The 110,193-nt window shown below is 62.6% G+C and carries 113 protein-coding genes and 2 tRNA genes (2 of these 115 only partly in view); 60 read left to right on the top strand and 55 right to left on the bottom strand.

The window, feature by feature from the left end; genetic code table 11:
• Positions 1-352, bottom strand: the start of a protein-coding gene (locus PJE01S_RS08400) for an AAA family ATPase (RefSeq protein ID WP_068832716.1). The gene continues 1,178 nt to the left of window position 1, outside the view; 352 of the gene's 1,530 nt are visible here — the first part of the coding sequence; its start codon is at positions 350-352; the stop codon falls past the left edge of the window.
• A gap of 447 nt (positions 353-799) precedes the next feature.
• On the opposite strand from PJE01S_RS08400, the gene PJE01S_RS08395 reads away from it, so the two are divergent.
• On the top strand, positions 800-1,606 hold the full coding sequence (locus tag PJE01S_RS08395) for an NADPH:quinone reductase (RefSeq protein ID WP_245660680.1): 807 nt from the start codon (positions 800-802) through the stop codon (positions 1,604-1,606).
• A gap of 92 nt (positions 1,607-1,698) precedes the next feature.
• Here PJE01S_RS08395 and PJE01S_RS08390 read toward each other — a convergent pair whose 3' ends face one another.
• The 3 genes from PJE01S_RS08390 to PJE01S_RS08380 form a co-directional block, all read right to left on the bottom strand.
• A complete protein-coding gene (locus PJE01S_RS08390; protein WP_068832714.1) occupies positions 1,699-2,103 on the bottom strand; it encodes a cupin domain-containing protein in 405 nt (134 codons plus the stop codon).
• Between the two features lie 108 nt (positions 2,104-2,211).
• Positions 2,212-2,670 (bottom strand): carboxymuconolactone decarboxylase family protein, encoded by a 459-nt coding sequence (locus tag PJE01S_RS08385; RefSeq protein WP_068832712.1) that lies wholly within the window; start codon positions 2,668-2,670, stop codon positions 2,212-2,214.
• Positions 2,671-2,784: 114 nt separating this feature from the next.
• The gene (locus tag PJE01S_RS08380; protein ID WP_068832711.1) at positions 2,785-3,663 is read right to left on the bottom strand and encodes an RNA polymerase sigma-70 factor; all 879 of its coding nucleotides are present in this window, start codon (positions 3,661-3,663) and stop codon (positions 2,785-2,787) included.
• 194 nt (positions 3,664-3,857) lie between these two features.
• On the opposite strand from PJE01S_RS08380, the gene PJE01S_RS08375 reads away from it, so the two are divergent.
• The 3 genes from PJE01S_RS08375 to PJE01S_RS24405 all read left to right on the top strand — a co-directional run bounded on the left by PJE01S_RS08375 (position 3,858) and on the right by PJE01S_RS24405 (position 5,144).
• A complete protein-coding gene (locus PJE01S_RS08375; protein WP_068832709.1) occupies positions 3,858-4,331 on the top strand; it encodes an EVE domain-containing protein in 474 nt (157 codons plus the stop codon).
• Between the two features lie 111 nt (positions 4,332-4,442).
• Positions 4,443-4,736 (top strand): type II toxin-antitoxin system RelE/ParE family toxin, encoded by a 294-nt coding sequence (locus tag PJE01S_RS08370; RefSeq protein WP_068832707.1) that lies wholly within the window; start codon positions 4,443-4,445, stop codon positions 4,734-4,736.
• A 3-nt stretch (positions 4,737-4,739) separates the two neighbouring features.
• Positions 4,740-5,144: an addiction module antidote protein gene (locus tag PJE01S_RS24405; RefSeq protein WP_084389429.1), complete on the top strand. Its 405-nt coding sequence runs from the start codon at positions 4,740-4,742 to the stop codon at positions 5,142-5,144.
• On the opposite strand, the gene PJE01S_RS08365 is transcribed toward PJE01S_RS24405, so the two are convergent.
• Positions 5,106-6,047, bottom strand: a complete 942-nt coding sequence (locus PJE01S_RS08365) for a ketopantoate reductase family protein (protein WP_068832940.1) — start codon at positions 6,045-6,047, stop codon at positions 5,106-5,108. The two genes, PJE01S_RS24405 and PJE01S_RS08365, sit on opposite strands and share 39 nt — an antisense overlap.
• 227 nt (positions 6,048-6,274) lie before the next feature.
• Here PJE01S_RS08365 and trhO point away from each other — a divergent pair, with 227 nt between their 5' ends.
• Together trhO and PJE01S_RS08355 are read left to right on the top strand one after the other, a co-directional pair.
• Complete coding sequence (trhO, locus tag PJE01S_RS08360) at positions 6,275-7,222, top strand: oxygen-dependent tRNA uridine(34) hydroxylase TrhO (RefSeq protein ID WP_068832705.1); 948 nt, start codon at positions 6,275-6,277, stop codon at positions 7,220-7,222.
• Positions 7,223-7,230: 8 nt separating this feature from the next.
• The gene (locus PJE01S_RS08355; protein ID WP_339374667.1) at positions 7,231-7,968 is read left to right on the top strand and encodes a glutathione S-transferase; all 738 of its coding nucleotides are present in this window, start codon (positions 7,231-7,233) and stop codon (positions 7,966-7,968) included.
• A 102-nt stretch (positions 7,969-8,070) separates the two neighbouring features.
• Here PJE01S_RS08355 and PJE01S_RS08350 read toward each other — a convergent pair whose 3' ends face one another.
• The 3 genes from PJE01S_RS08350 to PJE01S_RS08340 form a co-directional block, all read right to left on the bottom strand.
• Complete coding sequence (locus PJE01S_RS08350; RefSeq protein WP_068832703.1) at positions 8,071-8,517, bottom strand: SgcJ/EcaC family oxidoreductase; 447 nt, start codon at positions 8,515-8,517, stop codon at positions 8,071-8,073.
• A gap of 401 nt (positions 8,518-8,918) precedes the next feature.
• Positions 8,919-9,383, bottom strand: a complete 465-nt coding sequence (locus tag PJE01S_RS08345; protein WP_068832701.1) for an SRPBCC family protein — start codon at positions 9,381-9,383, stop codon at positions 8,919-8,921.
• Positions 9,384-9,479: 96 nt separating this feature from the next.
• Positions 9,480-9,911, bottom strand: a complete 432-nt coding sequence (locus PJE01S_RS08340; protein ID WP_068832699.1) for an Lrp/AsnC family transcriptional regulator — start codon at positions 9,909-9,911, stop codon at positions 9,480-9,482.
• A gap of 137 nt (positions 9,912-10,048) precedes the next feature.
• On the opposite strand from PJE01S_RS08340, the gene PJE01S_RS08335 reads away from it, so the two are divergent.
• Positions 10,049-11,149 (top strand): saccharopine dehydrogenase family protein, encoded by a 1,101-nt coding sequence (locus PJE01S_RS08335; protein WP_068832696.1) that lies wholly within the window; start codon positions 10,049-10,051, stop codon positions 11,147-11,149.
• Between the two features lie 25 nt (positions 11,150-11,174).
• Here the strand turns inward: PJE01S_RS08335 and PJE01S_RS08330 are convergent, their stop codons facing one another.
• The 5 genes from PJE01S_RS08330 to icd all read right to left on the bottom strand — a co-directional run bounded on the left by PJE01S_RS08330 (position 11,175) and on the right by icd (position 18,256).
• Entirely contained in the window at positions 11,175-12,413 is a 1,239-nt protein-coding gene (locus PJE01S_RS08330) for a cystathionine gamma-synthase family protein (protein ID WP_068832694.1), read from the bottom strand.
• A 57-nt stretch (positions 12,414-12,470) separates the two neighbouring features.
• Positions 12,471-13,913 carry an exodeoxyribonuclease I gene (sbcB, locus tag PJE01S_RS08325; RefSeq protein WP_068832692.1) on the bottom strand — a complete coding sequence of 481 codons (1,443 nt, stop codon included), beginning with the start codon at positions 13,911-13,913 and terminating at the stop codon, positions 12,471-12,473.
• Between the two features lie 147 nt (positions 13,914-14,060).
• Positions 14,061-16,397, bottom strand: coding sequence for an ATP-dependent Clp protease ATP-binding subunit ClpA (clpA, locus tag PJE01S_RS08320; protein ID WP_068832690.1), 2,337 nt, complete (start codon positions 16,395-16,397; stop codon positions 14,061-14,063).
• A 71-nt stretch (positions 16,398-16,468) separates the two neighbouring features.
• Positions 16,469-16,837 carry an ATP-dependent Clp protease adapter ClpS gene (gene clpS / locus PJE01S_RS08315; protein WP_068832688.1) on the bottom strand — a complete coding sequence of 123 codons (369 nt, stop codon included), beginning with the start codon at positions 16,835-16,837 and terminating at the stop codon, positions 16,469-16,471.
• A gap of 159 nt (positions 16,838-16,996) precedes the next feature.
• The gene (gene icd, locus PJE01S_RS08310) at positions 16,997-18,256 is read right to left on the bottom strand and encodes an NADP-dependent isocitrate dehydrogenase (protein WP_157090274.1); all 1,260 of its coding nucleotides are present in this window, start codon (positions 18,254-18,256) and stop codon (positions 16,997-16,999) included.
• Positions 18,257-18,458: 202 nt separating this feature from the next.
• On the opposite strand from icd, the gene PJE01S_RS08305 reads away from it, so the two are divergent.
• Positions 18,459-18,764 (top strand): cell envelope biogenesis protein TolA, encoded by a 306-nt coding sequence (locus tag PJE01S_RS08305; protein ID WP_068832684.1) that lies wholly within the window; start codon positions 18,459-18,461, stop codon positions 18,762-18,764.
• 103 nt (positions 18,765-18,867) lie between these two features.
• On the top strand, positions 18,868-19,362 hold the full coding sequence (locus tag PJE01S_RS08300) for a DUF192 domain-containing protein (RefSeq protein WP_068832683.1): 495 nt from the start codon (positions 18,868-18,870) through the stop codon (positions 19,360-19,362).
• Positions 19,363-19,429: 67 nt separating this feature from the next.
• Here the strand turns inward: PJE01S_RS08300 and PJE01S_RS08295 are convergent, their stop codons facing one another.
• On the bottom strand, positions 19,430-20,011 hold the full coding sequence (locus PJE01S_RS08295; RefSeq protein ID WP_068832682.1) for a Fe-Mn family superoxide dismutase: 582 nt from the start codon (positions 20,009-20,011) through the stop codon (positions 19,430-19,432).
• A gap of 238 nt (positions 20,012-20,249) precedes the next feature.
• Between PJE01S_RS08295 and PJE01S_RS08290 the strand changes: the two genes are divergently transcribed.
• The gene (locus tag PJE01S_RS08290; protein WP_068832681.1) at positions 20,250-20,837 is read left to right on the top strand and encodes a urate hydroxylase PuuD; all 588 of its coding nucleotides are present in this window, start codon (positions 20,250-20,252) and stop codon (positions 20,835-20,837) included.
• Between the two features lie 105 nt (positions 20,838-20,942).
• On the opposite strand, the gene xseA is transcribed toward PJE01S_RS08290, so the two are convergent.
• The gene (gene xseA, locus PJE01S_RS08285) at positions 20,943-22,268 is read right to left on the bottom strand and encodes an exodeoxyribonuclease VII large subunit (RefSeq protein ID WP_068832936.1); all 1,326 of its coding nucleotides are present in this window, start codon (positions 22,266-22,268) and stop codon (positions 20,943-20,945) included.
• Positions 22,269-22,609: 341 nt separating this feature from the next.
• Here xseA and PJE01S_RS08280 point away from each other — a divergent pair, with 341 nt between their 5' ends.
• The 6 genes from PJE01S_RS08280 (at position 22,610) to adk (ending at position 26,637) form a co-directional block, all read left to right on the top strand.
• Entirely contained in the window at positions 22,610-23,251 is a 642-nt protein-coding gene (locus PJE01S_RS08280; protein WP_068832680.1) for a MotA/TolQ/ExbB proton channel family protein, read from the top strand.
• A gap of 57 nt (positions 23,252-23,308) precedes the next feature.
• Entirely contained in the window at positions 23,309-23,737 is a 429-nt protein-coding gene (locus tag PJE01S_RS08275) for an ExbD/TolR family protein (RefSeq protein ID WP_068832679.1), read from the top strand.
• Positions 23,738-23,784: 47 nt separating this feature from the next.
• Positions 23,785-24,837, top strand: coding sequence for a tetraacyldisaccharide 4'-kinase (gene lpxK / locus PJE01S_RS08270; protein WP_068832678.1), 1,053 nt, complete (start codon positions 23,785-23,787; stop codon positions 24,835-24,837).
• A complete protein-coding gene (locus tag PJE01S_RS08265) occupies positions 24,818-25,000 on the top strand; it encodes a Trm112 family protein (protein WP_068832677.1) in 183 nt (60 codons plus the stop codon). The genes lpxK and PJE01S_RS08265 overlap by 20 nt, the downstream gene beginning before the upstream one ends.
• Before the next feature lie 34 nt (positions 25,001-25,034).
• Positions 25,035-25,793 carry a 3-deoxy-manno-octulosonate cytidylyltransferase gene (gene kdsB / locus PJE01S_RS08260; protein WP_068832934.1) on the top strand — a complete coding sequence of 253 codons (759 nt, stop codon included), beginning with the start codon at positions 25,035-25,037 and terminating at the stop codon, positions 25,791-25,793.
• 187 nt (positions 25,794-25,980) lie between these two features.
• Positions 25,981-26,637, top strand: a complete 657-nt coding sequence (gene adk, locus PJE01S_RS08255) for an adenylate kinase (RefSeq protein WP_068832676.1) — start codon at positions 25,981-25,983, stop codon at positions 26,635-26,637.
• 85 nt (positions 26,638-26,722) lie between these two features.
• Here adk and PJE01S_RS08250 read toward each other — a convergent pair whose 3' ends face one another.
• Both PJE01S_RS08250 and PJE01S_RS08245 read right to left on the bottom strand, forming a co-directional pair.
• On the bottom strand, positions 26,723-28,399 hold the full coding sequence (locus PJE01S_RS08250; RefSeq protein WP_068832675.1) for a M14 family zinc carboxypeptidase: 1,677 nt from the start codon (positions 28,397-28,399) through the stop codon (positions 26,723-26,725).
• A gap of 61 nt (positions 28,400-28,460) precedes the next feature.
• Positions 28,461-29,432, bottom strand: coding sequence for an asparaginase (locus tag PJE01S_RS08245; RefSeq protein ID WP_068832674.1), 972 nt, complete (start codon positions 29,430-29,432; stop codon positions 28,461-28,463).
• A 131-nt stretch (positions 29,433-29,563) separates the two neighbouring features.
• On the opposite strand from PJE01S_RS08245, the gene lexA reads away from it, so the two are divergent.
• From lexA to PJE01S_RS08205, 8 genes are all read left to right on the top strand, one after another.
• Complete coding sequence (gene lexA / locus PJE01S_RS08240) at positions 29,564-30,268, top strand: transcriptional repressor LexA (RefSeq protein WP_068832673.1); 705 nt, start codon at positions 29,564-29,566, stop codon at positions 30,266-30,268.
• Between the two features lie 136 nt (positions 30,269-30,404).
• A complete protein-coding gene (locus tag PJE01S_RS08235) occupies positions 30,405-30,794 on the top strand; it encodes a hypothetical protein (RefSeq protein WP_068832672.1) in 390 nt (129 codons plus the stop codon).
• A 153-nt stretch (positions 30,795-30,947) separates the two neighbouring features.
• Positions 30,948-31,955, top strand: a complete 1,008-nt coding sequence (locus PJE01S_RS08230; RefSeq protein WP_068832671.1) for a D-2-hydroxyacid dehydrogenase family protein — start codon at positions 30,948-30,950, stop codon at positions 31,953-31,955.
• A 122-nt stretch (positions 31,956-32,077) separates the two neighbouring features.
• Positions 32,078-33,598: a 3-hydroxyacyl-CoA dehydrogenase gene (locus tag PJE01S_RS08225; RefSeq protein ID WP_068832670.1), complete on the top strand. Its 1,521-nt coding sequence runs from the start codon at positions 32,078-32,080 to the stop codon at positions 33,596-33,598.
• A gap of 150 nt (positions 33,599-33,748) precedes the next feature.
• The gene (locus PJE01S_RS08220) at positions 33,749-34,528 is read left to right on the top strand and encodes an oxepin-CoA hydrolase, alternative type (RefSeq protein ID WP_068832669.1); all 780 of its coding nucleotides are present in this window, start codon (positions 33,749-33,751) and stop codon (positions 34,526-34,528) included.
• Positions 34,529-34,779: 251 nt separating this feature from the next.
• Complete coding sequence (locus tag PJE01S_RS08215) at positions 34,780-35,505, top strand: Crp/Fnr family transcriptional regulator (RefSeq protein WP_068832668.1); 726 nt, start codon at positions 34,780-34,782, stop codon at positions 35,503-35,505.
• A gap of 3 nt (positions 35,506-35,508) precedes the next feature.
• Positions 35,509-36,600, top strand: coding sequence for a phosphotransferase (locus tag PJE01S_RS08210; RefSeq protein WP_068832667.1), 1,092 nt, complete (start codon positions 35,509-35,511; stop codon positions 36,598-36,600).
• 64 nt (positions 36,601-36,664) lie between these two features.
• Positions 36,665-37,924, top strand: a complete 1,260-nt coding sequence (locus PJE01S_RS08205) for an acyl-CoA dehydrogenase family protein (RefSeq protein WP_068832666.1) — start codon at positions 36,665-36,667, stop codon at positions 37,922-37,924.
• 127 nt (positions 37,925-38,051) lie between these two features.
• Here the strand turns inward: PJE01S_RS08205 and PJE01S_RS08200 are convergent, their stop codons facing one another.
• From PJE01S_RS08200 to PJE01S_RS08190, 3 genes are all read right to left on the bottom strand, one after another.
• Positions 38,052-38,735, bottom strand: coding sequence for a hypothetical protein (locus tag PJE01S_RS08200; protein WP_068832665.1), 684 nt, complete (start codon positions 38,733-38,735; stop codon positions 38,052-38,054).
• A 169-nt stretch (positions 38,736-38,904) separates the two neighbouring features.
• On the bottom strand, positions 38,905-39,546 hold the full coding sequence (locus PJE01S_RS08195; RefSeq protein ID WP_068832664.1) for a DUF1109 domain-containing protein: 642 nt from the start codon (positions 39,544-39,546) through the stop codon (positions 38,905-38,907).
• A complete protein-coding gene (locus PJE01S_RS08190) occupies positions 39,543-40,115 on the bottom strand; it encodes a sigma-70 family RNA polymerase sigma factor (RefSeq protein WP_068832663.1) in 573 nt (190 codons plus the stop codon). Before PJE01S_RS08190 ends, PJE01S_RS08195 begins: the two co-directional genes overlap by 4 nt.
• Before the next feature lie 257 nt (positions 40,116-40,372).
• On the opposite strand from PJE01S_RS08190, the gene PJE01S_RS26160 reads away from it, so the two are divergent.
• Together PJE01S_RS26160 and PJE01S_RS08185 are read left to right on the top strand one after the other, a co-directional pair.
• Positions 40,373-40,507 (top strand): hypothetical protein, encoded by a 135-nt coding sequence (locus PJE01S_RS26160; RefSeq protein WP_281178580.1) that lies wholly within the window; start codon positions 40,373-40,375, stop codon positions 40,505-40,507.
• Positions 40,508-40,987: 480 nt separating this feature from the next.
• A complete protein-coding gene (locus PJE01S_RS08185) occupies positions 40,988-41,692 on the top strand; it encodes a glutathione binding-like protein (protein ID WP_068832662.1) in 705 nt (234 codons plus the stop codon).
• 143 nt (positions 41,693-41,835) lie between these two features.
• Here the strand turns inward: PJE01S_RS08185 and PJE01S_RS08180 are convergent, their stop codons facing one another.
• The 3 genes from PJE01S_RS08180 to PJE01S_RS08170 form a co-directional block, all read right to left on the bottom strand.
• The gene (locus tag PJE01S_RS08180) at positions 41,836-42,366 is read right to left on the bottom strand and encodes a tetratricopeptide repeat protein (RefSeq protein ID WP_084389428.1); all 531 of its coding nucleotides are present in this window, start codon (positions 42,364-42,366) and stop codon (positions 41,836-41,838) included.
• Between the two features lie 288 nt (positions 42,367-42,654).
• A tRNA-Arg gene (locus tag PJE01S_RS08175) sits at positions 42,655-42,731 on the bottom strand.
• A gap of 42 nt (positions 42,732-42,773) precedes the next feature.
• Positions 42,774-42,850 (bottom strand) — tRNA-Pro (locus PJE01S_RS08170).
• A 199-nt stretch (positions 42,851-43,049) separates the two neighbouring features.
• Here PJE01S_RS08170 and PJE01S_RS08165 point away from each other — a divergent pair.
• A complete protein-coding gene (locus PJE01S_RS08165) occupies positions 43,050-43,445 on the top strand; it encodes a DUF488 domain-containing protein (RefSeq protein WP_068832660.1) in 396 nt (131 codons plus the stop codon).
• 15 nt (positions 43,446-43,460) lie between these two features.
• Here PJE01S_RS08165 and boxB read toward each other — a convergent pair whose 3' ends face one another.
• The 3 genes from boxB to PJE01S_RS08150 all read right to left on the bottom strand — a co-directional run bounded on the left by boxB (position 43,461) and on the right by PJE01S_RS08150 (position 47,648).
• Positions 43,461-44,885, bottom strand: a complete 1,425-nt coding sequence (gene boxB, locus PJE01S_RS08160; RefSeq protein WP_068832659.1) for a benzoyl-CoA 2,3-epoxidase subunit BoxB — start codon at positions 44,883-44,885, stop codon at positions 43,461-43,463.
• A gap of 145 nt (positions 44,886-45,030) precedes the next feature.
• Positions 45,031-46,725 carry a 2,3-epoxybenzoyl-CoA dihydrolase gene (boxC, locus tag PJE01S_RS08155; protein WP_068832932.1) on the bottom strand — a complete coding sequence of 565 codons (1,695 nt, stop codon included), beginning with the start codon at positions 46,723-46,725 and terminating at the stop codon, positions 45,031-45,033.
• Between the two features lie 5 nt (positions 46,726-46,730).
• A complete protein-coding gene (locus PJE01S_RS08150; protein WP_068832658.1) occupies positions 46,731-47,648 on the bottom strand; it encodes a helix-turn-helix transcriptional regulator in 918 nt (305 codons plus the stop codon).
• Positions 47,649-47,780: 132 nt separating this feature from the next.
• On the opposite strand from PJE01S_RS08150, the gene PJE01S_RS08145 reads away from it, so the two are divergent.
• The 12 genes from PJE01S_RS08145 (at position 47,781) to PJE01S_RS08090 (ending at position 60,404) form a co-directional block, all read left to right on the top strand.
• Positions 47,781-48,272 (top strand): flavodoxin domain-containing protein, encoded by a 492-nt coding sequence (locus tag PJE01S_RS08145; protein WP_068832657.1) that lies wholly within the window; start codon positions 47,781-47,783, stop codon positions 48,270-48,272.
• Positions 48,273-48,362: 90 nt separating this feature from the next.
• Entirely contained in the window at positions 48,363-49,940 is a 1,578-nt protein-coding gene (locus PJE01S_RS08140) for a benzoate-CoA ligase family protein (RefSeq protein WP_068832656.1), read from the top strand.
• A 197-nt stretch (positions 49,941-50,137) separates the two neighbouring features.
• The gene (locus tag PJE01S_RS08135; RefSeq protein ID WP_068832655.1) at positions 50,138-51,337 is read left to right on the top strand and encodes an ABC transporter substrate-binding protein; all 1,200 of its coding nucleotides are present in this window, start codon (positions 50,138-50,140) and stop codon (positions 51,335-51,337) included.
• Positions 51,338-51,493: 156 nt separating this feature from the next.
• Positions 51,494-52,201, top strand: coding sequence for a LysE family translocator (locus PJE01S_RS08130; RefSeq protein ID WP_068832654.1), 708 nt, complete (start codon positions 51,494-51,496; stop codon positions 52,199-52,201).
• A 9-nt stretch (positions 52,202-52,210) separates the two neighbouring features.
• Positions 52,211-53,074: a branched-chain amino acid ABC transporter permease gene (locus tag PJE01S_RS08125; RefSeq protein WP_068832653.1), complete on the top strand. Its 864-nt coding sequence runs from the start codon at positions 52,211-52,213 to the stop codon at positions 53,072-53,074.
• Between the two features lie 112 nt (positions 53,075-53,186).
• On the top strand, positions 53,187-54,203 hold the full coding sequence (locus tag PJE01S_RS08120) for a branched-chain amino acid ABC transporter permease (RefSeq protein WP_068832652.1): 1,017 nt from the start codon (positions 53,187-53,189) through the stop codon (positions 54,201-54,203).
• Entirely contained in the window at positions 54,196-54,948 is a 753-nt protein-coding gene (locus PJE01S_RS08115) for an ABC transporter ATP-binding protein (protein ID WP_068832651.1), read from the top strand. The genes PJE01S_RS08120 and PJE01S_RS08115 overlap by 8 nt, the downstream gene beginning before the upstream one ends.
• A 205-nt stretch (positions 54,949-55,153) precedes the next feature.
• On the top strand, positions 55,154-55,867 hold the full coding sequence (locus tag PJE01S_RS08110) for an ABC transporter ATP-binding protein (protein ID WP_068832650.1): 714 nt from the start codon (positions 55,154-55,156) through the stop codon (positions 55,865-55,867).
• 233 nt (positions 55,868-56,100) lie between these two features.
• Complete coding sequence (locus PJE01S_RS08105) at positions 56,101-57,135, top strand: amino acid ABC transporter substrate-binding protein (protein ID WP_068832649.1); 1,035 nt, start codon at positions 56,101-56,103, stop codon at positions 57,133-57,135.
• A gap of 168 nt (positions 57,136-57,303) precedes the next feature.
• Complete coding sequence (locus PJE01S_RS08100) at positions 57,304-58,503, top strand: amino acid ABC transporter permease (RefSeq protein ID WP_245660678.1); 1,200 nt, start codon at positions 57,304-57,306, stop codon at positions 58,501-58,503.
• Positions 58,504-58,518: 15 nt separating this feature from the next.
• The gene (locus PJE01S_RS08095) at positions 58,519-59,625 is read left to right on the top strand and encodes an amino acid ABC transporter permease (protein WP_068832930.1); all 1,107 of its coding nucleotides are present in this window, start codon (positions 58,519-58,521) and stop codon (positions 59,623-59,625) included.
• Positions 59,626-59,660: 35 nt separating this feature from the next.
• Positions 59,661-60,404 carry an amino acid ABC transporter ATP-binding protein gene (locus PJE01S_RS08090; RefSeq protein WP_068832647.1) on the top strand — a complete coding sequence of 248 codons (744 nt, stop codon included), beginning with the start codon at positions 59,661-59,663 and terminating at the stop codon, positions 60,402-60,404.
• 94 nt (positions 60,405-60,498) lie between these two features.
• Here PJE01S_RS08090 and dinG read toward each other — a convergent pair whose 3' ends face one another.
• Together dinG and PJE01S_RS08080 are read right to left on the bottom strand one after the other, a co-directional pair.
• Positions 60,499-62,679, bottom strand: coding sequence for an ATP-dependent DNA helicase DinG (gene dinG / locus PJE01S_RS08085; protein ID WP_068832646.1), 2,181 nt, complete (start codon positions 62,677-62,679; stop codon positions 60,499-60,501).
• A gap of 98 nt (positions 62,680-62,777) precedes the next feature.
• A complete protein-coding gene (locus PJE01S_RS08080) occupies positions 62,778-63,536 on the bottom strand; it encodes an IclR family transcriptional regulator domain-containing protein (RefSeq protein WP_068832645.1) in 759 nt (252 codons plus the stop codon).
• Between the two features lie 147 nt (positions 63,537-63,683).
• Between PJE01S_RS08080 and pobA the strand changes: the two genes are divergently transcribed.
• Complete coding sequence (gene pobA, locus PJE01S_RS08075) at positions 63,684-64,880, top strand: 4-hydroxybenzoate 3-monooxygenase (protein WP_068832644.1); 1,197 nt, start codon at positions 63,684-63,686, stop codon at positions 64,878-64,880.
• A gap of 150 nt (positions 64,881-65,030) precedes the next feature.
• Complete coding sequence (locus PJE01S_RS08070) at positions 65,031-65,915, top strand: CoA transferase (RefSeq protein ID WP_068832643.1); 885 nt, start codon at positions 65,031-65,033, stop codon at positions 65,913-65,915.
• Positions 65,916-65,989: 74 nt separating this feature from the next.
• On the opposite strand, the gene PJE01S_RS08065 is transcribed toward PJE01S_RS08070, so the two are convergent.
• Positions 65,990-66,949 (bottom strand): response regulator, encoded by a 960-nt coding sequence (locus PJE01S_RS08065; protein ID WP_068832642.1) that lies wholly within the window; start codon positions 66,947-66,949, stop codon positions 65,990-65,992.
• A 113-nt stretch (positions 66,950-67,062) separates the two neighbouring features.
• Positions 67,063-67,176: a DUF3297 family protein gene (locus tag PJE01S_RS25095; RefSeq protein WP_377372404.1), complete on the bottom strand. Its 114-nt coding sequence runs from the start codon at positions 67,174-67,176 to the stop codon at positions 67,063-67,065.
• Between the two features lie 527 nt (positions 67,177-67,703).
• Here PJE01S_RS25095 and pstS point away from each other — a divergent pair.
• The 3 genes from pstS (at position 67,704) to PJE01S_RS08050 (ending at position 71,087) form a co-directional block, all read left to right on the top strand.
• Positions 67,704-68,774: a phosphate ABC transporter substrate-binding protein PstS gene (pstS, locus tag PJE01S_RS08060; RefSeq protein WP_068832641.1), complete on the top strand. Its 1,071-nt coding sequence runs from the start codon at positions 67,704-67,706 to the stop codon at positions 68,772-68,774.
• 411 nt (positions 68,775-69,185) lie between these two features.
• Positions 69,186-69,965, top strand: coding sequence for a glutathione S-transferase family protein (locus PJE01S_RS08055; RefSeq protein ID WP_084389427.1), 780 nt, complete (start codon positions 69,186-69,188; stop codon positions 69,963-69,965).
• Positions 69,966-70,139: 174 nt separating this feature from the next.
• Positions 70,140-71,087, top strand: a complete 948-nt coding sequence (locus tag PJE01S_RS08050) for a pseudouridine-5'-phosphate glycosidase (RefSeq protein WP_068832928.1) — start codon at positions 70,140-70,142, stop codon at positions 71,085-71,087.
• A 268-nt stretch (positions 71,088-71,355) separates the two neighbouring features.
• Here the strand turns inward: PJE01S_RS08050 and PJE01S_RS08045 are convergent, their stop codons facing one another.
• Entirely contained in the window at positions 71,356-72,357 is a 1,002-nt protein-coding gene (locus PJE01S_RS08045) for a tripartite tricarboxylate transporter substrate-binding protein (protein WP_068832639.1), read from the bottom strand.
• A 127-nt stretch (positions 72,358-72,484) separates the two neighbouring features.
• On the opposite strand from PJE01S_RS08045, the gene PJE01S_RS08040 reads away from it, so the two are divergent.
• Positions 72,485-73,429 carry a LysR family transcriptional regulator gene (locus PJE01S_RS08040; RefSeq protein ID WP_084389426.1) on the top strand — a complete coding sequence of 315 codons (945 nt, stop codon included), beginning with the start codon at positions 72,485-72,487 and terminating at the stop codon, positions 73,427-73,429.
• Here PJE01S_RS08040 and PJE01S_RS25090 read toward each other — a convergent pair.
• Together PJE01S_RS25090 and PJE01S_RS08035 are read right to left on the bottom strand one after the other, a co-directional pair.
• Positions 73,419-73,649: a hypothetical protein gene (locus PJE01S_RS25090; RefSeq protein WP_157090266.1), complete on the bottom strand. Its 231-nt coding sequence runs from the start codon at positions 73,647-73,649 to the stop codon at positions 73,419-73,421. The two genes, PJE01S_RS08040 and PJE01S_RS25090, sit on opposite strands and share 11 nt — an antisense overlap.
• An 83-nt stretch (positions 73,650-73,732) precedes the next feature.
• The gene (locus PJE01S_RS08035; RefSeq protein ID WP_068832637.1) at positions 73,733-74,536 is read right to left on the bottom strand and encodes a hypothetical protein; all 804 of its coding nucleotides are present in this window, start codon (positions 74,534-74,536) and stop codon (positions 73,733-73,735) included.
• A gap of 199 nt (positions 74,537-74,735) precedes the next feature.
• Here PJE01S_RS08035 and PJE01S_RS25085 point away from each other — a divergent pair, with 199 nt between their 5' ends.
• A complete protein-coding gene (locus PJE01S_RS25085) occupies positions 74,736-74,906 on the top strand; it encodes a hypothetical protein (RefSeq protein ID WP_157090265.1) in 171 nt (56 codons plus the stop codon).
• 154 nt (positions 74,907-75,060) lie between these two features.
• On the opposite strand, the gene PJE01S_RS08030 is transcribed toward PJE01S_RS25085, so the two are convergent.
• Positions 75,061-76,392 (bottom strand): aminotransferase class I/II-fold pyridoxal phosphate-dependent enzyme, encoded by a 1,332-nt coding sequence (locus tag PJE01S_RS08030; RefSeq protein WP_068832636.1) that lies wholly within the window; start codon positions 76,390-76,392, stop codon positions 75,061-75,063.
• A 134-nt stretch (positions 76,393-76,526) separates the two neighbouring features.
• Here PJE01S_RS08030 and PJE01S_RS08025 point away from each other — a divergent pair, with 134 nt between their 5' ends.
• The 5 genes from PJE01S_RS08025 to PJE01S_RS08005 are packed head-to-tail and all read left to right on the top strand — an operon-like array spanning position 76,527 to position 80,931.
• A complete protein-coding gene (locus PJE01S_RS08025) occupies positions 76,527-77,483 on the top strand; it encodes a substrate-binding domain-containing protein (protein ID WP_245660677.1) in 957 nt (318 codons plus the stop codon).
• Between the two features lie 24 nt (positions 77,484-77,507).
• Positions 77,508-78,314: a deaminated glutathione amidase gene (locus tag PJE01S_RS08020; protein ID WP_218017509.1), complete on the top strand. Its 807-nt coding sequence runs from the start codon at positions 77,508-77,510 to the stop codon at positions 78,312-78,314.
• Positions 78,315-79,244 (top strand): ABC transporter substrate-binding protein, encoded by a 930-nt coding sequence (locus tag PJE01S_RS08015; protein ID WP_218017508.1) that lies wholly within the window; start codon positions 78,315-78,317, stop codon positions 79,242-79,244.
• Positions 79,241-80,140 (top strand): amino acid ABC transporter permease, encoded by a 900-nt coding sequence (locus tag PJE01S_RS08010; RefSeq protein ID WP_084389424.1) that lies wholly within the window; start codon positions 79,241-79,243, stop codon positions 80,138-80,140. Before PJE01S_RS08015 ends, PJE01S_RS08010 begins: the two co-directional genes overlap by 4 nt.
• Complete coding sequence (locus PJE01S_RS08005; RefSeq protein ID WP_068832634.1) at positions 80,137-80,931, top strand: amino acid ABC transporter ATP-binding protein; 795 nt, start codon at positions 80,137-80,139, stop codon at positions 80,929-80,931. Before PJE01S_RS08010 ends, PJE01S_RS08005 begins: the two co-directional genes overlap by 4 nt.
• Positions 80,932-81,326: 395 nt before the next feature.
• Here PJE01S_RS08005 and PJE01S_RS08000 read toward each other — a convergent pair whose 3' ends face one another.
• The 8 genes from PJE01S_RS08000 to PJE01S_RS07965 form a co-directional block, all read right to left on the bottom strand.
• Positions 81,327-83,714, bottom strand: coding sequence for a YgiQ family radical SAM protein (locus PJE01S_RS08000; protein WP_068832633.1), 2,388 nt, complete (start codon positions 83,712-83,714; stop codon positions 81,327-81,329).
• Between the two features lie 322 nt (positions 83,715-84,036).
• Positions 84,037-85,368, bottom strand: a complete 1,332-nt coding sequence (gene fahA, locus PJE01S_RS07995; protein ID WP_068832632.1) for a fumarylacetoacetase — start codon at positions 85,366-85,368, stop codon at positions 84,037-84,039.
• Complete coding sequence (gene hmgA / locus PJE01S_RS07990; protein ID WP_068832922.1) at positions 85,365-86,666, bottom strand: homogentisate 1,2-dioxygenase; 1,302 nt, start codon at positions 86,664-86,666, stop codon at positions 85,365-85,367. Before hmgA ends, fahA begins: the two co-directional genes overlap by 4 nt.
• Before the next feature lie 17 nt (positions 86,667-86,683).
• Positions 86,684-87,157 carry a MarR family winged helix-turn-helix transcriptional regulator gene (locus tag PJE01S_RS07985; protein ID WP_068832631.1) on the bottom strand — a complete coding sequence of 158 codons (474 nt, stop codon included), beginning with the start codon at positions 87,155-87,157 and terminating at the stop codon, positions 86,684-86,686.
• 2 nt (positions 87,158-87,159) lie between these two features.
• On the bottom strand, positions 87,160-88,134 hold the full coding sequence (locus tag PJE01S_RS07980; RefSeq protein WP_068832630.1) for a Bug family tripartite tricarboxylate transporter substrate binding protein: 975 nt from the start codon (positions 88,132-88,134) through the stop codon (positions 87,160-87,162).
• A gap of 75 nt (positions 88,135-88,209) precedes the next feature.
• Positions 88,210-88,389 (bottom strand): hypothetical protein, encoded by a 180-nt coding sequence (locus PJE01S_RS07975; RefSeq protein WP_068832629.1) that lies wholly within the window; start codon positions 88,387-88,389, stop codon positions 88,210-88,212.
• Between the two features lie 40 nt (positions 88,390-88,429).
• On the bottom strand, positions 88,430-90,067 hold the full coding sequence (locus PJE01S_RS07970; RefSeq protein WP_068832628.1) for an FAD-dependent oxidoreductase: 1,638 nt from the start codon (positions 90,065-90,067) through the stop codon (positions 88,430-88,432).
• A gap of 388 nt (positions 90,068-90,455) precedes the next feature.
• Complete coding sequence (locus tag PJE01S_RS07965) at positions 90,456-90,956, bottom strand: CHRD domain-containing protein (protein WP_068832627.1); 501 nt, start codon at positions 90,954-90,956, stop codon at positions 90,456-90,458.
• Between the two features lie 163 nt (positions 90,957-91,119).
• Here PJE01S_RS07965 and PJE01S_RS25080 point away from each other — a divergent pair, with 163 nt between their 5' ends.
• Positions 91,120-91,401 (top strand): hypothetical protein, encoded by a 282-nt coding sequence (locus tag PJE01S_RS25080; RefSeq protein ID WP_157090264.1) that lies wholly within the window; start codon positions 91,120-91,122, stop codon positions 91,399-91,401.
• A 43-nt stretch (positions 91,402-91,444) separates the two neighbouring features.
• Here the strand turns inward: PJE01S_RS25080 and PJE01S_RS07960 are convergent, their stop codons facing one another.
• Both PJE01S_RS07960 and PJE01S_RS07955 read right to left on the bottom strand, forming a co-directional pair.
• Complete coding sequence (locus PJE01S_RS07960; protein WP_068832626.1) at positions 91,445-92,173, bottom strand: glutathione S-transferase; 729 nt, start codon at positions 92,171-92,173, stop codon at positions 91,445-91,447.
• A 15-nt stretch (positions 92,174-92,188) separates the two neighbouring features.
• Positions 92,189-92,857 (bottom strand): DsbA family oxidoreductase, encoded by a 669-nt coding sequence (locus tag PJE01S_RS07955; RefSeq protein ID WP_068832919.1) that lies wholly within the window; start codon positions 92,855-92,857, stop codon positions 92,189-92,191.
• Positions 92,858-93,078: 221 nt separating this feature from the next.
• Here PJE01S_RS07955 and PJE01S_RS07950 point away from each other — a divergent pair, with 221 nt between their 5' ends.
• Together PJE01S_RS07950 and PJE01S_RS07945 are read left to right on the top strand one after the other, a co-directional pair.
• Entirely contained in the window at positions 93,079-95,043 is a 1,965-nt protein-coding gene (locus PJE01S_RS07950) for a PhoX family protein (protein ID WP_068832625.1), read from the top strand.
• A 292-nt stretch (positions 95,044-95,335) separates the two neighbouring features.
• Complete coding sequence (locus tag PJE01S_RS07945; RefSeq protein WP_068832624.1) at positions 95,336-96,385, top strand: Ldh family oxidoreductase; 1,050 nt, start codon at positions 95,336-95,338, stop codon at positions 96,383-96,385.
• Positions 96,386-96,411: 26 nt separating this feature from the next.
• Here PJE01S_RS07945 and PJE01S_RS07940 read toward each other — a convergent pair whose 3' ends face one another.
• Positions 96,412-97,482, bottom strand: coding sequence for an amidohydrolase family protein (locus PJE01S_RS07940; RefSeq protein WP_157090263.1), 1,071 nt, complete (start codon positions 97,480-97,482; stop codon positions 96,412-96,414).
• Between the two features lie 422 nt (positions 97,483-97,904).
• Here PJE01S_RS07940 and PJE01S_RS07935 point away from each other — a divergent pair, with 422 nt between their 5' ends.
• From PJE01S_RS07935 to PJE01S_RS07925, 3 genes are all read left to right on the top strand, one after another.
• Positions 97,905-98,891, top strand: a complete 987-nt coding sequence (locus PJE01S_RS07935; protein WP_068832622.1) for a bifunctional helix-turn-helix transcriptional regulator/GNAT family N-acetyltransferase — start codon at positions 97,905-97,907, stop codon at positions 98,889-98,891.
• 167 nt (positions 98,892-99,058) lie between these two features.
• On the top strand, positions 99,059-99,634 hold the full coding sequence (locus tag PJE01S_RS07930) for a chromate transporter (RefSeq protein WP_068832621.1): 576 nt from the start codon (positions 99,059-99,061) through the stop codon (positions 99,632-99,634).
• Positions 99,631-100,230 carry a chromate transporter gene (locus PJE01S_RS07925; RefSeq protein ID WP_377372420.1) on the top strand — a complete coding sequence of 200 codons (600 nt, stop codon included), beginning with the start codon at positions 99,631-99,633 and terminating at the stop codon, positions 100,228-100,230. Before PJE01S_RS07930 ends, PJE01S_RS07925 begins: the two co-directional genes overlap by 4 nt.
• A 12-nt stretch (positions 100,231-100,242) precedes the next feature.
• On the opposite strand, the gene rlmB is transcribed toward PJE01S_RS07925, so the two are convergent.
• Positions 100,243-100,992, bottom strand: a complete 750-nt coding sequence (gene rlmB, locus PJE01S_RS07920) for a 23S rRNA (guanosine(2251)-2'-O)-methyltransferase RlmB (RefSeq protein WP_068832915.1) — start codon at positions 100,990-100,992, stop codon at positions 100,243-100,245.
• On the opposite strand from rlmB, the gene PJE01S_RS26155 reads away from it, so the two are divergent.
• The gene (locus PJE01S_RS26155) at positions 100,991-101,122 is read left to right on the top strand and encodes a hypothetical protein (RefSeq protein WP_281178579.1); all 132 of its coding nucleotides are present in this window, start codon (positions 100,991-100,993) and stop codon (positions 101,120-101,122) included. The genes rlmB and PJE01S_RS26155 overlap by 2 nt on opposite strands.
• Before the next feature lie 3 nt (positions 101,123-101,125).
• Here the strand turns inward: PJE01S_RS26155 and PJE01S_RS07915 are convergent, their stop codons facing one another.
• Positions 101,126-101,857: an ABC transporter ATP-binding protein gene (locus PJE01S_RS07915; protein WP_068832911.1), complete on the bottom strand. Its 732-nt coding sequence runs from the start codon at positions 101,855-101,857 to the stop codon at positions 101,126-101,128.
• Between the two features lie 19 nt (positions 101,858-101,876).
• Here PJE01S_RS07915 and PJE01S_RS07910 point away from each other — a divergent pair, with 19 nt between their 5' ends.
• Together PJE01S_RS07910 and mnmH are read left to right on the top strand one after the other, a co-directional pair.
• Positions 101,877-102,602, top strand: coding sequence for an arylesterase (locus PJE01S_RS07910; protein WP_245660676.1), 726 nt, complete (start codon positions 101,877-101,879; stop codon positions 102,600-102,602).
• Entirely contained in the window at positions 102,599-103,657 is a 1,059-nt protein-coding gene (gene mnmH, locus PJE01S_RS07905; protein ID WP_068832620.1) for a tRNA 2-selenouridine(34) synthase MnmH, read from the top strand. Before PJE01S_RS07910 ends, mnmH begins: the two co-directional genes overlap by 4 nt.
• Before the next feature lie 140 nt (positions 103,658-103,797).
• Here mnmH and PJE01S_RS25505 read toward each other — a convergent pair whose 3' ends face one another.
• The 8 genes from PJE01S_RS25505 to hflK all read right to left on the bottom strand — a co-directional run.
• A complete protein-coding gene (locus tag PJE01S_RS25505) occupies positions 103,798-103,974 on the bottom strand; it encodes a hypothetical protein (protein ID WP_169804369.1) in 177 nt (58 codons plus the stop codon).
• Positions 103,975-104,030: 56 nt separating this feature from the next.
• Positions 104,031-105,221, bottom strand: a complete 1,191-nt coding sequence (locus PJE01S_RS07900) for a PLP-dependent transferase (protein ID WP_068832619.1) — start codon at positions 105,219-105,221, stop codon at positions 104,031-104,033.
• Between the two features lie 264 nt (positions 105,222-105,485).
• Positions 105,486-106,010, bottom strand: a complete 525-nt coding sequence (locus PJE01S_RS07895; protein ID WP_068832618.1) for a phosphoribosyltransferase — start codon at positions 106,008-106,010, stop codon at positions 105,486-105,488.
• 78 nt (positions 106,011-106,088) lie between these two features.
• Entirely contained in the window at positions 106,089-107,429 is a 1,341-nt protein-coding gene (locus PJE01S_RS07890; RefSeq protein WP_068832909.1) for an adenylosuccinate synthase, read from the bottom strand.
• Positions 107,430-107,482: 53 nt separating this feature from the next.
• Positions 107,483-108,670 (bottom strand): ATP phosphoribosyltransferase regulatory subunit, encoded by a 1,188-nt coding sequence (locus PJE01S_RS07885; protein WP_068832617.1) that lies wholly within the window; start codon positions 108,668-108,670, stop codon positions 107,483-107,485.
• Positions 108,671-108,811: 141 nt separating this feature from the next.
• Entirely contained in the window at positions 108,812-109,000 is a 189-nt protein-coding gene (locus PJE01S_RS07880; protein ID WP_068832616.1) for a DUF2065 domain-containing protein, read from the bottom strand.
• A 6-nt stretch (positions 109,001-109,006) separates the two neighbouring features.
• A complete protein-coding gene (gene hflC, locus PJE01S_RS07875) occupies positions 109,007-109,918 on the bottom strand; it encodes a protease modulator HflC (RefSeq protein ID WP_068832615.1) in 912 nt (303 codons plus the stop codon).
• Positions 109,919-109,929: 11 nt separating this feature from the next.
• Positions 109,930-110,193 carry the end of an FtsH protease activity modulator HflK gene (gene hflK / locus PJE01S_RS07870; RefSeq protein ID WP_068832614.1) on the bottom strand. It continues 1,161 nt past the right edge of the window, so only the last 264 of its 1,425 coding nucleotides appear in the window; its start codon lies beyond the right edge, outside the window; it ends in the stop codon at positions 109,930-109,932.

Below are 110,193 nucleotides of genomic sequence, written 5' to 3'. Positions count from 1 at the left end.
GCTCGTGTTGTTTCGCAACCCGTACTACGTCAGGCGTCTCGGATGCCGTTTTGAGAAATTGCTCAAGGTCGGCCTTCTCCAAGACAAGCATTCGTGGAACGTTTCTGAGCCTGCACTCAATCCTGCGGAAGGTCAGGGAAGTCAAACGCCCAAACTGGCCTCGCAGAAAGGCGTCTAGAGCTCCAAGCATTGTGGTCTTACCCGCCCCGTTGCGCGCAATCAAGACTGTGGCGGCGTACTCAGACTCCAAACTTATAGACCGATAGTCAAATAAGCCTTCAATGGCGAAATGCTGGACTAGCGACTCCCTCCCCCCAGCGGCACTTACTTCTTTTTTCTGGATCTCTTCCATGATGGCTCCTATCTCGGCATTATCGTATGCCACTTGGGCTCGATTTATTGCGCGCGCAATTTAGCAAGGTTGGTCGAAATCGACGGGTTCGGGATATCAGCCTTTTGGCCGTCCGGAACCTAGCCTTGACTTCCTTTCGGACAGCACGCATATTCGGACTCCGTTGTTGGAAAGCAGAAAACCCCAAAAACTTCAAACTTGGGGCAGCCGGCGCGAGTCGCAACTGGTCACTTTGGTCAGGAAGACAACAAGTTAGGACGAGGTCATCATGCGTTCTGCCTGGTATTCAAAAAACGGTGCGGCCCGTGAGGTCCTGGTGGTTGGCGAACTGCCAATGCCGATGCCCGCGCCGGGAGAAGTTCGCGTCAAACTGGCGACGTCGGGAGTCAACCCCTCGGATGTCAAGTTAAGTCAAGGCTGGGCCGGGCGCTGGGCACGGAGCGCATCGTGCCGCACAGCGACGGCGCCGGCGTTATTGACATGGTTGGCGATGGCGTGCCCTCCAGTCGTATTGGCGAACGGGTCTGGATCTGGAATGGGCAATGGCAGCGACCGATGGGCACCGCCGCTGAATATATCGCGCTGCCCGAGGCGCAGGCCGTGAGGCTGCCGGTCACGACGGATTTTGCGGCCGCCGCCTGTCTCGGTATCCCGGCGATGACCGCCTGTCAAGCGATCCACCTGCTGGGCGACATCTCCGGAAAAACCGTATTGGTGATCGGCGCGTCGTCCGCGGTCGGTCACTATGCTGCGCAGCTGGCAGTCATTGGCGGTGCGGAGGTGATTGGCACCGTCGGGTCGGCAGAGAAAGCAAGGCATGCGCTGGGTGCCGGCGTCAAAACGACGATCAACTACAAGACCGAGCCTGTCGCGCAGCGGGTGAAGGAGCTCACAGCCGGCCGCGGGGTGGACGCCATCGTCGATATGGATTTCTCGTCCACCATACAGTTGCTGCCCGATGGCGCGCTCGCGCCTCATGGCACGCTCGTTGGCTATGGCTCGAATGCGTATGGCGACACGCCCGTTCCGTTTCGCACTTTGCTGTTCAGCTCGATCAGCTTGCGATTCTTTCTGGTCTATGACCTCGCCCCGGTCGACCGGCAGATGGCGATCAAAAACCTGACCGACCTGCTGGCCAATGGGCGGCTCTCGCACACGGTAGGCGCCCGCTTTGCACTAGACGATATTGCTGGCGCTCACGAAGCCGTTGAAAGCGGGAAGGTGGTGGGCAACGTTGTCCTGGATTTGCCTTGATCGCCAAGGGGTCATGGTTTGGTGACCAATAATCCAGCCCCCTAACCGCTGTTTTCAGCCGAGCTTACCGGCCCTGCCCAACTCACTTCATTTCACTTCACGAGTTCCAGGACTTCACCCTTCTTCTTTTTGATCAGCACCACAAGAAACTTGGCGGGCTGGCTGGTGCTGGCGTTGCGGCCAACGGTGTGAATGTCGTTGGGGCCTTCATAAAAAGTCTGCCCCGGTGTCAGCGTGACTTCTTTTCCGCCCTTGACCTGCATCACGATGGAACCTTCGAGCACGTAGATAAAACCGTGTGCGCGGTGGCGATGCACCGGGTCGGCAGCGCCGGGGGCGTAGTCCACGGTGATGACCAGGCCTTCCTTGCCGGGCAGATCGGAAAGGTCTTTTGACATGAGCGGCGTGACGCTGACGCCGTCGAAGCCGCTGGCCAAGGCTGGCTGGGCGAGCAAAGCCCCTGCTGCCAGAAACAGGGGAATGCAGATTTTTTTCATGGATTGACTCTTCAAGCTGGTTGGCGAAACCGGGCCCACGCGCATGCACGTGAACCCGCTCCCGACGCGGTGAATTTCAGATGCCGGATACGGCTTAAGGGACTCCGGTCACTCCAGCGGCTTGCCAGACGGCGGTTGCCGCATGCCCACCGCCATGCGGTTCCAGGCGTTGATCTGCGCGACCGCCCAGGTGAGTTCGACAATTTCCTGCTCGCTGAACTGGCCCTGCAGCGCCGTGAAGGCGGTGTCGTGGTCGCCGTGCTCGCCGGCCAGCCGGGTCAGTGCTTCGGCCCAGGCCAGTGCGGCGCGTTCGCGCTCGCTGTAAAAGCCGACTTCGCGCCAGGTCGAGAGGCTGTTAATGCGTTGCCAGGTTTCGCCGTGCTTGCGCAAGTCACGGGCATGCATGTCGATGCAAAAGGCGCAGCCGTTGATTTGCGACACACGGGTCTGCACCAGTTCGATGAGGGGCGTGCCAAGCGTGGATTGGCTGGTGATGGCGCCGACGGCAGCCATTGCCTGGTAGGCCTTGGGTGCGAGTTGGGTCCAGGGGAGTCGGGCTTCTGTCATGGTGTTTCCTTCAGGTTGAGTGCCTCGACATGAGGTGCACATACCCTGAAGACGTGTGACACCGCCGGTTTGTGACAGCGGCCCGTCGATTTCCCAAAACAGACTGCGAGCGGACTACCGATTCAGGCTTGCTGCCAGTGCTGCCAGCTTGTCCGGGTTGCGCTGCGCGTGGATGCGCACGATGCGCTCGCCGTCGGTCTCGAAGGACTGGGCCGACTCCAGCACACCGTCGATAAAACGCAGCAAGCCCCATGCTCCGTTGATCATGGCCAGCTCAACCTGCAGCCCGCTGCCGCAACGCAGCGCGGTGGCGAGGTAGAGCTGCGCGATGCGCTGGCCGCCTTCGAGTGGCTTGCCAAAACTCGGCACCTTGCCGCCGCCATCGCCTATCAGCTCGGCGTCATCTGCCAGCATGGACTTCAGCGCGGCAAAGTCCCCGCGCATCGAGGCCTCGGCAAAGCTGCGCAGCAAGCGCAGGTGTGTCTCGCGGGGCACCACGTAGCGCGGGCGCTCTTCGCGCAACTGGATTTTGGCGCGGTGTACCAGCTGGCGGCAGGCAGCTTCGGTCTTGCCGAGGGTGTGCGCCACCTCGTCATAGTCCGCATCAAACACCTCACGCATCAGGTAAGCCGCGCGAGCCTCGGGCGCCAGGCGCTCCAGCAGGCTTAAAAAGGCGACCGACACGTCGTCCGCCCGCTCCAGCACCTGTTCGGGCGTGACAGGCGAGTCAGACAACAGGGGCTCGGGCAGCCAGGTGCCGATGTAATGCTCGCGCTGCACCTTGGCGGCACGCAGGCGGTCAATTGAAATGCGCGTGGTCACGGCCACCAGCCAGGCCTCGGCACTGTCAAGCGCCGAGGGCGCCGCCTCGTGCCAGCGCAACCAGGCGTCCTGCACCACCTCTTCGGCTTCGGCGGTAGAGCCGAGCATTCGGTAGGCTATGCCCTTGAGGCGGGGGCGAAGGCGGTTGAAGGTAGTGCTGGTGTCATTCATAAGCCCTTAGACGTTTGAACGCTGCGGTTTGTGACATGGCGCGCATTGCTTATCCACATTCCTGCAATTTTCTTCCATTTGTGCCCCTTTCCCCCATGCGCTGACCGTCGCCCGCAACGGCCCATCCGATTAAACTGCCTTCCGCACCCGAACTCCCGGCACGAACAAACTCACTTTCCATCCTGAGGAAAATCATGACGAAATACTGGCTCATGAAATCCGAGCCCGAGGAATGCTCGGTCGACGACGCGCTCGCAGCCAAGAACTCGACGGTGCCCTGGGTCGGTGTGCGCAACTACCAGGCGCGCAACTTCATGCGCGATGCGATGCGGGTGGGCGATGGCGTGCTGTTCTACCACTCCAGCTGTGCCGAACCCGGCATCGTCGGCATTGCACAGGTGGCGTCCACGCCCTACCCTGACCCTACCCAGTTCGACCCGAGGTCGCCTTACTACGACGCCAAATCAAAACCAGACGAGCCGCGCTGGCTGCTGGTGGACGTGCAGGTACTGCGCAAGACCCGCAACCTGACCCTGCCCGAGCTGCGCGCCAATGACGCCCTTGCCGACCTGGTGGTGCTGCGCAAGGGCAACCGCTTGTCCATCACGCCGGTCGAGCCGCAGCACTGGCGGGCCATCTCAAAACTGCTTGGCAACCCGGAGCGTTGAAGCGAACAGCGGTTGCCCCTGCGTTTGAGGGTGCGCGAAGACCGCCCGCAACTCGTATCCATTCGGATACAATGACTATCAATGAACGCCAACCAAAGCCAGTGAGCGACAGTGAACACCATCCTTGAGGGATCCGAGTTTTCCGAATGGCTGCGAGGGCTTTCGGACCCTATAGGCAAGGTAAAGATCCTGGCGCGGATTACGGCGGCCCGGTCGGGCAATTTCGGAGACTGCGAACCGGTGGGGGAAGGCTTGAGCGAAATGCGCATCCACTATGGGCCCGGCTATCGGGTCTATTTCAAGCGCATTGGCTCGGTGATCTATGTGTTGTTGTGTGGTGGAAATAAATCCACCCAAAAAGCCGATATCAAGCGAGCCAAGGCCCTCGCAAAAGAATTGGAGTGACTTATGCGTAATGACAACCCTCTGGGGCTGAAACCTTTTGATGAGGCGGAGTACCTCACAGATGAAAAGGCCATTGCCGAGTATCTGAATGCTGCGGCCGAAATGGGCGATCCAGCCGTACTGCTGGATGCCTTTGCGGTAGTTGGGCGAGCAAGAGGGATGGCAGAGCTCGCCAGGAAAGCCGGACTTGGTCGGGAAAGCCTTTACAAGGCATTGGCTCCGGGTGCTCACCCAAGGTATGACACCATTTTCAGGGTGGCGCAAGCGCTAGGCGTCAATTTCCACTTTGCCGCGCCAGAGGACGTACGGACGCCAAGGAAGAAGGTATCAGCACCGGCAAAAACACTCAGGCGAACAGCCGCAAAAAAACTACGCCGCAGTCACGGCGCGATGAGCAGCACCCTGTAGCCAAACACTAGCTGGCCTTGACTCCATCAACTTCACCAGCGCCCACAACACCCGGTTCGCCGGCGTCGCAATCCCCAGCGCCTCGCCGCGCTTCACGACCAGGCCATTGAGGTAGTCGATCTCGCTGCGCTTGCCGCGCGCCAGGTCTTGCGCGGTCGATGAATACTGGTTGGGCATGCTGTCGGCGAGCTTGTCCACGGCCGCCACCGCGTCGCCGGGTACCTGCACGCCCTCGGCCTTGGCCACGGCCAGGCACTCGGCCACCACGTCGCGCATCACGTCTTTCACGCCAACGCCCTGCACCGTCTTGCCATAGGGCAGCTGGGCGATGGCCGAGACGGCGTTGTAGGCGCAGTTGAGTATCAGCTTGGCCCACAGCGCGCCGCGCACGTTGCCGGAGACCTCGGTGGGCACGCCGGCGGCGATCAGCGCTTGCGCCACGGCCTCGCTGGTGCTGGAAGGCTCGATCACCAGTTCGCCGCGGCCGTGGTGCTTGACGTGGCCGGGGCCGGCCATTTCGGTGGCCACGTACACCACGGCGGCGGCCACCGCGGTTTCGGGGAGCACCGCGCGCAGGCGGTCGGCGTTGTCCACGCCGTTTTGCAGGCACAACACCAGGGCATCGGCCGGCAGGTGCGGCCGGATTTGGGCGCCGGCCGATTCGGTGTCGGTGGATTTGACGCAGAAGAGGACGAGCTGGGCCCCCTGCACCGCGCTGGGCTCGCTGCTGGCAGCCAGGCGCACATGTTCGTCGAAGCTGCGCGTTTCCATGCGCAGGCCATCGCGTGCTATGGCCTCCACGTGCTGGGGCCGCGCGATCAACACCACCTCGTGCCCGGCGCGCGCCAGCATGCCGCCGTAATAGCAGCCCACAGCGCCTGCGCCCATGACGGCGACCTTGATGCTTTTGTCGTTGGGCGGGAGGGAACTCATGCGAGGCTTTCAGGTGTGCAAAGAGGGGGAAACATGATAGCCCTTCGCGGCAAGGCGGCTTGCTGCAGCCGCCAGCGATGTGGCGCTGATATTTGGATAAAATAGGCCGCCAGCCCATGCGAGGCGAGCGCAAGAAGCTATCAATTTGATAGTACCCAGACCGCCGCTCGCCCGCCTCACAGGCGAACCACCAAGCCATGACCTTCCTGACCGCCGCCCTTTACAAGTTTGTCGAGCTGCCCGATTTCGCGGCGCTCCAGGCACCCCTGCTCGCCTGCTGTGAGGCCAACGGCGTCAAAGGCACGCTGCTGCTGGCGTCCGAAGGCATCAACGGCACGATTGCCGGCCTGCCCGAAGGCGTGCACGCGGTGCTGGCCTGGCTGCGCGCCGACCCACGCCTGGCCGCGCTGGAGCACAAGGAGGCCTGGGCGGACCACCTGCCGTTTTACCGCATGAAGGTGCGCCTGAAACGCGAAATCGTCACCATGGGTGTGCCCGAGGTGCATCCCGCCCTCATGGCCGGCCAGTACGTCAAGCCGCAGGACTGGAACCAGCTGATCGCCGACCCCGACGTGGTGCTGATCGACACGCGCAACGATTACGAAGTCTCCATAGGCAGCTTCAAGGGCGCGATCAACCCCGCCACCCACAGCTTTTCGGAGCTGCCCGGCTGGGTCGAGAAGGAAATGGCAGCCGGCGGCAAGCTGGCCGCCACCGATGGCAAAAAACCCCGCGTGGCCATGTTCTGCACCGGGGGCATACGCTGCGAAAAATCGACGGCGCTGATGCGCAGCAAAGGCTTTGAGGAGGTTTACCACCTCGAAGGCGGCATCCTCAAATACCTGGAAACCGTGCCGCAGGCGCAAAGCAGCTGGGAAGGCGAATGCTTTGTGTTCGATGAACGCGTCTCTGTCGGCCACGGCCTGGCCAAGGGCGACTTCACCCTCTGCCGCTCCTGCCGCGACCCGCTCAGCGCCCAAGACCGCCAGTCGCCGCTGTACGAGCTGGGCGTGAGCTGCGCCCACTGCCACGGCCGCACCACCGAAGAACAAAAGCGCGGCTACCGCGAGCGCCAGCGCCAGGTCGAACTGGCCGAGGCGCGCCAGCAGGCGCATATTGGCGTGCGGCAGCCCGGCTCCACCTGAAAGTTAGCGTGTCACAAGAAGTGGCAGCCCAGGCGGAACAAACCCTGCCGGTTCTGTATTCCTTCAGGCGCTGCCCCTACGCCATGCGCGCCCGCATGGCCATCGCCGTGAGCGGCCAGCGCTGCGAGCTGCGCGAAATCGTGCTGAAGAGCAAACCGCCCGAGATGCTGGCCGCGTCGCCCAAGGCCACCGTGCCCGTGCTGGTGCTGCCCAGCGGGGCCGTGATCGAGCAAAGCCTGGACATCATGCGCTGGGCACTTGAGCAGCACGACCCCGAAGGCTGGCTGGCCGCCGATAGCGCCGGCCTGGAGGCCCGGCAAGCCCTGATCGCCGCCAACGACGGCCCGTTCAAACGCGACCTGGACCGCTACAAGTACCCGAACCGCTACGCCGCCGAACATGCAGGCGACGACAAGGCCTTTGCCGAGGCCCATCGCAGCAGCGCCGCCCGCTGGTTGATGGAACTGGAAGCCCGGCTGAGCCGCAACGGCTGGCTCAGCGGCCCCAGCGCCAGCCTGGCCGACATGGCCATACTGCCCTTCGTGCGCCAGTTTGCCCACACCGATGCGGCCTGGTTTGCGGCGCAGCCCTGGCTGCACTTGGTGGGCTGGTTGGGGCGTTGGGAGACTGGCGCGCTGTTTGCGCGGGTGATGGAGAAGTACCCGGCTTGGCAGGCCGGGCAGGTGCGCGTCGAGTTTCCGCCAGCGGATGAAAGAAAGACATCTTCTCCATGGACGGATTTTTAAGCCATTCAGGCCTCCAGCCCATATCGAATAATCGTCTGCAGCTATTGATTCAATAGCTATGAGGGTTCGAAAAAAGAACGCCCTCTGCTGAAGGCCTGGCGCCTACGGAACCACCGACGAATGATGCGCGACGACAAGCCACTTGCCGTCCCGATTCCGGAAGACCAGGGTATAGCGCGCAGGACGCGATACGGTTTGACCATCTCGTACTTCGGAGAATGTGTAGTAGCCGGTGTTCACACCAACCTCACCATAGAAACGCAGGTGCTGTTCCCCGAACGTGACTCTCGCCGTAGGGCGACTGGCTGCGTCTTTGAAGTACTCGGCAATTGCCGTGGGGGTTGGTGCGACTGTCTTGGCCGTGGTGCCCCATAGCACCGCGTCTGTGTCGTACATGCCGATGATGCGTGCGGGATCCCGGCTGTCATACGCGGCACGCCAGGCCGTAGTAGCGGCGGCTACCTGTTCTGCGCCATCGCTTGTCGCTCCAGTCTTGACTGCGCAGGCGGAAGTCAACAGAAGAAACATGAGCGAGATAACCAATCGCATGACAACGCTCCTTGGCGGATAGGCCTTCCAACGTGACGTAGACCGCACAAAATGCGGGATCAAACGGCGCTTGCGGGATAAAACCGTCGCTAGAAGTCGCCAAGCGCATGTCAGCCGACATTCTTCAGCCGCGCCAAGTTCCGGTCAAGCGAATAAAACCAGCGACACATACCGCACGCTCGCCAATGGCACTGCCGGGCGAAACCTGCCTTACAAAATGCAGGCAGCTGCGACCTGCGAACCGGTCAACAGCGGCAGCATCGCGGCCGCATCAGATGTTCGGCAAGCCTGGTCAAGCAGAGATTGCGGCCATGGCGCTCACCCCAACCTCAGAGCAATGATGGCTCCAGCCCTTATGTGTCCTGCGGAGTCAGCTATCAATAACGCAGCAAAATCACAAATCAGGCCAAGCCGGCGAGCAGCGCCTGAAGGCGATCCAGGTTCTGCTCGTTGGCCTCCACGGCGAAGCTGGCCACACGCTGACATTCGGCGGCGGAGTCGAAGCGCTGGCGCCAGCCCAGCCTCGTTTTGCCCGCCTGTTCCGCGAAGGTGATCGTCATCTCGAACTCGTGGCCAGAATGATGCCGGAACACGACTCGCTCGCGCGGAACGACCTCGACGAAGACGCTTTCGTTCGGGTAGTTCGTCCCGTCGGGCCCGTGCATCACGAAGCGCCAGGCGCCGCCGGGCCGCAGGTCGAATTCCTCAAAGGTGTTGGTGAAACCCCTGGGGCCCCACCAGCGCGCCAGCTGATCGGAGTCACTGAATGCCTGGAACACACGCGCTTGAGGTGCGTCGAGAACGCGGGAGGTGACCGGCTCGCGATCGGCAAAGGAATCGGCGTTGTCGCCTAGGCTCTCGGTCATGATGAGTTCCTTCTTCGTCAGCGCTTCAATCGAAAGGCGTCCGGGATGAATGCTACTTTGCCCATGATGCCGCTACAACCCTGTTGCCTGTAAACCTCAGCGTTCGAAGCGTCTGGACAGCACCACCGAGGTGTGGGTGCGCTCGACCCCATCAAGCAGGCCTATGCGGTCTATCAGCGCGTCCAGCCCTTCAATCGAGCCCGCCTGCACGATGGCGATCATGTCGAAGGTGCCGCTGATGGACAGCAGGGAGCGCACCTCGGGGATCTTTCGCAGCGCGGCTTCGACCGGACCCGATAGCTTGGGGCCGACCGTGAGCATCACATGGGCCGCTACCAGCGACTGCTCGTAGGCCTCGCCGGTGCGTGCGCCATAGCCGGTAATCACCTTGTCGCGCTCCAGCCGCGCAATGCGCGCCTGCACGGCGGTACGCGACAACCCGACCTTGCGGGCCAGCAGGGCCATGGGGCAACGGGCGTTTTCGCGCAGCTCGTTGAGCAGGGTTCGGTCTATGGCGTCGAGGTTCATGCGAAATGCATTGTTGTTGATGTCAATTCGCCTAAATTATGGCTTCGATTTGTATGAATTGCCACTACCAACTGACGACACACCCGCTCACAATCAATGCAGACCCCCGCCTCGGAGGGCATATCAAGGAGCTTGAAATGAAAAAAATCATGGTCGTCGGCGCCGGAAAAATCGGCTCGACCATCGCCGCCATGCTGGGCGCTGCCGGTGATTACGAGGTCACGGTGGTCGATGCGTCGCCGGCCGCACTGGCCAGCATCAAGGCCGGTCCCCGGGTTCAACCGCAAACGCTGGACGTTACCAACCCCGTCGCCCTGCGTGCGGCCCTGAAAGGGCAGTTCGCGGTGCTGAGCGCGGCGCCGTTTCACCTGACCACGGCGATTGCCGAGGCCGCCGTTGCCGAGAAAGTGCATTACCTGGACCTGACCGAGGACGTGGCCAGCACCAGGCGCGTGCGGGAACTGGCCGCCGGCGCGCAGTCGGCGCTGATCCCGCAATGCGGCCTGGCGCCCGGCTTTGTCTCCATCGTGGCCGCCGACCTGTGCCGACGTTTTGACAGCCTGCACAGCGTGCGCATGCGCGTGGGCGCCCTGCCGCAGTTCCCGTCGAACGCGCTCAACTACAACCTGACCTGGAGCACCGACGGGGTCATCAACGAATATTGCGAGCCCTGCGAGGCCATCGTCGAAGGCGTGCAACGCCAGGTGCCGCCGCTGGCCGAGCGTGAGGAGTTCTCGCTCGACGGCGTGACTTACGAGGCCTTCAACACCTCGGGCGGCCTGGGGACGCTGTGCGAAACGCTACAGGGCAAGGTCACCCACCTCAACTACAAGACCATCCGCTACCCCGGCCACGCGGCCATCATGAAGGCGCTGCTCAACGACCTGCGCCTGCGCGAGCGCCGCGATGTGCTCAAGGACATCCTGGAAAATTCCCTGCCGACCACGATGCAGGACGTGGTCATCGTGTTTGTGACCGTCAGCGGTCAGCGCGACGGCCGGCTGATGCAGGAAACCTACGCCCACAAGGTCTACAGCCACGTAGTCGGCGGCGTGCTGCGCAGCGCCATCCAGATCACCACGGCGGCGGGCATCTGCACCGTGCTGGACCTGCTGGCCGCGGGGCGCCTGCCCACGCGGGGCTTTATCCGCCAGGAGGACATCGCGCTGGCCGACTTTCTGGCCAACCGCTTTGGCAGCGCCTTTGCCAAGCACCCGCCCGAACGCGCCGCCGCCTGAGCGGGCCATGGCCTGCCCGCAGCGGTCAATCCGCCAGGGCCTGCGCAAAGTCGGCGATCAAATCGGCGCTGTCTTCCAGCCCGACCGAGACGCGTATCAGGCCGTCCGCAATGCCCATCTCGGCACGCGCCGCAGCGCCGGCTTCCCAGAAGATGGTGTGGGCCACGGGGATGACGAGCGTGCGGCTGTCGCCCATGCCTGTGGCCTTGACCGGCAGTTTCAGGCGGTTGAGCACCTCCAGGCAGGCGTCCGCGTTGCGCAGCTCAAAGGCCATCAACCATGAGCCGGCCTTGAAGTGCTTTTGGGCCAGTGCATGCTGCGGGTGCGACTGCAGCATGGGGTAATGAACCCGGGCCACGGCGGGATGCCCCTCCAGGAAGCGGGCCAGCGCCATCGCGGTCGCGCTGGTTTGGGCCAGCCGCAGGACCAGGGTCTCGGCGCCGGCGCCGATCAGGTGCGCGTGCTGCGACGACAGCGATCCGCCCATGTCACGCAAGCCCTTCTTGCGGATTTGCGTCAGCCCCCATTGCTTCGCGTCGCCCTTGCGGTAGGCCTCGTTGATGTTGGGATAGCGCGACCAATCGAACAGGCCGGTGTCGATCACGGCGCCGCCCAGCGCGTTGCCATGACCCGCGATGGTCTTGGTCAGGGAATGGACCACGAGGCCCGCACCCACGTCTTTCGGGCGAAACAGCGCGGGCGACAGGATGGTGTTGTCCACCACGAACAGCACGCCCTTTTCGCGGCACAAGCGGCCGATAGCATCCAGGTCGGGAATCTGGGTGCCGGGATTGGCCACGGTCTCCACAAAGACCATGCGCGTCTCGGGCCGCAGCGCCTGGGCGACGTGGCGCACGACGCAGGCATCGACCTTGCTCACGGCAATACCCAGGTCACCCAGCGTGCCCAGCAGGCTGTTGGTGTTGCCGAACACGTAGCGGCTGGACACGATGTGGTCGCCGGCCCGCAGCAGCGTCAGAAACAAGGCGGTGATGGCCGCCATTCCGGTGGCAAAGCTGACGGTGCCCACGCCCTGCTCCATCATCGTGAGTTTGGCCTCCAGCGCCGCCGTGGTGGGTGTGCCCTGGCGCGCGTAGTTGAAGCCGCCCTTGAGCGTGCCCTGGAAGACGCCAATCAGGTCTTCCACCTTGTCAAAACCGTATTGCACGGAGGTGTGGATGGGTTTGTGCAAGCCGCCATGCTCGACGCCAAATTCGCGGTCGGAATGGACGATTTCCGTGGTCAATCCTGGTTCGTTGTTCATGGTGATGTCAGTTCCCAAAAGCAGGTGCGGCAAGGTGCCGGAAAGAACGCGTGCAAGTCACGGCGCCGGTGTGATCAGCTCCGCGTAATCGTACAGGGCACCCAGAATCGCCTCAGCGCGCTCGTCGGCGCTTTGCTGCAGGGCATCAATCTCGGCAAACAGCGCATCCACATTGCGCGCGCCGCCCTCGCCTTCGAGCAGCCGCGCGGCGCGATGCGCTTCCCAGCGCTCGGCCTCGTCGGGCGTGAGGGTCTGCGGAAAGTTGCGGGCGCGGTAGCGAAACAGCAGCTCTTCCAGCCGGTCGTCGTCGAAGCCGGTGCGGCTGTGCGCCAGCTCGGCGGCAGGCAGCGCGCGCAACTGGTTCAGCCGCCGGCGGTCGGCGTTGCCTATGAAGCCGCCGTACAGGTCTTCGTCCACGTCCGGCGTGGCTTCTTGGGGCCGCTGAAACACCTCGGGCCAGATCGCGCTCATGTCGGGCAGGCCGGCGGCTTTTTCGGCGTGGCGCAGCGCGGCGTCCATGTCCACGCCCCACTTCGCCGCCATCTGCGGCGTCAGGGCTTGCAGCTGGCGCACGACCATGGGCGACTTGTTGAGGTGCACCGACTTGATAGGCAGCCGGCTCACGCCTTCGGGCAGGTCGGCCGACTTGGTGAACAGGCGCTGGCGCAAGGTGGCGACGTCCAGCAGCGGCAGCTCGCTGGGGTCGTGCGCCAGGTCCCAGGCCAGGATTTCATTCTTGTTGCTCGGGTGGGTGGCCAGCGGAAACATCACGGCCAGGCAGCCGCGCTCGGCCGGGAACATGCCCGACACATGCAGAAACGGCCTGGCCGTCTGCGGGCTGGCGGGAAGGCCCAGCTCGGCGGCCACGCGGTCCTTTTTGTGCAGGCTTAAGGCAAAGTCAAACAGCTTGGGCTGGGCCCTGCGAATCAGCCGCGCCAGCGCAATGGTGGCGCGCACGTCGGACAGGGCATCGTGCGCCGCCTCATGCAGCAGGCCGTTGGCGCGCGCCAGGTCTTCCAGCTTGAAGCTGGGCTTGCCGTCTTCCTTGAGCGGCCACCGGATGCCGTCGGGCCGCAGCGCATAGGCCATGCGCACCACATCCAGCAAATCCCAGCGGCCGCAGTCGTTCTGCCACTCCCGCGCATAGGGGTCTATCAGGTTGCGCCAGAACATGAAGCGCGTCACCTCGTCATCGAAGCGTATGGTGTTGTAGCCCACGCCAATCGTGCCGGGCTGGGCCAGCATCTGCTCGATCTGCGCCGCAAACGCGTGCTCGGCCACACCGCGCTCCAGGCACAGCTGCGGCGTGATGCCGGTGATCAGGCAGGACGCCGGGTCGGGCAGGTAATCGTTGGCGGGCTGGCAGTAAATCATCAGCGGCTCGCCGACCTCGTTCAGCTCGGCGTCGGTGCGAATCCCGGCAAACTGCGCGGGCCGGTCACGGCGCGGGCTGATGCCGAAGGTTTCGTAGTCGTGCCACAGGAAGGTGTGCGAAGCCATGGGTTGCATGTTGTCGTTTTCTTAAGCAAAAAAGGCCTCCAGCCCAGATGCAGCGGGCGCAAGAAGCTAGCGTTTTGATAGCATCATGAAAAAAGGCCGATAGCATGATGCTACCGGCCTTTTGAGAGCGCTTGACAATCCGCGCTGTCAGTTGGTTTCCGCGGCCTCCGCCTCGGGCTTGGCCTTGCCCTCTTTCTTGAGCAGCGGCTGGATGTCGAGCTCGACCTCGCCGTTTTCCACGCCTTTCTCGTCGGTTGTGATCTTCATGTCGACGGTCAGGCGACCGCCATCGACCAGGCGTCCGAACAGCAGCTCGTCAGCCAGCGCACGGCGAATCGTGTCCTGGATCAGGCGCTGCATCGGGCGCGCGCCCATGAGCGGGTCAAAGCCCTTCTTGGCCAGGTACTTGCGCAACGTGTCGGTGAAGGTGACGTCCACCTTCTTCTCGGCCAGCTGCGTCTCGAGCTGCAGCAGGAACTTGTCGACCACGCGCAGGATGACGGTCTCGTCCAGCGCCTTGAAGCTCACCACCGCATCCAGGCGGTTGCGGAACTCGGGCGTGAACAGGCGTTTGATGTCCGCCATCTCGTCGCCGGCTTCGCGCGGGTTGGTAAAGCCAATCGTCGCCTTGTTCATGGTCTCGGCACCGGCATTGGTGGTCATGACGATGATCACATTGCGGAAGTCGGCCTTGCGCCCATTGTTGTCCGTCAAGGTGCCGTGGTCCATGACCTGCAGCAGCACGTTGAAGATGTCCGGGTGCGCCTTCTCGATTTCGTCGAGCAGCAGCACCGCGTGCGGCTTCTTGGTGATCGCCTCGGTCAGCAGGCCGCCCTGGTCAAAGCCCACGTAGCCGGGAGGCGCGCCGATCAGGCGGCTCACGGCATGGCGCTCCATGTACTCCGACATGTCGAAGCGGATCAGCTCGATGCCCATGATGTAGGCCAGTTGCTTGGCGGCTTCCGTCTTCCCGACACCCGTGGGGCCAGAGAACAGGAAGGAGCCAATCGGCTTGTCGTCCTTGCCCAGGCCCGAGCGCGCCATCTTGACGGCGGACGCCAGCACGTCGAGCGCCTTGTCCTGGCCGAACACCACGCTTTTCAGGTCGCGCTCCAGCGTTTTGAGCTTGCCGCGGTCGTCGTTGGAGACGTTGGCGGGCGGGATGCGGGCGATCTTGGCCACGATCTCTTCGACCTCGGCCTTGCTGATGGTTTTCTTGCGCTTGGAGGCCGGCAAAATGCGCTGGGCCGCGCCCGCTTCGTCAATCACGTCAATCGCCTTGTCGGGCAAGTGGCGGTCATTGATGTACTTGGCGCTGAGCTCGGCCGCCGCCTGCAGGGCCGCCAGGGCGTACTTGACGCCATGGTGCTCTTCAAAGCGCGACTTCAGGCCCTTGAGGATGTCGACGGTTTCCTGCACAGAGGGCTCGACCACATCCACCTTCTGGAAGCGGCGTGACAGGGCCGCATCTTTTTCGAAGATGCCGCGGTATTCGGTGAAGGTGGTCGCGCCAATGCACTTGAGCTGGCCCGAACTGAGCGCCGGCTTGAGCAGATTGGACGCGTCCAGCGTGCCGCCCGAGGCCGCACCGGCCCCGATCAGGGTATGGATCTCGTCGATGAACAGGATGGCATTGGGCTTGTCTTTCAGCGCCTTCAGCACGCCCTTGAGGCGCTGCTCAAAATCACCGCGGTACTTGGTGCCGGCCAGCAGCGCGCCCATGTCGAGCGAGTACACATTGGCCTCGCCCAGTATCTCGGGCACGTCCTTTTGCGTGATGCGCCAGGCCAGGCCCTCGGCAATCGCCGTCTTGCCCACGCCGGCCTCTCCCACCAGCAGCGGGTTGTTCTTGCGGCGGCGGCACAGGATCTGGATCACGCGCTCGACCTCGTACTGGCGGCCGATCAAAGGATCGATCTTGCCGTCCTTGGCCATCTGGTTGAGGTTGACGGTGAACTGCTCCAGCGGCGAGGCTTTCTCGTTCTTCTCGCCGCCCTCCTCGTTCTCGGCGGCGCTCTCGCCGGACTTGGCCGGCTCGGGCGGGTCGCTTTTCTTGATGCCGTGGGCGATGAAATTCACCACGTCCAGGCGCGTGACACCCTGCTGGTGCAGGTAGTACACGGCATGCGAGTCTTTTTCGCCAAAAATGGCCACCAGCACATTGGCGCCGGTGACTTCCTTCTTGCCGTTGCCGGTGGACTGCACATGCATGATGGCGCGCTGGATCACACGCTGGAAACCCAGCGTGGGCTGCGTGTCCACATCATCGGTGCCGGCCACTTGCGGCGTGTTGTCCTTGATGAAGTTGGCCAAGGACTTGCGCAAATCATCCACGTTGGCGGAGCAGGCGCGCAGCACTTCAGCCGCACTGGGGTTGTCCAGCAAGGCCAGCAGCAGGTGTTCCACGGTGATGAACTCGTGACGTTGCTGGCGCGCCTCGACAAAGGCCATGTGCAAGCTGACTTCTAATTCCTGGGCAATCATAGATTTTCCTTTCGGCTTGCTTGCATGTTTACTTTACTCACTTCTGAAGAGAATATTGGCCGAATTTCCAATTATTCAATGGGCTCGCTGACACACTGCAACGGATGGCCGTTTTTTCGTGCCGCCTCGGTGACCTGGTCAACCTTGGTGGCCGCGACATCTTTGGAAAACACCCCGCAAACGCCCTTGCCGTCCAGATGTATCTTCAGCATGATTTGCGTGGCAGTTTCCCGGTCCTTGTTGAAAAACTCCTGAATGACCACCACGACGAATTCCATCGGCGTGTAGTCATCGTTGAGCAAAACCACCTGGTACATCTGCGGCGGTTTGGTCTTTTGCGGGCGACGCTCCAGCACGACCGAATCCCCGCCATTGACATCGTCGGGCCTGATAGCGGGTGCCGGAGGGCTTGCCGGGGATTTGGGTGATTGGGTAGCCATGGAATTCATTCTAGCGACCGGAATTGCCCGGTGTGCCGTGGGGGGAAATTGGTGGCGGTTGGGCAACATTCAAGTTCGATTTCCCGCCATTCTGCGCTCATGAAAAAACCGCCTCGGGATCGCTCCCGGGCGGTCTTCAGGGCAAAGCAGCAGGCTGCTTTACATGTGGTCGATCATGACCTGGCCGAAACCGGAGCAGCTGACCTGGGTCGCGCCTTCCATGAGCCGGGCGAAGTCATAGGTGACCTTCTTGGACTCGATTGATTTTTCCATCGAGCTGATGATCAGGTCGGCAGCCTTCGTCCAGCCCATGTGGCGCAACATCATTTCGGCTGACAGGATTTCGGAACCTGGGTTCACGTAGTCCTTGCCGGCGTACTTGGGTGCCGTGCCGTGCGTGGCTTCGAACATGGCGACGGTGTCGCTCAGGTTGGCGCCCGGGGCAATGCCGATACCGCCGACCTGGGCGGCCAGTGCGTCGGAGACGTAGTCGCCGTTCAGGTTCAGGGTGGCAATCACGCTGTACTCGGCGGGGCGCAGCAGGATTTGCTGCAGGAAGGCATCGGCGATGCTGTCCTTGACGATGATGTCCTTGCCCGTTTTCGGGTTCTTGAACTTGCACCATGGGCCACCGTCGATCAGTTCGGCGCCGAATTCCTTCTGGGCCAGGGCATAAGCCCAGTCACGGAAACCGCCTTCGGTGAACTTCATGATGTTGCCCTTGTGCACGATGGTCACGCTGGGCTTGTCATGGTCAATGGCGTACTGGATGGCCTTGCGCACCAGGCGCTCGGTGCCTTCGCTGGAAACCGGCTTGATGCCGATGCCGGAGGTGTTGGGGAAGCGGATTTTCTTGACGCCCATCTCGTCCTGCAGGAACTTGATGAGTTTCTTGGCCTTGTCGCTGCCCGATTCGAATTCGATACCGGCGTAAATGTCTTCCGAGTTTTCGCGGAAGATCACCATATTGGTTTTTTGCGGCTCTTTCACGGGCGAAGGAACGCCGGCGAAGTACTGGATGGGGCGCAGGCAGACGTAGAGGTCCAGTTCCTGGCGCAGGGCCACGTTCAGGCTGCGGATACCGCCGCCCACGGGCGTGGTCAGCGGGCCCTTGATGGACACCACATAGTCGCGCACGGCGTGCAGGGTCTCTTCGGGCAGCCACACGTCGGGGCCATAGACCTTGGTGGACTTCTCGCCGGCAAACACTTCCATCCAGTGGATTTTTTTCTTGCCGCCATAGGCTTTGGCAACCGCTGCATCCACCACCTTGAGCATGACCGGCGTGATGTCTGCACCGGTGCCGTCGCCTTCGATGAACGGAATGACAGGCTCGTCAGGAACATTCAAAGAGTTGTCGGCATTGACAGTGATTTTTTGGCCTTGGGCTGGCACCTTGATGTGCTGGTACATGTGCAGAAGTCTCCGGTGGGCGCTGATGACGCTCACAGGGAACGCCACTCTCAGCAGTTTAGGTAAAACCCCCTAAATTTTAGCCGGAAAAGCTTCTTGCAAAGAATTTGCGTGTATCTGTCAACGCTTTGTGAGCAGCCTCCGTTACGGGAGGGCCTCCGAAAAGTTCGGGGTATTTTTTTCCAATACCGTTTTAAGGAAACTCCAAATGAACAAGATCCTCGCTGCTTTGATCGCTGGCCTCTTCGCTGCAGGTGCTTTTGCACAAGCGCCTGCTGCTCCTGCAGCGCCTGCGGCCCCTACCGCTGCCGCAGCGCCTGCTGCTCCTGCAGCCAAGGCAGAAGCCAAGAAAGCGATGACCAAGGAAGAGAAAGCTGCCGCCAAGGCCGCCAAGAAAGAAAAAGCCGCTGCAGCCAAAAAAGCAAAAGCCGAAGCCGCTGCCGCAAAAAAAGCTGAAGCTGCTGCCAAGAAAGCGGAAGCCAAGCCTGTTGCCAAGGAAGAAGCCAAGAAGTAATTCCTGGTGACTTCGGTCAGAATGCCCGCCCAGTGCGGGCTTTTTTTCGGGCTTTTTACGCGCGTCGTTTATGCTGGCAGTTCAACTTTAATGCGGTGAATTCATGTTTTTAAAACCGGGCGTCTTTTCCTTTAACAAGGCACGCAAGGGCCTGCTTGCTGCGCTGGCCGCCATGGCCCTGCTTTCCCCTCACTGGAGCGGCGCTCAAGAAGGCCCGCAAATGAATCTGCAGCGCATCAAGCTGTCTGCCGGCATGTATGTGATTGATGCGCAAGTGGCGTTCACGCCCGAACAGCGCCAGATCGGCCTGATGTTCCGCAAGGACATGCCGCAGCCGGAAGGCATGATTTTTGTGTTCGAGCAGGCCACCCAGCAGTGCTTCTGGATGAAAAACACCCTGCTCCCCTTGACGGCCGCTTTCGTGGCCGATGACGGCACCATCGTGAACCTGGCCGACATGAAGCCGCAAACCACGGATTCCCACTGCTCGGCCCAACCGGTTCGCTATGTTCTGGAAATGAACAAGGGCTGGTTTGCCAAAAAAGGCATCAAGGCCGGCAGCAAGCTGGGCGGCCCGCTCTTTGACGCCAAGCGCTGACCCCCGCCTTTCAGCCATAAAAAAGCCGACTTGATGTCGGCTTTTTTGCAGCTGAACGCTCGCCGTATTAGGCGAAGTTGGCCTCGGCAAAGCCCCAGTTCACCAGGTTGGACAGAAAGGTTTCGACAAACTTGGGACGCAGGTTGCGGTAGTCGATGTAGTAGGCGTGTTCCCACACATCCACCGTCAGCAGGGCCTTGTCGGCCGTGGTCAGGGGCGTGCCGGCTGCACCGGTGTTGACGATGTCCACCGTGCCGTCGGCTTTTTTGACCAGCCAGGTCCAGCCGGAACCGAAGTTGCCGACAGCCGACTTGACAAAAGCCTCTTTGAATGAAGCGTAAGAGCCAAACTTGGCATTGATGGCTGCAGCCAGCGCGCCGCCGGGTTCGCCGCCGCCGGCAGGCTTCATGCAGCTCCAGAAAAAGGTGTGGTTCCAGATCTGGGCTGCGTTGTTGTACACGCCGCCGCTGGAGCTCTTGATGATTTCTTCGAGCGTCTTGCTCTCGAATTCGGTCCCTTTTTGCAGGTTGTTGAGGTTGACCACATACGCGTTGTGGTGCTTGCCGTGGTGGAACTCCAGCGTTTCCTTGGAGTAGTGCGGGGCCAGGGCGTCAATCGCGTAGGGTAGTGCGGGAAGGGTATGTTCCATCGTATGTCGTGTTAGGGTTAGGTTGCGGCACCTCGAAGAATCTCTTGAGCAATGCCAGCGTCGCATTGTAGAAGCATCGCTAAACCTTGTGGGGCGGTACCTGTTCAAGCGCGGGCCCAATGCAGGCACCCGGCTTGAGCGATCCGCTCTTCAAGCACCAGGCCGCCATATATTGCCTTGCCATGAGCCTGTTTGATTCTCATAATCGATATCTCATCATCTGAAGAAGGAATCAATAATGGGTGCCATACTTCAATCTCTCGGCCGCACCGTGCTGGCCGGCGTCGTGCTGCTCGTCATTTTGGTGCTGGCCACGGGCGCGCATGTGGGTGTCAGTCATGCCTGGTGGACTTTTTTCATGCGCTGGCTGCATGTGCTGTCCGGTGTGATGTGGATTGGCCTGCTGTGGTATTTCAACTTCGTGCAGATTCCCTCCATGCCAAAAATTCCGGATGAGCAAAAACCGGCGATCAGCAAAGTCATAGCACCCTCTGCGCTGTTCTGGTTCCGCTGGGCGGCGCTGGCCACCGTCGTCACCGGTTTGCTGCTGGCCTTCATGAGTGGCTACATCGTGGCCGCGCTGGGTCTGCAAAAGCCGTTCACGGCCATTGGCATAGGCATGTGGCTTGCCCTGGTGATGGCCTTCAATGTCTGGTTCATCATTTGGCCTAACCAGAAAAAGGCGCTTGGCATCGTCACGGTGGAAGCCGCAGAAAAAGCCAAGGCAGCACGTCTGGCCATGCTGACTTCGCGTTTCAACACCATGTTTTCGATTCCCATGCTGTTTTGCATGGTCGCGCAGCAAAACGGCGGCCTGGGCCTGTAAATCCGGCCTTCGCCGCGCTAAAAGGGCCGCTCAGTGCGGCCCTTTTGCCGTCGGGCCGTCCCAAGGCAAAACAGAGCCCCCTCGGGGGGCTGCGAAGCTTGGGGTCTAACTTTCATTGGGGTACAACTCGCTCACGGTCACTCCGGCCCGCCCTTGCGACAAATGCAGGCGCAGTTTTTGTCCGAGGGCCAGGTCCTGGGCACGCGTCAACGCACGACCTTCGACATCTGTCACCCAGGCGTAGCCGCGCTTTAACACCAGCGTAGGGTCCAGCAGATCAAGGCGCAGCTGGGCACGCTCGATCTGGTGCTGGCAGCGCTGCATGCAATCTGCGACTTTTTTCGGCACCTCGGCCTCCAGACCTTGCAGGTGCATCTTTTCATGCTTCACTATCGATAGCATCGCATGTCGCAGGTTTTGCGCCAGCCCGGCCAGGCGTGCCTGCTGCCGGGTGACCAGATGCGAAGGCCGGCTGACACGGGACGCTGCCCAGTCCAGCCGCTGGCTGTGCGACTGCATCTGCCGGTCTACCCCGTTTTGCAGCCGCGAGAAAGCCTGCTCCAAAGCACCCAGCCAGACACTTTGCGACCGTGCGCAAAGCTCGGCCGCAGCCGTGGGCGTGGGGGCACGCACATCGGCACAGAAATCGGCAATGGTGAAATCCGTTTCATGCCCCACCCCACTGACCACAGGCATGGGTGAAGCCACGATGGTGCGGGCGAGCTGCTCATCATTAAAGGCCCACAAGTCCTCCATGGCGCCGCCGCCGCGGACCAGCAGCAATACGTCGACCTTATCAACGGGCTTCCGCTGGTAGGCCTTGAGCAAAGCCTCGCGCAGCTCACCGGCGGCCTGGCCGCCCTGCACGCTGGCAGGGTAAATCACCACAGGGATGTGCGGGGCGCGGCGCTGCAGGGCGGTCACCACGTCATGCAGCGCCGCGGCGCCCAAGGAGGTGACCACGCCGATGGCGCGAGGCAGCAGGGGCAAGGGGCGCTTGCGTGCGGTGTCGAACAGGCCTTCGGCTTCGAGCTTGGCCTTGAGCAGCAAAAACTGCTCGAACAGATTGCCCTGCCCGGCCTGGCGCATGGATTCGACCACCAGTTGCAGTTCGCCGCGCGGCTCGTACACGCCCAGACGGCCCCGCAACTCGACCAATTGCCCATCACGCGGAGAAAAATCCAGCAGGCTGGCCGCCCGGCGGAACATGGCGCAACGCACCTGCCCCTGCTCGTCCTTCAGGGAAAAATAGCAATGCCCGCTGGCGGCGCGCGAAAAGCCGGTGATTTCACCCTGCACGGCCACAGGATTGAAACGGGCTTCCAGGCTGTCGGCAATCGCGCGCAGCAGCGAGCCCACGGGCCAGATGCGCACACCCGCGTCACGCGCAGGGTTGGGCGGCCTTGCCTGCGGTCCCGACGCGTCAGACATGGCCGAAACCATTGCGGTGACAACGAAAGTACTCCACAGAGCCCCACGAGGCGGGCATGGTGCCAATGATTTGCCGCAGACAGCGTGATGAACTCGTATAACTCATTGATTTTTAATAACTTAATGCTGCTCAAATTTTCATCGTTTTGTTACATGCACGCTGTGGCGCGGCTTTCGGGACTTCGTCCCGGCAGTTGCCCACAAAGTTATCCACAAGTTCTGTGGGCTAAGTCTTACAAAACAGGGGGTAGAAAACATTCCGAACCACGGCAGCGCAACAGCGATTGGCAGGTGTTCGGTAGGCCATAATCCAACTCAAATTATCTGCTTGGAGTTGTGCATTGTTTTCGATCATACAAGCCGCGGGCTGGCCGATCTGGCCTTTGGTAGCCTGTTCCATCCTCGCTCTCGCGCTGGTCATTGAGCGTTTTACCAGCCTCAAAACTCCCAAAGTCGCCCCGCCCAAGCTTCTTGACGAAGCCATCACCGTCTCCCGCAACGCCGTCCCCTCGCCCAGCGTGGTATCGCAGCTGGAGGAAAACTCCCTGCTCGGCGAAGTACTGGCCAGCGGCTTTCGCGCACTGAACACCAACCCGCACATCAGCGAAGACGACCTGCGCTCCACACTGGAAGGCGCAGGCCGGCAGGCGGCGCACAAGCTGGAGCGTTACCTGGCCGCGCTGGCCACCATCGCCTCTGCAGCGCCCTTGCTGGGCCTGCTGGGAACGGTCATCGGCATGATAGAGATTTTCGGCTCCCAGGCGGGCGGCGCGGGCGGCGTCAGCAACGCGGCCGGCGGCAACCCGGCGCAACTGGCGCAAGGCATTTCGATGGCGCTGTACAACACCGCGTTTGGCCTGATGGTGGCGATTCCTGCACTGATTTTCTGGCGCTACTTCCGCGCCCGGGTCGATGGCTACCTGCTGACCATGGAACTGTCTGCGGAGCGCTTTGTGCGCCACCTCAATACCCTCAGAAAATGAGTGCGGTGTTCCCGCTTTTAGCCTGGCTTGCCGCGCTGTCTCCAGAAGGGACCTGACATGAACTTCCGCCCCCACCCGCATGATGAACCGGAGATCAACCTGATCCCCTTCATCGATGTGCTGCTCGTGGTGCTGATCTTTCTGATGCTGTCGACCACCTACAGCAAATTTACCGAACTGCAGGTCAAACTGCCTGTGGCTGATGCCGAGCAGCAGCGCGACTACCCCAAAGAGGTGATCGTCGCCGTGAGCAGCGATGGCCGTTACATGGTCAACAAGGCCCTGGTGGAAGGCCGGGGCATTGACGCCCTCGGCGCGGCGCTGGTCGAGGCGGCCAGGGCCGGCAAGGAAAGCGTCATCATCATCAGCGCCGATGCCAGCGCCACGCACCAGGCGGTCATCACGGTCATGGAGGCCGCCCGGCGCCAGGGCATGACGCAGATCACCTTTGCCACCCAGAGCAGCGCACGGGCCGGCGTCAAGTAGGTTGTCGGCTCGCCCTTCGTCCTTCCCTGTGACATGGCAAGAAACGCGTGAAACAACTTTTGCAGAGGGCCTGGCTCACACGCGGATGGCTGGCCTGCCTGCTCTGGCCCGTGGCGCAAGTCCACGGCCTGGCGGTGCGCTTGCGCAGGGCTTTGTACCGCGGCGGGGTTCTCCGGTCCGAGCGCTTCAGCGTGCCGGTGATTGTGGTCGGCAATGTCGTGGCCGGCGGCGCCGGCAAGACCCCGCTGGTGATGGCGCTGGTCAAGCATTTGCAGGCGCAAGGTTTGCCGGTGGGCGTCATCTCGCGCGGCTATGGCCGACACGGCCACAAAAGCCTTGAAGTCACACCCGAAACATCCATTCAGGAGTCCGGCGATGAGCCAGCCCTTATCAAGCGGGCAACATCCGCTCCTGTTTTTGTAGCACCCAGACGCACTGACGCCGTGCGGGCCTTGCTGGCCGCCTACCCCGCCACGGCCGTGGTGGTGTGCGACGACGGCTTGCAGCACTATGCGCTGCAGCGCGACATCGAGATTGCGGTGTTCGACGACCGCGGCGCGGGCAATGGCTGGTTGCTGCCGGCCGGGCCGCTGCGCGAGCCCTGGCCGGAGCGAAAGCGCCTGGGCCTGGATCTGGTGCTGCATACCGGCCAAAAGCCCGCTTTTGAGGGCTTCACCTCCCGCCGGCAACTGGCCGACCATGCGCTGGCCGCCGACGGCCGCCAGGTGGCGCTCTCCGCTCTGCGGGGCCGGCCTCTGGTCGCCCTGGCGGGCATCGCGACGCCCGAAGCTTTTTTTGCCATGCTGAGGGCACGTGGCCTGACACTGGGAAAAACCATCGCCCTGCCCGACCACCATGACTTTGCCGATGGCGGCCTGAGCGCTTACGCGGGCCAGACCGTGCTGTGCACCGAAAAGGATGCCATCAAGCTGTTTGCCATGCCGGCCCTGCCGGGGCTTGAACTGCTGGCCGTTCCACTGGCGTTTTCACCCGAACCCGCTTTCTTTGCGGCAGTGGATGCACGGCTGGCGCCGCTGCTGGCGCGGCCGCTTTCTCAGCTTTCTCAATTACCATCAGTGCATGGACACCAAATTACTTGAACTGCTGGTTTGCCCAGTCACCAAGGGCCCGCTCGAATATGACCGCGAGAAGCAGGAACTGATCTCGCGCAGCGCCCGCCTGGCCTACCCGGTGCGCGACGGACTCCCCGTGCTGCTGGAAAACGAAGCGCGAACCCTTACCGATGAAGAGCTTGGCCTGTGATGCCGGCCCAACCGTTTCCAGCCACCTTGCGCGCATGAGTTTCACCGTTCTCATTCCGGCCCGCCTGGCCTCTACCCGCCTGCCCAACAAGCCGCTGGCCGACATCAGTGGCGCGCCCATGGTCGTGCGTGTGGCGCAACGCGCCATGCAAAGCACCGCCGTCCGCACAGTGGTCGCCGCCGACAGCCCCGAGATTGTCGAGAAATGCGCGGCTTTCGGTGTTCTGGCCGTGCTGACCCGCGTGGACCACCCCAGTGGCAGCGACCGGCTCGCCGAAGCCTGCGGCCTGCTCGGCCTGGCCGACGACGACATCGTGGTCAATGTGCAGGGCGACGAGCCCCTGATTGACCCGGCCCTGATTGACGCGGTGGCGCGCCTGCTCAACGAGCGCCCGGACTGCGCCATGAGCACGGCCGCCCATTCGATAGACCAGTTGGCCGACCTGCTCAATCCGAATATTGTCAAGGTGGTGCTTGATGCGCGCCAGACGGCGCTGTATTTCAGCCGCTCGCCCATTCCGGCGGCACGCGATTTCACCGGCAAGGCCTGGTGGGAAGCCGGCAGCACGCTGCCCAAGCCTTTGCGCCACGTGGGCATTTACGGCTACCGTGTCGGTTTTTTGCGCCAGTTCCCCACCCTGCCCCAGGCACCGCTGGAGTTGCTGGAGTCGCTGGAGCAATTGCGCGCGCTGTGGCATGGCCACCGGATTGCCGTGCACATCACCGAGGATGCGCCGGGCCCCGGCGTGGACACCCCCGAAGACCTGGAACGGGCACGCCAGCTGTTTTCATAGCGCGCAAGCGCTTATCCGGGGGCTTTTGTAAGCTGCCGTCAGGAGTGCGCGTGCTATCCTTGGGGGAAAACAAGTGTGAGGCCTGCGGGGTTGCAGGCAGCCTCAACACCTGTCAAGCAACCCTGGAAAATCGGCTTGCCGGCCTCCCGGGTTGACTTACTGAATTCATAAAAATCCGAGGACATCCATGAGACTGATTTTGTTGGGCGCGCCTGGCGCGGGAAAAGGGACGCAAGCAACCTTCATCTGCCAAAAATACGGCATCCCCCAGATTTCCACCGGCGACATGCTGCGTGCGGCCGTCAAGGCCGGCACGCCGCTGGGCCTTGAAGCCAAAAAAGTCATGGATGCTGGCGGCCTGGTCAGCGACGACCTGATCATCAACCTGGTGAAAGACCGTATCACCCAGGCCGACTGCGCACAGGGCTTTCTGTTTGACGGTTTCCCGCGCACCATTCCCCAGGCCGACGCCATGAAGGCTGCCGGCGTCAAGCTTGACTACGTGCTGGAAATCGACGTGCCCTTTGAGGCCATCATCGAACGCATGAGCGGACGCCGCTCGCACCCGGCCTCGGGCCGCACCTACCACGTCAAGTTCAATCCGCCCAAAGTCGAAGGCCTGGACGATGTCACTGGCGAACCGCTGATCCAGCGCGAAGACGACAAGGAAGAAACCGTGCGCAAGCGCCTGGAGGTGTACAGCGCGCAAACCCGCCCGTTGGTGGATTACTACTCCAACTGGGCCAAAACCGGGTCGGATGCAGCCCCCAAATACCGCGCCATCAGCGGCATGGGCGGCGTCGATGAAATCACGGACCGCGCCTTCAAGGCGCTGTCAAGCTGAGACGAGCCACGCGCTTTTGGCAAAAAGGCCGCCCCAGGGGGCGGCCTTTTTTTTCAGACTCAAGCCGCACGAGCCTCTTGAACTCTCAGAAAATGGCCAGCACCGGGTAGCGGCGCCATGCCGGCTCGGCAAAGCGCGCGCAATTCTCAAAAATAAAGCGCAGCACCTGGCGCTGGTCCGAAAGCCGTTCAGGATTCTCGGCCTTCCACTGCATGAACCTGGCATTCAAGGCCGGCTCGTCCTGCAGCAACTGCAGCGCCATGTCCTCAAACACATAATCCGAGAAACTCTCTTTCTTTTCCAGGATGCTGTTGAAGAAACCCCAGCGGAAGAAGCTGTCATGGGCCTGGGGCTCCAGGGTTTCCATGACATAGCGGGCCTGGTCCTGCTTCAGCGGAATCCAGCAATCCCCCGCCTGCAGTTCCACGGTTTCGGTCCGGGCGTCCAGCGTGAGCTGTTCGTGGAACATATGGCCTTCATAAGCACCGGGACGGCTTTGCACCGCCTGGATGCGATAGATGCGGGCCGCGGCAGACCTTGCCGCGCCCAGGCGTTCCATCTGCACGCCATTCCATGCCAGGCGCTCGATCACCGCGCGCCAGGCCTGCGGCACGACATAGGCGAGGGGCGCGGGAACGACCACCTCGGCCTCAAAATGAGTGTAGTAGGCGATCTCGCGCTCCCACGCTTGGCTCCTGTCGTAAAAAAGGCGCTGGTAGTTTCCTATCAGGCTGGGCCTGTAGGCCGCCTCATAGCCCTTGAAGCGCAGGCTGGAGCAGCGCGACTCGTCCATCCTCCAGCTGATGGGCCAATGCTTTTTTTCACGCCCCTGCCGCTTCGCTTCCTGCCGGAGGGCCTGAATCTGCGCCGCATTCTCCACCGTGTACTGCAGCGTCACGTCCAGCAGGGCCCGCATGGCCGCATAGCGGTCCGCAAAGGGCTTGAGCATGTGGGTCTCGGGCATGAAGCCTATGGTGTGGTGCAGGGCCGCATAGCCCGTGGAGAATCGCGGCACCTCCAGGAAATCCGCAATCCCCTGATCCGGACTGGTTTTGACCGGGTTGACATAGGGGCAGGTGGGCCAGCCGCGCGCCTCCATCCCCCGGTAGATGGCCGGCACCATGTTGTCACGCAGAAAGCTGCCCAGCCCGGCGCCCAGCTTGTCGGCCTGGGTGTGGATCAGGGTCATGGTGTAGGCGTAGTCGGCGCCATTGGAGGTATGGGTATCAACCATCACGTCCGGGTCCCAGGCGGTAAAGAACTGGTTGAACACCTGGGCGTTCAGGCTGTCGCACTTGATGAAGTCTCGGTTCAGGTCGAGGTGAAGGCTGTTGCCCCGAAAACCAAAGGACTCCGGGCCATCCTGGTTCACGCGGCTGCTGGTGTTGCGGTTCAGGCAGCCATCAACGTTGTAAATGGGAATGAACAAATACACGGCGGAGCCCAGTGCCGCCAGACGCGCGGGCTCCATGCACAGGTCCCGCACCAGCGCCATGCAGGCATCGATGCCCTCCGGTTCGCCGGGATGGATGCCGTTGTTGTTGAAAAAAACCGGCCGGCCGTCGCGCTGGATTTGCGTGCGATCAAAAATCCCATCGGCGCTGACCACGCCCGCGTGTATCGGCACGCCCGCGTCGGACGTCCCTATCTGCGAAAACTGCAGCCATCGGGGAAAGCGCCGCGCCAGGTCCTCATAGAACTGGATGCAGGCTTCCCAGCTGCTGGTCTGATTCCGATTGCCTTGTTCGTACGGTGTTTGCATGGTGTGAGGGCCTTGATGGGTCATACGCGACGAGAGCCTGACGCCGGGCCGTCCGCCCGGCTCACGGCGCTACGGGCGGCATCACGCCCAGCAGGCGAAGCATCAGCGCCACCCTGGCCTTTACCGGGCTGAGACCGCCTGAATCCGGCAGGGTATCGCCGGCCTTGGGCAACACCCGGCCATTGAGGCAGCGCGTCGCGCGAACCACTTCGACACCTGCCGCCTGCGCCGCCAGCAACGCGGCTTCCAGGGCATGGTGCAAAGAGCCATTGCCCGTGGCGGCAACGACCAGACCCTGAACGCCTTGCGCCACCAGGGCCTCGACCACGGCACCGTCGGCGCCGGCATGGCTCATGACGATTTCAACGCGCGGCCAATGCGTGCCGTCGCTCAAGCTTGCTATGTTATTGGTAGCTGCCTGCGCCCGTTCGTCCTGGGCTGAAGGCCAATTTCTCAACAATCTGAGAGCCCCCTCCTCGACATAACCGAGCGGCCCGGCATCGCCAGAACTGAAGGCGTCCAGCTGGTAGGTGTGCACTTTCTGCACGTCGAAGGCGCTGTGGATGGTGCCGGCGCAGACGGCGACCACCCCGCTGGCCCCCGCATGGCGGGCGACGGTCATGGCATCGAGCAGGTTTTGCGGTCCGTCCGGGACCAGCGCCGTGGCGGGTCGCATGGCGCAGGTCAGCACCACCGGCTTGGCCGGCTGGCACACCGCCTGCAAAAAATACGCAGTCTCTTCCAGCGTATCGGTTCCGTGCGTGATGACAATGCCGTGCACATCGGGCTGTGCCAGAAAGTGGTTGACGCGCTCCGCCAGCTGCACCCAAACCGCAAAGCTCATGTCCTTGCTGTCGATCTGCGCCACCTGCTCGGTGACAAAAGGGCCGGCTTCAGCCATGGCAGGAATGGCGGCCAGCAGCTGATCGACACCCAGCTGGGCAGCGGTGTAGCCGATGTTGTCGCAAGCGCTGGCCGCCTGGCCGGCGATCGTGCCGCCGGTGCCGAGAATCGCAATGTAGGGATGGTTCATAAAGCGTGAACTTGCATTCTTTTAAAAACTGGATGAAAATACAGTTACTGGATATTAAAACAGGTACCAAGCCAATATCAAACAGGTCAGGCCCTCAGCGCCAGCATCTGTTACCCCAAGGAGTCCCGGCCATGAGCACCCTCAACGATTTTGCGCCACCGCCCTCTGGAACGCCCAAACTCACCGCGCGCCAGCAGCAAATCCTGGAACTGATCCAGGCGGCCATCGCCCGCACCGGCGCCCCACCGACCCGCGCCGAAATCGCGACCGAACTGGGCTTTCGCTCCGCCAATGCCGCCGAAGAACACCTGCAGGCGCTGGCCCGCAAAGGCGTCATTGAACTGGTCAGCGGCACCTCGCGCGGCATACGCCTGCGCAGCGACACGCTGCGCTCCCTGAACGAATCCCGTACCAAACAGTTCTCTCTGCCCTTGCAAAGCCTGGCCCAACTCGCCCTGCCGCTGGTGGGGCGGGTTGCTGCCGGCAGCCCGATTCTCGCGCAGGAACATATCGAGCAAACCTATTACTTCGAAAGCAGCCTGTTTCAGCGCCAGCCTGATTACCTGCTCAAGGTGCGCGGCATGAGCATGCGCGATGTCGGCATCATGGACGGCGACCTGCTCGCCGTCAAACAGGCCAAGGAAGCCCAAAATGGGCAGATCGTGGTGGCCCGGCTTGGCGATGAGGTCACCGTGAAGCGCTTTCGCCGCACCAAGGACCTCATTGAACTGCTGCCAGAAAACGCCGACTTCAAACCCATCGTGGTCCAACCCGGAGAACCCTTCGAGCTTGAAGGCCTGGCCGTCGGCCTGATTCGCAACACCCTGCCGATGTAGCCCCGCCCATTTGCGCCGCGCAGCAGGTGGCGGGCGTTTGGCCAGGAATGGCCAACACCCTGATGCAGCGGCCCTGCTGGCCATTCGGCCAGCCCGAAATCCTGCCTGTGTCAACCTCTTTCCAACAGGAGTTCTCATGGGAATCGTCAGTTTTTCACACAGCGCCGTGCTGTCCGCAGTGCTGGCACCGGTGCAGGCCCTGGCCGCGTGGTTCGTACCCGCACAGAGTGCGTCCAACCGGTTTGCCGAGCCTGCAGCCGCCCCGCAGCAGGGGCAGCAACTGGCACTGCCTTTAGCCTCCAGCGACAGTCCCCCGAACCGTCGCCCCATGCTCACCCAGGCCTGCACTGCCAAATCGGGCAAGGCGAGCAAGAAAAGACTTGCACCGAGCCGCCTGAAAGTAGTACGAGAGTTTGATTCAGGCGTCGGTCCGGCTTGTGCGGGCCGCATGGTCATCTCGGGCCGCATGGCCGATGTATGCGCAGAGCTGGAACGCATGGCACTGCGCGAAACCGCGGCGCCATAAAACTACCAGCCGCCGCGTTACCGGCCCGGCGGTCAGCGATGAGGCGGGCCGCTTTGGCAGCCGGCGGCAACGCAAGGTCTGTCGATACAAATTGACAGCTTTTGGCCAGCCCCATCACGGGAATGAAAAACCTTTGCAGGCACAATATCGGCCATGAATATTGTGATCCTCGATGACTACCAGGACGCAGTGCGAAAACTGAACTGCGCTGCCAAACTGGATGCTTACCCCGCCAAGGTTTATACCAACACCGTCAAAGGCATAGGGCAGCTGTCCGTCCGGCTCAAGGACGCCGATGTGATCGTGCTGATTCGCGAGCGCACCCAGCTGAGTCGGCAGGTGATCGAGAAGTTGCCCAAGCTCAAGCTGATCGTGCAAACCGGCCGCCTCGGCAGCCATGTGGACATTGCCGCCTGCACGGAGCGCGGGATTGCGGTGGCTGAAGGCGTGGGGTCGTCTACCGCACCGGCCGAGCTGACCTGGGCCCTTGTGATGGCTGCCATGCGCCGTATTCCTCAATATGTTTCAAATTTGAAGCACGGCGCGTGGCAACAGGCCGGACTCAAGGCCGGGTCCATGCCGCCCAATTTTGGAGTCGGCAGCGTCCTCAAGGGCAAGACGCTGGGGATCTGGAGTTACGGCCGTATCGGGCAAATCGTTGCCGGCTACGGCCGCGCGTTTGGCATGCGGGTAATTGTCTGGGGCCAGGAAGCCTCGCGCGAGCGGGCACAGGCAGATGGTTTTGAATTGGCCGCCAGCAAAAACGATCTTTTCGAACAAAGTGATGTGCTCAGCCTGCACCTGCGCCTGCATGAGGACACCCGTGGCATCGTGACGCTGGACGATTTGTCGCGCATGAAGACCACGGCCTTGCTGGTCAATACGTCCCGCGCCGAGCTGATCGAGCCCGATGCCCTGATTGCCGCGCTGAACCGCGGGCGCCCGGGCATGGGGGCCGTGGATGTCTTCGAGTCGGAGCCCATTTTGCAGGGCCATGCGCTGCTCCGCCTCGAAAACTGCATTTGCACACCGCACATTGGCTATGTCGAACTGGACAGCTACGAGATGTATTTCAATGCGGCATTCGACAACGTGCTCAACTTCATCAAGGGCACGCCGACCAACATCGTCAACCCAGGCGCACTGCAGGTGCGGCGCTAAAACCCAAAGCCCTGGCTGACGTCTTCCCCTCTCAAAACCGTGGGGATGAACACCGCTGAGGCCCGCCATGCGCCGGGTTCTCACTTGCCAGACGGCGCCTGCCGCTCGGCCATAATTCGGTGATGGAACTAATTCAGAAAACCGTTGGAATTGTTGGCACCGGGGCCATGGGCCGTGGCATTGCGCAGATCGCCGCGCAAGCCGGAAGCCTCGTCAAATTGATGGACGCCCAGGCGGGCGCAGCGGACAAGGCCCATGCGGCCATTGCGGCCCAATGGGACAGGCTGGTCGAAAAAGGCCGGCTGGAGGCCGCCACGGCGGCAAAATTCAAGACCCGTCTCGTGATCGCCGGCGCACTCTCCGATCTGGCCGATTGCGACCTGGTCATTGAAGCCATCGTCGAGCGACTCGACGTCAAGAAGGTCCTGTTCGCCGAACTGGAGGACATTGTGTCCACGCAGGCCATCCTGGCCAGCAACACCTCCTCCCTCTCGGTCACGGCCATTGCCGCGGCGCTCAAGCACCCCGAGCGTTTTGCCGGCTATCACTTCTTCAACCCCGTGCCCTTGATGAAGGTGGTGGAAGTCATTGCGGGACTCAAAACCAGCCCTGCGGTATGCAGCGCCCTGAGCCAGTACGCCGTGCAGATGGGCCACACGCCCGTGCACGCGCAAGACACGCCCGGCTTTATCGTCAACCACGCGGGGCGCGGCTACGGCACCGAAGCGCTGCGCATTGTCAGCGAAGGCGTTGCCGATTTCGCCACCATAGACCGCATCCTGCGCGACCAGGCCGGCTTCAAGCTCGGCCCCTTCGAGCTGATGGACCTGACCGCGCTGGATGTGTCCCACCCCGTCATGGAGTCCATCTACCACCAGTATTACGAAGAAGCCCGCTACCGCCCGAGCGTGATCACCGCGCAGCGCCTGGCCGGCGGCATCCTGGGCCGCAAAACCGGCGAGGGTTTTTACCGCTATGCGGATGGCGTGCTCCAGCTTCCCACAGAAGCGCCCGCGCCCAAGGTCGCCGAAATGCCGCCGGTGTGGGTCTCGCCGCGCGCCTCGCGGCGCTCCGAATTGCTGCAGCTGCTGAAAAACCTTGGCGCCAAAATTGAAACGGGCCAGTCCGCGTCGCCCCAGGCTTTGGTACTGGTCGCCCCGCTGGGTTTCGACATCACCACGGTGGCCGTGGTGGAGCGGCTCGATCCCGCGCGCACCGTGGGCATCGACATGCTGATTGACGACGCCGCCACCAAGCGCCGGGTGCTGGCCACCAACCCGGCGACCCGCAGCGACATGCGCGACGCCGCCCACGCCCTGTTTGCCCGCGACGGCAAGCCCGTGAGCGTGATCCGCGACAGCGGCGGTTTCGTCACGCAGCGTGTGCTTGGCACCATCGTCAACATCGCCAGCGACATCTGCCAGCAGGGTATCTGCAGCCCGAAAGACCTGGAAACCGCCGTGACGCTGGGCCTGGGTTACCCCATGGGCCCGCTCGCCATGGGCGACCGCTACGGCCCCACCAATGTGCTGGAAGTGCTGTTCAACATGCAGACCGTGTATGGCGACCAGCGCTACCGTCCCTCCCCCTGGCTGCGCCGCCGCGGCGCCATTGGGCTGAGCCTGACGCATGTGGAAGAATGAAACACCCCCGTCGGATGCTCGCTTCGCGTAGCACCGTTCTCCCTCTAGGGGGCGGCGCCTGCGGCCTGGCAAAGCCAGTTCCGCGGCCCCCACTTGTACGGGGACCCATTCCCTGCCTATCCCTCATTTCGATGTATTGGAAAAATTGACATGGCAGGCGCACTGAAAAGTACCAGCGAGGGCAGCACCCTCATCCTCACGCTGAGCAACCCCGAGTTCAAAAATGCGCTCGGGCCCGAGATATACGCAGCGGGCGTTGAGGCCCTCAACGCCGCCGAGAACAACTCCGAAATCCGCAGCGTGGTCATCACCGGCGAGGGGGCGCTGTTTTGCGCCGGCGGCAACCTGCAGCGTCTGCAATCCAACCGGCGTGAAGCGCCCGAGGTACAGGCCCAAAGCATCGACGGCCTGCACAACTGGATAGACTCGATACGCACTTTTCCCAAACCGGTGATCGCTGCCGTCGAAGGCGCGGCCGCCGGCGCCGGCTTTTCACTGGCACTGGCCTGTGACTTTGTGGTGGCGGCCAGCAATGCCGTGTTCGCGATGTCTTACAGCACGGTGGCGCTGTCGCCCGACGGTGGCGGCAGCTGGAGCCTGGCGCGTGCCCTGCCGCGTGCCCTGGCCAGCGAGCTGCTCATGTGCGGCGAGCGCATCAGCGCCCAACGGCTGCATGAGCTGGGCCTGGTGAACCGCGTCAGCGCCGCAGGAGACGCGCTCACGCAGGCTCTTCAGCTGGCCGACCAGCTCAATGCCCGCGCGCCCAATGCGCTGGCCAGCATCAAGGAACTCATCAACGACGCGCCGGTCAGCACGCTGAGCCAGCAGCTGGCCAGCGAACGCGACCACTTCGTGCGCAACCTGCACCACGGCAATGGCGGCGAAGGCATTTCCGCATTTCTGGAAAAACGCACGCCGCGGTACCGCTAGGCCAGGCCGGCATCACCGGCTGCCGCGCGCGGACCGGAATGCATTTTCCCTCTATAAAACGAGCTGTAGCCCCGGCTGTAAGGGCGTCAGCCGCTATCAACTCAGGAGAATTGATGGCACCGCTTGGCTGCCACCGGTTTTTTGCCGCGGCTCCAGTGATTCCGCCGCGACGCCCATGTGACAGCGGCCTGCCACAGGCCGCGTCCCTCAAGCGACAATGTCATTCTTGTTAGTCACTCAGAAGACAGCTCATGGACGATCCTATTCTTACGATAGATGAAAGAGAGGCCATCAACGGCGGCCGCTGGTTTTCATCCCTGTCCCCTTCCCTGAGACACGACATACTTCGATGCGCCTACGTCAAACGCTACAAAGACGGCGAGCTGATTGCCGCTCGCGGCGAACCGCCCGAAGAATGGATTGCTTGCGCCAAGGGCGCGGTGCGGGTCAGTTCGACCTCGATTTCGGGCAAGCAGATCACGCTGACCTATGTCGAGCCCGGCATCTGGTTTGGCGATGTGGCGATTTTCGATGGCGAGCGGCGCACCCACGACGCCTACGCCCACGGGGACACCACGCTGCTGTGCGTCTCGCGGGCCGATCTGCGCAAAATCCTGACCCAGCATGTCGAGCTGTACGAAGCCATGCTGCGCCTGCATGCGCGCCGCATCCGGCAACTCTTCGGCCTGGTGGAAGACCTCAACACCCTGCCTTTGCGGGCGCGGCTGGCCAAGCAGCTGCTGCACCTGGCGCGCAGCTATGGCGTGCCCAGCCTGGCCGACGCGAGCGAAGTCCGCATAGGCCTGCAGCTGGCGCAGGAGGAGCTGGCCCAGCTGCTCGGTGCTTCGCGCCAGCGGGTCAACCAGGAACTCAAGGCCATGGAGCGCGAGGAAGCCATACGCATCGAACCGGGCGGCCTGGTGATACGCGACCGCGCCATCCTGCTGCGCATTTCCGAAGCTGAGATTGACAAATAAATCATGAGCAACTTCGACCACTTTATCGGCACCCGGGCCGTCTCCGGCGCCCACGCCTTTGACACCGAGGCCCTCAGCGCCTACCTGAGCCAACAGCTGGCCGGCTTCCAGGGTCCGCTGACGGTGGAGCTTTTCAAGGGCGGCCAGTCCAACCCGACCTACAAGCTGATCACGCCCGGCCGGTCTTATGTGATGCGCGCCAAGCCAGGCCCGGTCGCCAGGCTGCTGCCTTCCGCCCATGCGGTGGAGCGCGAGTTCAAGGTCATGCAGGGCCTGCAGGGCACGGACGTGCCGGTGCCCCAAATGCACTGCCTCTGCGAAGACGAATCCGTGATCGGCCGCGCCTTCTATGTGATGGAGTTTGTCGAGGGCCGCGTGCTCTGGGACCAGGCCCTGCCCGGCCTGACGAACCTTCAGCGCGGCGAGATCTACGACGAGATGAACCGCGTGATCGCCGCCCTGCACAAGGTGAAGTTCGCAGAGCGCGGCCTGGCCGACTACGGCAAGCCCGGCAACTACTTTGAGCGCCAGATCGGCCGCTGGAGCAAGCAGTATGTGGCCTCGGTCACCCAGCCCATCCCCGAGATGGACAGCCTGATGCAGTGGCTGCCCGCCCACATCCCGGCCAGCGCCCGTGATGAGAGCCTGGTGTCCATCGTGCACGGCGACTTCCGGCTCGACAACCTGCTGTTTCACCCCAGCGAGCCGCGCGTGCTGGCCGTGCTGGACTGGGAGCTCTCTACCCTGGGCCATCCGCTGGCCGACTTCAGCTACCACTGCATGGCCTGGCACATTCCGCCCGGCGCGTTCCGCGGCATTGGCGGGCTGGATGTAGCCAGCCTGGGCATTCCCACCGAGGAAGAATACATACGCCGCTACTGCGAGCGCACCGGCCTGGCCACGCCCGAGGCCCTGAAAGCCGACTGGAACTTTTACCTGGCCTACAACCTGTTTCGCCTCGCTGCCATTTTGCAAGGCATTGCCAAACGCGTGGAGGCCGGCACCGCTTCCAGCGCCCAGGCGGTCAGCTCGGCGGCCGGCGCGCCGCTGCTGGCCAGGATGGCCTGGGGCTTTGCACAGAAAAGCCAGGCTTAAAACCTACCCACCCTCCTTCCGTCAACACGGCCAATCACCCCCTATCACCCCTCCAGGAGATTTCATGGACTTCAACTACACGCCCAAAGTACAGGAACTGCAGGCCCGCCTGCTGAAGTTCATGGATGCACACATCTACCCGAACGAAGCCCGCTTCTTTCGCGAAATTGCCGAAAACCGCGCCAGGGGCAATGCCTGGATTCCCACCACCCTCATTGAAGAGCTCAAACCCAAGGCGCGCGCCGCCGGCTTGTGGAACCTGTTTTTGCCGCACTCCCCGCGCGCGCCCGAAGGCCTGTCCAACCTCGAATACGCGCCGCTGTGCGAAATCATGGGCCGCGTGCCGTTTGCCGCCGAGGTCTTCAACTGCTCGGCCCCCGACACCGGCAACATGGAGACCATCGCCCGCTACGGCTCCGAGGCCAACAAGGACCAGTGGCTGGAGCCGCTGCTCAAAGGCGAGATCCGTTCGGCCTTCCTGATGACCGAGCCCGAAGTCGCCTCCTCCGACGCCACCAACGTGCAGTGCCGCATCGAACGCGACGGTAACGACTACGTGCTCAACGGGCTCAAATGGTGGTCGTCCGGCGCCGGCGATCCGCGCTGCGCCATCTACATCGTGATGGGCAAAACCAACCCCGATGCCGGCCGCCATGAACAGCAATCCATGATCCTGGTGCCGGCCAACACGCCGGGCATCACGGTGATCCGCCCGCTCTCGGTGTTTGGCTACGACGATGCGCCGCACGGCCACATGGAAGTGCGGCTGAGCAATGTGCGCGTGCCCGCCAGCAACCTGCTGCTGGGCGAGGGCCGCGGCTTTGAAATCGCCCAGGGCCGGCTTGGCCCCGGGCGCATTCACCACTGCATGCGCTCTATCGGCAGCGCCGAGCGCGCGCTCGAACTGATGTGCAAGCGCCTGAACAGCCGCGTCGCCTTTGGCAAACCAATCGCCCGCCAGTCGGTGTGGGAAGAGCGCATTGCCGAGGCCCGCTGCATGATCGAGCAGGCGCGTCTGCTGACACTCAAGGCCGCCTTCATGATGGACACCGTGGGCAACAAGGTTGCCAAGGCCGAAATTGCCATGATCAAGGTGGTCGCGCCCAACATCGCCTGCCAGATCATCGACTGGGCCATTCAGGCCCACGGCGGCGGCGGCGTCTCGGACGACTTCCCGCTGGCCTACGCCTATGCGCACCAGCGCACCCTGCGCCTGGCCGACGGCCCCGACGAGGTGCACCGCGCCTCGCTGGCCAAGCTGGAACTGGCCAGGCACCTGTTGATGCCGGGTGAAGTCGAAATGCCGGTGACGCGCGGCGCCTGAGCCTCTTGAGCCTCTTTAGCGCCCCGGGCTAATCGCCAAACGCTTTCCCCCCCCCACGGTTTTCGCTATCAAGTCAATAGCACCCGGCGCCCGTTAATTATGGGCTAGAGGGGGTTTTTACTCTTGATCAGAGCGTGATATCGATGGACAGGCCGGCAATCGCCGACTCGCAGGCGCTGATGAAGATCAGGGCGGCATGCCCCAGCGTGGGCATGTCGGCAGGCGTGTACTGCATGCGCAGGTAGACCTTGCCGCGCAGCAGCATCAGGATGAAAGGCAGCTGCGCCCCCGGTGCCGGTTCCGGCCACGACATCAGCCGTTCGGCCAGAGGGGTATCTATCCAGGCCAGGGCCTGGCTGCGCTTGTCGGCCATCACGGCATAGCGCGCCGAGAAGCTTGCGGGCAGGTGGCCTAAATCCACTTCCGGGTACATGGCCAGCCAGCGCATTTCCTCGGTCAGATTCGGGTCTACCGTGGTTTGAAGTGTGTCCGTGTATATCGCGTAGGCGCGCTTTTCCAGCGACTCCTTCAGCGGCCGGTTCATGATCACCACCGACGCATCATCTGTGACATTGAGTTCGGCACGAGCCCGGAGTTCTTCGCCATCAATGTAGTCACGCGAAGAGTAGCCACACTCCATTTTCCAGCGCCTGTTGCCCAGGCTGCCCGTCAGTGAAAAGCCTTCGCCCGTGGCCGGGCGGGCGTAGGAAAAGCCCTGTTGGCGCGCCCAAACAGACATTGCATCCGTCAACGCAGAGTCGCCGGCCTGGGCGCGGTCCTGACGCAAGACTTTTCTGAGCCGCTCAAACATGGTTCTCGCTTTTCTTCTTGAAGTTCAGCAAACATCATAGGGGTAAAGAAACCGCCATGACCCATGCTTGCGCATGGCCTGCTCAAAGCCGGCGTTCGCGCCATCGGCCGCGCGGCCGAGTTGCGTCAGTCAAGGGCCCGAACAGGCCGGGCCAGCTTCGAAACTCTGGCTACCAATGCAGAAGACGCGGCCCCAGCAGGCTGCCAGCCAGCGCAAGGAGAGCCATGCTACCCAAGTACCAGGTTCCCACGAAGGGGGCCGCCATTTCATGGCAATGAAACGCATACACAAACCCGCCCACCGCTCCGGCAAGCAGCCCGGCGGCGGCGCCGGCGAGTGCCAGACGCGTCGGTGCCAGTCCTTTCATCGCCCAAAAAACGCCCATCAGGACAGGCAGAGAAACCAGGGTAATTTTCAGCAGGCAGGAAGCCCAGCTACGGCCAAAGACCAGCGCCTGACGCTGGTCCGGCTCGGCACTGGCGAAGGCCCATAAGCCCACCAGCCACATCAGCAGTACCGGCACCACCAGACCGACCCAGACGCCGCCAAGTCGCATGCCCGGGCGCGACAGCCGTTCGACCGCAAAACCGCCCACGATGGCCAGGTTGGCCGTAAATGCCAGCTTCATCCAGAACATCGGCAACAACGCCAGCGCCCCGAGGTCGGAACGCACGCCGAATGTGACGCTCATCAGCAGGGCTGCCGCCAGGCCGCCCCAACCCAACGCCATACCCAGGCGCCTGGCGCCGGCATTCGGGTTCTCCGACGTCACGTTCGCCGCGAGCAAGGAAACAAGCTCGTCTGTTTTCACAAATCCTCCCGCATTTTTGCGGCCAGCGCTTTCAGTCCCCGATGGACGCCTACCTTGACCGCCGATTCCGACATTCCCGTCATTTGTGCGACTTCCATGACCGATAAACCCTCCAGCTTGACATGCACGATGGGCAGTCGCTGCCTGTCCGGCAAACCTGCCAGGAGCTTGCCAAGGTCACGCCGCGCATCCGCCACATCGGTATCCGAGCTGGCAAAAATCTCCAGTTCGTCGTCCAGCGGATCGTTCATCGCCTCGCGGCTCGATTTTGAACGAAGCAGATCCACCAGCTTGTAGCGAGCGATGGCATGCACCCATGCCGTCAAGGGCTGATCCGGCCGGTAGGTATGCCGCTGGTTGTGCACCGCGAGCAGGGTCTCCTGCACGAGATCCTCTACATCATCGGACCATCGAAAGAGTTTTTTCCTGAAGAAACCACGCAAATGCGCGCTCAATTCTTTCAGGAAGCTGTGGTAGGCAGCCCCATCGCCGGCCAGCCCCTGCCCCAGCAGGTTTTTCAACCGCTCCTCGCTTTGCACAATCCGGAGGTCCTTTTGTATTCGTTCCATGGCGCGGATGGGTTACACGTGCGTCAAAAAAATACATCTGAAAATTTTGCCTTGCCGCGTAACCCGCAGGCGGTTTCAACCGAATGAGTAACAGGATAGACCGTATTACTTGCAGTCGCAAAGAAGCAGCCCTCTTTGGCTGTTTCTTTTTGTAGGTGTGACCCATCGCGATTGCCTGAGCTGTCCTGTAGAGTTTGCCGTCATGATTCCACGCGAACTCTAGACTTCATCGGCCCTGGAATCGCAAGGAGACTCTCATGAGCAAGCTCGCACGGATTGCCCTCGTGATCGTGGTTCTGATTTCTGCCGGCTGTTCTTCCATGGGCATGAGCGGAAGCGCCGCAACTTCTAATCACACGACGTCGGACTCATTCTTTCCTGGAAGCGAATAACGGATCCGGGCGGCTCGGTGCCGGAGGCAATACCGGCATCCGCCTCCTGCCGGCCTATCAGCATCGGTGACCGCCTTGCCGTCCCCTTCCCTTTTATTGGTCATTTTTTAGCGCAGCCAATGAACCTGGCTCGCGCCCTGTATTTCGTGTGAGGCCCGCTTTCCTGCCTGCCCTGCAGGCGGTGCCGGGCTGCGTTTTCCGCATCATCAGGCGCTTGTCGATGCGGTCATGCCGTCGTGTGCTGGAAGTTCATGCCCCTAGCGGGTCATGCTGAGCATGTTGTTGCATGCGGAGCGGAAGAAAACCTCCATCGCCGCACTGACTCGCCAACGCTTGCTCGACGGTGATTACCCTATTCCGCTTGTCCGGGGCATATCCGCCGCTATAAGCTTGCATCCGGCTCTGCGCTGGGCCCGCCAAACATTGCTTTTGCTTTTCCCTTAAAGTGCTGCACGTATCACCGTACGCAAGAAAGCACTCATGATCAATGTTTACTCATGGTCCACACCCAACGGCCACAAGGTCCACATCATGCTGGAGGAATGTGGCCTGCGCCTGGGGCGCGACTGGCAGGCCTTTCCGGTCAATATCGGGGCAGGCGACCAGTTCAAGCCGGAGTTTCTGGCGATCAGCCCCAACAACAAGATCCCGGCGCTGGTTGATCCTGATGGCCCGGACGGCAAGCCGATTTCCCTCTTTGAATCGGGCGCCATTCTGCTTTATCTGGCAGCCAAAACCGGCAAATTGCTGCCCCCAACAGACCGGCTCAAATTCCAGACGCTTCAGTGGCTGATGTTCCAGATGGGCGGCATCGGCCCGATGCTGGGGCAAAACCACCATTTCCGCATGTACGCCCCCGAGAAGATTGACTACGCCATCAACCGCTACACCAACGAAACCCGGCGGCTCTACGGCGTGATGGACAAGCAGCTGGCTTCCAGCAAATTCATCGCCTGCAACCAGTACACCGTCGCCGATGTGGCCATCTTCCCGTGGCTGCGCAACTGGGAAAACCAGGGCATAGCCTGGGCCGAGTACCCGCATTTGAAGGACTGGTTTGACCGGGTCAGCGCCCGTCCGGCCGTGCAGCGCGGCGTCAAGGTACTGGCCGACCTGCGCAGCCCGATCCGCGACGACAGGGAACGCGAGATTTTGTTCGGCAAGACGCAGTACCAGAAACGTTGAAATACTGAGTCAGAACCGGCTTCAGCCCTTGGCAGACGCAGGAGAGCAGCTATCAAGTCAATAGGATCGAGCCCGCGCGGCTGAATTGAAGTTTGAAAATTGGTGCCTGGATCGCGCCGCCAAAACGGATCGGCAGCACCACACTAGCTGGGGTGCCACTTGTGCGCGGCAGCCTCGACCGCGGCGCGCTTCTCCGGCGTCAGGCGGCGCGCCACAAAATCACGGTTTCTTGCCGCATTTTGATGCCCTTGCGCACTTGCCAATAGCAACCAGAAATAAGCTGCCTGCTCGTCCTTGAGAGCGCCCTTGTCGTTGCGATATATCTCGCCCAGGTTGTACTGGGCATTGGCATCCCCCTTGTCGGCGGCTTTTCGGTACCATGCCACCGCCTGCCGGTCGTCCTCAGGAACGCCCAGGCCGTTGCGATACATCATGCCCAGCTGGAACTGCGATTTGGTATGCCCCTGCTCGGCCAGTTTTTTGAACCCCGTAAAGGCCGCACGGTCATTCCCTTGCTCAACGGCTGCAAGCGACTGCTCGTAGGTCTGGGCCTGTACCAAGGTGCCGGTGATGAGCGCGACGGCGAAAATCCCTGCGCTTGCCAAATTTCTCATGACGAATCTCCTTGGTGAAGACTGACGAAATAACGGGATCGGGTCAATTTCAGGATCCATAGGGGCTGGTTGTTACTCTAGTGCAAACAGTTGTATCTTGAACAGCTACCCATGGCCCGATTGGGCTGAAGTAGTATTCACCCGATTCGGTAACTAGTGACGCCCCTACCTGAGACAGGCATGGTCATCAGGCAGCGCCTCAAAAACAATTGATTGGAGATTCCACCGCGGGTCTTGGGACATGGCTAAAACGGGTTTTGCCTGTCCGACTTCGTGATCGTTGGGGTGCAGATCAGGCCTCAGCCCGAATGTGACTTTAAGGGGCCGCTGCAGCTTGACTCGGTCGACTGGCCTGTCCGGAGGGGATCGAACCCCCGACCCTCAGCTTAGAAGGCTGATGCTCTATCCAACTGAGCTACGGACAGATATAAAAAAAGCCCACAAAGTGAGCTTTTTAAATGGATTAATGGTCGGAGTACAAGGATTCGAACCTTGGACCCCCTGGTCCCAAACCAGGTGCGCTACCAGACTGCGCCACACTCCGACTAGACACATATTATAGCGAGAACAAAAGCCAAACTTTGAGTACGGGTTCATTTTTTTGCAAGTCTGCCAAAGACCGGTTTTCAGGGGCCCCACCCCGCGCGCCGGAGCAGTCCGGAAACCTCGGTTTGCCGGCTGCCGGCATTCCGCCCAACTGCCTCACAATGACGTGCTGACAGGCAGACCCAACAGGAGATCCCATGGCCATAAAGATCGTGAGGCTGGGCACGGCGCGAACTGCCGGCGAAGGATTGCGCATCGGCACGGTGCGCCGTCCGCCGCGCGGCGTGCCCAAGGCCGAGTTCGCTGCGCAGAACTGGTACGACGTGTGGTACCCCAACCTTTCGCCGCAACCGGACACCATGAAGCAGGCCCTGGCCGCCCAGAAAAACCACGACGCAAAGGCCTGGGCCGATTTCCAGCGGAAATTCCGTGCCGAGATGCGGGCGCCCGAGGCCAGCCACAGCCTGGACTTGCTGGCGGCGCTGTCACACAGCAGCAACTTTGCGATAGGCTGCTACTGCGCGGACGAAGCGCACTGCCACCGTTCGCTGCTGCGCGAGCTGCTCAGCGAACGGGGTGCGCTTATTGCCTGAACCGCGCCAAGCCGCTCAGAGCTTCACGTACTCGTATTCCAGCGGGTTGGCGTTGATGCCGCGGTCCGGCGGCGCAATCCAGGCCGCCATCTTGCCGGGCTCGGTGACGCGGTTCATCAGGCTTTTGACGAAAGCCGTATCCGCCGGCGTGGGCAGCCACTGGTCTTTTTTTGCCTCGAATTCGGCGGCGCTGATGGGCTGGCCTTGCGGGTCGGTGCAGGCACCCGCCCAGGCACCGACTTCACGGCGAAAGCGCGTTGACGGCAAGGCCAATTCAAAGTCCACCCCGGCCCGCTTGATACCCATGTTCCAGCGCGTCACGCCCACGTTGCAGTCTTTCACGTACTCCAGGCGCGTGATCTCGTTCATGCCATTGCGCGTGGAAATGGTTTCGTTCTTCACGCCGCCCTGGCCGTCCGGCACCTGGATGCTCATTTCGGTTTCCAGCTCGACATGGTCGGCAAACTTGGCTTCATCGGGCCGGCCCTTGATGCCGTTGCTGAAGTAGTTGGCCGCGTTGCTGGAGGCCTCGGAGCCAAACAGGTCCAGCGAGGAGGTGAACCAGAAGTTCATGAATTTCTGGATGGTCGGCAGGTCAATCACACCGGCATTGCGCAGCGAAGCCACATCGTCGGTATCCAGCTCCTTCATCACTTCCAGCGTGCGCTTGATGACGCGGCCGACACCGGTCTCGCCGACGAACATGTGGTGGGCTTCCTCGGTGAGCATGAAGCGCGTGGTGCGCGCCAGCGGGTCGAAGGCACTTTCAGCAAAGCTTTTCAGCTGGAACTTGCCGTCGCGGTCGGTGAAGTAGGTGAACATGAAGAAGCTCAGCCAGTTGTCCATGGGCTCGTTGAAGGTGCCCAGGATGCGCGGCTTGTCGGCGTCGCCGCTGTGGCGCATCAGCAGCTCCTCGGCCTCTTCGCGGCCGTCGCGGCCAAAATGCGCGTGCAGCAGATACACCATGGCCCAGAGGTGGCGGCCTTCCTCGACGTTGACCTGGAACAGGTTGCGCAGGTCATAGAGAGACGGCGCGGTGTGGCCCAGCAGGCGCTGCTGCTCCACCGATGCGGGCTCTGTGTCGCCCTGCGTGACGATCAGGCGGCGGAAGGTGGAGCGGTATTCGCCGGGCACGTCCTGCCAGACGTCTTGCCCCATGTGGTCGCCAAAACCGATCTTGCGGCCCTCTTCCTTGTCGGCCAGGAAGATGCCCCAGCGGTAGTCGGGCATGGGCGTGTAGCCGTAGCTGGCCCAGCCGGACGCATCCACGCCGACGGCGGTGCGCAGGTACACCTCCTTGGCTTTGAAGTCGCTCGGGCCCATCTCGTCCCACCAGTTCAAAAAGGCCGGCTGCCAGTGCTCCAGCGCGCGCTGGAGCTGGCGGTTGTCGCCGAGGTTGACGTTGTTGGGGATGAGGGCTTGCAGGTCTATGGTGCTCATGATCAGGTCCTTGAAAATCCAGATAACTAGGCGTCTTGCCCCCTCTCCCCCTGGGAGAGGGTTAGGGTGAGGGCCGGCGGCCTCAAAAGCGGACGCGGGGAGCCCTCACCCCTGCCCTCTCCCAGAGGGAGAGGGAGGAAGAAAATCAGATGCGTTTCCAGTCGAATTTGGCCTTTTTGCCGGTGCCGAATAATTTCAGCGCACCGTCTTCGCCCACCGCATTCGGTCGAATGAATATCCAGTTCTGCCAGGCCGAGAGGCGGCCGAACACGCGGGTCTCCATGGTTTCCTTGCCGGGAAAGCGCAGCGAGGCCTCCATGCCGGTCATGGCATCAGGCGAGAGGCTGGCGCGCTCTTCCAGCATGATGCGGATCTCGTCTTCCCAGTCGATGTCGTCGGGCGTCAGGGTGACCAGGCCCAAGGCCAGCGCCTGGTCGGCGCGCAGCTTGCTGTCGCCCAGGTTCTTCAACTGGGTGATCGTCGCTTCGTCTTCGCAGAAGCGCGTCTGCAAACGGGTCAGGCCGTTGACGGCCGGGAACCAGCCGAAGTTGGCGGCGCTCAGTTGCAGCGCGGGGGCGCTGTCGGGCGCATCGGGCAGGTCCAGCATGTAGATGCGGTCGCAGGCCAGCGCCAGTTCGTAGAAGGTGCCGGCAAAGCAGGAGCCGGCGTCAAGCAGCGCAATCAGCGAGCGGCTGGTCACGTCCAGACGCGCCAGGGTGCGGCGCAAGGCGCCCGTGGTTTCCTTCACCAGCCAGTGGTCATTGAGTTTGGCCAGCACCTCATCCATGCGGATGACCTGGCCGGCATCGCCCTGCGTCTTGATGACCCAGGTGCCGACTTCGAGTTCGTTGGTGCGCAGGTTGAGGACGGCGTCGTCGAGTTCGCGCTGCAGCTTGAGCGGGTACCAGCTGGCGCCAGCCGCTTCAATCGTTTCGGGCGTCGACTCGATCACCGCAGCCGGCGCCTTGACGGTGATAGTGGCCATGCGCTTTTCGCGGTCCACCTGCACATCGACCACGCTGTAGTGGTAGCCGGTGTCGTCGATCAAGGCCTTCAAGGGCGTCAATTCAATGCCTTTTGAGGCTGCAGCCCTTGTGGACTGGGCGCGAAGCGCTTCAATTTCCGTAGCAAGCAAGGCATTGAACTGCTGCGGCTTGGCATAGGCGTCAATCAGCTTCCAGTCCCTGGCGCGGTCGGCGCGCACGCCTTCCGAGGTGGTGCAGAAGATGTCGGCCAAGTCGCGGCGCACTTTGCGCTTGTCGGTCACACGGGTCAGGCCGCCGGTGCCGGGCAGCACGCCCAGCAGCGGCACTTCGGGCAGGCTCACGGTCGAGCTGCGGTCGTCCACCATCACGATGCGGTCGCAGGCCAGTGCCAGCTCGTAGCCGCCGCCGGCGCAGGCACCGGTGACAGCGGCAATCGCCTTGAGGCCATCGTGGCGCGAAGAGTCTTCCAGGCCGTTGCGGGTCTCGTTGGTGAATTTGCAGAAGTTCACCTTCCAGCCGTGGGTTGAGAGGCCCAGCATGTAGATGTTGGCGCCCGAGCACCAGATTTTTTCTTTGCCGCTTTCAAACACCACCACCTTCACGGCTGGGTGCTCAAAACGGATGCGGTTGACGGCGTCGTGCAACTCGATGTCCACACCGAGGTCGTAGCTGTTGAGTTTGAGCTTATAGCCGGGCTTGATGCCGCCGTCCTCATTGATGTCGAGTTTGAGGCGCGCGACGTCACCTTCCACACTCAGCGCCCAGTGCTGGTATTTGCTGGGGTGGGTGGCAAAGCTCACCAGCTCGCGCTCCTGGCCTGCGATGACCTGTTTGAACAAAAGCGGCTCTGTCATGGCATTCACGGTGTCTCCTTGGCGGGCGATTTTTCGGATAGGGATTTGGCCTGGGGAACCGCGCGGTCGAGGTCCTTCAGGCTTTGTTTGAGGGTGCGTGCCGCGGTGTCGACCACCGCGTCGGCGCGGGCATACAGGGCTTCGCGGCTGGCCAGGATGCGGCGCAGGTCGTCCAGCGCCTCGCTGGTGGCGCCATGCGTTGCGTCGAAGGGCCGCATGTCGCCCTGGGCCACCACGCGGGCCATGTGCTCTTCGGGGCTGGCCTTGAGCCAGACGCAGTAAAAACGGCTTTGCAGCAGGTCAAAGGTTTCACGCTCGCTGACAATGCTGCCACCCGTGGTCATCACCACGCCGCCCGGGTGGTCTTCGGCAATGCGGAACAGCGCGCGCCGTTCGTAGCGCCTGTAACCGGCCTGCCCGTGCAGCAGCAAAATCTCGTTCATGCTGGTGCCGGCTTCGCGTTCAATCTCGCGGTCGAGCTCAATGAAAGGCACGCCGCGCTCGGCCGCCAGCTGGCTGCCCAGGGTGGATTTTCCCGCGCCGCGCAGGCCGATCAGCGCAATGCGCTGCTCGCGGCCCAGGGACTCGTTCATGCCGAAGCTGCTACCCAGCATGGCGTAAGCCTGGTCCAGTTGCGCATCATCGAGTCGAGACAGCAGGCCCTGCACGCGTGCCAACGCCGGACGCGGCGCATCCTGCAGCAGCTCAAGAATGGAGATGTTCAGCGCGCGGGCCGCCGACTCCAGCGAGTTGATGGATACATTGCCCTTGCCCGTTTCCACATCGGCCAGGAAACGCTCGCTCAGACCCGAGTCGGAGGCCAGCTGCTTGCGCGTCATGCCGCGGCGGGCGCGCCAGGCACGAACCCGGGCACCCAGCTCGCTCAGCGTGGCTTTCGATTCCTGTTCAGACGTGATTTCCAAGGGACACCTGCTTTAAAAGTACGGCTTCCAGAGCCTTCTCAACATGCTGGTTGCGTTTTGACTTAATTGCAGTATACTTCACATCAATTCCACGTCAAGCAGTTTATTGCATATTTCTTTGGAGGCCTTTTGATGAAGCTCAAAATCCTGGTAGGCACCATGACCAGCACCGCCGACTACGTCGCACAGGCGATCCAGATGGATTGCGCCGACCTGGTGAGTGATATTGAAGTCACGCTGATGGACGGCCTGGACATCAGCGTCTTTGATGCCGCGGCAGCAGAAGATGCACTTTACCTCATCTGTACCTCGACTTATGGCTCCGGCGACGTTCCCGACAATGCCCGCGCGCTGTACGAATCCCTGGGCGCGCAGCCGCAGTTTTTGGGTCATGTGCGCTACGGGGTGATCGCCCTGGGCGACCGCACCTATCTGCAGACCTTCTGCTTTGGCGGCAAGAAATTTGACGAGCGGCTGCAGGACCTGGGCGCGCAGCGCATAGGCGAGGTCTGGTGCCACGATGCAAGCAGCGGCACCATGCCTGAAACGGAAGGCACCGAATGGTGCCGCCAGTGGCTGACGGAGGCACTGCATGCGCTCAATGGCAGTACCGCCACCGCCTGAAATATAACAATAAATCATGCCGTAGCGCTTTATTCATCGGCACAAGCAGCTACATAAATAATAGCAACCGGAAGAACTCTGGAGACAAGCATGCAACTGAGCCGAGCCGACCATTCGGTGAGCCCGCCCGTGGTGGACATCCCCCGCGACTACAACGCCGCCCATGACCTGCTGGCACGCAATGCGCAGCGCCCCGGCAAGATCGCCTTTATCGATGCCCTCAGCGGCGAGCAGCTGAGCTACGGCGAACTCGCCGAACAGTCCCACCGCTTTGCCAATGCATTGCGGGCCCAGGGCTTCGCGCCCGAAAGCCGCGTCATGCTGGCCATGCTGGACACGCCGCAGTGGCCGGTCGCTTTTTTAGGCTGCATCCTGGCGGGCGTGGTGCCGGTGGCGGCCAACACCCTGCTGACCAGCCAGGACTTCGAGTTCATGCTGCGCGACTCGCGCGCCCAGGGCCTGCTCGTCTCGCAGGCCCTGCTGCCGGCCTTCGAGCCGCTGCTGGGCATGGTTGACTCGCTCAAGACCGTGATAGTGTCCGGCACCGAAGAATCCTCATCGTTTGCGACGCTGGCCCAGCTATTACGGGCAGCATCAGCTACCAAAACCATAGCAGCCACCAGCGCGGACGATGCCTGCTTCTGGCTCTACTCCAGCGGCTCGACCGGCACGCCCAAGGGCACGGTGCACCTGCACAGCCACCTGATCCAGACGGCCGAACTCTATGGCCGCGCGGTGCTGGGCATTCAGGAGTCCGACGTGGTGTTTTCCGCGGCCAAGCTGTTTTTTGCCTATGGCCTGGGCAATGCACTGACCTTTCCCATGAGTGTGGGCGCCACGGCCGTGCTGCTGCCCGGTCGCCCGACACCGGCCGAGGTGTTTGGCCTGCTCAAAAAATACCAGCCGACCATTTTTTATGGCGTGCCCACGCTGTATGCCGCGCTGCTCGCCGACCCGGCCCGCCCGGCGAGGTCGGAACTGAGGCTGCGCATATGCACCAGCGCGGGCGAGGCGCTGCCGGCCGAGATCGGCAAAAAATGGACGGCGCACTACGGCTGCGAAATTCTGGACGGCATAGGCTCGACCGAAATGCTGCACATCTTCCTCTCCAACCGGCCCGGACAGGTCCGCTACGGCACCACCGGCCAGGCGGTGCCGGGCTACGAGTTGCGCATCGTCGGCGACGAGGGCCAGGAATGCGGCGCCGGCGAGATCGGCGAGCTGCAGATCAAGGGCCCGAGCGCCGCGCTCATGTACTGGAACAACCGCGCCAAAACCAAGGCCACCTTTGCCGGCGAGTGGACCAAGAGCGGCGACAAGTACACGCGTGATGCCGACGGCTTCTACACCTACGGCGGGCGCAGCGACGACATGCTCAAGGTGGGCGGCATCTATGTCTCGCCCTTCGAGGTCGAGGCCTGCCTGATGACGCATCCCGCCGTGCTGGAAGTGGCCGTGATTGGCCTGGCCGACGCCGACGGACTGATCAAGCCCAAGGCCTATGTGGTCCTCAAGGCCGGCCAGAGCGCGACCATGGACGAGCTCAAGGCGCACGTGAAGCTGCAGCTGGCACCCTACAAATACCCGCGCTGGCTGGAGTTCGTCAGCGAGCTGCCCAAGACGGCCACCGGCAAGATACAGCGCTTCAAGCTGCGCCAGCCGCAGTAGCCTGAAAGGCTCGGTCGCCCTCTTCATGGCATGAAAGTCAGGCGGAAATCCGCGCAAAAGTGGCCGCTGGCAGGCACAGAGATTGCTTTAACTCTAAATAATTTAATCTTCAATCTCGGGTTTTACACTAGGCCTGAAAGCGCGTTGCACACTTAGTATTCGTCTGGTACGTCTTCAGCCCCTACAAGGAGTTTTCAATGAGCGCAAGCCCCTCGTCCCGCCGCCTGATACTGACCCGTAGTGCTGCCCTGATCGGTGCCGCCTCCACCGGCTTGTTGCTGCCCGAAATCGTGCGTGCGCAGTCCGGCAAGGTGCGCGTGGGTTTCATGCTGCCTTACACCGGCACCTTTGCCCAGCTCGGCGTGGCGATTGAAAATGGCTTTCGCATGGCCATCAATGAGCAAGGCGGCAAACTGGGCGGCCGCGAGATTGAATACTTCAAGGTCGATGACGAATCCGAGCCGTCCAAAGGCATTGAAAACGCCAGCAAGCTGGTGCAGCGCGACAAGGTCGACGTGCTGGTCGGCACCGTGCACTCCGGTGTGCAGATGGGCATCCAGAAAGTCGCCCGCGACAGCGGCGTGCTGAGCCTGATCCCCAACGCCGGCGTGCACGCCGCCACGCGCAGTCTGTGCGCGCCCAATGTGTTCCGCACCAGCTTCACCAACTCACAGCCCACACTCGCGCTGGGCCAGGCCATGGTCGCCAAAGGCCACAAAAAAGCGGTCTGGATTACCTGGAAATACGCGGCGGGTGATGAGGCCTTCGAAGGCTTCAAGGAAAGCTACACCAAGGCCGGCGGCACCATCATCAAGGAACTCGGCCTGCCCTTCCCCAACGTCGAGTTCCAGGCCCTGCTGACCGAAATCGCCGCACTGAAGCCCGACGCCGTGGCCTGTTTCTTTGCCGGCGGCGGTGCCGCCAAGTTCATCCGCGATTACGCAGCCGCCGGCCTCAAGGGCAAGATCCCGCTCTACGGCTCGGGCTTTCTGACCGAAGGCGTACTTGAAGCGGCAGGCCCCGCAGCGGACGGCATCATCACCACCATGCATTACAGCGATTCGCTGGACACACCGCGCAACAAGAAATTCCGCCTCGATTACGCCAAGGCCTTCAAGGCCCAGCCCGACGTGTACGCCGTACAGGGTTACGACACCGGCCTGCTGCTGATCCAGGGGGCCAACGCTGTCAAGGGCGACCTGAACAACAAGCCTGCGCTCTACAAGGCCATGGAAGGCGCCACCATCGACAGCCCACGCGGCAAATGGACCATGAGCAAGGCCCACAATCCGGTGCAGGACATGTACCTGCGCGTGGTCGAGAACAAGGAAAACAAGGTCATCGGCGTTGCCGCAAAAGCTTTGGCAGACTCGGGCGCCGGCTGCAAGATGGCCTGAGCCTGGCGAGTCCGGCCAACGCAACGCCCTCCCTGCCAGCATGAGCCGCGGAACCGGCTTTGCCGGGCCGCAGGCGGGCGGCCCCCTCGGGGGGCAGGGAGCTACACGCAGTGAGCGACCGTGGGGGCCTGTTTAATCGATGCTATCTTCACCACCATGACGCTCACCACCTACCTCCTCTACGTCGCCGCAGTCGCACTGCTGATCCTCACGCCGGGCCCCACCATGCTGATGTGCATGACGAATGCGCTCAACCATGGCCCGCGCAAGGCGATGACCTCCGTGTCCGGAAGCGTCAGCGCGGTGCTGTGCGTCATGCTGCTGTCGGCCATGGGCCTGGGCGCCTTGCTGGCCGCATCGGAAACCGCCTTCACGGTCGCCAAGGTCATCGGTGCCGCGTACCTGATCTGGCTGGGTATCAAGACATTTCGCAGCGAGGCGGCCGTGCTGCAATCCAATCCTGAGCAATCGTGTGAGCAAACTCTTCTGCGCAGCGAAGGGCCGCCCCGAGCAAGCAACGGCCCCCTCGGGGGGCAGGGAGCTACACGCAGTGAGCGACCGTGGGGGTCACATTTTCTGAGAGGCTTCCTGGTCGGCGCCAGCAACCCCAAGGCGGTGCTGTTTTTTGCCGCCTTCTTTCCACAGTTCCTGAACCCGACAGCGCCTTTCGTGCCGCAATTCACCATCCTCGCCCTCACCTTCATGGCATTTGAATTCACGGTGCTCACCTGCTGCGCGCTGGGCGTGTCGCGCATTGCGCCCCTGCTGCGCTCCAACCGCGCCGTACGCTGGTTCAACCGTGTTTCGGGCGGACTTTTCACGCTGATGGGCAGTCTTTTGTTGCTGACACGCAGGCATGCCTGAAATCGACCTATGGATCTCGCCAACGTTCTTATCCAGCTGCTCAACAGCGTGCAGTACGGCCTCTTGCTGTTCATGCTGGCCGCCGGCCTGACGCTGATCTTCGGCATCATGGGCGTGGTCAACCTGGCGCATGGCAGTTTCTACATGCTGGGCGCCTACCTGGCCTGGTCGCTCAGCGCGCAGCTTGGCAGCCTGACCCTGGCCATCATCCTTGGCGCCCTGCTGTCCGTGCTGTTTGGCTGGGCCCTCGAGTGGCTGCTGTTTCGCCATTTCTACCAGCGCGATCACCTGGACCAGGTACTGCTGACCTTTGGCCTGATCTATATCTTTGAAGAGCTGCGCTCCATCATCTGGGGTGACGATGTGCACGGCGTGAACATTCCCGACACGCTCGGCGCCTCCATTCCTCTCACCGAAACCCTCTCCTACCCGGTGTACCGGCTCTTCATGTCGGGCGTCTGCATCGCGCTGGCCATAGGCCTTTACCTGCTGATCTCCAGAACCCGGCTGGGCATGAAGATTCGCGCCGGCGCCTTCAACCGCGACATGGCCGAATCGCTGGGCATCAACATCAAGCGCATCCACGCGGTGGTGTTTGCCCTGGGCGTGGGGCTGGCGGCCGTCGCCGGCATGATCGCCGCGCCGATTGCCAGCGTCTATCCCAACATGGGTTCGCAGGTGCTCATCATGTGTTTTGTAGTGGTAGTCATAGGCGGCATCGGCTCGGTGCGCGGCGCGCTGATAGCCGCGCTGCTGGTCGGCCTGGTTGACACCTTCGGCAAGGTACTGCTGCCTTCCGTCGCCGGCATGCTGGTCTACATGCTGATGGCCGGCGTTCTCCTCTGGAAGCCCGAAGGCTTGTTCAAACAATGACTACCTGGCCCCCACGCTCGTCACTTCGTGTACTTCGCTGCCCCCCGAGGGGGCTAATTTTCCTTGGGGCGGCCCGGCGGAAAATTGTTCACTCTCGCACGCAAGGTGCTGCATGACAAAATCCAATCTCGAAATCCTGCCGCGCGGTGTGCAGGTGGCGCTGGCATTGGGCCTGATCGCGCTCGTTGCCTTCCCCTTCGCCGGCACTGATTTTTACGTGCAGATGGTCACGCGCATGATGATCATGGCGATTTTTGCCATGAGCCTGGATTTGCTGCAGGGCGTGAGCGGCCTGGTCTCGCTGGGCCATGCCGCCTACTTCGGCCTGGCCGGCTATGCGCTGGCTTTTCTCACGCCCGCGGGCGAGGCTGTGAGCCTGTGGTGGACCCTGCCGCTGGCCGTGCTGGCCTCGGGCCTGGCGGCGCTCATCATTGGCTTCTTCGTGGTGCGCACCCGCGGCATCTACTTCATCATGGTCACCATGGCTTTCGCCCAGATGGTGTTCTACCTCTTCTTTGACAACAAGGTGCTGGGCGGCTCCGACGGGCTTTATATCAACTTCAAGCCCGGCACCGGCATCTTCGGCTGGGTGCCCTTCGATTTGGACAGCAAGCTCACGCTCTACTACTTCACGCTGGGGGCCATGCTGCTGGTTTATGCCTTTTTGCGCCGCCTGCTCTGGAGCCCGTTTGGCCGGGCGCTGGCCGGCATCCGCGTCAACGAGCACCGCATGCGCGCCATGGGCTACGGCACCTTCGGCTACAAGCTCTCGGCCTTCACGCTGGCCGGCGCGCTGGCCGGACTGGCCGGCTACCTGTGGGGCACGCAGACCGGCTACATCAACCCCGAGCTGATGGGCTTTCACATGAGCGCGCACGCCATCATGATGGTGATCCTGGGCGGCATGGGCAATTTCGCCGGCGCGATTGTCGGCGCCTTTGCCTTCGAGTATTTGCTGCATGTGTTCAAGGACCTGCCGCAGCTCGGCAGCGTCAACCTGGGCAAGCACTGGCAGCTCTGGATGGGCCTGTTCATCGTGCTGGTGGTCACCTTTGCGCCGCGCGGCCTGCTGGGGCTGGCCGGGCGACTTGGCATATCCGGTCAAGGCAAGGAGGCATTGCATGAGTGAACTCCTCCTCAGCGCCAAAAATCTCACCAAACGCTTCGGCGGCCTGGCGGCCGTCCAGGGTGTCTCCGTCGATCTTTGGCGCGACCATATCCACGCGGTGATCGGCCCCAATGGCGCGGGCAAATCCACGCTGACCAACCTGCTGTCCGGCGACTTGCCGCCCACCTCGGGCTCCGTCATGCTGGACCAGCACGACGTCACGGGCTGGAGCCCTTCACGCATCTCGGCCCGGGGCCTGGGGCGCAGCTACCAGAAAACCAATATCTTCCTGCCCTTCACGGTCTGGGAGAACATCCGGCTGGCCGCGCAGTCACGCGAACCGCACGCCGCCAGCTGGCTCCGCCGCGCTACCAATTTGGAAGCTATCAACGCCCGTGCGGAAAGGGCTCTGGAGCTTTCCGGCCTGCAATCCCGGAAAAACAGCGTGGCCGGCGCCATCAGCCACGGCGAGCAGCGCCAGCTCGAAATCGCCATGACCTTGGCGACCCAGCCCCAGGTGCTGCTGCTCGATGAGCCGCTGGCCGGCATGGGCGTGGCGGAGGCCGAGCGCATGGTGGCGCTGCTGCTCAGCATCAAGAAAGACCATGGCATGCTGCTGGTGGAGCACGACATGGACGCGGTTTTCACGCTGGCCGACCAGCTCACGGTGATGGTCAATGGCCAGGTCATTGCCAGCGGCACCCCGGCGCAGATCCGCGCCGATGCGGGCGTGCAGGCCGCCTACCTTGGCGAGGAGCACGCATGACGATGTGGCCCCCACGCTTGTGGCTACGCCGCTCTTCGAGAACACTTCGTGTACTACGCGAGGCCTTGCAGGCCGCGGCTCGCGAGACGCTTCGCCTCTGTCGCCTGTCCAAACCTGCTCAAGCAGGTTTGGAGCCGCAGGCTCCAGCCCCTCGGGGGCTGGCCTTGCTTGGGGCGGCCCGGCGCTGCGGCCGGCTGGGGACCTTATGAGCACTCTACTTATCGACGCGAAAGCGATCAACACCTACTACGGCGCCAGCCACATACTGCGCGGCATAGACTTCAGGGTGGCGCGCGGCGAGACCATAGGCCTCATGGGCCGCAACGGCATGGGCAAAAGCACGCTGCTCAAAAGCATCATGGGCCTGGTCAAGCCGCGCTCGGGTTCCGTGGACATTGCCGGCCAGCCCATGATGGGGCGCCCGCCCTATGAAATCGCCCGCCTCGGGATTGCCTACGTGCCCGAAGGGCGCGGCATTTTTGGCAACCTCAGCGTGGTGGAAAACCTCAAGATGGCGGCCCGCGCCGGCACCCGCGGCCAGCGCGACTGGACCTATGAGCGTGTGCTGGAAACCTTCCCCCGCCTGAAGGAGCGCCTGGGCCACGGCGGCCAGCAGCTCAGCGGCGGCGAGCAGCAAATGCTGACGATTGGCCGCGCCCTCATGACCAATCCCGACGTGCTCATCCTCGATGAAGCCACCGAAGGCCTGGCGCCGCTGATTGCGCGCGACATCTGGCGAATATGCCAGGTCGTGCGGGAAACAGGCATCAGCAGCGTCATCGTCGACAAGAACTGGAAGCATGTCACGCAGATCACCGACCGCAACGTGATTCTTGTGAAGGGCGAAGTGGTGTTTGAAGGCAGCTCCCCAGAGCTGCATGCCCGGCCGCAATTGCTGCAGCAGTACCTGGGCGTCTAGGGCCCTGGCTTCTCCGCCTGCGCCGGTCACTTGTCCCGGCGCGCGGGCTTTTTCGAAGACCGGAACAACGCTCCATGGCTAGCCTGAAGGCCACTCGAGAGCGTTCCCCGTCAGGGTCAGCCCCGATATCCCCCTGTTTTTTTAAAGCGCACCATCGTTTCTGTCTGCAGTCATGGTCTTCCCATCGGCCTCAGGCATCCCTTAGTCAACTTTTTGAACAGGACACATCAGCCATGAACAGGTTCACCAAACAAGGGTTCGCTCTGGCGCTTGCCGCCGCTGGTCTGCTGTCGGCGGCGCCGGCCATGGCTGGTAAAACGCTTGATGGCATCAAGTCGCGCGGGCAAGTGGTGTGTGGTGTGCACACGGGTTTGGCGGGGTTTTCGGCCGCCGACTCCAGCGGTAAATGGGCCGGGCTGGATGTGGATGTCTGCCGCGCGATTGCGGCGGCCGTGCTCGGCGACAGCGAGAAGGTGAAATATGTCCCATTGACCGCCCAGCAACGTTTTACCGCGCTGCAATCGGGCGAGATTGACGTGCTCTCACGCAACACCACGTTCACGCTCACCCGCGATGCCTCGTTGGGTCTGAATGACACGGTTGTCACCTACTACGACGGCCAGGGCTTCATCGTTCCCAAAAAGAGCAACATCAAATCCGCGAAGCAGTTCAAGAACCAGACGGTATGCGTGCAATCAGGCACCACCACCGAGAAGAATCTCACCGATTACTCCAAGGGCAACAACCTGAACATCAAGACCGTGGTGTTTGAAAAAGAAGAAGCGGCCACCGCCGCCTACTTTGCCGGCCGCTGCATCTCCTACACCACCGATGCGTCGGGCCTGGCCTCGATTCGCAACAAGGTGGCCACCACGCCCGCGGATCACGTCATTCTCCCGGATCTGATTTCCAAGGAACCGCTGGGCCCCATGGTGCGCCGTGGCGACGATGAATGGTTTGCCATCGTCAAATGGGTGATCTACGGGCTGATTGAATCGGAGGAGTACGGGATCACCCAGGCCAACGTCGACCAGCTCAAGAACAGCAGCCAGGACCCGGTCGTCAAGCGCATTCTGGGCACGGGCGAAGACTCCGGCAAGCTGCTGGGTCTGGACAAGGACTGGATGGCCCGTGCCATCAAGGCCACCGGCAACTATGGCGAGATTTTCGAGCGCAACGTCGGACCGCACTCGGCACTGGGCCTGCCGCGCGGGATCAACAACCAGTGGAACAAGGGCGGCCTGATGTACGCCTTGCCAATCCGCTGATAACGCCCTAACGTCATTAACGTCATTAACGCCGTTGACCGTGACGTCGCCCGCCTTGCAGGTTTGGAAGTTGCTAGATGGGCGGCGGTTTCTCACGGACACCGGCCCGCCGCCATAAAGCACGCCAAAGCGCCCAAAGCGCCCTTTCAGGGTTAGCAGCGCTGAGTCATGAACACCCCTACGGAGGCTTCCATGTCGCCCAAAAGCCCGCCGAAAAAAACCACCTGGTCCTGGCGGAGCCAAGCCTTCAGGGGCCTGGTTTACCAGGTCATCGCCATTGGACTCATCGGACTGGCGGTCTGGTTCCTGGTCTCCAACACCCTGCACAACATGCGGGTTCGCGGCATTCAAAGCGGTTTCGACTTTCTGAGCCAGTCGGCCGGCTTCTCAATCGGCGAGAGTCTTTTCCCCTTCGACTCCTCAGAAAATTACTGGCGCGCGTTTCTGGTCGGCCTCAGCAACACCTTGCGCGTCGCCGTGGCCGGCATCGTGGCCTCGACGGTTTTGGGAACCCTTATCGGCGTAGGCCGCTTCTCCCGCAATGCGCTGGTTCGCGGACTCTGCAAGGCCTACGTCGAATGTTTCCGCAATATTCCCGTGCTGCTGCAACTGCTGATGTGGTACCTGGTGCTCACCGAGATGCTTCCATCGATTCAGGATGCCTTGAAATTCGGCCCCTTCTTTCTGAGCAAAGGCGGCCTGAACTTTCCGATTCCGGTGTGGGAGGCCGGCCAGGCCTGGGCTGCGGCGGGCCTGGCCGCAGGCCTTGTCCTGGCATGGCTCTACCGCCGCTGGGCCCAAAAGCGGTTTGAAGCCACTGGACTGGCCCCCAGCATGTTCTGGGTTCCCCTGGTCATGGTGCTGGTGGCGGGACTGCTGGGCTGGCTGCTGGGTGGTGCGCCAACCGCCTTGAACCGGCCGATCAAGGGCGACTTTTCGGTTGAAAACGGCGGCGCCCTCACCCCGGAATTTTTGGCCATTCTGCTGGGCCTGACGATTTACACCGCCGCCTTCATTGCCGAGGTCGTGCGTGCCGGCATTGCCTCCGTGCCTGCCGGACAAGGGGAAGCCGCCGCCGCACTCGGGCTGGACCGGGGCCTGGAAATCCGCCTGGTGATGCTGCCCCAGGCCTTGCGCGTGATCGTCCCGCCGCTCACCAACCAGTATTTGAATCTGACCAAAAACTCCTCATTGGCCGTGGCGATTGGCTACCCCGATATTGTCTCGATTGCCAACACCGCCATGAACCAGACCGGGCGCGCCGTGGAATGCATCGCCATCCTGATGGCGGTCTACCTCAGCCTGTCGCTGTTCACGGCGGTGCTGATGAATTGGTACAACGCGCATGTCGCCATCAAAGAACGTTGATTGGAAACCTTCTTCATGAGCGCTCCATCCTTTCACATCATTCCCCCACGCCCTGCGCCCACGAATACCGGTGGCCTGCTGGCCTGGTTGCGCCCCAACCTGTTTGGCGACTGGAAAACCGGTGCCGCCACCCTCATGCTGGGCGGGCTGCTGCTGTGGCTGATACCCCAGCTTCTGAACTGGTCCCTGTTCAGCGCGGTCTGGATTCCGGATGTCAAGACCTGCCGCGCGGCCGAAGGGACGGGCGCCTGCTGGGGCGTGATCGCCGAAAAATACCGGGTCATCATTTTTGGCCGCTACCCCTTCGAGCAGCAATGGCGCCCCCTGGTGGCCACGCTGCTGATGCTGGCCATGCTGGTCGCCAGCTGCATGCGGTCCTTCTGGAAACCCTGGCTGGCCGGGCTGTGGATTGCGGTACTGGTGGTCTTTTTTGTCCTGATGTATGGCAACACGCTGGGCCTGAGCAAGGTCGAAACCGATCGCTGGGGCGGCCTGCCGCTGACCATTTTGCTGTCGGCACTGTCCATCGTGATGGCATTTCCTATCGCCCTGGTGGTGGCGCTGGGGCGGCGTTCCGACCTGCCGGCGATCCGCGTGTTTTGCACGATTTATGTGGAGCTGATCCGTGGCGTGCCGCTGATTTCGGTGCTGTTCATGGCGTCGTTCATGTTCCCCTTGTTCATGCCCGAGGGGCTGACGATCAATGTGCTGGTCCGCGTGCTGGTGGGCATTACCCTGTTTTCCGCGGCCTACCTGGCCGAAGTCATACGCGGTGGCCTGCAGGCCATCCCCAAGGGCCAGATCGAGGCCGCAGCCACCATCGGGCTGTCGTACTGGCAGACCCAGCGCAAGATTGTGTTGCCGCAAGCGCTGGCCATGGTGGTTCCCAACATCGTGAACAGCTTCATTTCCATTTTCAAGGACACCTCTTTGGTGAGCATCGTCAGCCTCTACGAACTCACCGGTGCGCTGGACATGGGCATCAATGCCGATGCCGACTGGAAGCCGTTCAAGCTGCAGGGCTATCTTTTCATTGCACTGATTTATTTTATTTTCTGCTTCTCGATGTCGCGCTACAGCCAGTGGGTCGAAAAGCAGGTCAACAAGAGCAAGCAGCGCTAAGCGCCTCCAGGCCAGCCACCAACCCCATACCTCCCATGACTGAACCCATCATCACCTTCGAAAAAGTCAACAAGTGGTACGGCAACAACTTCCATGTGTTGCGCGATATCGACCTGCAAGTGGCTCAAGGCGAGCGCATCGTGGTGTGCGGCCCATCCGGCTCGGGCAAGTCCACGCTGATACGCTGCATCAACCGGCTCGAAGAGCACCAGCAGGGCCGCCTGGTGGTCGATGGCGTGGAACTGATGGACGACGTCAAGGCGATTGACCAGGTTCGCAAAAAAGTGGGCATGGTGTTCCAGCAGTTCAACCTGTTCCCCCACCTGACGGTGCTGGAGAACCTGACCCTCTCGCCGATGTGGGTGGGCAAGTTGCCCAAAAAAGAGGCCACCGAGAAAGCCTTGCTCCAGCTGGAGCGGGTCCGGATTGCCGAGCAGGCTGACAAATACCCCTTGCAGCTTTCAGGGGGCCAGCAGCAACGCGTTGCGATTGCGCGTGCGCTGTGCCTGACCCCCAAGATCATGCTGTTTGACGAGCCGACCTCGGCGCTGGATCCCGAAATGATCAAGGAGGTGCTGGACGTCATTGTGGAAATGGCCGGCCAGGGCATCACCATGGTGTGTGTCACCCATGAAATGGGTTTTGCCAAGGCCGTCGCCGACCGCGTGATCTTCATGGACCAGGGCCAGATCCTCGAGCAAAACAACCCGAACGACTTTTTCAACCACCCACAAAACGAGCGCAGCCGGGACTTTCTCTCCAAAATCCTGGGCCATTGAGCGGCCCTTGCAACCCCCGAGGTGGCGCATTCGGCGTTCGGGCCTCCGGTCTCGCGTCCGGCCTCAAGCCAGCGGCACAGCCGCATGGTCAAAACTACCCCGCCGTGACCACACCCGCGGCGCTGCGGCGCTGCTGCACAAAGGGCGGCAGCCCCTGCAGCAGACGACGGCCATAGCTCGTGTTCACCAGCCGGCGGTCGTAGCAGTAGACAAAGGCCCGGTCGGTTTCCGTGCGTATGGCCCGCCCCGCCCACTGCGCCAGCCGGATGGCCGTCGCCGGCACCACCAGCTCGCTGAACGGATCACGCCCCACGGAGCGCAGCCACTCGGCGCGTGCCTCGCCCACCGGGTCGTCGGGCGGTGCAAACGGCAGTTTGGCGATGAACACGGTTTCGCAAAGCTGCCCCGGCAAGTCCAGCCCTTCGCCAAAGGACTGCATGCCGAAAATCACCGAAGCACCACCCGCCTCCACGCGCTCGCGGTGGCGCTTGAGCAGCAGGGTGCGCGGCAACTCGCCCTGCACCAGCACCCGGCCGCGCAGTGCCTCATCCAGCGCCTCCACGGCCTGGCGCATCTGCTCGCGTGAGGTAAACAGGCACAAGGCGCCGTGTTCCACCCCGGCCACATCCCCCAGCAGCGCCCGCACCATTTCGGCCGTGAAGGCCTCGGTCTGCTTGGGGTCGGCCTGGGTTTCCACCGTGACGAAGCGCCCCTGGCGCGCGTAGTCAAACGGGCTCGCCACTTCCAGCGTGCTCACCGCCGGGTCGCTCTGCAGGCCGGACTCGCGCAGGTAAAAGTCAAACTGCCCGCAGCTCGTGAGGGTGGCGGAGGTCACCACCGCCGAGCGCACCCGCGACCAGAAGTTGTTGCGCAGCGTGCTGCCCGGCAGGATGGGGCTGGCATGCGCCTTGATGATCACCAGGCCGCTGTCCAGCCCGCCTTCGCCCATCTCAAAGGTGAACCACTTGGCCACGGGCACGCTGTCCTGCCCGTCCTCCGCCTCGCGCAGCAGCAGCTGGGTGGCAGCCTGCACCTGCTCGAGGCGCGGCGACAGCATGCCCAGCTGGGCATACAGGGTGGAGAGCCGGCGCGCCTCGTCGGGCTGGTCGCGCATCGCGGTGCGCAGCGCCTTGGCAATCGTGTTGAGCACCGCCAGAAAGCTTTCGGCCATCACGCTGACCATGCGCAGCGGCTCATCCAGCGCCGGCGGCAGGCCACCGCGCGGCAGGCGAACCCGCACCGGCCCCTGCGCGCCCCGCGCCTCCTTGAAGGCCTGGCCGTGCAGGTCCATCACCAGGCGGCTGATGTCCAGCAGGCTCTGGCGCAGCTGCGCGCCAAAGCGCGGCACGTCGGCCGCCTCGGACACGGTCATCAGCCCGCCAATGCGACGCGCGCGGCTGGCCAGCGTGTCCAGCCAGGTGGTGCGGCTCAGGTCCATGGACGCCGCAAACTGGTCCAGCGCCACGGCCGGCAGGTGATGCCCCTCATCGAGCACCAGCAGGCAGTTGTCGAGCTCGGGCAGCAGCCGCGAGCCCAGGGAAGACATCAGCAGGTCATGGTTGGCCACAATCACCTGCGCACCCACCAGTTCCTTGCGCTTTTCGTAATAGGTGCAGTTGCTGTACACCGGGCAATGCTTGCCGGTGCAGGAGCTGGACTCGGCCGCCACCGCCGACCAGAAGTCGGACTCGGGCGGCTGGGCCAGGTTGTCGCGATCGCCATCCCAGGCGCCGCTGGAGAGCTCGCGCACCAGCGCCGCGTAAAAGGTGGTGCGGGCTTCCGTCACATGCTGCGGCGCCGCCGCGGCCAGCTCGTCGGCAAACAGGTCGTCCTCATCCGCCTCCCCCGCCGTGCCCGCATGGCGCGACAGCTTGAGCTTGCAGACATAACGCCCGCGCCCCTTGGCCAGCCCGAATTTGAAGGGCTGCGGCAGGATGGCGGCCAGCGCCGGCAAGTCCTTGTTCACCAGTTGCTCCTGCAGCGCCACAGTGGCGGTGGAAATCAGCACACGCGTGTTGCGCGCCAGTGCCGCCGCGATGGCAGGCGCGCAGTACGCGAGGGACTTGCCCACACCGGTGCCGGCCTGGATCACCGCAATGGCGCGCACCGGCTCATCGCCGTCCTCCTCGGGGCGGCCTAATGTGGCCAGGCTAAAGGTCTGCGCCACCTTTTCGGCCATGAGCCGCTGGCCGGGCCGGTCGCGAAAGCTGCCGGAGGCGTCCACCGCGTGGTCAAAGGCCTCAAGCGCCAGCCGGGCAATCTCGTCAGGGAGCATGAAAATGGGGGTAGAAACAGCGAATGCTGTATAAATTCACAGTTTACCCCACGCACTGATGCACTCGGCGACAGAAACAGGCGCCGTTTCGCGCAAACCTAAAGCAGTGGCCGCAGTTCGCGCGCCGCATCCAGCAGCAAAGGCAGCAAATCGCGCTGCATGACGGCCGGCGCCAGCCGTGCGGGCGAGGCCACCACATTGAGCGCCGCCACCGTCCGCCCTTGCATGTTGCGCAGCGGCACGGCCAGCGCGTGCACGCCCAGCTCATGCTCCTCGCTGGCCACGCAGTAGTCGTCACGGCGCACCTGCGCCAGCAGGCTGCGAAAGGCCTTGGGCTCCACCACGGTATGCGGTGTCAGGCGCCGCAGGGTCACCTCCTTGAGCCAGGCGTTCAGTTCGGGCCGGCTCAGCGAGGCCAGCAACACCCGCCCGGTGGAGGTGGCGTGCGCCGGCAGGCGTGCGCCCAGGTGCAGGCCGTAGGCCAGCAGGCGAATCTGGCCGCTGCGCGCCACGATCACCACCTCGGCGCTGTCCAGCACCACGGCGGAAAACGACTCCTGGGTTTGCGCCGCCAGGCGGTTGAGCGTGGGCTGCAAGACCCTGGGCAGGCGCGCCGAGGCGAGATAGCTGCCCGAAAAGCGCAGCACCTTGGGCGACAGCCAGAAGTAGCTGCCATCGGTTTCCAGGTAGCCCAGATGCGCCAGCGTCAGCAGGTGGCGGCGCGCCGCCGCCCGCGTCATGCCCGAGCGCTGCGCCGCCAGCGTGGCATTGAGGCGCTGGCGTTCGGTGTCAAAGCTCTCCAGCACGGCCATGCCCTTGGCCATGCCTTCAATGAAATCGGCGCGGGCTATGGTCATGGTTGGTCTGCAAGCGTGTAGCGTGAAAGAAGGGCTGCGCGATCATCGAGCAAGAAGACCGATCATCGCACATTCGCACCGCCCATCGCTGGCAAATCGGCCGCACGCGGCCTAAGCTTGCAAGCAGCATTCATCAGGAGACAAAACATGCGTACCCAGGTTGCCATCATCGGTGCAGGCCCAGCCGGCCTGCTGCTCGGCCAGCTGCTTTACAAGGCCGGCATCGACGCCATCATCCTCGAACGCCATACCGGCGACTACGTGCTGGGCCGCATCCGTGCCGGCATTCTGGAGCAGGTCAGCATCGACCTCATGGACGAGGTCGGCGTCGGCCAGCGCATGCACAAGGAAGGACTGATCCACGGCGGCTTCGACATGCTCTTCAAGGGCCAGCGCCACCGCATCGACATGAACGAGCTCACCGGCGGCAAGCATGTCATGGTTTACGGCCAGACCGAACTCACGCGCGACCTGATGGAGGCGCGCCAGGCCGCGGGCCTCACCACCATTTACGAGGCCGGCAACGTGACGGTGCACGACTACGACAGCGCCAAACCCCGCGTGCGCTACGAAAAAGACGGCCTCAACGGCAAGGAAGTCCATGAAATCGAGTGCGACTTCATCGCCGGCTGCGACGGTTTTCACGGCGTCTGCCGCGCCAGCGTGCCGCACAGCGCGATCCGCGAATACGAAAAGGTTTACCCCTTCGGCTGGCTGGGCGTGCTGTCCGAAACCCCGCCGGTTCACCATGAACTGATCTACGCCAACAGCCCGCGCGGCTTTGCCCTGTGCTCGCAGCGCAGCCACACGCGCAGCCGCTACTACCTGCAGGTGCCATTGACCGACAAGGTGCAAGACTGGTCCGACGAGGCCTTCTGGCAGGAATTGCGCCTGCGCCTGGACCCCGAAGCCCGCGCACACCTGGTCACCGGCCCGTCGATCGAGAAAAGCATCGCCCCGCTGCGCAGCTTTGTCACCGAGCCGATGCGCTTTGGCCGCATGTTCCTGGCCGGCGACGCCGCCCATATCGTGCCGCCCACCGGCGCCAAGGGGCTTAACCTGGCGGCCACCGACGTGAAATACCTCTCCAGCGCCTTCATCGAGTACTACCGGGAGAAGAGCGAAGCCGGCATAGCCCATTACTCCGAGCGCTGCCTGCGCCGCGTCTGGCGCGCCGAGCGCTTCTCGTGGTGGTTCACCGGCCTGATGCACCGCTTCCCCGAGAACGGCGAGATAGGCCAGAAGCTGCAGGAAGCCGAACTCGACTACCTCATCAACTCCGAGGCCGGCTCGCGCTCGGTGGCGGAGAACTACGTCGGCCTGCCGCTCAATTTCGGCGAGTAAACCAGCGCCTGGCCTGTTGCGGGCCAGGTACCTGCGTGCGACGCTGTCGCCCGTTTTTCATGGCGGGGCCGTGTTTTGCGGTAAATTGTGAGCCATTTTGCACTCCAGCCCTTGTGCATCGGGCGCAAGCAGCTACTAATTCAATAGCAAATGACACCTGCCACTGCCAAACTACCGCAAGCCCTGAAAGGCGTCCGCATCCTCAGCTTGGCGCTCAACCTGCCCGGCCCGGCCGCGCTGATGCGTTGCCGCCAGATGGGCGCCCGTTGCATCAAACTGGAGCCGCCCTCGGGCGATCCCATGGGCCACTACAACCAGCGCGCCTACGCCGATTTGCACGAGGGTGTGAAACCGCTGACGGCAGACCTGAAGACGCACGCCGGGCAGAAGGCACTGCACCGCGAACTGGCAAAGACCGATGTGCTGCTCACCTCGTTTCGCCCCTCGGCGATTGAAAAGCTGGGTCTGAACTGGAAAAAACTGCATCGCCTCTACCCTGCCCTGTCGCAAATCGCCATCGTCGGCGCACCGGGCGCACGCGCCGAAGAGCCCGGCCACGACCTCACCTATCTCGCCGACAACGGCCTGGTGACCGGGCTGGAGCTGCCACCCACCTTGTATGCCGACATGGGCGGCTCGCTGATGGTCAGCGAAGCGGTGTTGCAGGCGACGCTGAACCAGCGACTCAAGGGCAAGGGCGTGTTCATGGAGATTGCCCTGTCTGATGCGGCCGCCTATCTGGCCCTGCCCCGCCAATGGGGCTTGACGCTGCCGGGCGGCTCGGTGGGCGGTGCGCATGCCGGCTACCGCGTCTACCCCTGCAAGGACGGCCGCGTGGCGGTGGCCGCGCTGGAGCCGCATTTCGCGGCCAGCCTGTGCGCAGCGGCAGGCATAGAGATTGCTGGCGGCATGAAGGCGATGTTTGCGCCGGCCACGCACCAGGCCATCGCCGCCTTCTTGCTCACGCAAACACGCCGGCAGCTCGACAAGCTGGCGGCGGCCAAGGACATTCCCTTGTATACGCTTACCGATTAAGCCGTTGCATCGACCGGTTGGATCCGCAACTGTAAGCCGCCATTCAGATGGAGCGAGTTGCTGACAACTATCAACTATCGCCCCCGATTTGGCTTGCGCGAAAGTAGCTTGCGTAGCGCGATGTAGAGTTCGCTGACGTCGCGGGACTTGCTGATGACCAGCAAGGCCCCATGCTCATGGGCCTTGGCTCTGAGCGCTTCGTCCACGTAGCCCGAAATGATGATGACCGGCAGGTCTGGGCATATCCGCTTTATTTGAATGAGCAGTTCGATGCCTGAATAGCCTTGCAGCCGGTAGTCGGTGATCAACGCATCGCATCCGGAAGGATCGGCCTGAATGGCCGCCAGGGCGGCTTTTCCGCTTTCATAACAGGTCACGCGAAAGCCGGCATCGGGCAGCGTCTCGCTGATGAGCTCCCGCATGGCTTCGTAGTCGTCGACATAGACGATGTGCTTGATATCGGCGCCCGCCAGGCTGACGGCCGGGGTTTCCATCGATAGCACGGTGGGAAGGTAAATTTCAAAAGCAGTTCCCCGACCTGGTTCAGCCAGCACGGAGATCATGCCCTGGTGCTTCGCAATGATGTCGCGTACTTCGACCAGATGCAGCCGTCGCGCACTGGCGGGCTTGTCATCCATCAGGGTCGGCGCAGGGAGCAGTTCATGGAAGGCACCGGGTTCCTCCCGGCTGCTGTTGCTGACAGACAGCCATCCGTAGCGCTTGGGCGGGAGTCCGCCCTGCAATTTGCCTGCATCGGGGTTGAGCCCGCTGTCGTCAAGCAGGACTTCGCTGAATGACACCACCACATGCTTGGCAACGCCCACCATGGATTGCCACGCAATGATGAAAACACTCAGCAATGCATGCCCCAGCTGATCGGCATCGGCGCGCACGCGAGGATCCTCGCAGAACAATTCCACGGCCAGCTGAACGTCACCCGGAAGCAGTGCGCGAAAACGATGCAGCGCGCCCGTGACAATCGGCTCCAGTCCCTGAAGGACCAGCCCTTCGGCTTGGTGGGGGTCAGTATTCATGGAAACCCTCCCTGTGAAGATGTGACATGAATTTTTTCATCTCTCATTCAGGCCATGGCGAATGGAAGTCACTTATCGATAAAGCGCTTCGACCTTGCCCTTCAAATTGATCATCAGCGGAATCGAAAACCAACGTTATGTTCGAACACAGAAGCGACGTGATAGGGACTTCCCGGGTCAATGGATAGACGGTCGGGCAGAGGAGGAAATTGAATCGCTTCGTTCATGGGTATCGTTTTTCAATTGACGCGAATTCCTATCAATTTTCCGGGATTTGACCATGGTCTGGTCTGGATCACATGCTCAAACAGGTAATGTGACCTGAATTACAGTTTTGCTGCACTGCGCGGGCCGCGCAGAACGCCTGTTCAGTATGTGGTGGATTGAGACTGATACCGGCCTGTGGCGGTGGAATATCGTCCGGTCGCCAACGGCCAGGACCCTTCTTCACGGACGGTCCGGTTTGATATCCGTCAATGCCGCCGTTCTCGGCATCCACGGTCTCCACTTGGAGCCCCTGTCTGTGGGGCGCCGCGAACGCGGCCATTGAGAGTTCTCATCCTGCTCCCTGAGGACCGAAGCGTTGAGCCGCAAGGTGTGCAAAACCGGGCTTGATTGTCATCCCATGCCACAATTACCGGTTGAGCGATCGTGTCGTCGACATAGGCGGCACAGTCACAGTTCGCGATGCACGTCAACTTCATCGGTTGTCCCGCTGACCAGCGTTGATGTCTCCACCATTGTTTTTGGAAATATGAAAAAATCCTTGTCTGCCGTTTTTGCGGCCCTTCTTTTGTGCGCGCAGGCCGGCGTCTTGAATGCACAAACCATCACCGGTTCCGGCTCTTCGGCCGCCGCACCGATCTATCAGCGCTGGGCGCAGGCGTACCAAAAGGCGACTGGCGTAGGGCTGGCCTATGAGCCCATCGGATCGTCCGCCGGCCTGAAACAGATTCGCGCTCATGAGACCCATTTCGGGGCCTCTGACGTTTCGCCAAGCGAGGCCGAATTGGCCAAGGATGGACTCGTCATTTTCCCGGTTGCGATTACCGGCATATCCCCGGTGGTGAACCTGCCTAAAGTGGGCGATGGTCAATTGCGCCTGACGGGCGATGTGCTCGCCCGTATTTTCCTGGCCGAGATCACGCAGTGGAACGCACCCGAGATCGTGAAACTGAATCCCGGCTATACCCTGCCCGACGCTCCCATCAAGGTCGTGGTGCGTGCCGACGGATCGGGAACGACCTACAACTTTGCCGACTATCTTGCCAAATTGAGCCCGACCTGGAAGTCTAAGTATGGCGTGAAGACCAGTTTCGATTGGCCGGCCAATTTTTTGGCGGTCAAGGGCAGCGATGGGGTTGTCAAGGCCGTCAAGGAAACCACGGGCGCGATTGGCTATGTGGATTACGGCTATGTCAAAGACAACATGCTCGTGACCGTCCAGCTGAAGAATCTGGAAGGTGAATTCACAAAGCCGTCGATCTTCGCCTTTCGCAGTGCTCTTACCGGTAGCGAATGGGTCAGCAAGGGATTGTTTACAGGCACCCTCACCAACCAGGCCGGCAAAGGCTCTTGGCCGATCACAATGGGCACCTTCGTTGTTGTGCCCAAAATTGCAGATCAGCCTGAGCAAGCGCTGCGCGTGCTCAAGTTCTTCGTTTGGGCCTTTGTCAATGGCGACGCGCTGGTCCAGGCCAACAACTTTGTGCGACTTCCGGATCGGGTGCAAGCCTCGGCATTCAAAGCGATCTCCTCGGTCAAGGACAAAGCGGGCAATGCGCTTGGCATGAGCCTGATGGCTGCAACAGGGGCGCCTCGCTAAACCTGTGGCGCTCATTTGAGCGACCGCTTTGCCGCATCGGCAAGGGGCCCAAGGCGGCCATTCAGCGACGCTCGGTCACCACAAATAGCGGACGCTGAGTGAGTACGCGATGGCGCGCCGTGCACGACGCCGGCGCTCTGCGAGCTTGACCCGCCGAATCGTTCTGTCATGAGCTGGCCTAGGCACCTGCGCCCTAGACACCGACTGCCCGAATCCGTTTTTGCGTACCGAGGAGCCTGATCGCTCGCTTGCTGTTGCAGACCAAAACCTGCTGACTCATCTCCGTTCTCACCTTGGGCAGCGTCCCCGTCAGCAATTGGTTCGATCCAGTCCACCTGTTGCCCCGACTTCCGAGTGGCATACTGGCTCTCGAACCTACGCGCAAGGCAGCGACGACCGAGGCTCATCCCGATGACCCACAGCAGCGCCACTCTCCCCGTCCTGATAACGATGCCGCACAGCCACTACAGCGAGAAGGCGCGGTGGGCACTCGACTGGCTCTCGCTGCCGTATCGCGAAGAGCCGCACGCACCTCTCCTACACCGGTTTGCAACGACCCGCAACGGCGGTCGCAGCGTGCCGGTGCTGGTGCATGGAGCCAGTCGTTTCGTTGACTCCACCGACATCCTGGTGCACGCGGATGCCGTCTGCGGCGGCGACCTGCTGTACCCGCGCGATTCCGCACTGCGATGTGCGGTCGAAGCACTCGAGGAGCGCTTCGACGACGAGCTCGGCCCGCACACGAGGCGCTGGGCCTATGCTCAGTTACTGCCGGAAAGTCGCCTGCTTCGTCAAGTGATGACGCGCGGCGTACCGTGGTTCGAGGCGGGCTTGCTGCCGGTCGGCATGCCGATCGTGCTCCGCATCGTCCGTGCGGCGCTCAGGATCACGCCGGAGAGTGCACGTCGCTCCATCGAGCGCGTGCACGGTATCTTCCAGGAAGTCGACGAATGGCTGAACGACGGGCGCCCGTTTCTGGTCGGCGAACGCTTCACTGCCGCAGACCTGACATTTGCAGCGCTCGCCGCACCTGTGCTGTTTCCCGCAGGCTGCCGCGCAGCCTACCCCGCGCTCGAGGAAGTGCCCGCTGCGATGCGCGAGGAGGCCCTGCTCCTGCGGGACACCGGCGCCGGGCGATTCGCGCTGCGCTTGTTCTCGCAAGAGCGCGCAGGCTCGTCGGCAGTGGCTTAGGGTTGGCGCCGCAAGACGGGGCCGACGGTTGGCTTTTAGCGCGAGCCGGCTCCCGAAGTTGAGCGCGCTCGCTGCACCATTGGCGCCTTGAACGGCGTCCCGCGCTTGCACAGCAAACCATAGACCCGCCTTTTGCTGCACACTTAGGTGAACCACACCGTTGAAAGCATAGCCATGGTTGCCGACCTTGCCCACTCCTGGTTGATCCGCAGCGCGCCCGTGGCCGCTGCACAGGCCGCCGGCCGCCCGCTCGTGGCGCTGGAATCAACCATCATCGCTCATGGCATGCCCTACCCGGAGAACGTTCGCACCGCGCGCGAAGTGGAGGCCATCATCCGCGACCTGGGGGCCGAGCCCGCCATCATCGCGCTGATGGGCGGGCGAATCCGCATCGGCCTTTCAGATGACGAGCTGGAGCTACTAGGCCGCTCGGACCAGGTCTACAAGGTCAGCCGCCGCGACCTGCCGGCCGTGCTGGCCGGCGGCGGACTCGGCGCCACCACAGTGGCCGGCACGATGATCTGTGCCGCGCTGGCCGGCATCGAGGTCTTCGTCACCGGCGGCATTGGCGGCGTGCACCGCGGCGCGCAGGAGACCTTTGACATCTCGGCTGACCTGCAGGAACTGGCGAAGACCTCGGTAGCGGTGGTCTGTGCCGGTGCAAAGTCGATCCTGGACATAGCGCTCACACTGGAATACCTGGAAACGCACGGCGTGCCGGTGCTCAGTTGCGAGCAGGACAACTTCGCCGCGTTCTACACGCGCGACAGTGGCTTTCGCGCGGACTTCAGGCTGGACGACGCGGCGGCGCAGGCACGCTTCATCCGCACCAAGTGGGACTTGGGCCTCGCGGGCGGCGTGGTCCTGAGCACGCCAGTGCCGCAAGCGGCAGCGATGGCGTGCGAGGAGATCGACGCGCTGACTCAGCAGGCGCTCGCCGAGGCCAAGGCGCAAGGAGTCACCGGCAAGGCCGTGACGCCTTTCCTGCTGGCCCGCATCAAGGCGCTGACGGGTGGACGCAGCCTGGCGACCAACATCGCGCTCGTGAAACACAACGCCGAGGTGGGGGCAAGACTGGCCCTGGCGTTGGCACAGGCGGGGCGTGGAGCGGGCGCAGCGTAGCCGCCCGATCACCTATGCGCCTGGCCCACAGTTGCACTTCTCCGACCGAAGACTGAAAGTCCGGTTTCGCACTGCAATGCTGTCCATCAAGGGATTGGCGTCGTTCGGCCACAAAAAACTGACTCTGGTCATTCAAGGTTTCCGATCAACGGGCAGCCAACGTTTAGGTTTGTTCGACACCTGCCCGCGCGACACACCAATGACGTGATGCCCCTGAATGGAGGCAGGTGTCGAACAAACCTCGAGGGAGGAATCCGGGAGCCGCGGCTCACGCCTCGGGCGTGAAGCCGCTGGCGCGGATGATGGGTCCCCAGAAATCGAACTCTGTGCGCAAGGCGCGCTGCAATTGGACAGGCGTCGAGCTCTCCGCACTGAGCCCCAGTTTCCGCCAGGCCTCCTGCGTGTCAGGTTCCTTGAGCGCCGCGCCAAGGGCCTCTGCAGCGGCAGCCACCTGCTGCGTGGGCGTATTCCTTGGCATGAAGGCCCCGAACCACTCCCGCTGCGCGAGCGGCTTATACCCTTGTTCGCTGAAGGTCGGCACGTCCGGCAGGAACGCCGAGCGTTCGGCGCCGGACGTGGCCAAAGCCCTCAGCCTGCCCGCCTGGACCAGCGCGAGCACCGAACTTTCGGTGGCGAGCGCCGACGCCACCTGCCCACCTGCCAGCGCGAGCATCGCTTGCTGTCCGCCCCGGTACGGAACATGGATCAGCGTCAGCCCCGATTCGCGCGCCAGCAGCAGCGCCATGAAGTGCGGGAGCGACCCGGCACCGGGGTTGCCGCAGCTTGCCGACCCGGGATTCGCCCGGCACCAGCCGAGAAACTCACTCAACGTGCGCACACTTTGCGGCACCGCGGGGCCCACTGCGAGGGCGAAAGCGGTCTGGGCCACGACCGATACGGGCTCCAGGTCGTGGAACACGTCGTACGACAGTTGCTTGTAGATGTGGGGGTACATGGTGACGATCGAGCCCGGCGTCACGAGCAGCACCGACCCATCGGCGGGCGACGTCTTCAAGGTCTCTACCGCCAGCCTGCCGGCGGCGCCCGGACGGTTGTCCACCAGCGAGGCTTTGCCGTAGCTTCCAGCCAGGCGTTCCGCCAGTTTTCTTGACACCACGTCGACGGACCCGCCGGCGGGGTAGCCGCAGAGGATCTTCACCAGTTCCGGCTTGCCCTGTGCCAGCGCCCCCAGGGGCGAACCAACCGAGGCAACGAAAGCGGCGCCGATCGTGCGAAGCATGAAACCGCGGCGCGAATTGCTGGCATCCATGGTGTTGTCCTCCAGGTTGTCCCGTGCGCCAACCGGGCAGCACGTTGATCACAGCGTAGACCTTGGCGTGATAATCGACAAGTTCGATTTTCGGATAGCGTGAACAGCATTCTGAATAGGGGGCGGCATGCGTCTGGCGGAGAAACTGAAACGACGGTTGAAGCTGCGCGACCTGGATGCGCTGATGGTCGTGGCGCGTGAGGGCAGCATGCGCAAGGCGGCTGAACTGCTGCACATGTCGCAGCCCGCCGTGTCCAAGGCGATCGCCGACCTCGAAGCCGCGCTTGGCGTGCCGCTGTTCGATCGAAGCCCCCAAGGTGTGACCCCGACGCTCTACGGCCGGGCCGTGATGCGGCGCGGGGTGGCCATCTTCGACGAACTCGAGCAGAGCGCAAGGGAAATCGAGTTCCTCGCGGACCCCGGCGCGGGTGAACTGCGCCTGGGCTGCTCGGAAACGGTGGCTGCCGGCCTGGTGTCGGCGGCGATCGATCGCCTGACGAGGCGCTATCCGCGAATTTCGTTCCGAATGGAGTCCGCTTACACGCCGGCGCTGCACGACCACTTTCTTCGCGAACGCATCGGCGAGCTCGTCATTGTTCGCCCCTACGCCGCCACGCCCCCGGCCGACTTCAACGTCGAACCGCTGTGGCACGAGCGCCTGAAGGTGGTGGTGGGCAGCAACAGCCCATGGGCCAGGCGACGCAAGGTCACGCTCGCTGACCTGGCGCAGGAACCATGGGTGCTCTCCCAAAGCGAGGCCGAGCCCGCGTCACCAATGGTTCAAGCCTTTCAAGCGATAGGCGCCGAGCTGCCGCACAGCAGGGTGTTGACTGGTTCCCTAAACTCACGCTTGAGCCTGCTGGCGACCGCGCGTTTCGTAACGGTCATGCCGGACTCCCTTCTCGCCTTCGGCGTGGCTCATCTGCCGATCAAGGTGCTGTCCATCGTGTTGCCGCGATGGGAGATTGCAACATCCATCGTTACGCTGAAAGACCGCACCCTAAGCCCAGTCGCGTCATTGTTCATTGACTGTGCCCGCGATTTGGCCCGGCAGGTTGACCTTAGCCGATGAAGCGTTGAATTGCACCCTCAAAGCGGTCATCGTTCAAGTTCCGCTCCTGGCCGAATCCGACAGGGGAAATCGCCAATGTCAACGACCGGTTCAGCGCGGCATTACAGACATTCAAGAAATTAGCATTGAGCCCGGGCACATCCGCACAACAGCGCCACCCACCTTTGTTCAATGCATCCGTCGTACTTTGGCGATAGCCGCAGCGTTGGAGGCCGATCATGGCGGCCCGTTTTATGGTGGCCCTTCAACCACCAGCCCGACAACATGGCTGTAAACCGACCACAGCGTTCAGCCCCAGCCCAATCAGGAAGTCAGCTCAGCCAGCTTGGCCTTGAGCGCCGCGTTCTCCGCGCTGAGTTCGGCAATGGTTTGCTTGAGCCGGGCGATCACGCCCTCGGGCGTGTCGGGCTCGGTGCGTGCCACGGCCTTGGCGGCGCGTACTTGCCGTGCGGCCTGCTGAAGTTCTTTTTTACCACCGGCGACGGCCGCCACTTGTTCTTCCACCGGCAGCGTGGCGACGGTGGCCGCGGCGTTGATGGAAATCGTGCCCGACTTCACCGCCGCCACCAGCTCGGGCGCGGCCGACTTCTGGATTTTTTCAATCTGGCTGATGGTGTTGCTGCTGATGCGCGCCGCCTTGGCCAGCGCTTCACGGGTCAGCACCGGCTCGGCCGCCACCGCCGTCACGGGCACTGAGGCCGTCGAGGCGTCGCCGGGGTCGGCCTCGTCCCAGGGGGGCGATCCGTCGTGAGGCGCCGGTGCCACATCCGGCGCGGCCTGTTCACGGGCGGCCAGAATATCCTTCTTGCGCAAGGCCAGCACGCCGCGCTGGAAATCCGACACGCTGCGGCGGCCCAGGTGCTGCTCGATCATCCACAGGTGGACGTCGTCAATGGTCTTGAACAGGCTGTTCTGCACGGTATTGAAGGGAATGCCGTGCTTGCTGCAAATGCCATAGCGGTTATGCCCGTCCACCAGCACCTCGCCCCACAGCACCAGGGCATCGCGGCAGCCTTCGGCGAGCAGGCTGCGCTCCAGGGATTCGTGTTCTTCAGGGGTTAGCGGATCGATGTAGGCAAGCAGTTCTTCGTTGACCGTGATGTTCATGGTGAGTTCATTAGGCGGGTAGGCAATAACAGCAGGGGCGCCATTCTGCAAGAGTTACGCGACTGCAAAAGCAGAAATGCTCCTGTATCTATAGCAATATGCACCCGACTGGCAAGGGCTGGAGAGCGATTCTACTTGCAAAATAGACACCCCGCCTTGCCGGGTGCGGCCCCTTGCGGAAGGTGTGAGCTAGCGCGGCTTGCGCGAAGGCTTCTATTCCTACGGCATTGGCGCCGGGCGCGGTGGCGACATCAACCGCGCGACGCTGGAAGCCTTTTTGAAGTTCGGCTTTGAACAGGGTGTGTGCCACCGTAAGCTGGACGTTGAGGAGCTTTTCCCCAAGCAGGTGCTGGACTCGTACAAGGTCTGAGCCTTCGGCAGTCCTGTACAGGACCTCCGGCAGAGCAAGCAGACGCTATATTATTAATAGCATCCTTCGAACGTATCTATTGGGCTAAAGACCAATTTCACATACAAATAATCCCACTGGGGCCTTGTTGGCTTGGCGGGGATGCCTGCCCGACTCATATGGCATGCATGCAAAGGGCTATCGCTTCCACCAGGGAATCTACATGCTCCATCGGCAAACTGGTGCCGACGCGAATGTGTGAATGCGGCTTGATGCCGAACCTGGAACCGGGGAACACCGCGAATCCACGGACTGCCAGCGTGACCATGGCGAATTGTTCCGAAGGCACCGCAATCCAGACACTCAGTCCGTCCCGACCGGGCACGCTGATACCCTGTGGCTTCAAGGCTTCGATCAACCGGTTGCGACGCGCGGCATACACCTCTTTGGCGCTGGTCACCGCAGCCATGCTGCCCGGATCATTCAGCATCCAGGCGACCGCATCCTGCTGAATGCGGCTGGTCCAGCTGGCCCCAAAATTCCGGTATGCCTGAATCTGCTCCACCGTTTCCTTCGCACCCGAAAGAACCGCCACACGCAGGTCCGGCCCCAGGGATTTGGAGTACGACACGATGTGGACCGTGCGATCCGGATAGTGCATACCCAGGCTCACTGCGGCCTGGGAAGAAACATCCCCGATACCGTCATCCTCGATGATCAGGGTTTCGCTGTTTTTCAACACCTTGGCCAACTCCTGCATGCGTTGCGCGCTCACGCTATGGCTGCATATCGCGTGCGTGCGGGGCTGGTAGATAAAGGCGGCTGGTTTCTTCTGGAGTGCTGCCGCCAGTGAGTCGGCCTTCGGACCGTCTTCGTCACAGGCCACAGGAATCACTTCCGCGCCGATGTGATCCAGAATATCGAGCAGGCGCGCCGTCGTGGGGTCTTCAATGGCGACCGCCGAGCCTGGCATCAGCAACGCCTGCAAGGTCATCAACACACCATCAAATCCGCCATTCGTGGCCATGAATGCCTCTGCCGGATACGGCCAGCGTGACGCAGCCGCTTCATGCAGCGCCTGCGTAATGGGGTCGCGTCGGTAGCTGTTCAATTGCGGCGTTTTCGCCCCCTGCAACAAGGCCTGCGACAAATCAGGCAGGAGCGCAGGATCAGGCGATGCGTAGGTGAGATCGGCAACGATGTGCTGGCCGAAATTGCCGACACTTTCAAAGCGTGCGGGTCTTGGTGACGGTTTGTTGCCGCAGACCCATACCCCGTTGCGCCCCATACCCGCAATGACCTTATGCCGTCGCAGCTCTTGCCAGACGGCCGAAACCGTTGCCGGGCTGACGCCCATGGCCTCGGCAAGATCCCGAACGGAGGGTAATTGGGAGCCAATGGGAATGGCACCAGAACGGATCAAAGCGGCCATTTTGACAGCCATCTCGCGGGTTGCAAGGCCTTTTAATGATGCGCCAAGGTGCGTCGCCGTAATGTTTTGGTGCATAGGGGAAAACACTTTGTTCAGTAACAAAGATTATATAGTACAAATAATTTTAAACATTTAATATTCATCTCAAGAAGTCATCCAGCATGACTTTTTCAGCCCCAATTAATCACCTCTTTCAGACAAGGATTGCAGTGGAAATCAGCATCAAACTCGCGGTACGTGACTGGGATTTCATCACCCCACTGGTGCTTGGCGATGTGCGTTCAAACCGGTTCAACCTTGAACTCCATCGTGTCAACGCCCTGGAAAACAATCTGGCGACGGACCCTCGTTATGACGGCGGCGAAATGTCGCTTAGCCGCTATGCACAAAGCCGGGCCCGGGGCGATACCTCCATCGTCGGGATTCCGTACTTCATCATGCGGGGATTTCGCCAGCACTGCATCATCACCACCGCGGCGAGCCCGCTCACCGAGTTGCGCGCGCTCGCCGGCAAGCGCATCGGAATGACGGGGTGGCAAGATTCCGGCAATACCTGGACACGTGCCCTGCTGCGCCGGGAAGGAGTGGAAATCGCCGATGCCGAATGGTTCGTCGGACGCCTGTCTGAAGACCATCCTATCCAGGATCGTCTTAATGGTTTCGGCCGCCCCGGGCGTATCAGCACCGCGCCGGGTGAACGCCCGCTGGTCGACCTGTTGCGCGAGGGTGCGCTGGATGCCGTCTTTACGCCCTTCATGCCGGCAGGATTTTTCGAGCCCGGCTCCGGTCTGCGCACGCTGCAGCCCGACTGCCGCGCGGCAGAGGTGGCCTACTTCAAGGAGGTAGGTTACATGCCGGGCATTCACCTGCTGGGGCTCAAGCCCGCCATCGTGGCCGAACACCCCTGGATACCGCAGGCCCTGGGCGCACTTTTTGCCGAGTCCAGCCGCGTATGGATGGAAAAACGCATGAAATATGCGGACACCACGCCCTGGATTCTGGACGAAATCCGGCAAAGTGCACGCGATCTGCCAGGCAACTGGAACGCGAACGGCTTCAAGGCCAATGAACGCATGCTGACGGACTTTTGCCAGGAACTGCATGCGCAGGAAATCACCTCCAACTTGTTGAATCCGGCCGAGCTGTTCCCCGGTGAAGCCGCCTAAACCCATCATTGAAAGAAACCAAGCATGCTGAAAGTCGCACTGGGCCAATTTGCCGTAAGCCGGGACTGGTCAGAAAATTTGAAAACCTGCCTGAGCCTGATGGCGCAATCCCTGTCGAAGGGCGCAGATCTGCTCGTCCTGCCAGAAGGCATCCTCGCCCGGGATATTGCAGACCCCGATCTGGTTCGCAAGGCCGCACAAGCACTCGATGGCCCCTTTGTCAGTCAACTGTTAAACGCAAGCCGTGGAAATCCGCTCACCACCATGATGAGCGTGCATGTCCCGTCTGATGTCGAAGGTCGGGTATGGAACGTGCTTATTGCCATCCGCAATGGGGAGATCCTGGCCCAATATCGCAAGCTCCATCTCTATGACGCCTTCTCAGCCAAGGAGTCCGCTAATGTCACGCCCGGCCTGGACGTTCCGCCACTGGTGGAAGTTGCCGGCATGAAAGTCGGCCTCATGACCTGTTACGACGTGCGGTTTCCTGAACTGGCCCGCCGGCTCGCGCTGGACGGCGCCGATGTGCTGGTTTTGCCCTCGGCCTGGGTGAAAGGGCCGCTCAAGGAAATGCACTGGGAGGTGCTGGTGACCGCACGTGCACTGGAAAACACCTGCTATATGGTGGCGGTGGGCGAGTGCGGGGAACGCAACATCGGCAACAGCCGGGTGATCGATCCGCTAGGAGTCACCATTGCCGGTGCCGCCGAAGCCCCGGCACTGGTATTTGCCGAGCTGGACCCCGCACGCATCGCACATGCCAAGATGGTGTTGCCGGTGCTGGAAAACCGGCGCTTCGACAAGCCGGTGCTCCAGAACAGGGCCGACTGATTGCCATCATTGCCACTACAAAGGATATTCGCCATGATTACCCGCCACCTGTTTTGCACCGCATTTATCGCCGCCACACTTGCTGGCTCCACGGTTTACGCTGAGGAAGTCAAGATCCCGGCTCAGCCCCTGGATGCCAGGCTGCGCGCCAAATTGCCGGCCGAGATTCTTGCCACCGGAGAGATGACCGCGGCCAACAATGGCTCCTTCCCTCCGTACACCATCGTGACCGGCAACCAGTCCATGGCTGGCGCCAGTGCAGATTTTATTAAGGCCTTGAGCGAAATACTGGGCGTCAAGATCAACCTGGCACCCGTCAATGGCCTGTCCGGTCTGCTGCTGGGGATCAAGTCGGGTCGTTACCAGTTTTCCATGGGCCCCATAGGGGATTTTGTCGACCGTGAAGCGTCTGTTGACTTCATCGATTTTGTGCAGGAATACGTGGTCTTCGCCATACCCAAAGGAAATCCCAAGGGCATCAATGGACTGGAAGACACTTGTGGCAGCAAAGTGGCCGTGATGGCCGGAGGGTCCGCAGAAAAGGTCATCCGGCAGCAATCCATCGCCTGCACCACCGCCAACAAACCTGCAGTCGAAGTCCAGGCATATGCAGATCAGCCGACATCCATTCTGGCCGTGAACGCCAAGCGGGCCGACACCTTCTTTTCCTCCCATGCCCCGCTGACTTACTTTGTTCAGCAAGCCAACGGTACTTTGGAATTGACGGGCATTGGCAAGAAAAATGGCTTTGATGATCTCTACCAGGGCGCGGTGGTTCAGAAGGGTTCGGTCCTGGGTGATGTGATCCTGGAAGCCGTGCGAAAGCTCAACGGCAACGGCACCTACGCCATCATCATGAAAAAATGGGGCTTAAGCGACAACATGCTCAAGACGCCGGGCGCCAACTTGGCAGGGAAACTGGCTAAATGAGCAAGGCTGTCCAGGCTCTGCGCCGGGGAGTCGCCGATCCCGCAATGGAGGCCCGGCAACGCAACGTGGCCCATGCGCATGTCTCGCGTAACTATGGCCGCCTGTTGGGTGTCAGTGTCCTTTGCCTGTTGGCGCTCCAGCTCACCTGGGTTCTTGTCACCAACAAGAATTTCGAATGGGACGTTGTCGGTAAATTCCTCACCGAAAAAACCGTGATCAACGGGCTTTTGGTGACACTCGGGCTGACGCTTGTGGCCATGGTCATAGGGGTCGCCATCGGGCTGGTCCTGGCCATTGCCCGCATCTCGGACAACCCATTCTTGCGCGGCTTTGCCGGGCTCTATGTCTGGCTCTTCCGAGGCCTGCCACTGCTGGTGCAGCTGCTGTTCTGGTACAACCTCTCCACGCTGTTCCCCACGCTGTCGCTGGGGATCCCGTTTGGCCCGACGTTCGCGACGTGGAACACCAATGATCTGATCACGCCGCTCACTGCCGCCATTACCGGGCTGGCGCTCAATGAGGCGGCCTACATGGCGGAAATCATTCGGGCCGGTCTTATTTCGGTGGATTCTCGCCAGATGGAAACGGCCCTGGCTTTCGGCATGACACGCAACCGCGTCCTGCGCAGAATTGTGATTCCGCAGGCGATGCGCTCCATCGTGCCGCCCACCGGCAACCAACTCATCAGCATGGTCAAGGCGACGTCCATCGTCAGCGTGATTGCCATGGGCGACCTGTTGCATTCTGTTCAGAACATCTACAACGCCACTTTCCAGGTCATCCCATTGCTGATGGTTGCCGTGGTCTGGTATCTGCTGATCACAACCGTCCTGAATGTGGGCCAGAGCGCCATCGAACGCTATTACGCCAAGGGTGAACAGGAGGCCAAGGTATGACGACACCATTCCCGCAAGCCGCGGAAACGGGCAAGCCCTTGGTACGGGCACGCAATGTCCACAAGCGCTTTGGCGCCAACGAAGTGCTCAAGGGCATCGACATGGATGTCCAGGCGGGCGAGGTGGTCGTCATTCTGGGCCCCTCCGGCTCGGGGAAATCCACCTTCTTGCGCTGCATCAACCACCTGGAGACGATGGATCAAGGCTCCATCACCGTCGGCGACCAACAGATAGGCTACGAGCTTCGCGGCGAACAATTGCACCGCCTGTCCCCGCGAGCGATTGCGCACCAACGCCGCGGTATCGGCATGGTCTTTCAGCAGTTCAACCTGTATCCGCATATGACGGTGCTGGAGAACATCATGGAAGCCCCTGTTGGCGTGCATGGCCGCAGCAAAACCGAATCCCGTGCACGGGCCCTTGAATTGCTGGAAAAGGTCGGCCTCAGCGAGAAGACACAGGCCTACCCGCGTCAGCTTTCGGGCGGCCAGCAACAGCGGGTGGCGATCGCCCGGGCGCTGGCCATCCAGCCCACATTGATTCTGTTTGATGAGCCGACCTCGGCACTCGACCCGGAACTGGTCGGAGAGGTGTTGGCCACCATGCGCGACCTGGCCGACCAAGGCCTCACCATGATCGTCGTCACACATGAAATTGGATTTGCCAAGGAGGCGGCCGATCGCGTCGTCTTCATGGACGGTGGCATCGTCGTTGAGGAAGGCAAGCCGGCAGAGGTGCTGTGCAATCCCCAGCATCCACGGACAAGAGCGTTTCTCAGCCGGTTTATCTAAGCGCTTGCCCGGCGCGGGGGATGGGTGGCCGCTTCGCGGCTGGACTCCACTGCGCAGGCACGGCATGCACGACCACCCGCTCTACCATCAGTGTGGCGGCGTGCTGTAGCGGGTGCGGTCTTGTGGCATGGCCTCGCCGTAAAGCGAGGCTCACTTTCAGCGGTGCAGAGATGGATGCCGGAGCCAGGGTCGCTACTTTTTTGATAGCTTCTGGTGCCTGTGGGATATGGGTTAGAGGCCGATTTTTCTTAAGGAAAGGCGGCTAAACCTCTCCGCTAGGCACTTTTTTATTTCTGTTATCCCGAACTCGATCCGAGATGGATCCACACTGCACGAACCAACACTCGTTGTGCTCCAGCATGGATGCGGGCCAGGCCCGCAATGACACGACAGTCTCAGCGCGGCTTGCGCACCAGCGGCTTGCCGACTGGCTTGCCCGAGCCGTTGTCACGCGGCGGCAAACCGGTGTGCTGGGTCAGAATCCGGCCCTTGACCGGCGTGACAGGCTTCAGCGCCACGGTGGTCGAGTTCTTGCGGCGCGCACTGGTGTAGCTGCCATCCGTCATCGGCTGGAAGGTCGGGATCAGGTGGTGCTTGCCGTTGCCGATCAGGTCGGTGCGGCCCATGGTCTTGAGCGCCTCGCGCAGCAGCGGCCAGTTGTTGGGATCGTGGTAGCGCAGAAAGGCCTTGTGCAGGCGGCGGCGCTTTTCGCCGCGCACGATGTCCACCGTCTCGCTGTCGCGCGTGATCTTGCGCAGCGGGTTCTTGTTGGTGTGGTACATGGTCGTGGCCGTGGCCATGGGCGATGGGTAAAAGGTCTGCACCTGGTCGGCCCGGAAGCCGCTTTTCTTCAGCCAGATCGCCAGGTTCATCATGTCTTCGTCGCTGGTGCCCGGGTGGGCGGCGATGAAGTAGGGAATCAAAAACTGCTTCTTGCCGGCCTCAAGCGTGTACTTCTCGAACATCTGCTTGAACTTGTCATAGCTGCCGATGCCGGGCTTCATCATCTTGGTCAGCGGCCCCTGCTCGGTGTGCTCGGGCGCGATCTTGAGGTAGCCGCCGACATGGTGCGTCACCAGTTCCTTCACATACTCGGGGCTTTGCACGGCCAGGTCGTAGCGCAGGCCGGAGCTGATCAGGATTTTCTTCACGCCCTTGAGTGCCCGCGCGCGGCGGTACATCTTGATCAGGGGGTTGTGGTTGGTGTTGAGGTTGGAGCAGATGCCCGGGTAGACGCACGAAGGCTTGCGGCAGGCGGCCTCGATCTCGGGCGACTTGCAGCCTATGCGGTACATATTGGCGGTCGGCCCGCCGAGGTCGGAAATCGCGCCGGTAAAGCCCTTGACGGTGTCGCGGATGGCTTCGATCTCGCGAATCACGGAGTCTTCGGAACGGCTCTGGATGATGCGGCCCTCATGCTCGGTGATTGAGCAGAAGGTGCAGCCGCCAAAGCAGCCGCGCATGATGTTGACGCTGAAGCGGATCATCTCCCAGGCCGGGATCTTGGTGGCGTGGTCGTGGCTACCGTTTTCGTCGGCATAGCGTGGATGCGGTGCGCGGGCGTAAGGCAGGTCAAACACATAGTCCATCTCGGCCGTGGTCAGCGGGATGGGCGGCGGCGTGATCCAGACGTCGCGGGCCGTGGCGCCTTCGCCATGGGCCTGCACCAGCGCACGGGCATTGCCGGGGTTGGTTTCCAGGTGCAGCACGCGGTTGGCGTGGGCATACAGCACGGCATCGCTCTTGACCTGCTCATACGAGGGCAGGCGGATCACGGAACGGTCGCGCGGCGGCACCCGGATCTTGCCCTGCATGGACGGCAGGCTCGGGTTGGGCACAAAGGTCAGCGGCTTGATGGCCGGGTTGGCTTTTGTTCCCTCTCCCCGTGGGAGAGGGAGTAAGGCAGCGTCTTTCTCAGCCTTCACGGCGACTTCGGCCGCTTCGTCTTCGCGGGCGCAAGTGGCGCCCTGCTCTTTCGCCTGCTCCGAGATCATCAGGTAGGGATTGACATGCGCTTCCACACGGCCCGGCGCGTCCACGCTGGTGGAGTCAATCTCGAACCAGCCGGCGGCGGTGTCGTCGCCGCTGCGGCGGATAAAGGCGGTGCCGCGGATGTCGGTCATGGTCGCCATCGATTCCCTGGCGGCCAGGCGGTGCGCGACTTCGACCAGGGCGCGCTCGGCATTGCCGTACAGCAGCAGATCGCACTTGGCGTCCACCACGATGGAGCGGCGCACCTTGTCCGACCAGTAGTCGTAGTGCGCGATGCGGCGCAGCGAGCCTTCAATACCGCCCAGCACAATGGGCACGTCCTTGTAGGCTTCGCGGCAGCGCTGGCTGTAAACGATGGCGGCGCGGTCGGGCCGCTGGCCGCCGATGTCGCCGGGGGTGTAGGCGTCGTCGCTGCGGATCTTGCGGTCCGCCGTGTAGCGGTTGATCATGGAATCCATGTTCCCGGCCGTCACGCCCCAGAACAGGTTGGGCCTGCCCAGCGCCTTGAAGGGCTCGGCGCTTTGCCAGTCGGGCTGGGCAATGATGCCAACGCGAAAACCCTGCGCTTCCAGCATGCGGCCGATCACGGCCATGCCAAAGCTGGGATGGTCCACGTAAGCGTCGCCGGTGACGATGATGACGTCGCAACTGTCCCAGCCCAGCGCCTCCATCTCGGCGCGCGTGGTCGGCAGGAATTTGGCCGTGCCGAAGCGGGCCGCCCAGTACTTGCGGTAACTGGTCAGCGGCTTGGCGGCACGCGTGAAAAAGGAGACGTCGACGGGGGCGTTCATGGGGCGATCATTGAAAACCGTCAAAAATGGCCTCGGGATGAGGCCTGCGGTTTGGGGATAACCCGCGATTTTAAGGTTTTAAAGCGGTTTGCGCATCCTAAAGACCTTCCTGAAGCCTGTAAATGCCGGACAAACCGCTCTGACGCTGCCTGCAGCGCCCCGGCAGAACATCAGCGCATGGCACCGGGGCGGGAAGTGCCATAACGCTGAACCTTCAATCAAATCGACTTGCAGCCCAGGCGGAACGGGCGCATCAAGCTATCAAATAAATAGCAACCCAGGTTGCGACGCCGGCCTTCACTGACAAAAGGCCGGCCATGCCTTAGCCGCGCGCGGCCAGCACCTGGCCCCGGCAGTCGCCAAAGCCTATGCGCCTGAAGCCGCTGCGGTCGCAGTGGCCGCGCAGGATGATGGCGTCGCCGTCCTGCAGAAAGGTGCGGGTTTCGCCATTGGCCAGCGTCAGCGCATTTTTGCCGCCGGAAGTCAGCTCCAGCAGGGAGCCGGCCTGCTCAGGCCTGGGGCCGGACTGCGTGCCCGAACCCAGCAGGTCGCCGGGCTGCAGGTTACAGCCGTTGACCGTGTGGTGCGCCAGCATTTGCGCAACCGTCCAGTAGGCATCGCGGTAGCTGGACTGCGACAGGCATTGCGGCGCCAGGCCGGCATCGCGCATGGCCTGCGTCTCGATCAGCACGTCCAGTTCCACATCCAGCCCGCCCTGCAGCCGGTTGCCGTCCGAATCCAGGTAAGGCAAGGGCTGCGGGTCGCCTTCGGGGCGCACAAAGGGGGCGCGGAATGGCGCCAGCGCTTCCATGGTGACGATCCAGGGCGAAATGGTGCTGGCGAAGTTTTTGGACAGAAACGGGCCCAGCGGCTGGTATTCCCAGGCCTGCAGGTCGCGCGCCGACCAGTCGTTGAGCAGCACCAGGCCAAACGCGTGGTCCTCTGCCTGATCCATGGCGATGGGCTCGCCGAGCGCATTGCCCTGGCCAACGAACACGCCGAGCTCCAGCTCGTAGTCCAGCCGCTGGCTGGGACGCAGGACCGGCACCTCGTCGTTCGGCCCTTTGGTCTGGCCCTTGGGGCGCGGAAACGCCTGGCCGCTCACGCCTATCGATGAGGTACGGCCGTGGTAGCCAATCGGCACCCATTTGTAGTTGGGCATCAAGGGCTGGTCCGGACGGAACAGCTTGCCGACGGTGGTGGCGTGGTGGATGCCGGTGTAGAAATCGGTGTAGTCGCCGATGCGGCAAGGCACGGCGTATTCGGCCGACGCCTGCGGCATCAGGCAGGTATTCAGCACGGTCTGCTGGCTGCTGCCTTCGCGCAGGGCTTGCGACAGGGCCTGGCGCAAGGCCACGCGGGCGACACGGCCCTGCGCCATGAAGGCGTTGAGCTCGCCGCGCTCGCAGCCATTGAGCGTGACAGCCACATCGGCGGGCAGGACGCCGGCCGCGCGCGCGGCCAGCAGGTCCACAATCTGCTCGCCAATCGCCACGCCGGGGCGGAAAAACTCCAGGCTGCCGGCGCGGCGGAACACGCCTATCGGCAGGTTCTGGATAGGAAAATCGCTGTCGGGCGTGTTGGCCGACTCGACCCATGAATTCAGCGAGGCATCGTGGGTGAAGTCGAGTGGGGCCAGGGTTGGGCGCATCATGGGGTTCCTTTGAAGTTGTCTTTGAGGCCTTGCCAGCAGCTGGCGTAAGCGCCATCCAGCGCCCCGCCCTGCATGGCATAGGCCGTGGGCACGAGCATGTAGCGGCTTTCAAACATGAAGGCCAGCGTGTTGTCCAGCTTGTGCGGCGCCAGCTCCGCGGTGCTGGCCTTTTCAAAGGCCTCGGTGTCCGGGCCGTGCGGCACCATGCAGTTGTGCAGCGAGGCGCCGCCGGGTTTGAAGCCTTCGGGCTTGGCGTCGTACTGGCCGTACACCAGGCCCATGAATTCGCTCATGAGGTTGCGGTGGTACCAGGGCGGACGGAAGGTGTTTTCAGCCACCATCCAGCGCGGCGGGAAGATCACGAAGTCGCAGTTGGCCGTGCCGGGCGTGTCCGAGGGCGAGGTCAGCACCGTGAAGATCGACGGGTCCGGATGGTCGTAGCTGATGGAGCCTATGGTCATGAAGTGCGCGGTGTTGTACTTGTAGGGCACCAGGTTGCCATGCCAGGCGACCACGTTAAAGGGCGTGTGGGCCTGCGTCGTGCTCCAGAAGTGGCCGCCAAATTTCTTGATGATTTCGTATGCGCCTGCAGCCGTCTCGAAGGCGGCCGTGGGGGCCAGAAAGTCACGTGCATTGGCCAGGCCGTTGGAGCCAATCGGGCCCAACTCGGGCAGGCGGAAATGCGCACCGTAGTTCTCGCAGACATAGCCGCGTGAAGGCCCATCGGGCAAGGCCACGCTGAAGGCCATGCCGCGCGGGATCACGGCGATTTCACCCGGAGCGACCTCCAGCATGCCCAGCTCGGTTGTCAGCAGCAAGCGGCCCTGCTGCGGCACCAGCAGCATTTCACCGTCGGCGTTGACAAAGGCGCGCCGCGCCATGGAACGGCTGGCCAGGTACACATGGGCAGCCATGCCGGTTTGCCCATGGGCGTCGCCGTTGGCGGCCACGGTGCGCATGCCATCCACAAAATCCAGCGCCTCGGCCGGAATCTCAAACGGACTCCAGCGCAGCGGATCGGGTGGCACCACGATGCCGCCGGCGGCACCCGTCGTCCACCAGGCTTGTGCATAGGACTGGTAGCCGCTGGTCACGACCGAGGGCTGGCGGCGGTACAGCCAGGTGCGGCGGTTCTCCGCGCGCGGCGCGGTAAAGGCGGTGCCCGAAAGCAGTTCGGTATACAGATCATGCGGCGCGCGCTGGGGGCTGTTGCGCCCCTCGGGCAAGGCGCCGGCAAGGGCTTCGCTGACAAATTCGTTAGCGAATCCGGACTGGTAACGCAAAGTGGCTGTGTTCATCAAGTTGATCTCCAATTTCACTCTTCATCCACAACACTGTCCAGGCCCTGGGCGTTGTGATCGTTGGCTTGGGCCTGTGCAATCAGGCGGTCAAACAGGGCACTGAGCTGCTCCCGCTCGACCGGGCTCAGCACGCCAAAGATCTCATGGTTGCGCTGCTCAACCACGGCCATGGCACGGCGCCATGCCGCATCGCCTGCGGCCGTCAGCGTGAGCACCACGCCGCGCCCGTCGGTCGGGCTGGCGGCCTTCAGCACCAGCCCCTGCTCGACCAGCGACTGGGCGGCCCGGCTGGCTTGACCCTTGTTCAGGTTGGCCTTTTGCGCCAGGTCGTTGACCGACAGAGGGGCAAAGGTGCCGACCGCCGTGAGGCAGCGGGCGTCGCTCATGGACAGCCCCGCACCCGAGGCATAGGCACGCTGGCTCTCCAGGTCGGTCACCTTGTGCAGCAGGTGCAGACGGTAGGTCAGGGTGCGGTCCAGCTGGAACATGATCAGTCCAGTTTGATGCCGCTGGCGCGAATCACCTGGGCCCATTTCTCGCGCTCGGCCTTGGCGTAAGTCGCCATCTGGGCCGGCGTGCTGGGCGTGGGTTCAAGTCCCAGCACCTGGAAGCGCGCCTTCACGGCCGTGGAATTCAGGGCCTCCACCAGCGTCTTGTTCAGTTTGGCGATGACATCGGGGGGCGTGCCGGCCGGCGCCACCAGACCTTGCCAGGCATAGGCCTCAAAGTTCTTGAGGCCTTGCTCGTTCAACGTGGGGATGGCTTCAAAGTTCTTCACGCGTTGCGGGCTGGCAATGCCTATGGGACGCAGACGACCCGCGTTGAGGAAAGGCATGCCGCTGGCCGTGTCCACAAACATGAAGGGCACCTGCCCGCTCACCACGTCCTGCACTGCCGGCGCGGCGCCGCGGTAAGGCACGTGGACCAGGTTCAGGCCCGTCGTGCCGCGGAACAATTCCGTCGCCAGGTGGTGCGGGCTGCCGGCGCCAGGCGTCGCATAGTTGAGACCGCCCTTGGCCGCCTTGGCCCAGGCCAAAAACTCGTGCAGGTTCTTCGCGGGCACGCTCGGATTGACCACCAGGATCATGGGGAAGCGGGCCAGCAGGCCAATCGGTGCGAAGTCCTTTTCGGCGCTGTAGTTCAGCTTGGTGTAGAGCGCCGGGTTCGCTGCCAGCGTGGCAGTGTCGCCGGTCAGCACCGTGTAGCCGTCCGCTTTGGCATGGGCCACATAGTCGGCACCAATGTTGGTGGCCGCGCCGGGCTTGTTGTTGATGATGATGGGCTGGCCGACGGCGCGGCCCATGGCTTCGGTCAGCGTGCGCGCGACCACATCGGAGCCGCCGCCGGCGGGGTAAGGCACCACCCATTCAATCGGTTTGGTGGGGTAGTTTTGCGCCGATGCGGCAGTCGCGGCGAAAGCCAGCAGTGCCAGCGACTGGCGGATGAGAGTGGGAATGCTTTGCATGGTGTCTCCAGGTTATAGGCGGTGCGTGTAAAAAACAGGTAATTTCGATCAGTTCAATCCGCTGAATTGGCTCAGTCAGGTATTGGCCAGCCGTTCTGCCTGGGCAATCAGTGCCAGGGCCTCGGCGGCATCGGTTTGCCGCGTCATCAGCGCCAAAGACAGTGTGGCCAGAAACAAAGGCGCTTTGGCTTCGCCCACGCGGGCCGTGGCCTCTGCCAGCGCGGTGTAGGTTTGGTCGAGTTGGGATTCGGTCATCGTGATCTCCAGGGGCGTCAAAGGGCGAGGACGTGAATGGCTAGGCGGCGCAGGGCTGGCCGGTCAGCGGCCTCAGCGCAGCCTGCAGGTTCGCGGCAGTGGCTTCACGCCAGCGTCCCATCACATAGCCGTCGGGCCGCACCAGGTAGACCGTGCCTTCTGCCGCGTCGTAGCGCTCATGGGCCTGGCCGAGTTCGTCAATCAGCGTGTGGGCGTTGGCTTGACCCTGGCTGGCAATGCAGATGACCTTCAGCGCAGCGGGGCCGGCTACCTCTGAGGTGGCCAAGGCCTGCAGCGCCGCGGGCAAGCCGGGCTGCTTGGCAAAATAAAGCAGCACAAACCCGGCGCCAAAGCGGGAAGTCAGGTGCGAATGCGCACTGCCGGCACGCAGCAGGGCCTCGGGCGCAGGCATGCCGGCACGGGCGCCCGCCTTGAAGGCAGCCTCCTGCGCGGGCAGGTTGAGCGGCGAATTCAGGTACTCGACCGGTGTGGACTGGCGCGGATTGACCAGCGAGCTCAGGGCCGGATTTTCGGTGCTCAGGCGCAGCGCCGCCTCGCGCAGCAGCTTGAAGCCGTAGTCGGGCGGCGCCATGAATTCGGTGCTCTTGGCGCCATAGGCGATGTTCTCGCGCGTGGCCTGCACGCGTTCGCTGGAATAGCTGTCGAGCAGCGAATCGGCCGCCCGCCCCTGTTGCACCAGCGCCAACTTCCATGCCAGATTGCCGGCATCGTCCAGGCCCGAATTGAGTCCGCGCACGCCAAAAATCGGCACCAGATGCCCGGCATCGCCGGCAAACAGCACACGGCCATGGCGGTAGCTGGGCAAGGTCAGGCATTTGGCGTTGTAGATCGAAATCCACAGCGGCTCCCAGGGCTCGTTCTCGCCAATCATGGACAGGTGGCTTTGCACGCGCGGCAGCACGTTCTCGGGCTTCACGGCCTCGACCGGGTCTTCGTCATCGCGAATCTGGTAGTCGATGCGCCAGACATCGTCGGGCTGGCGATGCATCAGGATGGTCGAGCCGGGATTGGACGGCGGGTCAAACCAGGCCAGGCGCTCCACCTCGCGTTTGGTTTTTTGCACCACGTCCACGATCACGTACTTGCCTTCGTACTGCGTGCCTTCCAGCTGCAGGCCCAGTTGCTCGCGCACCGTGCTGCGGCCCCCGTCGCAGGCGACCACCCAGTCGGCCTGCACGGTGTGCGTGCCATCGGCCGACTGGATATCGACCTGTGCACCGTCGGTGCGCGGCCGCACGGCCGTCACCTTGCTGGACCAGCGCATGTCGGCCAGGTCGCCCTGCGCCAGCGCGGCCTGGTGCGCAAATTCCTCGGCATAGTATTGCTGGATGTTGACCATGGGCGCGTAGCGCTGCGTCGGTTCGCTGGGCATCTGGAAATGCAGCACCTCGCGGTCGCGAAAGTAGCTGCGCCCGCCGACCCACGACAGGCCTTTTTCGACCAGCGGCTTGTCGGCGCCTATCCAACCCAGGATTTCCTGGGAGCGGCGCGACATGCAGATGGCCCGGCTACCGGCGCAATAGCCTTCGTCGGCCTCGATCACCAGGCTGGCAATGCCATAGCGCGCCAGCAGGGCCGCCAGCGTCATGCCGACCGGGCCGCCGCCGGCAATCAGGACGGGCACCTTGGTGGGCCAATGCGTGGAGGATTTGTTCATGACGGTGCGCCTACGGAAAAATATTGTTGCGGGCGCAACTTTATAACAATCTGGTTGCGTTCACAACCAAATTAGACCTAGGGATTTCCCCAGGATCTTCCCCCTGCCAGGTTATGGACTCAGAAGCTGCGCGGCCCCAAAAATACCAACAAAATGACCTCCAGCCCTTGTAGAGCCTGGGAGGAAAGCTATTGAATCAATAGCAAGCGCGGGACCGATTGTGCTGGCTAGTGTGGTGTTGCACGCTATCCGGCACATAAAACCGCGTCTTTTTGCCCATGGCGGCGTTGCAAATCCTCGCAATAGTGGAACTATTGCTGCGGTTTGCGCCTTGCCCTGGACAAAAATCCATCGGTTTTATTGGTACCGTCAAGCATGCAACACCACACTAGTAACCGCCGCCACCTGAGCCACCTGACCGCGGCTCACTCGTCACGACCGTCATCTGGCCGCGAATTTCGCCGCCCGGGTTGGCCGCCGTGTGAACGTTGGCGTACCAGCGGCCGGCCATCAGGTCAGCAGCTTGCGCCGGCGTCAGCGTGGCGCTGCCCTCCAGGGGGCTGGTGATGGGGCCGGTCCAGGGCAGGACCACCCCGGCGTTGCTGCCAATGGCGGCCGGGCCATGAAAGTGCGCTCCCGTAGCGGGTCCCGTCAGGCCGGTGAATTTGACCTTCCAGCGAAACAAGTTGGTGTCCTTGTTGAACACGGCATCGACCGAGCCGCTGGCCCGGCTGGTATTGGGCGGCACCTCGTTGGCGGCGCGCAACTGCGTGGTGAAGGCCACCAGGTTGGACTGGCTGCCCATCATGCCGCAGCCGGTGATGGCGGCCGCAGCGAGCACCGTCATGGCGGCAAGGGAAATGCGGATGGCTTGGCGGCGTGTCGGCATGGTTGGCTCCTTGAGGTTCTTGGACGTCCAGTTTTAAGGCGTTTGCCAGGTCGAGTCAAGCCAGCCCATCGTAGGACAAATCCGATAACCCGCCACTGTGGGCCTGGGCAGTACGCGAAAAAATCCACGCTAATTCGACGCTGCCAGGCCTGCAGCAAAACGCATGGGCAAACTGGACGATGTAGGCCTTCGCCGCGACTCTGCGCCACGCGCTGGCATCGCGCCCGGCCCCGTCCTATCATTGAATTTCCGTTGGATGATTGCGTCTGGAGACACCATGAAGTCCCTCTTGCCACTGACCCTGCTTGCCCTGCTGCTGTCTGGCTGCCCCGACACAAAACTACCCAAACCGCCGTCCAACGTGCCGGAACCCAAGGTTGACGGCGCGCTGTACAAATCCCAGTGGACAAAGCCTGATTTGGGCTTGATGACTGCACAGGCCTGAAAAAAATAAGTACTACGCGCTGCCAGGCAGTAGCGGCCCGGCCTTAGCCATCGAGTTCCGGGTAGCGACGGAAGATGCCCTCCTCGCTGAAGGCAATGCGCCGCTCGCTGGCCAGGTAGGCCGCCAAGCGCTTGTGCTGCGGCACGCTGTCGTGCAGCGAACTCACCAGGGGCGTCTTTTTCAGTGCCCGCCGGGTGGCTTTGGGAAAGGCGTACAGCAGGCCATCGACCAGTTGGAACAGCGACAGATCGGCATAGCTCAGCCGCCCCCCCACCAAATGCGCGCTGCCACTGGGGTTGCGCGCCAGCACGCTTTCAAACCAGCCCAAAAACCTGGGCACGCGTGCCAGCCGAAACTCCCTTGCCCGCTGCATGGCCGCGGGCTTCTGGTCCTCGTAATACAGGCCCGTGGCAATCGGATGGTGCGTGTCGTGGGCTTCGTCCACCACGTCGGCAATGGTCAGCTGCAGCTGGTGCGTCCACAGGCGCTGCATCTCGCTCTTGCCGACCAGGCCCAGGCGCGGTCCCAGGTACAGCAGGATCGCCGCTGTCTGGCCGACGATGACCTTGCCATCCACCAGAAATGGCGGTGCAAAGGGCGGACGCTCCACCTCGGGGCTCTCGATGAAATGCATCATGGCCGCCACGCCCTGCCCTTCGCCATCGCTGCCGCGCGCCACATCCACATAATCGGCATCCGCCGCCTCCAGCGCCAGGCGCACAAACTCACCACGCCCCTGAATCGTGGGCCAGTAGTGAAGCTCGTAGGGCATGGTGGGCCGCCCCGTTCAGCCGGCCGCTGCAATCTGGCGCAGGGCCTGCTCAAACACCTCGGCGGGCTGCCCGCCGGAAATCAAATGACGGTCATTGATGATGACGGCCGGCACCGAATGAATGCCCTGCGACTGGTAAAACTGCTCGCGCTCGCGCACTTCAACGGCATAGGCATCCGAGGCCAGGATCTCGCGCGCACGCGCCGCATCCAGGCCCACCTCGCCGGCCACCCGCGCCAGCACTTCGTGCGAAGCCGGGCTCTGGCCATCGGTGAAGTAGGCCTTGAACAGCGCTTCCTTCAGCGCCTTCTGCTTGCCGGCACCTTCCAGTTCTGCCCAGTGCAGCAGGCGGTGCGCGTCAAAGGTGTTGTAAATGCGGCTTCGCCCACCGCCGGGCTCGTCCGCCATGCTGAACTTGAAGCCCACTTGCGCGCCGCGCGCGCGGATGTTTTCGCGGTTGGCCTGGGCCTGCGCGGCCGTGATGCCGTACTTTTCGGTGATGTGCTCGGTGATTTCCTGGCCTTGCGGCCCCATGCCGGGATTGAGTTCGAACGGCTGGAAATGCAGCTCGGCGGTGATGTCGCCGCCCACGCGCTCAAGGGCCTGGTCCAGCGATTTAAGGCCAATCACGCACCAGGGGCAGGAAACGTCGGAGACAAAGTCGATTTTGAGTGAAGTCATCAGTGGGTGCCTTTTTGGGAAATTCCATGCGAGGTCATTTTGACGTGCAGCTACCCAGTTCGTGATGACTCCCTGAATATTCAAGCGCTGCCTGCGCTTACTTCACCCACAAAACGACACACCTTTCAAAATCCTTTCAAAAAACTGTCACGTACGGTTTTTATGATCCCTGCAGCGCGGGCTCTCCCACGGCCTGCGCCTTACCCAACCCTTGGAATCAAAAAATGACTGACCTGGCCCAACCTGCCCGCCCCTCACGACGCACCGCCCTGAAGCTCCTGGCGAGCACCCCCATGCTGCCGCTGGGTGCGCTGGCTTCCAGCTCCCTGCTGTCCGGCTGCGCCACCGGCACCGGTCCTGCTGCGACGGGCAGCTATCTGTCGTCCAGCTTCACGTCGATGGCAGCCCCCTCGCTGGCCAACCCGGCCGCCATGGCCACCACCACCGTGGCCTCCAGCCTCAAGGTCCACCTCAAGGACAACACCACGCAGAACTACAAGCTCGCCTACCAGCCTTTCTTTGTCACGGGCGACAGGGTTCCCGACGGCAAGGGCGGCACGATCTTGAGCGGCGGCTATGTGGACATCCGCAACCAGCCCATCATGGACAGGTCGGTGCCGGGCAAGGAGCGCCAGATGTTTTCGGACTCGCCCGACGGCACCTCGCTGCTGGCGCTGCCCAACGCAAACGTGCCCGGCATCAAGGGCAAGGCCGTGTTTGCCGTGGTGCAGTTTGAATACGCCACGCGCGACCAGGCCGGCGTTGACGCCTACGGCATCCTGCCCTCACCCATTGCCGTGCTGACGCTGGACCAGGACCAGACCACCGGCAAGCTGAGCCTGGTGAAATACCACAACGTCGACACCTCCAAGGCCCACGGCCTGTGGATCACCTGCGGCGCCAGCCTGTCGCCCTGGAATACCCACCTGTCGAGCGAAGAGTACGAGCCCGATGCACCGTTTGCCGCCGAAAGCGCGCAGTTCAAGAAATTCAGCAAGAACGTCTATGGCGACGAGACCCGGGCCAACCCCTATCACTACGGCCACCTGCCTGAAGTGACGGTGAACCCGGACGGCACCGGCACCATCAGGAAGCACTACAACCTGGGCCGCATCTCGCATGAGCTGGTGCAGGTCATGCCCGACAACCGCACCGTGCTGATGGGCGATGACGCCACCAACAGCGGCCTGTTCGTCTTCGTGGCCGACCGGGAAAAAGACCTGTCGTCCGGCACGCTGTACGTCGCCAAGCTGGGCACCGGTTTCTCCATCGATCCGGCGGCCGAAGGCGCCAGGCTCTCCTGGATCAAGCTGGGCCATGCCAGCAGCGCGGAGGTCGAGCAGATGGCCAACACGCTCAAGCCGGCCGACATCATGACGGTGTCCAAAACCGACCCGGGCGACGCCAGCTTCACCAAGGTTTTCTACAACGGCAATGCCAACTGGATCAAGGTCAAGCCCGGCATGGAGAAAGCCGCCGCCTTCCTGGAGACCCACCGCTACGCCTACCTGATGGGCGGCAGCATGGGCTTTTCGAAAATGGAAGGCACCACCGTCAACATCAAGGACAAGATCGCCTACTCGGCGCTGCAGAACATCCAGGACTCCATGGTCAAGACCGGCAAGGGCTGGAACGCGGCCAGCGGCATCGCCCTGGACAAGCCCCTGATCGCCGGCGGCATCATGGCGCACAAGCTCGCAGGCGGGCAGAAAGACCTGGGCGGCAGCCCCATTCGCAGCGAATGGATGCCTGTGCACACCAAGGCGCTGCTGATCGGTGAGGACATTGCGGCGGATGCGCTGGGCAACAAGGCCAACCCCGAAAAAGTCTCCAACCCCGACAACCTGAAGTTTTCGGAGAAGCTGCGCACCCTCTTCATCGGCGAGGACAGCAGCACCCACGTCAACAATTTCCTCTGGGCCTACAACGTCGACACCAGGGAACTCTCGCGCCTGATGTCCATGCCCTCAGGCGCTGAAGCCACCGGCCTGCACGTGGTGGACGACCTCAACGGCTGGACCTACATCATGAGCAACTTCCAGCACGCGGGCGACTGGATCCCGGCCCTGCACGGCAAGGTGCAGGCCGCGCTGGAGCCGCTGGTGCGGGCCAACTACAAGGACCGCTTCGGCGCCGCGGTCGGCTACCTCACCGCCGACCCGACCAGCATCAAGCTGTCCAGGGCCTGACAAGCCCTCCTCCCGTCCGCAGGATGCCCGGCATTCACAGGGTTTGCCGGCACGGGTGGGTTCCTTCATGGCGGAAAGCAGGCCTTGGCCTGCTTTCCGCTTTTTTTACCCAGCGATCTGCGCGAAGGCCTGCGCCGGCCCCAAGCGGCCCCTCCGTCACTCCTTAGAATGGCGATAGTCCGGCCGACGGGCATGAAGCCCGGTGGCGGCACCACCATCCAATAGCCACTTCACCCAGCAAAAACGGGCGCAGGAAGCTACAAAAATCATAGCAATTCCGGAGACAAAACCCATGCACTACCTCTACACCGACCTGGTCCGCTACGCCCATGCCCTGCTCACGGCTGCCGGGCTGGACAAGGACAAGGCCCAGGGCGTGGCCGAGATCCTCGTCGAAGGCGACCTGATGGGCCACAACACCCACGGGCTGGCCCTGCTGGCGGGCTACCTCAAGGACATCGAGTCGGGCGCCATGCAAAAGCTCGGCAGCCCCACCGTGGTGGCCGACCACCCGGCCGCCGTCACCTGGGACGGGCGCCGCCTGCCCGGCCCCTGGCTGGTGCTGCAGGCCATGGAACTGGCCATGGCCCGCGCCGCCACCCAGGGCACCTGCACCGTGGTGATTCGCCGCAGCCACCACATTGCCTGCCTGGCCGCCTACCTGAAGCGCGCCACCGACCGGGGCCTGATGATGCTGCTGACCTGCTCGGACCCGAACACGGCCAGCGTCGCGCCGTTCGGCGGGCTGGACCCGGTGTTCACACCCAACCCGATTTCTGCGGGCATTCCCACCGGCGGCGTCCCGGTGCTGATGGACGTCTCGACCTCGGCCACCACCAACGGCATGACCAACCGGCTGCACCAGGAGGGCAAGCGCCTGCCCGCCCAGTGGGTCATGGACGGCCACGGCGTGGCCAGCGACAACCCGTCCGTGCTGTTTGAAGAACCCAAGGGCACCATCCTGCCATTGGGCGGCATGGACTCGGGCCACAAGGGCTACGGCCTCACGCTGCTGGTCGAAGCCCTGACCGGTGGCCTGGCAGGCCACGGCCGCGCCGACCCGAAAGAAGGCTGGGGCGCCACGGTGTTCCTGCAGGTCATCGACCCGCGCGCATTTGCGGGCCTGGACGCTTTCAACCGGCAAACCGGCCACGTCGCCGAGGCCTGCCGCGCATCGCGACCGGCGCGGCCTGACGCCAGGGTGAGAACCCCGGGCGAAAAAGGCGTCGCGCTGGCCGCTCGGCAGATGCAGGCCGGTGTTGAACTCTACCCGTCCATCCTGCCTTCGCTGGCCAGTTGGGCCGCCAAGCTGGGAGTGGCGGAGCCGGCCGCAGTGCAATAAGCCAAAGGGCCAGACGGAGAAGGCCGTCAAAAATCCTCGTTGAACAAAAGCTTCCATGCCGCCTTGTACGCGACGATCTCTCTCACTGGCTCAGGCAAGCTCGCCAGAACGGCACGCTGCATGCCCACCTTGCGCGAAAAAGCATTCATGATGAATGGATTGAGATCGAGAGCGGTCATGAAACGCCAGGGTTGTTCCGCAATCAGCTTGGCCCACTCGGGTAAAAGCCTGCCGGTCGTGCGGTCCCAATACTTTCCCGGATATTCCCCGCTTCCCGGGTAGATGTGATCTGGTGGGCCGGAAAACAGGTCGAAGTAAAGATTGGGATATTGATCAATCAGCTTGCGGACATAGTCCGGCCCGTAAACGGTATTGCGGGACTGATAGCGCATTTGCGCAAGATGGCACCAGATGACCTTGGCCTTGGGATACTGCTTGAGCATTTTTTCCAGGGGCGCCAGATACTGGTCCTCAATCTCGAGATGGATCTCGAACGGAATGCCGCTTTCTGCTGAAAACTGGAATAGTTGATGTCCGGCAGGACTGTCTATGGGCAGATCTTCATCGCGCTGGGTGTTGCCGCGCTGAATCTGGTCTGGTGAGGGGTAATGGCGAAACTCATACTCCCCCATCAAAGGATAGCCGTCGCTGACCGTCCGCTCTTTGGTAATTCTTGCGAAGTCCATCGGATTATTTTTCCAGTCGGGTGGCAGCCCGCCGTCTCCGGTGGGAATGTACCGCCAGGGATCAGCGGCCACCGCATACCGGGCGGCATCGCTCCAGCCGCGGCCGGCAGCTATGCCAGAAAAAGCAATGAGCGCCACACCCTCGGCATCCATTTGCCGGGCAAAGCGCTGCACGTCCAGATTTTCCGAAAGGTTCGACTCGATGTCGATGATTGGCATCACCCCCGCCGCACGCATGGCCAGAATGCGTTGCCTCCAATTTTGTTTGAGTGTGGAAAGGTCAAACGGCACCGGGGCTTTGGCAACGTCCGTCATGCGGGCGGTACCGGGAATTGGGCTGAAATCAGCAGCCATGGCCGACGACGCCACGGACCAAAACAAGATCAACAACGAAAAGTGCTTAAGTCGCATGATGAATTCTTGGGCCTTTATTGTCTGAATGAGGTCTCTTGTTCGTTTGCAGGTTGGCGCGCTGTGGCCAGCGTCCAGGATGGTTGAAATGGCTCCGCAAACCATTTTAATTATGCAATGAAAGGATCATTTGGCCCTGCCATCTTTCAACCCTCCATCCGCAAGCACCAGCCGGTTTATTGATTTCGCCCTTTTCTTATTCAACGACACCCAACGACTTCAATAGCCCCATGCAACGACTCCACAACAAGGTAAGCACCATCAGCGGCGCGGCGCAAGGCATACCCGCAGCCAACAGCGGTGATGCCGCCACGGCGGCTCCGCGCCGGGTGATTTGACGCCAGGCCGGTCCAAACCAGAGGAAAGGTCGGAGAAATTCAATTTACTTGACTTTGTCAACCAACTGATTGACGATAGCCGACATGGCATCGTCAATCTCCCCCACCCTTTCCGCTTCGGCGCCCTCCCCTGCACTTGCGCCGAATGCAGCCGGCGCGACGCACATCAAGGCCGTGCGCCACTTCAACCGCTTCTACACACAGCGCATCGGCATCCTGGCCCCCTACCTGGGCAGCGAGTTTTCGCTCACCGAGGTGCGGGTGCTGTATGAGCTCGCCCATCGCGACCAGCCCACGGCTTCGGAGCTGGGCCGTGACCTGGCGCTGGACGCCGGTTACCTGAGCCGCATCCTGCGCCGCTTTGAAGGCAAGGGCTGGCTGGCACGGGTGCCGTCCATAGCGGACGCCCGGCAAAGCCTGCTCAAGCTGACCCCGCTCGGGCACAAGGTATTTGCGCCCTTGCAGCAGCAGTCCAACGATGAGGCTGCAGCCCTTTTGGCGGGGCTTTCACCCGCCGACCAGCAAAACCTCGTGGCCGCCATGAACACGGTGCAGCGGCTGCTGGCGCCGCCTAACCAACCCGCAGCAACCCGCACCATCATCCTGCGCGACCCGAAACCCGGCGACATGGGCTGGGTGGTGCAGCAGCATGGCGAAATCTACGCGCGCGAATACGGCTGGAACAGCGAGTTCGAAGCCCTGGTGGCCGACATAGCCGGCAAGTACCTCAAAAACTTCCGGCCCGACTGCGAGAAATGCTGGATCGCCGAGCTGGACGGTGAACGGGTCGGCGCCGTGTTCGTGGTGCGCAAATCCGCCACCGTGGCCCAGCTGCGCATGCTGATCCTCACACCGGAAGCACGCGGGCTGGGCCTGGGTGGGCGGCTGACCGACGAATGCATCGCCTTTGCGCGCAGCAAGGGCTACAAAAAAATGCAGCTCTGGACCAACAGTTGCCTGGATGCGGCCCGCGCGATCTACGCCAAACGCGGCTTCCAACTCATCAAGAGCGAACCGTACCACGGCTTTGGGCACGACCTGGTCGGTGAAACATGGGAGCTCCGGTTTTAGCCCGTGAAACACATGCGGCGCCATTTTCACCCTGTTTTTTTTCTGGCCTTTTACCCCCCTGGCCACCGTTACGCCTGCGCAGACAGCTATTCATTTAATAGCAAGCGGAATGCCCGGCCCATGTCGCCAGCCTGCGGAAACACGGGCAAGCAGTGATAATCAGTGCCATGAGTTCTCTGCCCGCGGAAGACCATCCGCACCCAAAATCCCTCACCGACCTGTTTGTTTCATTCACCTTGCTGGCCCTGCAGGGCTTCGGCGGCGTGCTGGCCATCGTGCAGCGCGAGATGGTCGAAAAAAAACGCTGGATGACGCGCGAAGAGTTCATTGAGGACTGGGCCGTGGCGCAAATCATGCCGGGCCCCAATGTGGTGAACCTGTCGCTGATGATTGGCGGGCGCTACTTCGGCCTCAAGGGCGCGATGGCGGCGCTGGCCGGCATGCTGACGGTGCCGCTGGTGCTGGTATTGGTGCTGGCCCTGGTGTATGCCCAGTTTGCCGGCCATCCCGGCGTGGCCGGTGCCCTGCGCGGCATGGGCGCGGTGGCCGCCGGGCTGATTGCCGCGACCGGCCTGAAACTGTTTGGCGCGCTGGCGAAAAATGCACTGGGCCTGCGCCTTTGCATCGCCTTTGGCCTGACCTGCTTCGTGGCCATCGCCCTGCTGCGCTGGCCGCTGGCCTATGTGCTGTTCGGGCTGGGGGTGATTGCCTGCGTGCTGGCCTTCAGAAAGCTCAAGCCATGACCGAAACCATGACCCATCAGGCCCTGCACCTTGTTTTTAAAATCGGCGACTGGTTTGATTTGTTTGTGCATTACCTGTCGCTGTCGCTGCTGTCGATAGGCGGCGCCATCAGCACGGCGCCCGACATGCACCGTTTTCTGGTCGAGCAGCAGCACTGGCTGACCGACGCCCAGTTCAACGCCTCGATCGCCATCGCGCAAGCCGCGCCCGGCCCCAATGTGCTGTTCATCGCCCTGATGGGCTGGAATGTCGGGCTGAACGCCGGTGGCATGTTGCCCGGCCTGCTGGGCGTGCTGATCACCATGCTGGGGATTCTGATCCCCAGCACCACGCTGACTTATGTGGCGGCCCAGTGGGGCCACCGCAACCGCGAACTGCGCGCGGTGCGCGCCTTCAAGCAGGGCATGGCACCCATTGTGGTGGCGCTGCTGATCGCCACCAGCTGGATTTTGGCGGGCAGCAATGGCAGCTCGCTCAAAAACTGGCCCATGTGGCTGCTCACGGCCGCCACCGCCGTGATCGTCTGGCGCAGCAGGATTCACCTGCTCTGGCTGCTGGGTGCGGGGGCGCTGCTGGGCTGGTTTGGGCTGGTTTAAGGAAGCGGCCGTTCAGCTGCGCTGGCGCAGCGCTTCATAGAGGCAGACGCCGCTGGCCACCGACACGTTCAGGCTTTCCACCGCGCCGCGCATGGGGATGCTGACCAGCTCGTCGCAGGTCTTGCGCGTGAGCTGGCGCATGCCCTCGCCCTCAGCGCCCAGCACCAGGGCCACCGGGCCCTTGAGGTCCACGTCGTAAATCGTCTTGGGCGCGTCGTCGCTGGTGCCTATGCACCAGATGTTGCGCTCCTTCAGCTCGTTCAAGGTGCGGGCCAGGTTGGTCACCATGAAATAAGGCATGGTTTCGGCCGCGCCACTGGCCACCTTGGCGACGATGGCGCTGATGCCGGCCGCATGGTCTTTGGGGGCGATCACGGCATGGGCACCGGCGCCATCGGCCACGCGCAGGCAGGCGCCAAGGTTGTGCGGATCGGTCACGCCGTCGAGCACCAGCAGCAGCGGCTGGGCGACGCCGGAGGCTTCCAGCTGCTCCAGCAGCTCATCGAGCGAGGTGACCTGGGCCACCGCGTCCACACGCGCCACCACGCCCTGGTGGCCATGGCTGCCGCACATCTTGGCCAGGCGCAGGCCGTCGGACTCGATCAGCCGCACGCCGGCTTCGCGGGCCCGGTCGGTGAACTGGCGCATGCGCGCATCGCGGCGCGAGGCATCGAAAAAAACTTCCAGCACCGACTTGGGTGCGGTTTTCAGGCGCACGCCGACGGCATGAAAGCCAAAAAGAACTTTGGGAGAAGAGGACATGCGCCAATTATCGCCGTTGGCGTTGCGGCGGCGCTTCCGGCTCACGGCGAATGACAGGCAGCGCATCGCCTGTCACTTCATTATTGATAGCAGCCTGCGCCCGAACCATGGCGGCGGCAACCCTGTTTAATGCTCAGCCAGCGCTGACCCGCCCGGCCTCTATGGTGATGCGCCGCTGGCAGCGCGCCGCGATCGCCGGGTCATGCGTGACCAGCACCAGCGTCGTGCCCAGTTCCTGGTTGAGTTCAAACATCAACGCCATCACGGTTTCGCCGGTGGCAAAGTCCAGGCTGCCGGTCGGCTCATCGGCCAGCAGCACGGCGGGCTGGACCACAAAGGCCCGTGCCAGCGCCACGCGTTGCTGCTCGCCGCCCGACAGCACCTTGGGATAATGGCCCAGCCGCTCGCCCAGGCCAACCCGCTTGAGCATGCCGCTCGCCTGTGCACGGGCATTGCGCATGCCCGACAATTCCAGCGGCAGCATGACATTTTCAAGCGCCGTCAAATTACCCATGAGCTGAAAGCTCTGGAAGACAAAACCCACCGACTGGGCCCGCAAAGCGGCGCGCTCGTCTTCGCTGAGGGCAAACAGGTCCTGCCCGGCCAGCCGCACCGTGCCCTGGCTGGGGGTGTCCAGCCCCGCAATGATGGACAGCAAGGTACTTTTGCCCGAACCGGAAGCGCCGACAATGGCGGCGGTTTCGCGGGGCGCCAGTGCAAAATCGATATCGCGCAAAATGGTCAGCGTGCCGGTGGAGTCCGTCACCGACTTGAAAACATGCTCGACGGAAATAATTGGAGAGATGGACGTCTTCAGCGGCGCTGAAGAAGCCTCGCTCACGACGGAAACCGCAGGGTCAAACATGGCAGCCTTATCAAAAATCTTGAAATTCACTTTTGCCGACTTTAGCAAGCCCGGCCCGGCGGCGCGTAAGCGCGGGTTAATACACCGGGCAAGGCCATTCGCTACGCTGCTCCTGGCGGCCTGGCTGGGTGCGCCCTGGCTGGTTCAGGCCCAAACGCCAGCCCAGGCGTCGGCCCGGGCCGCCACCATCCTGGTCGTGGGCGATTCGCTGAGCGCCGAATACGGTCTCAAGCGCGGCACCGGCTGGGTGTCCCTGCTGGAAAAGCAGCTGGCCAGCGACAAGAAAAAAGCCGGCAGCGCCAAGGTGATCAATGCCAGCATCAGCGGCGACACCACCTCGGGCGGCCGCTCGCGCCTGCCGGCCCTGCTGGCGCAGCACCACCCCAGTGCCGTGGTGATCGAGCTCGGCGGCAACGACGCGCTGCGCGGTCTGCCGCTGGACATGACCGAAAAAAACCTGGCCGCCATGACGCAGGCGGCCAAACAGGCCGGTGCCAAAGTGCTGCTGGTCGGCATGCAGGTGCCCCCCAACTATGGCGGCGCGTATGGCGCCGGCTTTGCCAGCCTCTTTTCCAAAGTGGCCAAGGCTGAACAGGTGGCGCTGGTGCCCTTCCTCCTCAAAGGCATTGCCGATGTGGACGACTCGGCCGCCCACTTCCAGGCCGACCGCATTCACCCCAACGAACAGTCACAAGCCAGAATGCTGGCCAATGTCTGGCCCGAACTGAAGAAATTGATCCCGTGAGCATTGAACGAATTTCCGCCGAAGAAGCCCTCGGCAATCTGCATAGTTTTTCCGCCGTCATTGACGCCCGCAGCGAAGGCGAATACGCCGAAGACCACCTCCCGGGCGCCGTGAACTGGCCCAGTCTGCATGACGAAGAGCGCAAGATCGTCGGCACCCAATACAAGCAGATCAGCCAGTTCGAGGCCAAAAAGCTGGGCGCCGCGCTGGTGGCCAAAAACATCGCCGCGCACATCCAGCAGGGCGTGCTGGACAAACCCAAGGACTGGCAGCCGCTGGTGTACTGCTGGCGCGGCGGCAAGCGCAGCGGCTCGCTGGCGCTTGTCCTCGACCAGATAGGGTTCAAGGTCACGCTGGTCGATGGCGGCTACAAGGCCTTCAGGGCGGCGCTGGTGGCCGATTTGCCGCCACTGGCGGCCCGCTACAGCTACCGCGTCGTTTGCGGCCCCACCGGCTCAGGCAAGACACGCTTGCTGCACGCGCTGAAGGCCCTGGGCGCGCAGGTGCTGGACCTGGAAGCGCTGGCGAACCACCGCAGCTCGGTGCTGGGCCTGATCCCGGGCCTGGCCCAGCCCAGCCAGAAGGCTTTTGACAGCCACATCTGGGCCGCCCTGCGCGGTTTTGATGCGGCGCGGCCCGTCTACATTGAAAGCGAGAGCAAAAAAGTCGGCAATGTGGCCGTGCCCGAGGGCCTGATTGCCGCCATGCGCGCCGGCTCCTGCCTGCGCCTGGAGCTGCCCGAGGAGGAGCGGGTCGCGCTGCTGCTGGAAGACTATGATTTTTTCGTCAGGGACATCGAGTTTTTCTGCGAACGCCTGGCGGCGCTGACCGAGGCACGCGGCAAGGCTGTCGTGCAGGACTGGCAGGCGCGCGCGCGCCGTGGCGACGTGGCCTCTGTGGTGCATGAGCTGCTGCTCAAGCACTACGACCCGGTGTACCTGCAATCGATGCAGCGCAACTTCACGCAGTATGAAACGGCGCGGCCGCTGTCGCCGCGTGATCACAGCGTGGCCGCCATGGCCGCGCTGGCGCAGACCCTGGTCGCCGAAGCCTGAAACGACAAACCCGGCATCACCAGTGACGGTGATGCCGGGTTGAGAGCGCTTTGGCGGCGAAAAACTGCTATCAAATGAATAGCGTCGCACACATGTTCTTACAGCGCTAGAGGCCTGTTTCCTGTATTTCAGGCGCCATCTCAGGAGGCGGACTCGGCAGGCGGCAGGCCGGTCTGGGCGTCGTTCGGTGTCTCCAGCCCGTCATCGCTTGCGTCATCCGGCTTGCCTTCGGCCTTGCGCTTGAGCTTTTCTTCTTTTTTGCGTTTCTTCGCAAGCTCCTTCTGGCGCTTTTCATAGGAGTAATTGGGAGTTGCCACAGCATGCTTTCGTGAATAAGTAGCCCCAACTGTACTGCATTGCCGTCAGGCGTCCGTCATGCCCTTGCCAGGGCCTGGGTGATGTCCGCCTGCAGGTCCGCCACGGCCTCCAGGCCGACCGAAAACCGCACCAGAATCCCCTGAAAAGGCCAGGCGGTGACGCTGCGCAAGGCCGGCAGATCATAGGGTACGCACAAGCTCATGGGCCCGGCCCAGCTGTACCCGAGCCTGAAGAGCTTCAGGCTGTCGCAAAAGCGGTCAATCCGCGCCTGCGTGAACTCCGGCTTGAATACCGCGCTGAGCAGGCAGGCCGCCCCGCTGCAATCGCGCTTCCACACCGCATGGCCGGGCGAGTCCGGCAAGGCGGGATGCAGGACGGTTTCGATCTGCGGCAGGGTCTGCAGCCAGGCCGCCAGCTGCCGCGTGGCCGCGTCCTGGGCGGCATAGCGCAAGGCAATGCTGTTCAGGCCGCGCAGCACCAGCTCGGCATCGCTGCCGCTCACGCCGTAGCCCACGCGCATGTGGCAGAAATGGACCAGGTGATGCAGCGCCTCGTCGCTGGTGACGACAGACCCCATCAGCACGTCCGCGCCGCCGCTGGGGTATTTGGTCAGCGCCTGAACCGACACATCGACCCCCAGGGTGAAGGCATTGAAGGCCAGGCCGGCGCCCCAGGTGTTGTCCAGCGCCGAAACCGTGCCCTGCGGGTGGGCGCCGGAGGACTGGTTGTGCACCTTGATGACCGCGACCAGCGCGGGAAGGTCGGGAAACTCCAGCGTGATGGAACCCGGCGCCTCCAGCCAGACCAGCCGCGTCTTGGGGCCGAGCCGGGCCGCCAGATCGGCCGGGTTCATGGGATCGTAAAACTGGTGGCTGATGCCCCAGGAAGCGAGTTCGGCTTGCGCAAACGCCTTGTTGGGGCCGTAGGCGTTATCCGGAATCAGCACCTCGTCGCCCGACTTCAGGACGGCCATGTCGACCAGCACCACCGCCGCCAAGCCGCTGGGCACCAGGGTGCAGAACCTGCCGCCTTCCAGCGTGGCAATGCGCTCTTCCAGCGTGAAGGTGGTCGGCGTGCCATGCAGGCCATAGGTGTAGCCGGTCTTGTGCTTCCAGTCGCGGCTGCGCAGGGCCGCGACACTCGGAAAGATTACCGTAGAGGCTTTATGAACCGCCGGTTGAACGGCTTCAAAGCCTGCTGGTGGGGTGTAGGGATGATGAATCAGTTGGGTAGATGGATCACTCATCCGCCCATGTTAACGGCATCTGCGGCTTCGGACGGGCCGTGCCCCGTGGTGCCCAGAAGCGTGGGAAGCAATTTTTCGACGGGCCGCCCCCCAAAAAAATAGCCCCCTCGGGGGCACACGTCGATATCAGGGATGCCAGAAGAAATAGCTGGCGTGGGGGCGTTTCGGCGCCGGGCCGCCCCAAGCCGAAACAGCCCCCTCGGGGGGCAGCGCATTACACGAAGTGTTCTCGAAGAGCGGCGTAGCCAAAAGCGTGGGGGCCCATCAGATTTTCCACTTGGCCATCAGCTGCGCCGGCGAGAGTGAGTCGTAGGCTTCGAAGGGCTGATGAATCCAGGGATTGGTGGGCAGCAACTCGACCGAATAGTCGGCCTGGAAGGTCGACACGCCCTTGGTCCAGATCACCGCGCTGCGCAGCTCGGTGATCGGCTTGTAGTTGGTGCGCAGCTGGTGAATCACCGCGTTCAGCGTATGGCCGGAGTCGGCCAGGTCGTCCACCAGCAGCACCCTGCCGGCAATTTCGCCCTTGGGCGTGGTGATGAAGCGCGCGATGTCGAGGTTGCCCTGCGTCATGCCGGCGTCAGCCCGGTAGGAGCTGGTCGACATGATGGCCAGCGGCTTGTCGAAAATGCGCGACAGGATGTCGCCCGGACGCATGCCGCCGCGTGCCAGGCACAGGATTGTGTCGAACTGCCAGCCCGATTGATGCACTTTGATGGCCAGTTTCTCAATCAGGCTGTGGTATTCGTCATAGCTGACATAGAGATGTTTGCCGTCTTCGGTCAACATGAAATTGCTCCTGATTTAATAGCTTGATGCGCCCGACCGGCAAGGGCCAGGCAGCAGTTTGACTTGAATTTCACCGACTCAGGCCACATACGGGTTGCGCAGCAGGATGGTGTGATCGCGGTCCGGGCTGGTCGAAATCATGTCGATCGGCACGCCGGTGACTTCCTCAATCCGCTTCAGGTACTGCTGGGCCGCGGTCGGCAACTGATCGTATTGCGTGACGCCCACCGTGCTTTGGCTCCAGCCGGGCAGGGTTTCGTAAATCGGCTTGCAGCGCGCGATATCGTCGGCGCCCATGGGCAGGATGTCGGTGATGTGGCCGTCCAGTTCGTAGCCGGTGCACAGCTTCAATTCCTCGATGCCGTCGAGCACGTCAAGCTTGGTGATGCACAGGCCGGACAGGCCGTTGACCTGGGCCGAGCGCTTGAGCAGGGCCGCGTCAAACCAGCCGCAGCGGCGGCTGCGTCCGGTGGTCACGCCCTTCTCGGCGCCCACGGTGCTCATGTGGTAGCCCGGCGTGCCAGGGGCTTCCCAGTCCAGCTCGGTCGGGAAGGGCCCGCCGCCAACCCGCGTGCAGTAGGCCTTGGTGATGCCCAGGATGTAGTGCAGCATGCCCGGGCCCACGCCCGCGCCGGCGGCGGCATTGCCGGCCACGCAGTTGCTGGAGGTCACATAGGGGTAGGTGCCGTGGTCCACGTCCAGCAAGGTGCCCTGCGCGCCTTCAAACAGCAGGTTGGTGCCCTCGGCGTGCGCGTCATTGAGTTCGCGCGAGACGTCGGCCATCATGGGCTTGAGCAGTTCGGCGTGGCGCATCGCTTCGGCATAAACCGTGTCAAGGTCAATCGCTGGCGCATGCAGATAGCCGGTCAGCACATAGTTGTGCAGGTCCAGCAGTTCGCGCAGCTTGGTGGCAAAGCGCTCGGGGTATTTGAGGTCCTGCACGCGCAAGGCGCGGCGGGCGATCTTGTCTTCGTAGGCGGGGCCGATGCCGCGGCCGGTGGTGCCTATCTTGGTCACGCCGCCCTTCTCGCGGAAAGCCTCACGGGCGATGTCAATCGCCGCATGGAAAGGCAGGATCAGCGGGCAGGCCTCGCTGACGCGCAGGCGCGAACGCACTTCCACGCCGGCTTTTTCCAGGCCTTCAATTTCCTCAAACAGCTTGGCCGCCGACAGCACCACGCCGTTGCCGATGTAGCACTTGACGCCCGGACGCATGATGCCGCTGGGGATCAGGTGCAAGGCCGTCTTGACGCCGTTGATCACCAGGGTATGGCCGGCATTGTGGCCACCCTGAAAGCGCACCACGCCTTGCGACATTTCGGTCAGCCAGTCGACCAGCTTGCCCTTGCCTTCGTCGCCCCATTGGGTGCCCACGACCACGACGTTGCGGCCCGCGGTAGCGGTTTGTTTATTTGTCATCTTCACTCTCTCGTTAAGGGTCGTAGGGATAAAGCCGGCCTGGGGGTCGCCCCTCATGCGGCTTTCTTCAGGGGCTGGACCGTCCATTGACCAGCCAGCTGGGCCAGCTCACGGTCGCAGTCAAATTCATTGACTTCATGTTCATGGCCAGGCAGCACGCAGGCCACGGTTTCGCCGCTTGCCCGCAGGTGGGCGATGGCCGCGCGCAGGCCGGCGTCTTCGCCCCAGGGCGCGCGAATGGCGGCCTTCAGGGGCCTGGGCGGCAGCACGCTGACCAGTTCCTTCAAATCCAGGCTGAAGCCGGCTGCCGGGCGGTTGCGGCCAAACACCGCGCCCACCTCGTCGTAGCGGCCGCCGCGTGCCAGCTCGGCACCCTGTCCGTAAATGGCAAAGCGGATGCCGCTGTAATAGGCGTAGCCGCGCAAATCGGCCAGGTCAAAACTGACCTTGACATCGCCGTCGTGCGCCACCTGCGCGGCCAGCCGCTTCATATTTTGCAGCGCCTCGCGCAATCCCGGTGCGGGCGGAAGGACTTTTTCGGCCTCAATCAGGACTTGTTCATCACCGTAGAGCTGGAGCAGCACCTTCAGGCCCTGGCGCGCCGTGGCTGAGATGTCGCCGTTGAGGCTGGTCATCAGGCTGTCGAGCTCGCCCGAATCCTTGGCGGCCAGCGCGGCATGAATGCGCGCCAGCATGGAAGCGCTGACGTTGGTGCCCGCCAGCAGGCTGCTGACGATGCGGACGTCCGCCATATCCACCGCCAAGCCGCTCACGCCAGCCGCTTTCAGGCCGTCCAATGCCAGCAACTGGGCCTCGAGATCGGCTTCCGGCCCGGCGTGGCCGTAAATTTCGGCCCCGAACTGCAGCGGCTCGCGCGTGGCATGGGGACGGTCGGCGCGGGTATGCAGCACGGGGCCGCAGTAGCAAAGACGGGCCACTCCGCTGCGGTTCAACAGGTGGGCGTCAATCCGGGCGACCTGGGGCGTGGTGTCGGCGCGCAGGCCCAGGGTGCGGCCCGAGAGCTGGTCGACCAGCTTGAAGGTTTGCAGGCCCAGCGCTTCGCCGGTGCCGGTGAGCAGCGACTCCAGGTGCTCCACCAGGGGCGGCATGACCAGTTCGTAGCCATAGCTGCGGGCGGTGTCCAGAAACAGGCGACGCAACTCTTCGATGTGGCGCGCCTCGGAGGGCAGGACATCGGCAATTTGATCGGGCAATTGCCAAGATGACGACCAGGCGGGCATTGTAATTTTGGTAGGCTGTTAAAAACCGGATTTTACCGGGCTTGAGGCCGGTTTTTACGGGCGGGCGGCAGTAACCCACTGTCAGGCCCGAATACGCAGCGCCGCAGGGGCCTCAGCCCTGCGGCTCGGGACGGCACAGCGTTATGACAGCAGCGCCAGCAAGACGGCGCCGGCGACCATGCTGCAGAGCCCAAAGAAACGGATCTGCCCGTTGCCCAGGCTGAGAATCTGTTCAAACAGGCGCCGCCACCCCGCCGGCGAAATGAGCGGCAACAGCCCTTCAATCAGCAGCACCAGGGCCAGTGCCTTCCAGAGGGTGTTGCCGTCCACGGCGGTTTATTTTTTAGCCGGTGCCACAGCGCTGCTGCCGGAAGCACCCGAGCTGCGCATGGCCTTGAAGAAGTCGGACGAGGGGTCGAGCACCATCACGTCGCTTTTCTTGCTGAAGCTGGCCTTGTAGGCATCCAGGCTGCGGTAGAACTGGGCAAACTGCGGATCACGGCCAAACGACTCGGCGTAGTTACGCGCCGCCTGGGCATCGCCCTCGCCCTTGATCTTCTGGGCATCGCGGTAGGCATTGGCGATGGTGACTTCACGTTGCCGGTCGGCATCGGCGCGGATTTTTTCGCCTTCGGCGGCGCCGGTGGAGCGCAGCTCGTTGGCCACGCGCTGGCGCTCGGCGACCATGCGCTTGTAGACCGAGTCCGTGATGGCTTCCACATAGTCCACCCGCGTGATGCGGACATCGACCACGTCCACGCCCCAGGGCTGGGCGCCCTGTACCGCCTGCTGAACTTCGCGCTTGACGTCGGCCATGAGGTCCTCGCGCTTGAGTGACAGCAAGTCCTTGACCGTGCGTTTGTTGATCTCTTCCTGGAACGCATTGCGTACCACCCGGCTCAGCTGATTGGCACCGGCCTTTTCGTCCAGACCGACATTGCGGATGTAATCGGTGGGCTGGGTCACGCGCCAGCGCACGTACCAGTCAATCACCACGCGCTGCTTTTCGGCCGTCAGCATAGGCTCGGCATCCACGCTGTCCAGCACCAGCAGGCGCTTGTCGATATAGGACACGTTCTGGAACGGCGGCGGCAGCTTGACATGCAGGCCGGGTTCGGTGACCACGTCCTTGATCTGGCCCAGGGCGTACACCACGCCAAACTGGCGCTGGTCAACGACAAACAGCGTGGAACTGAGCAGCGCCAGCGCCACCAGCAAAGAAGAAACAATAAATCCGACTCTATTCACTTTTTTCTTCCTTAGCGGGTTTCACGGTCGCGGGAGCGGGACGCATCGCGGGAACGGGAATCAAGGGGCAGGCTGCTGGACGGCAATGAGGGTTGCGCCGCGGAAGACGAGCCGCCGCCCGGCAGCGCCGATGCGTCGGCGCCGGCAGCAGCACCGCCCTGCCCGGTCATCTGCATGATTTTGTCGAGCGGCAGGTACAGCAGGTTGGAACCCTGACGGGACTCCACCAGCACCTTGGTCACGTTGGTGTAAACCTGCTGCATGGTGTCGGTGTA

Origin of the sequence: Polaromonas jejuensis NBRC 106434 (genome assembly GCF_001598235.1) — a bacterium.
Taxonomy (GTDB): domain Bacteria; phylum Pseudomonadota; class Gammaproteobacteria; order Burkholderiales; family Burkholderiaceae_C; genus Polaromonas; species Polaromonas jejuensis.
Note: the sequence above shows the minus strand (reverse complement) of the source record. Positions and strands in the feature narration are given on the sequence as shown.

Bases quoted from the DNA above. Each gene is read 5' to 3' on its own strand.
- PJE01S_RS08010 (WP_084389424.1), top strand. From the start codon at position 79,241: ATGAGCAAGGCTGTCCAGGCTCTGCGCCGGGGAGTCGCCGATCCCGCA.
- PJE01S_RS07890 (WP_068832909.1), bottom strand. From the start codon at position 107,429: ATGACAAATAAACAAACCGCTACCGCGGGCCGCAACGTCGTGGTCGTG.
- pobA (WP_068832644.1), top strand. From the start codon at position 63,684: ATGCGTACCCAGGTTGCCATCATCGGTGCAGGCCCAGCCGGCCTGCTG.
- PJE01S_RS08080 (WP_068832645.1), bottom strand. From the start codon at position 63,536: ATGACCATAGCCCGCGCCGATTTCATTGAAGGCATGGCCAAGGGCATG.
- clpS (WP_068832688.1), bottom strand. From the start codon at position 16,837: ATGGCTACCCAATCACCCAAATCCCCGGCAAGCCCTCCGGCACCCGCT.
- PJE01S_RS08035 (WP_068832637.1), bottom strand. From the start codon at position 74,536: ATGAACATCACGGTCAACGAAGAACTGCTTGCCTACATCGATCCGCTA.
- PJE01S_RS08105 (WP_068832649.1), top strand. From the start codon at position 56,101: ATGAACAGGTTCACCAAACAAGGGTTCGCTCTGGCGCTTGCCGCCGCT.
- PJE01S_RS07950 (WP_068832625.1), top strand. From the start codon at position 93,079: ATGACTGACCTGGCCCAACCTGCCCGCCCCTCACGACGCACCGCCCTG.
- PJE01S_RS08045 (WP_068832639.1), bottom strand. From the start codon at position 72,357: ATGGATGCCAGCAATTCGCGCCGCGGTTTCATGCTTCGCACGATCGGC.
- PJE01S_RS08090 (WP_068832647.1), top strand. From the start codon at position 59,661: ATGACTGAACCCATCATCACCTTCGAAAAAGTCAACAAGTGGTACGGC.
- PJE01S_RS08210 (WP_068832667.1), top strand. From the start codon at position 35,509: ATGAGCAACTTCGACCACTTTATCGGCACCCGGGCCGTCTCCGGCGCC.
- PJE01S_RS08330 (WP_068832694.1), bottom strand. From the start codon at position 12,413: ATGAACAACGAACCAGGATTGACCACGGAAATCGTCCATTCCGACCGC.
- PJE01S_RS08275 (WP_068832679.1), top strand. From the start codon at position 23,309: ATGAACTTCCGCCCCCACCCGCATGATGAACCGGAGATCAACCTGATC.
- PJE01S_RS08125 (WP_068832653.1), top strand. From the start codon at position 52,211: ATGGATCTCGCCAACGTTCTTATCCAGCTGCTCAACAGCGTGCAGTAC.
- PJE01S_RS08165 (WP_068832660.1), top strand. From the start codon at position 43,050: ATGGCCATAAAGATCGTGAGGCTGGGCACGGCGCGAACTGCCGGCGAA.
- PJE01S_RS08120 (WP_068832652.1), top strand. From the start codon at position 53,187: ATGACAAAATCCAATCTCGAAATCCTGCCGCGCGGTGTGCAGGTGGCG.
- PJE01S_RS08205 (WP_068832666.1), top strand. From the start codon at position 36,665: ATGGACTTCAACTACACGCCCAAAGTACAGGAACTGCAGGCCCGCCTG.
- dinG (WP_068832646.1), bottom strand. From the start codon at position 62,679: ATGCTCCCTGACGAGATTGCCCGGCTGGCGCTTGAGGCCTTTGACCAC.
- PJE01S_RS07885 (WP_068832617.1), bottom strand. From the start codon at position 108,670: ATGCCCGCCTGGTCGTCATCTTGGCAATTGCCCGATCAAATTGCCGAT.
- PJE01S_RS07945 (WP_068832624.1), top strand. From the start codon at position 95,336: ATGCACTACCTCTACACCGACCTGGTCCGCTACGCCCATGCCCTGCTC.
- PJE01S_RS08250 (WP_068832675.1), bottom strand. From the start codon at position 28,399: ATGCAAACACCGTACGAACAAGGCAATCGGAATCAGACCAGCAGCTGG.
- PJE01S_RS08340 (WP_068832699.1), bottom strand. From the start codon at position 9,911: ATGAACCTCGACGCCATAGACCGAACCCTGCTCAACGAGCTGCGCGAA.
- PJE01S_RS08350 (WP_068832703.1), bottom strand. From the start codon at position 8,517: ATGCGATTGGTTATCTCGCTCATGTTTCTTCTGTTGACTTCCGCCTGC.
- PJE01S_RS08000 (WP_068832633.1), bottom strand. From the start codon at position 83,714: ATGAACGCCCCCGTCGACGTCTCCTTTTTCACGCGTGCCGCCAAGCCG.
- PJE01S_RS08070 (WP_068832643.1), top strand. From the start codon at position 65,031: ATGACACCTGCCACTGCCAAACTACCGCAAGCCCTGAAAGGCGTCCGC.
- fahA (WP_068832632.1), bottom strand. From the start codon at position 85,368: ATGATGCGCCCAACCCTGGCCCCACTCGACTTCACCCACGATGCCTCG.
- PJE01S_RS07935 (WP_068832622.1), top strand. From the start codon at position 97,905: ATGGCATCGTCAATCTCCCCCACCCTTTCCGCTTCGGCGCCCTCCCCT.
- PJE01S_RS07925 (WP_377372420.1), top strand. From the start codon at position 99,631: ATGACCGAAACCATGACCCATCAGGCCCTGCACCTTGTTTTTAAAATC.
- PJE01S_RS08065 (WP_068832642.1), bottom strand. From the start codon at position 66,949: ATGAATACTGACCCCCACCAAGCCGAAGGGCTGGTCCTTCAGGGACTG.
- PJE01S_RS08040 (WP_084389426.1), top strand. From the start codon at position 72,485: ATGCGTCTGGCGGAGAAACTGAAACGACGGTTGAAGCTGCGCGACCTG.
- PJE01S_RS08290 (WP_068832681.1), top strand. From the start codon at position 20,250: ATGGGTGCCATACTTCAATCTCTCGGCCGCACCGTGCTGGCCGGCGTC.
- PJE01S_RS08005 (WP_068832634.1), top strand. From the start codon at position 80,137: ATGACGACACCATTCCCGCAAGCCGCGGAAACGGGCAAGCCCTTGGTA.
- PJE01S_RS08390 (WP_068832714.1), bottom strand. From the start codon at position 2,103: ATGAAAAAAATCTGCATTCCCCTGTTTCTGGCAGCAGGGGCTTTGCTC.
- PJE01S_RS08380 (WP_068832711.1), bottom strand. From the start codon at position 3,663: ATGAATGACACCAGCACTACCTTCAACCGCCTTCGCCCCCGCCTCAAG.
- PJE01S_RS08295 (WP_068832682.1), bottom strand. From the start codon at position 20,011: ATGGAACATACCCTTCCCGCACTACCCTACGCGATTGACGCCCTGGCC.
- PJE01S_RS07970 (WP_068832628.1), bottom strand. From the start codon at position 90,067: ATGAACAAATCCTCCACGCATTGGCCCACCAAGGTGCCCGTCCTGATT.
- PJE01S_RS07895 (WP_068832618.1), bottom strand. From the start codon at position 106,010: ATGTTGACCGAAGACGGCAAACATCTCTATGTCAGCTATGACGAATAC.
- PJE01S_RS08230 (WP_068832671.1), top strand. From the start codon at position 30,948: ATGAATATTGTGATCCTCGATGACTACCAGGACGCAGTGCGAAAACTG.
- PJE01S_RS08375 (WP_068832709.1), top strand. From the start codon at position 3,858: ATGACGAAATACTGGCTCATGAAATCCGAGCCCGAGGAATGCTCGGTC.
- kdsB (WP_068832934.1), top strand. From the start codon at position 25,035: ATGAGTTTCACCGTTCTCATTCCGGCCCGCCTGGCCTCTACCCGCCTG.
- PJE01S_RS08180 (WP_084389428.1), bottom strand. From the start codon at position 42,366: ATGGATCCTGAAATTGACCCGATCCCGTTATTTCGTCAGTCTTCACCA.
- PJE01S_RS08245 (WP_068832674.1), bottom strand. From the start codon at position 29,432: ATGAACCATCCCTACATTGCGATTCTCGGCACCGGCGGCACGATCGCC.
- PJE01S_RS07980 (WP_068832630.1), bottom strand. From the start codon at position 88,134: ATGCAAAGCATTCCCACTCTCATCCGCCAGTCGCTGGCACTGCTGGCT.
- PJE01S_RS08100 (WP_245660678.1), top strand. From the start codon at position 57,304: ATGAACACCCCTACGGAGGCTTCCATGTCGCCCAAAAGCCCGCCGAAA.
- PJE01S_RS08110 (WP_068832650.1), top strand. From the start codon at position 55,154: ATGAGCACTCTACTTATCGACGCGAAAGCGATCAACACCTACTACGGC.
- PJE01S_RS08235 (WP_068832672.1), top strand. From the start codon at position 30,405: ATGGGAATCGTCAGTTTTTCACACAGCGCCGTGCTGTCCGCAGTGCTG.
- PJE01S_RS08190 (WP_068832663.1), bottom strand. From the start codon at position 40,115: ATGGAACGAATACAAAAGGACCTCCGGATTGTGCAAAGCGAGGAGCGG.
- PJE01S_RS07985 (WP_068832631.1), bottom strand. From the start codon at position 87,157: ATGTTCCAGCTGGACCGCACCCTGACCTACCGTCTGCACCTGCTGCAC.
- PJE01S_RS25090 (WP_157090266.1), bottom strand. From the start codon at position 73,649: ATGATCGGCCTCCAACGCTGCGGCTATCGCCAAAGTACGACGGATGCA.
- PJE01S_RS25095 (WP_377372404.1), bottom strand. From the start codon at position 67,176: ATGAACGAAGCGATTCAATTTCCTCCTCTGCCCGACCGTCTATCCATT.
- PJE01S_RS08020 (WP_218017509.1), top strand. From the start codon at position 77,508: ATGCTGAAAGTCGCACTGGGCCAATTTGCCGTAAGCCGGGACTGGTCA.
- PJE01S_RS07930 (WP_068832621.1), top strand. From the start codon at position 99,059: ATGAGTTCTCTGCCCGCGGAAGACCATCCGCACCCAAAATCCCTCACC.
- PJE01S_RS08215 (WP_068832668.1), top strand. From the start codon at position 34,780: ATGGACGATCCTATTCTTACGATAGATGAAAGAGAGGCCATCAACGGC.
- PJE01S_RS07960 (WP_068832626.1), bottom strand. From the start codon at position 92,173: ATGCCCTACGAGCTTCACTACTGGCCCACGATTCAGGGGCGTGGTGAG.
- PJE01S_RS08030 (WP_068832636.1), bottom strand. From the start codon at position 76,392: ATGCACCAAAACATTACGGCGACGCACCTTGGCGCATCATTAAAAGGC.
- PJE01S_RS07940 (WP_157090263.1), bottom strand. From the start codon at position 97,482: ATGCGACTTAAGCACTTTTCGTTGTTGATCTTGTTTTGGTCCGTGGCG.
- PJE01S_RS07965 (WP_068832627.1), bottom strand. From the start codon at position 90,956: ATGCCGACACGCCGCCAAGCCATCCGCATTTCCCTTGCCGCCATGACG.
- trhO (WP_068832705.1), top strand. From the start codon at position 6,275: ATGACCTTCCTGACCGCCGCCCTTTACAAGTTTGTCGAGCTGCCCGAT.
- PJE01S_RS26155 (WP_281178579.1), top strand. From the start codon at position 100,991: ATGCGCCAATTATCGCCGTTGGCGTTGCGGCGGCGCTTCCGGCTCACG.
- PJE01S_RS08130 (WP_068832654.1), top strand. From the start codon at position 51,494: ATGACGCTCACCACCTACCTCCTCTACGTCGCCGCAGTCGCACTGCTG.
- PJE01S_RS08140 (WP_068832656.1), top strand. From the start codon at position 48,363: ATGCAACTGAGCCGAGCCGACCATTCGGTGAGCCCGCCCGTGGTGGAC.
- PJE01S_RS08220 (WP_068832669.1), top strand. From the start codon at position 33,749: ATGGCAGGCGCACTGAAAAGTACCAGCGAGGGCAGCACCCTCATCCTC.
- PJE01S_RS08135 (WP_068832655.1), top strand. From the start codon at position 50,138: ATGAGCGCAAGCCCCTCGTCCCGCCGCCTGATACTGACCCGTAGTGCT.
- pstS (WP_068832641.1), top strand. From the start codon at position 67,704: ATGAAAAAATCCTTGTCTGCCGTTTTTGCGGCCCTTCTTTTGTGCGCG.
- PJE01S_RS08225 (WP_068832670.1), top strand. From the start codon at position 32,078: ATGGAACTAATTCAGAAAACCGTTGGAATTGTTGGCACCGGGGCCATG.
- PJE01S_RS08200 (WP_068832665.1), bottom strand. From the start codon at position 38,735: ATGTTTGAGCGGCTCAGAAAAGTCTTGCGTCAGGACCGCGCCCAGGCC.
- boxB (WP_068832659.1), bottom strand. From the start codon at position 44,885: ATGAGCACCATAGACCTGCAAGCCCTCATCCCCAACAACGTCAACCTC.
- PJE01S_RS07900 (WP_068832619.1), bottom strand. From the start codon at position 105,221: ATGAGTGATCCATCTACCCAACTGATTCATCATCCCTACACCCCACCA.
- PJE01S_RS26160 (WP_281178580.1), top strand. From the start codon at position 40,373: ATGAGCAAGCTCGCACGGATTGCCCTCGTGATCGTGGTTCTGATTTCT.
- PJE01S_RS07915 (WP_068832911.1), bottom strand. From the start codon at position 101,857: ATGTTTGACCCTGCGGTTTCCGTCGTGAGCGAGGCTTCTTCAGCGCCG.
- PJE01S_RS24405 (WP_084389429.1), top strand. From the start codon at position 4,740: ATGCGTAATGACAACCCTCTGGGGCTGAAACCTTTTGATGAGGCGGAG.
- PJE01S_RS08385 (WP_068832712.1), bottom strand. From the start codon at position 2,670: ATGACAGAAGCCCGACTCCCCTGGACCCAACTCGCACCCAAGGCCTAC.
- lexA (WP_068832673.1), top strand. From the start codon at position 29,564: ATGAGCACCCTCAACGATTTTGCGCCACCGCCCTCTGGAACGCCCAAA.
- hmgA (WP_068832922.1), bottom strand. From the start codon at position 86,666: ATGAACACAGCCACTTTGCGTTACCAGTCCGGATTCGCTAACGAATTT.
- PJE01S_RS08055 (WP_084389427.1), top strand. From the start codon at position 69,186: ATGACCCACAGCAGCGCCACTCTCCCCGTCCTGATAACGATGCCGCAC.
- PJE01S_RS08050 (WP_068832928.1), top strand. From the start codon at position 70,140: ATGGTTGCCGACCTTGCCCACTCCTGGTTGATCCGCAGCGCGCCCGTG.
- clpA (WP_068832690.1), bottom strand. From the start codon at position 16,397: ATGATTGCCCAGGAATTAGAAGTCAGCTTGCACATGGCCTTTGTCGAG.
- PJE01S_RS08335 (WP_068832696.1), top strand. From the start codon at position 10,049: ATGAAAAAAATCATGGTCGTCGGCGCCGGAAAAATCGGCTCGACCATC.
- PJE01S_RS08095 (WP_068832930.1), top strand. From the start codon at position 58,519: ATGAGCGCTCCATCCTTTCACATCATTCCCCCACGCCCTGCGCCCACG.
- PJE01S_RS25080 (WP_157090264.1), top strand. From the start codon at position 91,120: ATGGGCAAACTGGACGATGTAGGCCTTCGCCGCGACTCTGCGCCACGC.
- boxC (WP_068832932.1), bottom strand. From the start codon at position 46,725: ATGACAGAGCCGCTTTTGTTCAAACAGGTCATCGCAGGCCAGGAGCGC.
- xseA (WP_068832936.1), bottom strand. From the start codon at position 22,268: ATGTCTGACGCGTCGGGACCGCAGGCAAGGCCGCCCAACCCTGCGCGT.
- rlmB (WP_068832915.1), bottom strand. From the start codon at position 100,992: ATGTCCTCTTCTCCCAAAGTTCTTTTTGGCTTTCATGCCGTCGGCGTG.
- PJE01S_RS08145 (WP_068832657.1), top strand. From the start codon at position 47,781: ATGAAGCTCAAAATCCTGGTAGGCACCATGACCAGCACCGCCGACTAC.
- PJE01S_RS08300 (WP_068832683.1), top strand. From the start codon at position 18,868: ATGTTTTTAAAACCGGGCGTCTTTTCCTTTAACAAGGCACGCAAGGGC.
- PJE01S_RS08265 (WP_068832677.1), top strand. From the start codon at position 24,818: ATGGACACCAAATTACTTGAACTGCTGGTTTGCCCAGTCACCAAGGGC.
- PJE01S_RS08185 (WP_068832662.1), top strand. From the start codon at position 40,988: ATGATCAATGTTTACTCATGGTCCACACCCAACGGCCACAAGGTCCAC.
- adk (WP_068832676.1), top strand. From the start codon at position 25,981: ATGAGACTGATTTTGTTGGGCGCGCCTGGCGCGGGAAAAGGGACGCAA.
- PJE01S_RS08115 (WP_068832651.1), top strand. From the start codon at position 54,196: ATGAGTGAACTCCTCCTCAGCGCCAAAAATCTCACCAAACGCTTCGGC.
- PJE01S_RS08345 (WP_068832701.1), bottom strand. From the start codon at position 9,383: ATGACCGAGAGCCTAGGCGACAACGCCGATTCCTTTGCCGATCGCGAG.
- sbcB (WP_068832692.1), bottom strand. From the start codon at position 13,913: ATGGCTTCGCACACCTTCCTGTGGCACGACTACGAAACCTTCGGCATC.
- PJE01S_RS07975 (WP_068832629.1), bottom strand. From the start codon at position 88,389: ATGACCGAATCCCAACTCGACCAAACCTACACCGCGCTGGCAGAGGCC.
- PJE01S_RS08305 (WP_068832684.1), top strand. From the start codon at position 18,459: ATGAACAAGATCCTCGCTGCTTTGATCGCTGGCCTCTTCGCTGCAGGT.